This window comes from Paenibacillus polymyxa (genome assembly GCF_015710975.1).
Taxonomy (GTDB): Bacteria; Bacillota; Bacilli; order Paenibacillales; family Paenibacillaceae; genus Paenibacillus; species Paenibacillus polymyxa.
On the sequence record NZ_CP049783.1, the window covers coordinates 992,501 to 1,107,843 of the forward strand.

General features: G+C 46.3%; 103 protein-coding genes, 4 pseudogenes and 1 riboswitch (2 of these 108 running past the window's edge). Of the genes and pseudogenes, 32 read left to right on the plus strand and 75 right to left on the minus strand.

The annotated features are described in order from the left end of the window. From G7035_RS04515 to G7035_RS04535, 4 genes are all read right to left on the minus strand, one after another. Positions 1-993, minus strand: the 5' portion of a protein-coding gene (locus G7035_RS04515) for an NCS2 family permease (RefSeq protein ID WP_016819288.1). 378 nt of this gene lie to the left of the window's left edge; 993 of the gene's 1,371 nt are visible here — the first part of the coding sequence; its start codon is at positions 991-993; the stop codon falls past the left edge of the window. 220 nt (positions 994-1,213) lie between these two features. After that, the gene (locus tag G7035_RS04520; protein WP_016819289.1) at positions 1,214-1,603 is read right to left on the minus strand and encodes a hypothetical protein; all 390 of its coding nucleotides are present in this window, start codon (positions 1,601-1,603) and stop codon (positions 1,214-1,216) included. Between the two features lie 37 nt (positions 1,604-1,640). Beyond that, positions 1,641-2,114: a MarR family winged helix-turn-helix transcriptional regulator gene (locus G7035_RS04525; RefSeq protein ID WP_019686164.1), complete on the minus strand. Its 474-nt coding sequence runs from the start codon at positions 2,112-2,114 to the stop codon at positions 1,641-1,643. Between the two features lie 187 nt (positions 2,115-2,301). Then, entirely contained in the window at positions 2,302-3,147 is an 846-nt protein-coding gene (locus G7035_RS04535) for a LysR family transcriptional regulator (protein ID WP_019686163.1), read from the minus strand. Positions 3,148-3,276: 129 nt separating this feature from the next. On the opposite strand from G7035_RS04535, the gene G7035_RS04540 reads away from it, so the two are divergent. Further along, a complete protein-coding gene (locus G7035_RS04540) occupies positions 3,277-4,407 on the plus strand; it encodes a Gfo/Idh/MocA family protein (protein WP_019686162.1) in 1,131 nt (376 codons plus the stop codon). 99 nt (positions 4,408-4,506) lie between these two features. Here G7035_RS04540 and G7035_RS04545 read toward each other — a convergent pair whose 3' ends face one another. Next, entirely contained in the window at positions 4,507-5,124 is a 618-nt protein-coding gene (locus tag G7035_RS04545) for a Type 1 glutamine amidotransferase-like domain-containing protein (protein WP_019686161.1), read from the minus strand. Positions 5,125-5,593: 469 nt separating this feature from the next. Continuing rightward, positions 5,594-7,132 carry a glutamine-hydrolyzing GMP synthase gene (gene guaA, locus G7035_RS04550; protein ID WP_017428420.1) on the minus strand — a complete coding sequence of 513 codons (1,539 nt, stop codon included), beginning with the start codon at positions 7,130-7,132 and terminating at the stop codon, positions 5,594-5,596. A gap of 145 nt (positions 7,133-7,277) precedes the next feature. Between guaA and G7035_RS04555 the strand changes: the two genes are divergently transcribed. From G7035_RS04555 to G7035_RS04580, 6 genes are all read left to right on the plus strand, one after another. Then, positions 7,278-7,934 carry a DedA family protein gene (locus G7035_RS04555; protein ID WP_017428421.1) on the plus strand — a complete coding sequence of 219 codons (657 nt, stop codon included), beginning with the start codon at positions 7,278-7,280 and terminating at the stop codon, positions 7,932-7,934. Between the two features lie 519 nt (positions 7,935-8,453). Then, positions 8,454-9,995: a spore germination protein gene (locus G7035_RS04560; protein WP_019686160.1), complete on the plus strand. Its 1,542-nt coding sequence runs from the start codon at positions 8,454-8,456 to the stop codon at positions 9,993-9,995. Beyond that, positions 9,992-11,200: a Ger(x)C family spore germination protein gene (locus G7035_RS04565; protein WP_019686159.1), complete on the plus strand. Its 1,209-nt coding sequence runs from the start codon at positions 9,992-9,994 to the stop codon at positions 11,198-11,200. Before G7035_RS04560 ends, G7035_RS04565 begins: the two co-directional genes overlap by 4 nt. A gap of 5 nt (positions 11,201-11,205) precedes the next feature. Continuing rightward, positions 11,206-12,315, plus strand: coding sequence for a GerAB/ArcD/ProY family transporter (locus G7035_RS04570; protein WP_019686158.1), 1,110 nt, complete (start codon positions 11,206-11,208; stop codon positions 12,313-12,315). A 31-nt stretch (positions 12,316-12,346) separates the two neighbouring features. Further along, entirely contained in the window at positions 12,347-12,583 is a 237-nt protein-coding gene (locus G7035_RS04575) for a hypothetical protein (RefSeq protein WP_016819308.1), read from the plus strand. 15 nt (positions 12,584-12,598) lie between these two features. Beyond that, positions 12,599-13,714: a GerAB/ArcD/ProY family transporter gene (locus G7035_RS04580; protein WP_019686157.1), complete on the plus strand. Its 1,116-nt coding sequence runs from the start codon at positions 12,599-12,601 to the stop codon at positions 13,712-13,714. Positions 13,715-13,777: 63 nt separating this feature from the next. Here the strand turns inward: G7035_RS04580 and bcp are convergent, their stop codons facing one another. The 4 genes and pseudogenes from bcp to G7035_RS27640 form a co-directional block, all read right to left on the minus strand. Continuing rightward, entirely contained in the window at positions 13,778-14,254 is a 477-nt protein-coding gene (gene bcp / locus G7035_RS04585; RefSeq protein ID WP_013369445.1) for a thioredoxin-dependent thiol peroxidase, read from the minus strand. 42 nt (positions 14,255-14,296) lie between these two features. Next, positions 14,297-15,085 carry an ABC transporter permease gene (locus G7035_RS04590; RefSeq protein WP_019686156.1) on the minus strand — a complete coding sequence of 263 codons (789 nt, stop codon included), beginning with the start codon at positions 15,083-15,085 and terminating at the stop codon, positions 14,297-14,299. 4 nt (positions 15,086-15,089) lie between these two features. Beyond that, a complete protein-coding gene (locus tag G7035_RS04595) occupies positions 15,090-15,884 on the minus strand; it encodes an ABC transporter permease (RefSeq protein WP_016819311.1) in 795 nt (264 codons plus the stop codon). Beyond that, positions 15,877-16,916 (minus strand): annotated as a pseudogene (locus tag G7035_RS27640) (ABC transporter ATP-binding protein). The gene G7035_RS04595 and the pseudogene G7035_RS27640 overlap by 8 nt, the downstream one beginning before the upstream one ends. Positions 16,917-17,019: 103 nt before the next feature. Between G7035_RS27640 and G7035_RS04605 the strand changes: the two are divergent. The 3 genes from G7035_RS04605 to G7035_RS04615 all read left to right on the plus strand — a co-directional run bounded on the left by G7035_RS04605 (position 17,020) and on the right by G7035_RS04615 (position 20,698). Next, the gene (locus G7035_RS04605; RefSeq protein WP_019686154.1) at positions 17,020-18,141 is read left to right on the plus strand and encodes an LCP family protein; all 1,122 of its coding nucleotides are present in this window, start codon (positions 17,020-17,022) and stop codon (positions 18,139-18,141) included. A gap of 82 nt (positions 18,142-18,223) precedes the next feature. Further along, complete coding sequence (locus G7035_RS04610) at positions 18,224-19,540, plus strand: glutamate-1-semialdehyde 2,1-aminomutase (RefSeq protein ID WP_029514832.1); 1,317 nt, start codon at positions 18,224-18,226, stop codon at positions 19,538-19,540. Between the two features lie 207 nt (positions 19,541-19,747). After that, complete coding sequence (locus G7035_RS04615) at positions 19,748-20,698, plus strand: DMT family transporter (protein WP_019686152.1); 951 nt, start codon at positions 19,748-19,750, stop codon at positions 20,696-20,698. A gap of 102 nt (positions 20,699-20,800) precedes the next feature. Here the strand turns inward: G7035_RS04615 and G7035_RS04620 are convergent, their stop codons facing one another. The 14 genes and pseudogenes from G7035_RS04620 to G7035_RS04685 form a co-directional block, all read right to left on the minus strand. Next, positions 20,801-21,202 carry a sensory rhodopsin transducer gene (locus tag G7035_RS04620; RefSeq protein ID WP_019686151.1) on the minus strand — a complete coding sequence of 134 codons (402 nt, stop codon included), beginning with the start codon at positions 21,200-21,202 and terminating at the stop codon, positions 20,801-20,803. A 52-nt stretch (positions 21,203-21,254) separates the two neighbouring features. Then, positions 21,255-22,243 (minus strand): annotated as a pseudogene (locus tag G7035_RS04625) (glycoside hydrolase family 88/105 protein). A gap of 73 nt (positions 22,244-22,316) precedes the next feature. Further along, the gene (locus tag G7035_RS04630; protein ID WP_017428429.1) at positions 22,317-23,429 is read right to left on the minus strand and encodes a rhamnogalacturonan acetylesterase; all 1,113 of its coding nucleotides are present in this window, start codon (positions 23,427-23,429) and stop codon (positions 22,317-22,319) included. 18 nt (positions 23,430-23,447) lie between these two features. Further along, positions 23,448-24,287 (minus strand): carbohydrate ABC transporter permease, encoded by an 840-nt coding sequence (locus G7035_RS04635; RefSeq protein ID WP_013369435.1) that lies wholly within the window; start codon positions 24,285-24,287, stop codon positions 23,448-23,450. Between the two features lie 5 nt (positions 24,288-24,292). Then, positions 24,293-25,201, minus strand: a complete 909-nt coding sequence (locus tag G7035_RS04640) for a carbohydrate ABC transporter permease (protein ID WP_017428430.1) — start codon at positions 25,199-25,201, stop codon at positions 24,293-24,295. A gap of 190 nt (positions 25,202-25,391) precedes the next feature. Then, a complete protein-coding gene (locus G7035_RS04645) occupies positions 25,392-26,684 on the minus strand; it encodes an ABC transporter substrate-binding protein (RefSeq protein ID WP_019686149.1) in 1,293 nt (430 codons plus the stop codon). Positions 26,685-26,858: 174 nt separating this feature from the next. Next, positions 26,859-28,418, minus strand: a complete 1,560-nt coding sequence (locus G7035_RS04650; protein ID WP_016819321.1) for a response regulator transcription factor — start codon at positions 28,416-28,418, stop codon at positions 26,859-26,861. Further along, positions 28,396-30,125: pseudogene (locus G7035_RS04655) on the minus strand (sensor histidine kinase). The gene G7035_RS04650 and the pseudogene G7035_RS04655 overlap by 23 nt, the downstream one beginning before the upstream one ends. Positions 30,126-30,290: 165 nt before the next feature. Beyond that, positions 30,291-30,533: a hypothetical protein gene (locus tag G7035_RS04660; RefSeq protein ID WP_019686147.1), complete on the minus strand. Its 243-nt coding sequence runs from the start codon at positions 30,531-30,533 to the stop codon at positions 30,291-30,293. 37 nt (positions 30,534-30,570) lie between these two features. After that, positions 30,571-31,437 (minus strand): inositol monophosphatase family protein, encoded by an 867-nt coding sequence (locus G7035_RS04665; RefSeq protein ID WP_029514828.1) that lies wholly within the window; start codon positions 31,435-31,437, stop codon positions 30,571-30,573. A 173-nt stretch (positions 31,438-31,610) separates the two neighbouring features. Continuing rightward, positions 31,611-32,612, minus strand: coding sequence for a UV DNA damage repair endonuclease UvsE (gene uvsE / locus G7035_RS04670; protein WP_019686145.1), 1,002 nt, complete (start codon positions 32,610-32,612; stop codon positions 31,611-31,613). A 139-nt stretch (positions 32,613-32,751) separates the two neighbouring features. Further along, on the minus strand, positions 32,752-33,075 hold the full coding sequence (locus G7035_RS04675) for a hypothetical protein (RefSeq protein WP_016819326.1): 324 nt from the start codon (positions 33,073-33,075) through the stop codon (positions 32,752-32,754). A 102-nt stretch (positions 33,076-33,177) separates the two neighbouring features. Continuing rightward, positions 33,178-34,266, minus strand: a complete 1,089-nt coding sequence (locus tag G7035_RS04680) for a D-alanine--D-alanine ligase (protein ID WP_019686144.1) — start codon at positions 34,264-34,266, stop codon at positions 33,178-33,180. A gap of 73 nt (positions 34,267-34,339) precedes the next feature. After that, positions 34,340-35,335 (minus strand): amidase domain-containing protein, encoded by a 996-nt coding sequence (locus tag G7035_RS04685; protein WP_019686143.1) that lies wholly within the window; start codon positions 35,333-35,335, stop codon positions 34,340-34,342. A gap of 420 nt (positions 35,336-35,755) precedes the next feature. Here G7035_RS04685 and acnA point away from each other — a divergent pair, with 420 nt between their 5' ends. Then, positions 35,756-38,467, plus strand: coding sequence for an aconitate hydratase AcnA (gene acnA, locus G7035_RS04690; RefSeq protein WP_016819329.1), 2,712 nt, complete (start codon positions 35,756-35,758; stop codon positions 38,465-38,467). A gap of 171 nt (positions 38,468-38,638) precedes the next feature. On the opposite strand, the gene G7035_RS04695 is transcribed toward acnA, so the two are convergent. After that, positions 38,639-39,475 (minus strand): YitT family protein, encoded by an 837-nt coding sequence (locus G7035_RS04695; protein ID WP_013369422.1) that lies wholly within the window; start codon positions 39,473-39,475, stop codon positions 38,639-38,641. Between the two features lie 506 nt (positions 39,476-39,981). Here G7035_RS04695 and G7035_RS04700 point away from each other — a divergent pair. Continuing rightward, positions 39,982-40,134 carry a hypothetical protein gene (locus G7035_RS04700; protein WP_010348453.1) on the plus strand — a complete coding sequence of 51 codons (153 nt, stop codon included), beginning with the start codon at positions 39,982-39,984 and terminating at the stop codon, positions 40,132-40,134. Positions 40,135-40,341: 207 nt separating this feature from the next. Here G7035_RS04700 and thiC read toward each other — a convergent pair whose 3' ends face one another. Both thiC and G7035_RS04710 read right to left on the minus strand, forming a co-directional pair. Beyond that, positions 40,342-42,186: a phosphomethylpyrimidine synthase ThiC gene (gene thiC, locus G7035_RS04705; protein WP_019686142.1), complete on the minus strand. Its 1,845-nt coding sequence runs from the start codon at positions 42,184-42,186 to the stop codon at positions 40,342-40,344. Between the two features lie 187 nt (positions 42,187-42,373). Next, positions 42,374-42,485, minus strand: a riboswitch (TPP riboswitch). Between the two features lie 117 nt (positions 42,486-42,602). Beyond that, entirely contained in the window at positions 42,603-43,346 is a 744-nt protein-coding gene (locus tag G7035_RS04710) for an IclR family transcriptional regulator (protein WP_016819332.1), read from the minus strand. Positions 43,347-43,644: 298 nt separating this feature from the next. Between G7035_RS04710 and G7035_RS04715 the strand changes: the two genes are divergently transcribed. Both G7035_RS04715 and G7035_RS04720 read left to right on the plus strand, forming a co-directional pair. Continuing rightward, the gene (locus G7035_RS04715; RefSeq protein WP_017428436.1) at positions 43,645-44,682 is read left to right on the plus strand and encodes an alpha/beta hydrolase; all 1,038 of its coding nucleotides are present in this window, start codon (positions 43,645-43,647) and stop codon (positions 44,680-44,682) included. Between the two features lie 252 nt (positions 44,683-44,934). Then, entirely contained in the window at positions 44,935-46,314 is a 1,380-nt protein-coding gene (locus tag G7035_RS04720; protein ID WP_019686141.1) for a Fe-Mn family superoxide dismutase, read from the plus strand. A gap of 11 nt (positions 46,315-46,325) precedes the next feature. Here G7035_RS04720 and G7035_RS04725 read toward each other — a convergent pair whose 3' ends face one another. The 7 genes from G7035_RS04725 to G7035_RS04755 form a co-directional block, all read right to left on the minus strand. Then, complete coding sequence (locus G7035_RS04725) at positions 46,326-47,171, minus strand: lipoate--protein ligase family protein (RefSeq protein WP_019686140.1); 846 nt, start codon at positions 47,169-47,171, stop codon at positions 46,326-46,328. A 198-nt stretch (positions 47,172-47,369) separates the two neighbouring features. Next, the gene (gene folE, locus G7035_RS04730; protein WP_013369415.1) at positions 47,370-47,963 is read right to left on the minus strand and encodes a GTP cyclohydrolase I FolE; all 594 of its coding nucleotides are present in this window, start codon (positions 47,961-47,963) and stop codon (positions 47,370-47,372) included. Positions 47,964-48,017: 54 nt separating this feature from the next. Beyond that, positions 48,018-48,272 carry a YneF family protein gene (locus tag G7035_RS04735; protein WP_013369414.1) on the minus strand — a complete coding sequence of 85 codons (255 nt, stop codon included), beginning with the start codon at positions 48,270-48,272 and terminating at the stop codon, positions 48,018-48,020. Between the two features lie 105 nt (positions 48,273-48,377). After that, positions 48,378-50,111 (minus strand): tRNA epoxyqueuosine(34) reductase QueG, encoded by a 1,734-nt coding sequence (queG, locus tag G7035_RS04740; RefSeq protein ID WP_019686139.1) that lies wholly within the window; start codon positions 50,109-50,111, stop codon positions 48,378-48,380. Between the two features lie 96 nt (positions 50,112-50,207). Beyond that, positions 50,208-50,645 (minus strand): ribonuclease HI, encoded by a 438-nt coding sequence (gene rnhA / locus G7035_RS04745; protein ID WP_019686138.1) that lies wholly within the window; start codon positions 50,643-50,645, stop codon positions 50,208-50,210. 93 nt (positions 50,646-50,738) lie between these two features. Next, on the minus strand, positions 50,739-51,323 hold the full coding sequence (lepB, locus tag G7035_RS04750) for a signal peptidase I (protein ID WP_016819338.1): 585 nt from the start codon (positions 51,321-51,323) through the stop codon (positions 50,739-50,741). A 119-nt stretch (positions 51,324-51,442) separates the two neighbouring features. After that, entirely contained in the window at positions 51,443-51,868 is a 426-nt protein-coding gene (locus G7035_RS04755) for a GNAT family N-acetyltransferase (RefSeq protein ID WP_013369410.1), read from the minus strand. 521 nt (positions 51,869-52,389) lie between these two features. Here G7035_RS04755 and G7035_RS04760 point away from each other — a divergent pair. Together G7035_RS04760 and G7035_RS04765 are read left to right on the plus strand one after the other, a co-directional pair. Continuing rightward, the gene (locus G7035_RS04760; RefSeq protein WP_016819339.1) at positions 52,390-53,004 is read left to right on the plus strand and encodes a superoxide dismutase; all 615 of its coding nucleotides are present in this window, start codon (positions 52,390-52,392) and stop codon (positions 53,002-53,004) included. 137 nt (positions 53,005-53,141) lie between these two features. Next, complete coding sequence (locus tag G7035_RS04765) at positions 53,142-53,630, plus strand: DinB family protein (protein WP_019686137.1); 489 nt, start codon at positions 53,142-53,144, stop codon at positions 53,628-53,630. An 84-nt stretch (positions 53,631-53,714) separates the two neighbouring features. Here G7035_RS04765 and G7035_RS04770 read toward each other — a convergent pair whose 3' ends face one another. Together G7035_RS04770 and G7035_RS04775 are read right to left on the minus strand one after the other, a co-directional pair. Then, the gene (locus G7035_RS04770) at positions 53,715-55,154 is read right to left on the minus strand and encodes a PTS transporter subunit EIIC (protein ID WP_016819341.1); all 1,440 of its coding nucleotides are present in this window, start codon (positions 55,152-55,154) and stop codon (positions 53,715-53,717) included. A 24-nt stretch (positions 55,155-55,178) separates the two neighbouring features. Continuing rightward, a complete protein-coding gene (locus tag G7035_RS04775) occupies positions 55,179-57,371 on the minus strand; it encodes an alpha-galactosidase (RefSeq protein WP_019686136.1) in 2,193 nt (730 codons plus the stop codon). 173 nt (positions 57,372-57,544) lie between these two features. Between G7035_RS04775 and G7035_RS04780 the strand changes: the two genes are divergently transcribed. Continuing rightward, positions 57,545-58,366, plus strand: coding sequence for an AraC family transcriptional regulator (locus G7035_RS04780; RefSeq protein ID WP_016819343.1), 822 nt, complete (start codon positions 57,545-57,547; stop codon positions 58,364-58,366). Between the two features lie 103 nt (positions 58,367-58,469). Here the strand turns inward: G7035_RS04780 and mutY are convergent, their stop codons facing one another. Together mutY and acpS are read right to left on the minus strand one after the other, a co-directional pair. Beyond that, positions 58,470-59,702: an A/G-specific adenine glycosylase gene (gene mutY / locus G7035_RS04785; RefSeq protein WP_019686135.1), complete on the minus strand. Its 1,233-nt coding sequence runs from the start codon at positions 59,700-59,702 to the stop codon at positions 58,470-58,472. 4 nt (positions 59,703-59,706) lie between these two features. Further along, a complete protein-coding gene (acpS, locus tag G7035_RS04790; RefSeq protein WP_016819345.1) occupies positions 59,707-60,111 on the minus strand; it encodes a holo-ACP synthase in 405 nt (134 codons plus the stop codon). 182 nt (positions 60,112-60,293) lie between these two features. On the opposite strand from acpS, the gene G7035_RS04795 reads away from it, so the two are divergent. Beyond that, positions 60,294-61,121 carry an alpha/beta hydrolase family protein gene (locus G7035_RS04795; RefSeq protein ID WP_016819346.1) on the plus strand — a complete coding sequence of 276 codons (828 nt, stop codon included), beginning with the start codon at positions 60,294-60,296 and terminating at the stop codon, positions 61,119-61,121. 91 nt (positions 61,122-61,212) lie between these two features. Here the strand turns inward: G7035_RS04795 and nadE are convergent, their stop codons facing one another. From nadE to G7035_RS04810, 3 genes are all read right to left on the minus strand, one after another. Beyond that, positions 61,213-62,022, minus strand: a complete 810-nt coding sequence (gene nadE / locus G7035_RS04800; RefSeq protein WP_016819347.1) for an ammonia-dependent NAD(+) synthetase — start codon at positions 62,020-62,022, stop codon at positions 61,213-61,215. Between the two features lie 102 nt (positions 62,023-62,124). After that, complete coding sequence (locus tag G7035_RS04805) at positions 62,125-62,559, minus strand: BrxA/BrxB family bacilliredoxin (protein ID WP_016819348.1); 435 nt, start codon at positions 62,557-62,559, stop codon at positions 62,125-62,127. 142 nt (positions 62,560-62,701) lie between these two features. Then, positions 62,702-64,441, minus strand: coding sequence for a two-component system sensor histidine kinase NtrB (locus tag G7035_RS04810; RefSeq protein WP_019686134.1), 1,740 nt, complete (start codon positions 64,439-64,441; stop codon positions 62,702-62,704). 294 nt (positions 64,442-64,735) lie between these two features. On the opposite strand from G7035_RS04810, the gene G7035_RS04815 reads away from it, so the two are divergent. Continuing rightward, positions 64,736-65,995 carry a BaiN/RdsA family NAD(P)/FAD-dependent oxidoreductase gene (locus tag G7035_RS04815; protein ID WP_029514327.1) on the plus strand — a complete coding sequence of 420 codons (1,260 nt, stop codon included), beginning with the start codon at positions 64,736-64,738 and terminating at the stop codon, positions 65,993-65,995. Between the two features lie 169 nt (positions 65,996-66,164). Here G7035_RS04815 and G7035_RS04820 read toward each other — a convergent pair whose 3' ends face one another. The 6 genes from G7035_RS04820 to G7035_RS04845 all read right to left on the minus strand — a co-directional run bounded on the left by G7035_RS04820 (position 66,165) and on the right by G7035_RS04845 (position 73,776). Continuing rightward, entirely contained in the window at positions 66,165-67,835 is a 1,671-nt protein-coding gene (locus G7035_RS04820) for a ribonuclease J (protein ID WP_016819351.1), read from the minus strand. Positions 67,836-68,006: 171 nt separating this feature from the next. Beyond that, positions 68,007-69,437 carry a YfcC family protein gene (locus G7035_RS04825; RefSeq protein ID WP_019686132.1) on the minus strand — a complete coding sequence of 477 codons (1,431 nt, stop codon included), beginning with the start codon at positions 69,435-69,437 and terminating at the stop codon, positions 68,007-68,009. A 2-nt stretch (positions 69,438-69,439) separates the two neighbouring features. After that, positions 69,440-71,023, minus strand: coding sequence for an amidohydrolase (locus G7035_RS04830; protein ID WP_019686131.1), 1,584 nt, complete (start codon positions 71,021-71,023; stop codon positions 69,440-69,442). 134 nt (positions 71,024-71,157) lie between these two features. Next, on the minus strand, positions 71,158-71,874 hold the full coding sequence (locus G7035_RS04835) for a GntR family transcriptional regulator (RefSeq protein ID WP_230877403.1): 717 nt from the start codon (positions 71,872-71,874) through the stop codon (positions 71,158-71,160). Between the two features lie 92 nt (positions 71,875-71,966). Then, positions 71,967-72,779: a fructoselysine 6-kinase gene (locus tag G7035_RS04840; RefSeq protein WP_016819355.1), complete on the minus strand. Its 813-nt coding sequence runs from the start codon at positions 72,777-72,779 to the stop codon at positions 71,967-71,969. Between the two features lie 28 nt (positions 72,780-72,807). Then, positions 72,808-73,776: an SIS domain-containing protein gene (locus G7035_RS04845; RefSeq protein ID WP_019686129.1), complete on the minus strand. Its 969-nt coding sequence runs from the start codon at positions 73,774-73,776 to the stop codon at positions 72,808-72,810. 276 nt (positions 73,777-74,052) lie between these two features. Here G7035_RS04845 and G7035_RS04850 point away from each other — a divergent pair, with 276 nt between their 5' ends. Then, on the plus strand, positions 74,053-74,685 hold the full coding sequence (locus G7035_RS04850; RefSeq protein ID WP_029514328.1) for a LysE family transporter: 633 nt from the start codon (positions 74,053-74,055) through the stop codon (positions 74,683-74,685). Positions 74,686-74,705: 20 nt separating this feature from the next. Here the strand turns inward: G7035_RS04850 and G7035_RS04855 are convergent, their stop codons facing one another. The 4 genes from G7035_RS04855 to G7035_RS04870 all read right to left on the minus strand — a co-directional run bounded on the left by G7035_RS04855 (position 74,706) and on the right by G7035_RS04870 (position 77,324). Next, on the minus strand, positions 74,706-76,046 hold the full coding sequence (locus tag G7035_RS04855; protein WP_016819358.1) for an amino acid permease: 1,341 nt from the start codon (positions 76,044-76,046) through the stop codon (positions 74,706-74,708). A gap of 155 nt (positions 76,047-76,201) precedes the next feature. Further along, positions 76,202-76,501: a spore coat protein gene (locus G7035_RS04860; RefSeq protein WP_019686128.1), complete on the minus strand. Its 300-nt coding sequence runs from the start codon at positions 76,499-76,501 to the stop codon at positions 76,202-76,204. Positions 76,502-76,517: 16 nt separating this feature from the next. Continuing rightward, positions 76,518-76,703, minus strand: coding sequence for a spore coat protein (locus tag G7035_RS04865; protein WP_016819360.1), 186 nt, complete (start codon positions 76,701-76,703; stop codon positions 76,518-76,520). A 195-nt stretch (positions 76,704-76,898) separates the two neighbouring features. Next, complete coding sequence (locus tag G7035_RS04870) at positions 76,899-77,324, minus strand: hypothetical protein (RefSeq protein ID WP_016819361.1); 426 nt, start codon at positions 77,322-77,324, stop codon at positions 76,899-76,901. A 286-nt stretch (positions 77,325-77,610) separates the two neighbouring features. Here G7035_RS04870 and G7035_RS04875 point away from each other — a divergent pair, with 286 nt between their 5' ends. Beyond that, on the plus strand, positions 77,611-78,075 hold the full coding sequence (locus G7035_RS04875; protein WP_013369372.1) for a MarR family winged helix-turn-helix transcriptional regulator: 465 nt from the start codon (positions 77,611-77,613) through the stop codon (positions 78,073-78,075). Between the two features lie 168 nt (positions 78,076-78,243). Here G7035_RS04875 and G7035_RS04880 read toward each other — a convergent pair whose 3' ends face one another. The 8 genes from G7035_RS04880 to G7035_RS04915 form a co-directional block, all read right to left on the minus strand. Further along, positions 78,244-79,836, minus strand: coding sequence for a glycoside hydrolase family 32 protein (locus G7035_RS04880; RefSeq protein ID WP_019686127.1), 1,593 nt, complete (start codon positions 79,834-79,836; stop codon positions 78,244-78,246). A gap of 107 nt (positions 79,837-79,943) precedes the next feature. Beyond that, positions 79,944-81,443 (minus strand): glycoside hydrolase family 68 protein, encoded by a 1,500-nt coding sequence (locus G7035_RS04885; RefSeq protein ID WP_019686126.1) that lies wholly within the window; start codon positions 81,441-81,443, stop codon positions 79,944-79,946. A 610-nt stretch (positions 81,444-82,053) separates the two neighbouring features. Further along, positions 82,054-83,568, minus strand: a complete 1,515-nt coding sequence (locus G7035_RS04890; RefSeq protein ID WP_019686125.1) for an MDR family MFS transporter — start codon at positions 83,566-83,568, stop codon at positions 82,054-82,056. Between the two features lie 173 nt (positions 83,569-83,741). Then, complete coding sequence (locus G7035_RS04895; RefSeq protein WP_019686124.1) at positions 83,742-85,301, minus strand: ABC transporter ATP-binding protein; 1,560 nt, start codon at positions 85,299-85,301, stop codon at positions 83,742-83,744. A 53-nt stretch (positions 85,302-85,354) separates the two neighbouring features. Beyond that, positions 85,355-85,942: an ECF transporter S component gene (locus G7035_RS04900; RefSeq protein ID WP_016819367.1), complete on the minus strand. Its 588-nt coding sequence runs from the start codon at positions 85,940-85,942 to the stop codon at positions 85,355-85,357. A 161-nt stretch (positions 85,943-86,103) separates the two neighbouring features. Next, complete coding sequence (locus G7035_RS04905; protein ID WP_019686123.1) at positions 86,104-86,859, minus strand: energy-coupling factor transporter transmembrane component T family protein; 756 nt, start codon at positions 86,857-86,859, stop codon at positions 86,104-86,106. After that, positions 86,843-87,439, minus strand: a complete 597-nt coding sequence (locus tag G7035_RS04910) for a GNAT family N-acetyltransferase (RefSeq protein WP_019686122.1) — start codon at positions 87,437-87,439, stop codon at positions 86,843-86,845. The genes G7035_RS04905 and G7035_RS04910 overlap by 17 nt, the downstream gene beginning before the upstream one ends. Before the next feature lie 188 nt (positions 87,440-87,627). Continuing rightward, positions 87,628-87,933, minus strand: a complete 306-nt coding sequence (locus G7035_RS04915; RefSeq protein ID WP_019686121.1) for a toll/interleukin-1 receptor domain-containing protein — start codon at positions 87,931-87,933, stop codon at positions 87,628-87,630. Between the two features lie 349 nt (positions 87,934-88,282). Here G7035_RS04915 and G7035_RS04920 point away from each other — a divergent pair, with 349 nt between their 5' ends. Beyond that, on the plus strand, positions 88,283-88,762 hold the full coding sequence (locus tag G7035_RS04920) for a GAF domain-containing protein (RefSeq protein WP_016819371.1): 480 nt from the start codon (positions 88,283-88,285) through the stop codon (positions 88,760-88,762). 90 nt (positions 88,763-88,852) lie between these two features. Further along, entirely contained in the window at positions 88,853-89,329 is a 477-nt protein-coding gene (locus tag G7035_RS04925) for a hypothetical protein (protein ID WP_017425717.1), read from the plus strand. A gap of 97 nt (positions 89,330-89,426) precedes the next feature. On the opposite strand, the gene G7035_RS04930 is transcribed toward G7035_RS04925, so the two are convergent. From G7035_RS04930 to G7035_RS04940, 3 genes are all read right to left on the minus strand, one after another. After that, a complete protein-coding gene (locus G7035_RS04930) occupies positions 89,427-90,191 on the minus strand; it encodes a MerR family transcriptional regulator (RefSeq protein WP_019686120.1) in 765 nt (254 codons plus the stop codon). A 240-nt stretch (positions 90,192-90,431) separates the two neighbouring features. After that, the gene (locus tag G7035_RS04935) at positions 90,432-90,803 is read right to left on the minus strand and encodes a MerR family transcriptional regulator (RefSeq protein WP_019686119.1); all 372 of its coding nucleotides are present in this window, start codon (positions 90,801-90,803) and stop codon (positions 90,432-90,434) included. Positions 90,804-90,916: 113 nt separating this feature from the next. Then, the gene (locus G7035_RS04940; RefSeq protein WP_019686118.1) at positions 90,917-91,789 is read right to left on the minus strand and encodes a hypothetical protein; all 873 of its coding nucleotides are present in this window, start codon (positions 91,787-91,789) and stop codon (positions 90,917-90,919) included. Positions 91,790-92,037: 248 nt separating this feature from the next. Between G7035_RS04940 and G7035_RS04945 the strand changes: the two genes are divergently transcribed. Beyond that, positions 92,038-92,502 (plus strand): AbrB/MazE/SpoVT family DNA-binding domain-containing protein, encoded by a 465-nt coding sequence (locus G7035_RS04945; protein ID WP_019686117.1) that lies wholly within the window; start codon positions 92,038-92,040, stop codon positions 92,500-92,502. 502 nt (positions 92,503-93,004) lie between these two features. On the opposite strand, the gene G7035_RS04950 is transcribed toward G7035_RS04945, so the two are convergent. Further along, positions 93,005-93,565, minus strand: a complete 561-nt coding sequence (locus tag G7035_RS04950; protein ID WP_019686116.1) for an NAD(P)H-dependent oxidoreductase — start codon at positions 93,563-93,565, stop codon at positions 93,005-93,007. A 470-nt stretch (positions 93,566-94,035) separates the two neighbouring features. On the opposite strand from G7035_RS04950, the gene G7035_RS04955 reads away from it, so the two are divergent. The 3 genes from G7035_RS04955 (at position 94,036) to G7035_RS04965 (ending at position 96,436) form a co-directional block, all read left to right on the plus strand. Then, positions 94,036-94,893 carry a helix-turn-helix transcriptional regulator gene (locus tag G7035_RS04955; protein ID WP_230877828.1) on the plus strand — a complete coding sequence of 286 codons (858 nt, stop codon included), beginning with the start codon at positions 94,036-94,038 and terminating at the stop codon, positions 94,891-94,893. 376 nt (positions 94,894-95,269) lie between these two features. Beyond that, complete coding sequence (locus G7035_RS04960; RefSeq protein ID WP_019686113.1) at positions 95,270-95,557, plus strand: DUF1330 domain-containing protein; 288 nt, start codon at positions 95,270-95,272, stop codon at positions 95,555-95,557. 84 nt (positions 95,558-95,641) lie between these two features. Next, positions 95,642-96,436 carry an SDR family oxidoreductase gene (locus G7035_RS04965; protein WP_019686112.1) on the plus strand — a complete coding sequence of 265 codons (795 nt, stop codon included), beginning with the start codon at positions 95,642-95,644 and terminating at the stop codon, positions 96,434-96,436. Between the two features lie 160 nt (positions 96,437-96,596). Here the strand turns inward: G7035_RS04965 and G7035_RS04970 are convergent, their stop codons facing one another. The 7 genes from G7035_RS04970 to G7035_RS04995 all read right to left on the minus strand — a co-directional run bounded on the left by G7035_RS04970 (position 96,597) and on the right by G7035_RS04995 (position 102,232). Then, the gene (locus G7035_RS04970; protein ID WP_019686111.1) at positions 96,597-98,015 is read right to left on the minus strand and encodes an aldehyde dehydrogenase family protein; all 1,419 of its coding nucleotides are present in this window, start codon (positions 98,013-98,015) and stop codon (positions 96,597-96,599) included. 42 nt (positions 98,016-98,057) lie between these two features. Then, positions 98,058-98,486: a universal stress protein gene (locus tag G7035_RS04975; protein ID WP_019686110.1), complete on the minus strand. Its 429-nt coding sequence runs from the start codon at positions 98,484-98,486 to the stop codon at positions 98,058-98,060. 27 nt (positions 98,487-98,513) lie between these two features. Beyond that, the gene (locus tag G7035_RS04980; RefSeq protein WP_019686109.1) at positions 98,514-99,725 is read right to left on the minus strand and encodes an MFS transporter; all 1,212 of its coding nucleotides are present in this window, start codon (positions 99,723-99,725) and stop codon (positions 98,514-98,516) included. A gap of 40 nt (positions 99,726-99,765) precedes the next feature. Further along, a complete protein-coding gene (locus G7035_RS04985) occupies positions 99,766-100,221 on the minus strand; it encodes a MerR family transcriptional regulator (protein ID WP_017425726.1) in 456 nt (151 codons plus the stop codon). A 351-nt stretch (positions 100,222-100,572) separates the two neighbouring features. Further along, a complete protein-coding gene (locus G7035_RS27240; protein WP_014599460.1) occupies positions 100,573-100,674 on the minus strand; it encodes a hypothetical protein in 102 nt (33 codons plus the stop codon). 106 nt (positions 100,675-100,780) lie between these two features. Continuing rightward, entirely contained in the window at positions 100,781-101,365 is a 585-nt protein-coding gene (locus tag G7035_RS04990; protein WP_019686107.1) for a TetR/AcrR family transcriptional regulator, read from the minus strand. Positions 101,366-101,620: 255 nt separating this feature from the next. Then, entirely contained in the window at positions 101,621-102,232 is a 612-nt protein-coding gene (locus tag G7035_RS04995; protein WP_019686106.1) for a pyridoxamine 5'-phosphate oxidase family protein, read from the minus strand. Positions 102,233-102,345: 113 nt separating this feature from the next. On the opposite strand from G7035_RS04995, the gene pdxR reads away from it, so the two are divergent. Next, the gene (gene pdxR / locus G7035_RS05000; protein WP_019686105.1) at positions 102,346-103,884 is read left to right on the plus strand and encodes a MocR-like pyridoxine biosynthesis transcription factor PdxR; all 1,539 of its coding nucleotides are present in this window, start codon (positions 102,346-102,348) and stop codon (positions 103,882-103,884) included. A 122-nt stretch (positions 103,885-104,006) separates the two neighbouring features. Beyond that, positions 104,007-104,435 (plus strand): DUF1259 domain-containing protein, encoded by a 429-nt coding sequence (locus G7035_RS05005; protein ID WP_016819386.1) that lies wholly within the window; start codon positions 104,007-104,009, stop codon positions 104,433-104,435. A gap of 72 nt (positions 104,436-104,507) precedes the next feature. Here G7035_RS05005 and G7035_RS05010 read toward each other — a convergent pair whose 3' ends face one another. Next, the gene (locus G7035_RS05010; protein ID WP_019686104.1) at positions 104,508-105,146 is read right to left on the minus strand and encodes a pentapeptide repeat-containing protein; all 639 of its coding nucleotides are present in this window, start codon (positions 105,144-105,146) and stop codon (positions 104,508-104,510) included. Between the two features lie 150 nt (positions 105,147-105,296). Here G7035_RS05010 and G7035_RS05015 point away from each other — a divergent pair, with 150 nt between their 5' ends. Further along, positions 105,297-108,596, plus strand: coding sequence for a DUF5695 domain-containing protein (locus tag G7035_RS05015; RefSeq protein WP_019686103.1), 3,300 nt, complete (start codon positions 105,297-105,299; stop codon positions 108,594-108,596). A 299-nt stretch (positions 108,597-108,895) separates the two neighbouring features. On the opposite strand, the pseudogene G7035_RS05020 reads toward G7035_RS05015, so the two are convergent. Beyond that, positions 108,896-109,941 (minus strand): annotated as a pseudogene (locus G7035_RS05020) (hypothetical protein). A 217-nt stretch (positions 109,942-110,158) separates the two neighbouring features. Between G7035_RS05020 and G7035_RS05025 the strand changes: the two are divergent. Continuing rightward, complete coding sequence (locus G7035_RS05025; protein WP_019686101.1) at positions 110,159-110,557, plus strand: hypothetical protein; 399 nt, start codon at positions 110,159-110,161, stop codon at positions 110,555-110,557. A 592-nt stretch (positions 110,558-111,149) separates the two neighbouring features. Beyond that, complete coding sequence (locus G7035_RS05030; protein ID WP_019686100.1) at positions 111,150-112,100, plus strand: glycoside hydrolase family 26 protein; 951 nt, start codon at positions 111,150-111,152, stop codon at positions 112,098-112,100. 272 nt (positions 112,101-112,372) lie between these two features. On the opposite strand, the gene G7035_RS05035 is transcribed toward G7035_RS05030, so the two are convergent. The 3 genes in view from G7035_RS05035 to G7035_RS05045 are tightly spaced (at most 38 nt apart) and all read right to left on the minus strand, a layout consistent with a single transcriptional unit that may run on beyond the window. Next, positions 112,373-113,200, minus strand: coding sequence for a carbohydrate ABC transporter permease (locus G7035_RS05035; protein WP_017425736.1), 828 nt, complete (start codon positions 113,198-113,200; stop codon positions 112,373-112,375). After that, on the minus strand, positions 113,197-114,081 hold the full coding sequence (locus G7035_RS05040) for a carbohydrate ABC transporter permease (RefSeq protein ID WP_019686099.1): 885 nt from the start codon (positions 114,079-114,081) through the stop codon (positions 113,197-113,199). Before G7035_RS05040 ends, G7035_RS05035 begins: the two co-directional genes overlap by 4 nt. Positions 114,082-114,119: 38 nt before the next feature. Next, positions 114,120-115,343: the 3' portion of an ABC transporter substrate-binding protein gene (locus G7035_RS05045; RefSeq protein WP_019686098.1), read on the minus strand. The gene runs 57 nt beyond the window's last position; only the last 1,224 of its 1,281 coding nucleotides appear in the window; its start codon lies beyond the right edge, outside the window; the stop codon is at positions 114,120-114,122.

Here is a 115,343-nt window from a genome sequence, read left to right on the forward strand (position 1 = left end):
TTCTACCCCTGCGGAGCTTTCTACAAATGCTGTAATTGTACTTGTACCCAATACCGCACCAGTACTTACGCCAACAGCATCTACCAGCATCGCTTTACCGATAATTTTCTCGCCTTTTTTCTTATCTTTCATTATGCCTGCGCGTGTAGCTGTACCTACCAACGTACCGAACGTATCAAACAACTCTACAAATGTGAAGATGAAAATAATATCAAACAAACCAATATGCAAAGCTGCCTTCAGGTCTAGCTGACCTACTGCCAAATTGCTGAAATTTGGAATCCAGTGGCCTGTTGTCAAGCTACTCAGATTCGTTACACCCATCGGAATACCGATTAATGTAGTAGCTACGATTCCAATCAGCAATGCGCCTTTGACCCGAACGACCATCAACGCTGCGATAATGAGCAACCCGATTAGCGCCAGCAGCGCATCCTTTTGATGTACCAGGCTACCCAGAACCAAATTAAAAGCATGACCCGGAACCGGTTGACCAACATCTGTCCCTGGAACAATACTCACCATAACCAGATTACAAAGCTTGAAGCCAACAATTGTGATAAACAAGCCGATACCAACTGTAATAGCGGTTTTTAAATTTTCCGGAACTGCAACAAGCAGCATCTGTCTAACCCGGGTAACAGTTAAAATCAGAAAGACGATACCGGATATAAATACAGCGCCAAGTGCCGCTTGCCAAGTAATCATCCCATTAGAACTCAAGACTACAGTCATAAAATAAGCATTCAAGCCCATCCCTGGTGCCATACCGATCGGCACATTTACAAACAAGCCCATCAGAATGGTTACTAAACCTGCACCTACTGCTGTCGCAAAGAAAACAGCTTCACTAGGCATCCCCGCTCCAGTTGGTCCCAAAAAGGTATTGTTGACCACCAGGATATAAGCCATGGTCATAAAAGTAGTGATCCCCGCAATAATCTCGGTGCGGACGTTCGTGCCATGTTCCTTTAATTTAAAGAAACGCTCCATGAGTCGTAATTCCTCCTACGCAAAGCATACTCGTATTGTTGTCGTTCAATTGCTGTAATATTCGCCTTCATATACGCTATATTACATCCGTTATTTTAGGCTCTCGCCTACGGCTTGTCAACAGAAAAAACGAATGTTACAAATTGAACACATATGTATTGTTCGGAAAATAGATAACCCGCAAGCTATTATACAGCTGGCGGGTTATTATTTAGGATAATCAGATATTTTTATACTTATCAAAAGCATCCGCTGTATCTGGTATATTTTCCAGATAAACGATCTTCCCTTCTGTATCTAGTCGGGCTTTGTCCACTCCAGTAAGTGTATAAACTTCGCCTGTTACTTTTTTACCGCACACTGCCCATTTAGTTTGATAGGTATCAGCTTCTTCGGAAACAAGCTTCCACCCCTCATACATATGCTTGATTTCGAGCGTCCCCTCGAAGAACATGTTCAAAAAGCTTTTCCAACTGTTCATCCCTTGTTTTCGATTACCATTCAATACAAACTCAATCTTCTCGGAAAAAAGGCTAATTAATCGTTCTCTGCTCGTCTCATCATCTTTTGCTAAATCATAGTAGTGAAAATAGTCTTCTAAAATCTTCATCGAGTGGCCTCCAAAATCATTTTGTCCTCGCATATTTTTACATATTCTTCACATTGCTAGACATACGCTGTAGTGCATCTGTTAAAGCCACAATTTCCTCGTCTTGAAAATTGTAGAGAAGTTGTTCCTGAAAGGCTTGTCTCTGCTCTGTCAAAACTTGCAGCTCTTGAATCCCTAATTCGGTTAAACGTATATAAGTTACACGCTTATCCTGCTCTTTTTTACTGCGTAAAATCAGACCTTCCTCTTCCAGCCTTTTTAGATGCCGGGTCACTGCTGCACCATCCAGAACGAGCAGATGTTGAAGCTCCAGCTGACTTAATTCCTGACGATGGTCAATATGATACAAAATTTCGACCTTGGTAAAGCTGGTTTTTAACTGTGCTTCAAAAGCGTTATTCATTTCTTTACACAAAAGATGCATGCGATAAAATAACTGGCTTTTTTCAGAGCAATGTTCGATGACTATCTCTCCTCCTTCTGATACTTGACCCATCAATTGATATATCAAGTATTATACACCCTCACTATAAATAAACAAGCCATGAGACAAGTCTACATATCACAAAAAAGTTGGGGCTATGGCTTTTCTCCATCACGCAAGTCATATCCAAACGTAATGCTATCGCCCAGAAATACAGCATGGCTACCTTGGTATTTGCCTTGATTAATTGGCATTCGATGTCTCTCCTATTCTATTAGATCGTATTATTGATTTCGATAAATTTATGTTCAATTGCTGTCATTTTGTGATTGGGACGAGATATTAAATATGTATCCATATAGCCAAAAACCGGAGGAACGGGTAGATAGGATGCTACTTTAAATTGCCGGGCCAGCTTTTTGGACATAAGGGTAATTCCCATTCCCATTAGAGCGAATTCCACCATCGTATCAAATATTCCAACCTCGACAACCTCGCTATGGGTCAATTGCATGTCCTGATACATCTTCTCTAAATGCGTGAGGTACAGGCAGCTATCCGACAATATGATAATAGAAGCTCCTTGTAGTACTTGCTGGAGATCCGAACCTTCGTGTATACCTTTCCCCACCAGCACCAGCTCTTCACGGCATATTTTTTGATAATGAATATATGGGTTGGTAGGATATCCTGTAACAAAAGCAATATCAAGCTCTCCGTCGAGGATGAATTGTTCCATTTCCGTGGTGGTTCCCGTTTTTAATGTCACCGAAACCTGCGGATACATCTCATATACCTTCGTTAGCGCCCTTGTTGTTTCGCCTGCTACAATGGACTGCATCGTGCCGACGCGCAGTTTTTCCTCCTGAGGTCTCATTTTCATCTCCGTGTCTTGCCATAGCAGCAAAATTTGCTTGTACTGAGCGTATAAAATTTCGCCTGCGGGTGTCAGTTCCATACCACGAGGCTTTCTGTAAAATAACGCTGTGCCATAATAGGTCTCCAGCTTCTTTATTTTTGCCGTCATATTCGATTGCAGATGATTCAGCTTCTGGGCAGCTTCTGTTAGACTTCTAAGCTCTGCCACCGAAACGAATGCCTGCATATTTTGAATATCCACCGCTTTACCTCCCATCAAATAAAATGATATCTACATCATTAACAAGCATTATTCTTTATGAGTTAAGTGTATTATATTGGGCTTAAGCGTTATTTTCTACTCACATTTTAAAATTAGGAGGGATGGCACATGGTTAAACAGAAAATTCGTGCAGGTATCATAGGAGGTTCGATGAATAACAAATGGGCCAGCCAAACGCATATTCCTGCTTTGCTCAAGCACCCGAGCTTAGATATCACGGCCATCGGCACTTCCCGTATGGAGAGTGCACGAAAAAGTGCAGAGGACGTAGGGGCAACATTAGCTTTTGACGATGCCAAAAAGCTCGCAGCTTCCGAGGATGTGGACATGGTCGTGGTGAGCGTAAAAGTTCCCCATCATTATGAGGCGGTGATGGCGGCTATTCAAGAGGGAAAGCATATTTTTTGTGAGTGGCCTCTGGGGGCCAACACTGCGGAAGCTACTGAAATGGCTAAGGCGGCGGAACTGGCGGGCATCCATCATACCGTCGGCTTGCAGGCACGTCAGGATTTTGAGGTGCAAATGATGAAAAAGCTGGTGGAAGACGGGACAATTGGTGAAATAGTATCCTGTCATATGCAAGTAGCTACTCCCGGCAAAGGAGGACGAACAAATCAGGATACGTCTTATCTGCTGAATAGAGCCAGTGGTGCCAACCTACTGACCATTAACGGAGGGCATTCCTTGGATGCGCTACAATACATCGTTGGCGAATTCCGTGAGCTATCGGCCATCACATCCTCCCGTTATAATGAAGCCATTATTCATGAAACGGGTGAAGTCATTTCCAAGGATACTGCCGATCAAATTCTGATTCACGGACTAATGGAAAATGGAGCACCGACATCCGTTCACATTCAAGGTGGAGTGAATTCTAAGTTTGAGCTAGAGATTCAGGGGAAAAAGGGCATTTTGCGTTTGTCACAGAATCCTTCGCTTGGGCATATTCAATTTGGGAATCTGACGCTTGAAAAACTGATACATGAGCCAAGTAATGAGCAGAGTCATGCGCCTAACGGTGATTTTGAAACAATCAGTATAGCTCATGAACCTGATAGTACCCTGGATTTCCCAAAAGAAGGGGTAACCCTGAATGTAGCCAAAGCTCATCATGTATTTGCCAGGGATATTTTGACGGACACCCGTCTCGCCCCCGATTTCAACCATGCCTTAAAACTACATCAGTTACTGGACCGCATCGAGGAATCGGCTACAACTGGGAAAAAGATCGTATGGTAAGTTAGAATTTTAAAAAAAGAACCTTCAATACCATGATAGATGTGGATTGAAGGTTCTTTAAAATATTTAGCAGTTGAAATTCTCCTTTATTTAATGAAGTCATGCATTCTCGACTTTTATACTATCACCTTCAACCAAAATAACCTCTTCGTTGCTGATTGGATATAAATTTAATTGGCTGCCATATTCCTCAATGATGTTCTCCACCGCTTTTTTAAACGGGATGTTCGTATGGTGAGGGACTGGATAGAATTCAATTGCCCTGAGTGCAGCAAAGGAATCCAAAGCAGGCGCCTCCTGCACATTGTCCATAAGTCGGGCATATTCGATATTAGGTGATAAAATCATCGAACCTGCCGATTCGCCTATATACAACTTCCCTGCATTAACTTCCTCAGCAATGATTTTGTCAGCTCCGGTTCTTCTTAACTCTTGAAGTAAATAAAATGTGTTGCCTCCGGTCATATAAATATAGTCATTTCCTCTAATTTTACTCTCTATTTCATTCCATGTTGCTGTGCTGATTTCGATTTCATCCACGATTAATCCTAAATTCTCTAATGCTTTTTTCCCTGTATTCACATAAAACTTAACTTTCTCTGGAATACTTGCGGTTGGGATGAAAGTGACTTTTTTTCCTTCCAAGTTTTCATCGGCGAAATGGACTAAGCATGGTGCAACATCCTTAAATGAGGACGACAAAAATAATTTTTTCATCTCTTAATTCTCCTTAGTAGCGTTTAATGAACCGGGATATGTAACACTTTAATCTAGATAAATTATAAAATATATTGGTATCAAAACATGACACCATTAGAGGATGACATGAAAAACAAACGTTTAATTCCATACTTGATTTAAGCTATTTATAGCTTGAAGCTAATAAATTCATATAAAAAGAGGAGACATTACCATTGCATAATATCTCCTTTTTTCAACTTCATATTCTGTTTTGTAATAACAAATGACTTTATATATCCGTCGCATGAGGCCATGCTGTTCGCCTTTAGCTAAACCTCGTCGATTGAGGTTGCCGTGCAGTAAAACTTTCCCGAGCAAAGTTTCGACCTTGCCCCCGTAAAAAAAGACTCCCACCGCATAGCGATAATTCGCCGATGCGGAGGAGCCTGATGTTGTATTGGTGAATCTCAAAGGGTTCGTGGTTACGATGCGGGAGTCTCCACGCTTATTCCCACTCGATTGTTGCTGGTGGTTTGGAAGTTACGTCGTACACGATACGATTGACGTTGTCCACTTCGTTAACAATACGAACGGAGATTTTCTCCAACACGTCCCAAGGGATACGCGCCCAGTCGGCGGTCATACCGTCGATCGACGTTACTGCGCGAATACCTACAGTGTAGGAATACGTACGGGCATCGCCCATAACGCCAACACTCTTCATATTCGGCAGAGCGGTGAAGTATTGCCAAATCTCCCGATCCAGACCCGCTTTGGCAATCTCCTCGCGCAAAATAAAGTCAGAATCACGGACAATCTTGAGCTTGTCCTCTGTCACTTCGCCCAATACACGGATGGCAAGACCCGGACCTGGGAATGGCTGACGCCATACAATTTCGGCCGGAAGTCCACATTCTTCGCCGACTTTACGCACTTCATCCTTGAACAAAGCATTCAGAGGCTCGATCAGTTTGAACTTCATGTCTTCCGGTAAACCACCTACGTTATGGTGCGACTTGATAGTTTGTGCCGTTGCTGTTCCGCTCTCTACAATATCTGTGTACAACGTGCCTTGTGCCAGGAAGTCAAAATCATCGAATTTAGCGGATTCTTCTTCAAAGACGTAAATAAACTCGTTACCGATGATTTTACGTTTTTGTTCCGGATCATCCACTCCTGCCAGTTTGGACAGGAAACGCTCACGTGCATCAATTTTGACAACTTTCATATCAAATTTACCAACGAACGTCTCCATTACACTTTCGGCTTCACCCTTGCGCAGCAGTCCGTGATCAATGAACATACATGTCAGTTGGTCGCCGATCGCTCTGTGAATAAGCATGGCTACAACGGAAGAATCCACGCCGCCACTTAAAGCGCACAGTACTTTCTTGTCGCCTACTTGTTGGCGGATTTCACGGATTTGCTCTTCAATGAACGATTCCATGGTCCAGTTGCCTTCACAACCACACACTTCATACAGGAAGTTGCTAATCATCTCATTACCTTGAACAGAATGACGCACCTCTGGATGGAATTGTACCGCATACAGATTCCGCTCCAGGTTACTCATCGCAGCAATCGGAGCACTCTCTGTTCCCGCATCCAGTGTAAAGCCAGTTGGCAGATCTGTAACGTGATCGCCATGGCTCATCCATACCGTTTGACGAGAATCCAGCCCTTTAGTCAAACGGGCATCCTCATTGAATTGCACGTCTGCTTTGCCATATTCACGCTTGCCCGCACGTTCTACCTTACCGTCCAGTTGATGAGCCATCAACTGCATACCATAACAAATACCAAAGATAGGGATGCCAAGATCATAAATTGCCCGATCCACCTGAGGAGCATTGTCTGTATATACGCTGGAAGGTCCGCCTGAGAAAACAATCCCTTTCGGCGCCAGCTCTCTCAGCTTCTCCGCAGGCGTATTGTATGGAAGGAGCTCGCTATATACGCCGAGATCCCGAATTCTTCTTGCAATTAACTGGTTGTATTGTCCTCCAAAATCGAGAACTACAACGATTTCATTAGGCTTATTCATTACCGTGCCTCCCTCAATTGTTCGTTTCATTATACGCAACGATAAAACAACACGTCAAGAAATCAACCATAGTTGAGTGGTCATGAAAAGATTGATAAAATAAATTGATTCTAAATTACTTAATCTGCCCGTAGGAGTGTACACGATGGATGTGCTGAAATGGATTGCGCAATTGTTCGAAGAATATGGATACGGCGTCCTTTTTTTCGGCTTGCTGCTGGAGTTTATTGCCTTGCCTTTTCCCGGGGAAACCACGATGGCTTATGCGGGATATCTCTCCTATGCCGGTACTCTGGATTTCAGCAAGCTGGTGCTGTTAGCTTTTTTGGGCACAACCATCGGTATGACCATTACCTATTTTATTGGAAAATGGGCTGGGCTTCCCTTTATTCAGAAATACGGCAAATGGGTTTTGTTATCGCCGGACAAGCTACAGAAAACACAAAAATGGTTTCAACATTATGGATACTGGCTTATTTTCCTTGGATATTTCATCCCAGGTGTCAGGCATTTTACCGGCTATTTTGCTGGAATTATAGCTCTTTCTTTCCGTAAATTTGTCCTGTATGCTTACAGCGGTGCTTTATTCTGGGTCGTCCTCTTTCTAAGCATCGGCAAGCTGTTTGGCCCGCAATGGGATGCCATTTTCCATTTGGTAGAGCTGTACGCACTACGAATCGCAGCAGCGGTTGGATTCGTAATCCTGCTGTATTTTATATATCGGTGGAGAAGCTTCCTGTTTGGATCGCTATACAAATCCAAAAAATCAGTAAAAACCAGCAGCAAAGATGACACGGAATAGTTAAACTCCTTCAGCCGAGCCCACATTCGCGGCTCATGATTCGAGCTACCCCTGCTCCAAACATAGACATTCCGATCATACCTTGGTTCTACGTCGTCAGCATACCCAACAATGGACCCTGTAAATACAATGGGGTCTCCTGCATTAATAATGTCTCCACCAAATATGCGGGTAATAAGCAGACCCTCCGCAGATGACAGGACCAAAAAAGGAATCACCCACTAGACAGTAAGACACCTACGCTAAATCCCGAACCCATAAGCCGTTATATTAAAACCCAACAAAGCGATACGGAGAAACGCCCCCCCCAATTCATTAATGTTACCTGCAGCGAATAACTCCCTGTACTGCCAATCTACCATTCTAATCAGTTCTAATACGACAGACTCCATAAATTAAACAAAAATATAATTAACCATTTAGCACTAATCATCAGATTACTTTGCAGCCGTCAAGGCATAAATCCATATATTCAGAGCATACTAAGCCAACAAACTCCAATATCGGAGGATTTTACGTATGCCAAATCAGAATAAAAGTTGTCCACTTACTCATGTATCCTCTAACTTGAAGGATAATGTAAATCATATCGAGAGCTCCTTTGGAAACAGCGGAGATGTAATCATTAAAGAGCTACTATGGATGCAGAAATGGCCAGCGGCTCTGTTTTATATCGATGGTCTGGTCAACACTCAATTACTTCATGATTCCGTCCTGCGTTCATTAATGCGAGTAAATGAACATCATTTACCGGAGGGCGCAGAACCATTCGACTATTTGAAGAATCAAGTTTTGATTGCAGGTAACTCAGGTAGTGTGGATGAAATGGACGCCCTATTCAATCAAATGTTATCCGGCAGTATTATCATTTTGCTGGACGGATACGCAAAGGGCATATGGATTGATGCGGTCGGATGGGAGGATCGCAGTGTTAGCGAGCCCCAATCCCAAAGTGTCGTACGGGGTCCAATGGAGGCTTTTACCGAAAATTTACGAACCAATACCGCTCTAATTCGTAGGCGAATCCGCGATCCGCGCCTGTGGATGGAAACAAGACAGATCGGGCAAGTCACCCACACCAATGTGGCCGTAATGTATGTCAAAGGCATCGCTGACGAAGGAGTTATTCAGGAACTGAGAGAACGTTTGGACCGAATTGATATTGACGGAATTTTGGAAGGAGGTTACATCGAGGAGGAAATTCAGGATGAAACCTATACCCTGTTTCCCACCATTTATAACAGCGAGCGTCCGGATTCAGTCGCTGCCAGCCTGCTGGAAGGGCGAATTGCTATTTTGGTGGACGGAACACCATTTGTTCTACTGATACCTGCATTGTTCGTTCAATTTTTCCAGTCGGCAGAGGATTATTACCAGCGTGCTGACATCAGCACTTTGCTGCGTATGCTACGCTTCTTTTCTTTTTTTATCGCTATGCTTGCGCCAGCAGTATATATTGCGGTAACTACCTTTCATCAAGAGATGATTCCTACAAACTTATTGGTCAGTCTCGCTGCACAAAGAGAAGGCGTACCGTTTCCGGCTTTTGTCGAGGCGATGCTCATGGAAATAACTTATGAAATTTTGCGTGAAGCAGGAGTTCGAATTCCCAAGACCGTCGGGCAAGCCGTCTCGATTGTAGGTACACTGGTCATTGGACAAGCAGCCGTGGATGCAGGAGTGGTCTCGGCGGCTATGGTTATTGTTGTGTCCATTACAGCGATCTCCAGCTATGTTATTCCGGAAAACGGTCTTTCCATTGCGGTTCGTATTGCCCGCTTTGCTTTAATGATGCTAGCCGCAGCCTTCGGGCTGCTTGGAATATTGATGGGGTTAATTGTACTTTTGCTGCACTTAACCAGTCTGCGATCGTTCGGCGTCTCTTATATGAGTCCATTCGGCCCATATGTGGAAAGCGATTTGAAAGATACGCTGTTTCGCCTACCTTGGCCTCGCATGAAGACACGGCCTCAATCCATCTCTATCCAAAATACGATTCGCCAAAAAACGAAAAAAAGACGGATCGGTAATAAATCAAAAACCAGAAGGGATCAGCCATGAAGCAGACCATACATTTGTTCTTCGTCTGGGGCCTGATTGCATTACTGTTAGGTGGTTGCTGGGATCGCCAAGAATTAAATGAGTTGGGCATCGCTATTGGGATCGGTGTGGATATGGAAGGAGACCAGTATCAGGTAACCGCTCAGGTGGTCATTCCTTCTGCTGTAGCTTCCAAATCATCACCAAGTGCAGGCCCTCCAGTCGTTACTTATCAGGCCACTGCACCCACGATTCAAGAGGCCATTGAAAAAATGACGAATACAAGTCCGCGCTCCATTTATTTATCTCATATTCGTATGCTGATTTTAGGTGAGGAGTATGCGAGAAGGGGAATTGCTGATGCGATTGAAGCCATGATGCGAGAGCCTTTTACCAGAAGCGACTTTTATATTGCGATAGCCAAGAATAACAAGGCTTCTACGATGTTAAAGATCCCCACTCCAATGGAAAAATTGCCGGCAAATAAATTATTTGCTTCGTTAGATACCTTAACCAAAACCTGGGCTCCTGCTACCAAAGTAACCATGGATCAACTTCTTAGCGATCTGGTTAATCCCGACATCCAGTCCACTCTGCCCGCATTGGAAGCTGTGGGAGATATAGAATCGACCAATGAAAAAGGTATGGATGCCACCAAAAGCATATCGCCTGAAACCATATTGCGGTTTTCAGGTAATGGTGTATTCAAAAAAGACCGGTTGCTGGGATGGATCAATGACCTTGACAGTAAAGGGCTCAGTTACATCAGGGATAAAGTGGAGTCTACAACGGGGCACACCGATTGTCAGGGAGGAGGTAATATCGCCTTATTAACCTTAAGAAGCAACACCCAAAAAAAAGTGATCATTCGCGATGGAGAACCTGTTATCTCTATATCCGTTACCAACGACAGCACAGTACGAGAGGTCAACTGTGAGCATATGAAGTTAAGCAGTATGGCTGATATTAAAGAAATTGAGGCCGCAAGCAATGAAAAAATTGTTGAAATTATGAAGCATTCCGTAGAGACTGTTCGACGTGAGTTTAAGTCAGACATATTCGGCTTTGGTCAACTGATCCACCAGTCCAAACCAGAGCTTTGGAAAAGACTAAAAGAAGAAAAAGAAAATCCATTTATGGATTTACAGATTGAATACAAGGCAAAGACTACGATCAAAAAAATTGGTTCCTTGTTTGAATCGTTCCAAAAAGAAATAAAGGAGTGAGCTTGGTGGAGGAGAAAGGGCGTATCAGCATTACAAATATAGCCGTACTCGTTTTTTTGAGTATTATCGGAGACTGTGTATTGGTGTATCCCTCCCTCATTACTAGCATATCCAAGCAGGATGCCTGGATTAGCTCATTACTTAGCATCCCTGCAGGACTGGCTGTACTACTGCTACTCCTGCGGGTACATCAGCTGTATCCTGATCTCACCTTTGTGCAGCTCTGTCAGCAAATTTTGGGTCCGTGGCTAGGCGCCCTCATCTCCATATGGTATTTGTTCCATTTAATGATGAATTCAGCGATTTATTTAAGAGAAGTCGGAGATTTTATGAACAGTCAGACCTATGTGATGACGCCTCTTCCCGTGATCAATTTACTCTTCATCCTTGTGCTGATGTGGGGGATGTATATGGGATTGGAACCCATTGCGCGTACGGCTCAAATCTTATTTCCATTATGCTTGGCTTTCGCTTTGTTTTTAATCCTATGCTTGCTTCCCCAATGTGACAGTCAGCAGCTTAAGCCCATTATGGAGCAAGGTATTCCTAAAATTATGGAGGGCAGCCTATTTGCGCTCTCCTACCCATTCGGTGAACTAGCTTTTTTACTCATGATTTTTCCCTATGTGAGCAAAAAACCGGGTCTAAAAAAATCCGTTTTACTTTCCGGACTTGCTGCCAGTATTCTGTTAAGCGTACTACTCCTAGTTTCTCTCCTGGTGCTGGGCCCTTTTGTAACCGAACATAGCGTGTACACCTCTTATACGCTATCTAAAAAGATCAACATAGGAAATTTCTTGCAGAGAATTGAATCCATGATGAGTACTGCCTGGATTATCACTACCTTTGTTAAAACCATTTTACACTTCTATGCCTTTACATTAGGAATGACTCAGCTACTGCGATTAAATAATGTTCGGACCTTTCTTGGTCCTAGCTTCATGATCCTGTTTGGTCTGATTATCGTGTCGGCGCCTAATATTACTTACTATCTGGATACGATCGTCCATGCCTGGATTTATTGGGATTTGACGGATTCTGTTGTCCTTCCTTCGCTGCTGCTTATCGTATACAAGTTAAGATCGAAAGGCCGCCACAGCCTGGAACCCAGTTGATCCACACCCTTTAACGGAAGGAGCCTTCACCGTGCTAATCACCACTGTTATTATCTGTATCGGTCTAGCCATTGCTGCCAAAGATTTGCCAGGCTTGTATCGAAAACATCGCTTTAAAGATATGTTCGTGTACATCATTATGCTCGGAATAGGCACATGGCTTAGTGTCCTTGCCGCTAAATCAGAGGTTACGCCAAGCCCGCTGGTGCTGATTGAAATCATCTACAACCCTGTTAACGCTTTTGTATCACATGTATTTGGTTTTTAGAAAGGAGACAGCCACATGTCAAAAAAAGCACGTATTAGCGTTCGGCAAGTGACTGTCCTGATGTTTATGAGTTTAATCGGGGATATGCTCTTAATCTATCCGACTATGATTACACATATTGCTCATCAGGATGCCTGGATCAGCTCCATACTGTCCATCCCGCTGGGCTTAATCATTATTTACGTGCTTATTCGCGTTCATGAACTCCACCCGAATCTTACACTTATTGAAGCGATTCGCAAAATTTTGGGGCCCGTGTTCGGAACCATTATCTCCTGCTGGTATTTGTTTTATTTCTTCATGGGGGTCGTCCTTAATGCGAGAGAGGTAGGTGATTATCTGACTACACAGATATTTGAGGACACTCCTTTGCGCGTTCTACTGGCGATGGAAGTTTTGATGCTTGTGCTTGCTGCATTAGCGGGAATTGAAGCCTTTAGTCGGGTTAGCGAGATTTTGATACCTGTGTATATATTCATTTTTAGTGGCTTGATCCTAGCGCTGCTACCACAAATTCACCTTTCTAATGTACGTCCTGTTTTGGAAAACGGGCTCGCTCCAGTTGCTAAAGGGATGGTTCCAGGCGCGGCAATGCCTTTTGCCGGAATGTCTATCATGCTCATGGTTTTCCCTTTTGTCAACAAAAAAGGTCATTTTAAAAGGGATATGCTGCTCGCATCGCTTCTAGGCGGAGTACTGATTAGCCTCTTTCTGCTGCTCTCCCTGCTTGTGATTGGACCCTTCGTGACCAACTACAGTCCATACATTTCATCTGCCCTTTCAACCAAAATTAATGAGCTGAATTATATTACACGCATTGAATCACTGGTTGCTTTGCTCTGGGCACTAGTCGCTTATTTTAAGGGAGTCATTTTCTTCTTTGCCTTTACTTTCGGTATAACCCAGTTGTTTCGAATTTCTAATGTTCAACCTTTTATTATACCTGCGGGGGCGCTTGTGTATGGAATGACCATTTTGGTAACCCCCAATGTGTTTTATTATGTAAGAACTCTTGTTTATCCCATGGCAGCCTGGCATTATACGAACGGCTTGATCATTCCACTTCTTTTATGGATTGTTTACCTCTGTCGGCGAAAGTGGAAGCAGCGGCAAAACATATCTAAACATTAACAAAAAACCTTCTGAAACCGATGCTTAAAAAGCATAACGCGATTCCAAAAGGTTTTTCATAACTTATGCCATGTCCTGAATGTAAGCCAGCGCAGCATCAATATGCCCTTTGACTCTTAAACCACGCCATTCATGAACTAAAATGCCATTCTCATCAATAAGGAACGTAGAGCGAACAATGCCCATGTACTGCTTGCCGTACATTTGTTTTTGCTGCCATACACCATAGGTTTCAGCCACCTGATGCTCTTCATCAGATAACAACTGAAAAGGTAGACCGTACTTGGCAATAAACTTGTCATGCTGCTTAAGTGGATCGGGGCTTATGCCGAGAATCACGGTGTTCAAACCTTCAAACTCCGCATGTTTATCCCGAAAATCGCAAGCTTGGGTCGAACAACTAGAGGTCAGATCCTTGGGATAAAAGTACAACAATACTCTACTGCCTCGATAATCCGACAGCTTGACACTCTTTCCCTCACTCCCAGGCAATTCAAAGTCTGGTGCCGCTTGTCCAATAACGGTCAATGTCGTGGACATCTTATCATCTCCTATCTTGTAGGGGTTCTTATATCATCCGCCCTATGAGCCAGCACCCCGGTAACGCCGAATCCCCCAGTTCCAAGCCAGTAAGCCTAGTGTGAGAAAGACAATTCCCATCACAGGAGTTAAGAGCGCCATATGGCGCATGTCCTCTCGTTGAAGGAACAGGGAAGCGGGATATACGCCAACAAAAGCAAAAGGCAGTATCCAAGTCAGCACAACCTGAATGGCACGGTTATAGATCGTTACCGGATAACGTCCGTAGCCCTGAATATTGTACATGAGCGGAATAATTCCTGTGGGCGCATCCGAAAAGAATGAAAGAGAAGTCAATATGGTGTATATACCCGTATAGATCGCCACGGCACTTAAACTCAAAACGATCAACGCTGGTATAAACCACCACTCCATAGCCAAATCCATCTGTGCGCCGCTGATCCCCATAATAATCAGACCAATCACTGAGCCGACCAACGCGGGCGGGTCCACATTTTCAAGGAAAATTTGGAACAGATTATACGCAGGACGGGTCATCACTCGGTCGAGTTCACCTTTTACAATATAACGCTCGCTAAAGTTCCAAAGATTAACGAAACAACTAAACAGTCCGTAAGGAACCATAAAAAATCCATAAACGAACACGACCTCATTTTCACTCCAGCCACCCAAGCTGTCTGTATGCATAAATATAACTAAAATAAAAATAAGATTCGTGGCCTGAAAGAGCAGATCCGAAATGACTTCTACCCAAAAGTCGGCACGATAGGTGAGCCGTGACTTCATGTAATTTTTCAAATATTCGCTAATGAGACCCAAATAGTACATCATCGGCTTACCCTCCCTGCACGAACAGACGTCTGCGCGCCAGCCGCCAAATGATGATCATCGGCACGAGCAGAACGACCAGCCAAATGATTTGGATACCCAGCACATTCCATATGCCAACGCCTTTTACACGTCCCGTAAATACAGAGCCCGGCAAATAAGTAATTGCCTGAAACGGCATCCATTGGGAAATTGTCGCCAGCCAGCCCGGAAACAAGCTAATTGGCAAAATCAACCCAGAAAACAGGTCTACGACTACGCGCTTCATACGCATCATGCCCTCATTGTTTTCGATAAAAAAGGCCGTCAAGCCCGTAATAATATTAATCTGAGTGTTGATCAGAAAGCTGAAAAACAGCATGACCAGAAAACCAATCCAGGCTACCGGGTCACTGGGAAGCTTCACGGGGAACAGCAGCATCGCAATCGCCATGCCCGGAATCATAAACAAGAGGAAGCGAAACATCCCCTCACCGAGTCCCTGCATAAACTTAACAAGTACATAGTTATAAGGTCGGATCATCTGAATAGCAATGCTTCCATCACGAATATCTGTCGATATTTCGCGATCCAGATTGTTAAAATAAAAGGCTCTCGCCATCCACGATACGGCTACATAGGTCGTCATCTGAGCAGCAGTAAAGCCTCCAATACTACCCGCATCGCCATATATCGCTTTGTATGTGAAATAATACACGCCGATATTCATGGAATAAATAAGTATGCCCGAATAATAGTTCACACGATAAGCAAGCATCGTGAGAAATCGGATACGAATAAAATCGGTATATACGCTAAGCATGAACTTTGGCCTCCACTAGCGGATTGCCCTGGCGTTCTGCCGAGCCAGACTGATAGATACTGCGAACGATATCATCCGTGTTGGTTTCAATGATTTTGATATCCGTAATATCCGTGCGGCCAACTACGTTAGCCAGCACATCCGATACATTAATATGAAGAGGAATCCACACCTTGGCAGCCAAATCGTTATCCATAGTCCACGTCAATGGCATATCGGCTGTCCATGCCTGCAATTGCTCCAGCACAGTCGTCGTACCAAATTGGAACCGTACTTCCCGACCTGTCCCCCAACGAGCCTTGAGATCATCCAGTCCACCATCATAAATGATATTCCCATCATCCAACATAATGACGCGCGAGCACAGCGCCTCAATATCCTGCAAATCATGGGTCGTCAGCAAAATAGTGGTCCCGTGTTCCCGGTTCATGTCCTTCAAAAACTCACGAATTTCGGACTTCACCATGATATCAAGCCCAATGGTCGGCTCGTCCAGAAAAACAATCGACGGATTGTGCAGCAAAGCAGCTACCAGCTCACAACGCATCCGTTGTCCAAGACTAAGTTTACGCACCGGGCGGCTTAGCAAATCCTGCAATTGCAGCCTTTCTACCAGCTCATCCAGCCTGCGTTTGAAGTCCATAGCTGGAACCTGATATACTTTGCGCAGCAGTTGAAAAGACTCGATCACGCCGATGTCCCACCAAAGCTGGCTGCGCTGACCAAAAACAACGCCTATGTTACCTACAAACTTCTCGCGATCCTCATAAGGGACATAGCCCCCACCTTGAGATGTCCCGATGTTGGCACGAGAATACCTGTCAACATCTTAATCGTGGTGGACTTTCCGGCCCCGTTCTCACCAATATAACCGCATATTTCCCCTTGCGGAATACGGAAGGATATATCTTTGACCGCAGCCACCTCGTTGTATTCGCGGGCGAATAAATCAAGGAAGGCGCCTTTTAAGCCCTCGCGGTTTTTTTGAACCTTAAATGTTTTGCGCAGATCCTGCACATCAATTGCCAGCATGTTATACCTCTCAATCAGGATTTGTAAAATCCATAGTTAAATTGATTGTGCTCCAAAAAGAAATTATAATGTAATGAACTGAAAAGCGAAAGGGAGAGCATCCATGACAAGCAGAACCAAAAGGACGATATGGTCGGTTCTAGCCGTGGTAATCGTCGCGATTGTCGGCTTTGCCGTGTACTATTTTACATCCATTTATAATCAGCTGGATAATCTGCATAAAGAGGGTGCTAACTCCCCCTTCAAAAATGTAAAGCAGGTCGATCAGGTTCGTACACCGGAACCGCCCAAGTGGGAAGGTACTGATATGGTCAACATTTTGCTGATGGGTGTCGATGGTCGTGGCATCCAGAAAGGGGAAGTCCCCCGATCGGACAGCATGATGGTTGTATCGCTGGACCCTGTGAAGAAAAAAATGCACCTGTTCTCTATTTTGCGTGATACGTACGTGGATATTCCCGGCTACGGAAAAAATCGGATCAACACCGCCATTACTCACGGACCCAATACGGCCATGAAGACGGCTGGCGATCTATTGGGCATCCCAGTGCAATATTATGTGTATACGGATTTCCAAGGCTTTATTAAACTGGTGGACGCTGTAGGCGGCATTGATTTTGAAGTGGAAAAGGATATGCATTATACAAGTAATGCGGATAAGCATGAATATGATATTGATTTGAAAAAGGGTATGCAGCATCTGGACGGCAAGACGGCGCTTCAATATGTGCGGTTCCGCCACGATGCCATGTCCGACTTCTCCCGTTCCGGACGGCAACGGGCATTTTTGGAGGCTGTAGCCCAGAAAATGCAGACCACGACTTCCATTGCTAATCTGCCAAGCATTTTAGAGCAGGTTAACCCGTACATTGATACGAATCTCAGTGTTAACGATATGTGGAAGCTGGCGAATGTGGGGTACCAAAGCAGCTTTGCAGGCAGCGAACAGGTTCCACCGATGAAGCTGCTTGGCGAAGAAAATGTGGGCGGCGCGGCAGTTCTTACCGTCCGTGATCCGGAAGAACTGAAATCTTATGTACAGGATATATTTAATAATCCTCCTACACAAACACAGGAACAAAATAAGGATCAGAACGAAACGAAACAGCCGGATAGTGCATCGTCCTCCAAGACGGATAAAGCTTCCTTTACAGGAGGCAATAAAACCAGTACTGAGGATGCTTCCACACAATCAACAACAAAGACAGAACAAAAAGAGCTATAATGATGTATGCAGGGGCAGCCGTGAACGCTGCCCTTTGGCGTGTGTATACCCTATTTTAATGAACGGAAAGGAAGTTTTGATGATGAAACGGGAAAACTCCGAAGCACTATATAAAGAAGCCCTGGAGCATATTGTCGGGGGCGTTAACAGCCCTTCACGCTCCTTTAAAGCTGTGGGCGGTGGCGCTCCAGTATTCATGAAACGCGCCCAAGGCGCTCATTTCTGGGATGAGGATGATAATCGGTATATCGATTATTTGGCGGCCTACGGCCCTATTATTACCGGACATGCTCACCCCCATATTACCAAGGCTATCAGCGAAGCGGCTGCGAATGGCGTATTGTACGGAACCTCGACGGCATTAGAAATCAAACTGGCCAAGATGCTGAAGGAGGCTATTCCTTCTATGGATAAAGTCCGGTTTGTGAATTCCGGCACAGAGGCAGTCATGACGACGATTCGTGTGGCACGAGCCTATACGGGGCGGAACAAGATCATCAAATTTGCCGGCTGCTACCACGGTCACTCGGATCTGGTACTTGTAGCCGCAGGCTCCGGCCCTTCCACACTGGGCATACCTGACAGCGCAGGTATTACAACCAACATTGCGAGCGAGGTCATTACTGTGCCATTCAACGACCTTGACGCATTGCGCCAAGCCTTGGAGCGCTGGAGCGACGATGTGGCGGCAGTCATGGTGGAGCCGATTGTCGGTAATTTTGGCATGGTGATGCCGCAGCCAGGCTATCTGGAAGGGCTGTGCTCGATGGCGCGGGCGAACGGCTCCCTTGTCATTTATGACGAGGTCATTACTGCCTTCCGCTTCCACTACGGCTCAACCCAAACGTATGCAGGTCTGGACAATCATGATGCGATTCAGCCGGATTTGACCGCGCTGGGCAAAATCATGGGCGGTGGTCTGCCGATTGGTGCCTACGGCGGCAGCAAGCAGATCATGGAGCAGGTTGCCCCACTCGGCCCAGCCTATCAGGCAGGTACAATGGCGGGCAACCCGGCTTCGATCTCGTCAGGCATCGCCTGCCTTGAAGTTCTTCAAGGGGAAGGCGTGTATGAAGAGATGGAACGTCTGGCTGTGAGACTGACGGACGGTATTCAGTCTTCCGCTGATCGCTACGGCGTGCCGTTGACGATCAACCGCATTCGTGGAGCGTTCTCGACGCATTTCTGCGATCATCCGATCACGAATTACGCACAGGCGCAGGACACGGATAGCGAAGCGTTCGCATCCTTCTTCCGTCACATGCTGAATCGTGGTATCCATCTGGCTCCGTCCAAGTTCGAAGCTTGGTTCCTCACAACAGCGCATACGGACGAAGACGTGGATGCCACGCTGGAAGCAGCGGACGATTCGTTCCGTGCGATGTCACAAGGTAAATAAGCAGAGCAGTAAGCGATAAAATATGAATAGAATGAGAGCTGGAAGTAGTCTTAAAGATGGGTATCCGACATCTGGGACTGCGTTTCAGCTCTTTTTCATTTCACAACTGTACCCGTACAGTTGTGAAATTTATGAATTGTATCTGGTTATGCCATCCGGTTATATTGAGAGAACCACAAGTTGAGATCATGATTACGGAGGTTTATTATGCACAGTCGTTCCAGAAATGGGGTCGCCTATCTGGCAGCTCTCAGCTATGCAGCTATACTTGGCTTCTCATTTTTATTTGTAAAACTGACAGTGACGGAGGCAAGCCCACTGGATGTGATCGCCCACCGCTTTGGGTTGTCATTGATCGCTTTGACCATTCCAGTGCTGTTTGGTTGGATTAAAATCAATATCAAGTGGCGTGATGTGCTGCGTATCTTGCCATTGGCGCTGCTTTCACCTTTACTTTTTTTCCCCTTACAAGCGTTCGGGCTGATGAGCACTTCTTCATCGGAAGGTGGAATTATTCAAGCTACTGTTCCTATCTTTACACTTCTGTTAGCCTCCTATTTTCTTAAAGAGCGCACAACAGTGCTTCAAAAGATCTCCTTACTACTGTCTGTCTTTGGCGTGGTTTTTATATTTGTGATGAAGAGCGGAGCACCGTTAGCTTCCAATAGCTTTGGCGGTATTGTTCTGCTCGTGCTCTCTGCTATATGCCTATCTGGCTATAACGTGCTGGCTCGTCCATTAACGCAAAAGTACAGCCCGATGGAGTTGACCTACGTTACCTCCATTTTAGGATGTATCGTTTTTAACCTGGCGGCCTTGGGGTATCATGCCATAGACGGCTCTATGAGCGCCTATACCGCGCCGCTGGTAAAGCCAGATTATTGGCTAGCACTGGCTTATCTGGGCATACTGTCTACCCTCGTCACCTCGCTGTTATCGAGCTTTGCCTTGAAGTGGATCGAAGCCTCCAAAATGAGTGTGATTGGTAATTTATCCACCCTTATCTCCATGATTGCCGGTGCCTACATTTTGAAGGAACAGCTTGCCTACTATCACATTATTGGTGCTGTGGTGATTATTATCGGTGTGGTGGGCACCAATTTCGCAGGACGAAAAAGCTTCGCGCCGATCAAAACAACTTCGGCAAAATCGCAATAATGGACTAAGAGCAGGCACAAATCTTGTCTTAAAAAAGAAATCTCCAAGCGGGGCAATTCCAGCCTGGAGATTTCTTTTTTTATCTTCTTTGTCTTCGTCTGACTATACCGGGTACGCCATGACACTCATTAATGCCAGCTCTGGCTGTGTCGTGTCCAGTCTACTATATTGTACGATGATAGGCACATCGCTAGTGACCGTAATTGCGTAAGGAATACCTGTCGGAATCCGTTCGCCGGACTTTTCCAGCGAGGCTGTTCGGATATGGCGGGTTCGTCTTCCTTCCACCACCTCGATCATTCCCTCCAACGGCTCGCGGTCTTCAAAATAAATGTCTATGCTCAGCTTTGCCGCACAGTTTCCACAGTTCAGCACACATATACTTTCATGACTGAGCAGCTCTCCCCGGCTTTCCGGTGGAATATACCCGTCGGGAATGACCCAGAATAAGCTTCCTCGCGGCTGATTAGCCGCCTTTTCCTGTGACCGTTCAGTATCTCCCATGCCAATGGCCTCCTTTCAGCTATGAATACTTTTATATCTCTATGCCTCTTTTCTACCCGTACGGATTCTCCTGGGTACGCAGCAGTTCAGCCAGAAAAGCAAGCGCCAAGCCCTGACCCCACCCCTGAATGCGTTTGTAGGGTACGTTTCGGTAGCCATCTATATCGTTCATTACAGCAGTTCCAGCGGATACGCCAGTCACTGTGCCGTCCTCTTTAATGCGGGAAAGGATACCGTCAATCACCTTTTGCGTGTATTTGTTAAACAATCGGCCCTGCATAAGCAAAGCAGTCGCAATTCCTGCCGAACCAGAGGTTTCCAGATAAGAGGTATCATCGTTCAGCACCGTATGCCATAGCCCTTCGGGGGATTGCAGCCGCACCAGTGCATTGAGTTGGTCACGCAGTGAGCCGTCAATGATCATGTAGGATGGATGCTGCACCTCGACACATTTCAGCGCCTTGGCCATCGTGAGTGCTGCCCATGAATTGCCGCGCGCCCAGTATATGCCCGACATGCGGCTTTGGTTCGCATGATCCCAGCCATGGTAATACAAATTCGTATCCGGGTCCTGCAAAAATTCTTCATGCCCGTGATATTGCCGGATTCCATCCTCCCAATATGTCTTGTTGCCCAGCAAATGACCGATCCGCAGCAAATAATAACCGGCCATAAACATCGTATCCACCCATGCTTGCTGCGGAAATACATCATGTAGTGAATTCACGGTATGCTGGAAAATGCCGTCGGCAAACCGCTCAGCTTTTTTCGTCAAAAATTCTGCCATCTCGATAGCGATATCCAGGTATTTTTGCTCACCTGTAGCCTGATGTAGCGTCAACAAACAATGCCCGACAGAAACGCCGTTCACCGACAGTGGCGGAAGTCCATCCTCAATATTTTCGTCAACCCATTCTTTCAGCTTGGTCAAATACTGTTCATTGCCTGTTGCTTCATAGGCCTCGCATACTCCATAAAAGGCTACTCCACCCGGCCAATCACCTGTTTAATCTGTTCCTCATCAAAACTCAATGCGGGCATTGCTACGTCTCCTCCTTTGGTAAGCTTCACGTTAGTTGCCCTCCTTGCCACCTGTTCCAAAAAAGGTCATCCGTCAACGTAAGTACATGCGCAGCGGTTGCAAATCCAGTTCCTTCACAGCCGCCGTCACCATATTTGCAATCCGGATCGCACCATTCTCATGAAAATGCGTATTATCCTCCAGGCCGCCGGAAAAGTTCATGTATTCCCCAGGCAGCAGCCACATAAAAAGCTCCTTGCTTTCTTCAGGGCCCAGCTCTTCATATAACTCCTGCGTGCGGGCAGACAAATCAATGAGCGGCACGTTCGCTTCTTCCGCCAACTCGCGAACCGCCGTTATATAGTCGCCATGTGTATCGGACAGCGTACCATCCTCGTTAAAATAGCGACGATGTACAGGCGTAATCAGCAACGGGGTTCCGCCCTTGCTTCTAGCTCCGTCGGTATATAGGCGCAAATGCTCCTTGTAGGTCGTAAAAGGCTCCGTGGCCCGCTTCGGATCAGGCTTCTGATCATTATGACCGAACTGGATGAACAGGAAGTCTCCTGTCTTCATTTCTCCCAAAATAGCGTCCAGACGTCCCTCGTCCACGAAGCTTTTGGAGCTTCGTCCCGATACAGCGTGATTATCCACGCAGACATCATGCTTGAACAGGGCTGGCAAAGCCTGACCCCAGCCTGTATAAGGATAGCCGGTCAGCCCTTGATCCGTAACCGTAGAGTCTCCGGCTAGGAATAGCCGAAGACTCTGCAGTGCGGGTGCAATTTCCAGAGCATTGAGCCGTGGCGCAGTGCCAGATACGGTGAGGCGCAGTCTGCCGCCTCGGACAGGCACCGTAAACATCGCTTCCGTGAACTGGCCCGGCAGCGTGTGTACCGGGGGCAGCATATGCTTGCCCTCGCCAGCCTGGAATCGCGTGAGCGTTTCCGCCAGTGGATCGCCGACCAGTATAGTGACGAGATACAGCCCGTCTGGCACATCTGCAATAAACGAAGCGTTCAGTGGAATACAAAAGCTGTTTCGCAGCCGTGTGCGTGCATCCTTGGCTGGATTCTGCCTTTGTCGCCCGTACACATGCTCTGTAGTCTCGAAGCCATAGCCCTGTTCAGCTGTATATATGCAATCCGGGGACACTGCCTTGTAGCCATCCGCAGGCTCCCCCGGACCAAAGTCAAACTTCCACATTTTACTCACTCCTCGGTCTTAACCCTTCAGGCCACTCGTGCTCATTCCTTCTACAATTTGCTTTTGGAAAGCGAAGAATACAGCGATAACAGGCAGCAGGCTTAAGATGGACATCGCGAACATTCCTCCCCAATTGGAGGCTGACTCGCTATCGAGAAACATTTTGAGTGCAATCGATACGGTATATTTCTCTGGAGAGTTCAGATACAATACCGGACCTAATAGATCCTCCCACTTCCAGTAGAAAGAGAAGATGGCCGCCGTAGCCAGCGAGGATTTGAGCAAGGGTAAAATAATCCGAAAATACAACCGGAACTTGCCGCATCCATCAATCGTCGCCGCTTCATCCAACTCTGCTGGAATCGTGCGTATAAACTGCACCATCAGAAAGATGAAGAACGGCATCCCGAAAAAGGATGGTACTACCAACGGTAAGATTGTATTGATCCATCCAAGCTTGGTGAAAATGATATATTGCGGTACCAGCACTACATCCCCTGGCAGCATCAGCGTCACCATCATCAGAGCAAACCACAAGTTACGCCCTTTGAATTTTAAGCGTGCGAAGCCAAATGCGATCAATGAGGAGGAAAGCACAGCGCCAATCGTGGAAATCACTACGATCGTAAGCGAATTTAGAATATATGTGCCGAAGTTATAACCCGTCGTGCCTTTCCAGCCTGTTACATAGTTTTGCCAAATCCATTCTGTAGGGAAAAGTGAGGAGGCTGTGACGAATATCGTCCGACTTTCTTTAAATGAGCTGAACAGCATCCAAAACACGGGATACAGCATTAGGAGCGCTAGTGCAGCAACCAGAATGTGATAAATTGGCCATTTGAACGTTTTCCATGCCATTGGTATCAGCGCCCCTTTTCCGCTTCATAAAATACCCAAAATTTGGATGTTATAAATAAAATCGCAGTCAGTATCGCAATCATAATAAGCATGACCCAAGCCATAGCCGCCGCATATCCCATATTGCTGAACATAAACGCCTGCCGGAACAGATACAGTGAATGCAGCATCGTTCCATCCATTGGGCCGCCCTCACCCTTGGAGATAACATAGGCCGGGACGAAGGTCATAAAAGCACTGATTGTCTGCATTATCAAGTTAAATAAAATAATCGGACTCAGCAGTGGCAGCGTAATACTGAAAAATTTCCGTACTGGCGTAGCACCATCTACACTGGATGCCTCGTACATTTCATGCGGAATGTTTTTCAGTCCTGCCAGAAAAATAAGCATGGATGAACCAAATTGCCATACAGACAAGGTGATTAGCATCATTAGCGAAGCATTCGGATCACCAAACCATTTCACCGGGGTTGCCCCCAAGGCCGAAAGCAAGCTGTTAACAATGCCCTCATTACTGAAAATATTGCGCCACATGATGGATACTGCAACGCTCCCCCCGATAATAGAAGGCAGATAGTACATCGTCCGATAGGTGCCCACCATGCGTGACTTGGTATTCAAAATCATCGCCACAAACAACGCGAAAATCAGTCGCAACGGTACACCGACCAGTACATACGTAAACGTAACCCTGATCGAATTCCAGTATTTCGGATCGCCTGTAAACATTTTTTCGAAGTTACCCAGACCAATCCATTTGGGCGGGGTGAACAGATTGTAGCTGGTAAAGGATAGATACAGCGAAATAAACATTGGAATTAATGTAAATGCCAGAAAGCCCACAATAAACGGGCTGATAAACGCATATCCGGTCATATTGGCTTTCAAGCTCTGATGATTTCGCAAGCTCATCAAGCCTCCCTTCTGTTGCATTTTAAAAATTAGCAAATTTAAATATATATATTAATCGTTGTTATATGAATTTTGTTTTGATATCTACAAAGGTTGCCTCTACGATGGGTTCGTCGGATCAACCGTGCGCAATCATTGCTTTGCACTACGCACGGTTAACCTAACGAAACGTTCCTTCAACCCTGCATTGTTACTGCTTGTTATTCGCAAGGATGGTATTCGCATCAGCCCGGAATTTGACCGCTGCGTCTTCAGGCGTCATCTGTCCGAAATTGACTTGCTCAATATAATCGGTCAGAGTAGCAATCACTTCCGGCGATCCAACAGGCGGCGGCGGGCTCATTGGAGAAGCCTTTGGCTCCATGGAAGCCACAAATTCAAACACCTGCTTCGTTGCCTCGCTCAACTCCGGCGCTACAGCTTCTTTGATTTTGGCAGAAATCGGTACGCCGCGTTCGCCTTTAATCAATTTATTCGCTTCTACATCATTCATCCAGAAATCAATAAATTTTGCGGCCTCATCCTTCACCTGTGAACGGGAAGCCACAGCCCAGTACATTGTAGGCTGCATATACACGCCTTTTTCCATATTCGGTCCAAACATCGGAGCAAGCGCCATTGGCCGATTAACGACCTGTTGTAAGCCCACATATTGATTGGACCACTGCCAAATGCCGATGCCTGTTCCTTTAACGATATCCGATTCCTCAAGAATTCCCTTGGTTTGGTTCATGACTTCAGGAGTTGGTGTCGCTCCCTTTTTAATCAGCTCAGCTAAACCACCGAAGAAATCAACAAACAGCTTATCGTCATCATACCCCAATCCTGTTCCTTCCGTATTGTAGAGAGATTTTCCATGTGTCCGCAAATAGTAGTGGAAGAAAATATCCGCAGCCATGGAGCTGTCAAAGTAAACTTTATTGGAGGCTGCCTTCAAAGCCAGCTCTTTGTATTGGTCCCATGTCCAGTCATCAGGAATTTTGTCTATGCCCGCTTTTTTGAGCAGTGCCGGATCGTACTGGAAGCCCAGCACATTGACACCTGTTGGAATACCATATTGCTTTCCGGCAATGATTCCGGTTTTGAGTACATTTTCGTTTACATCAGCGACTTGGATTTTCTGATTCAAGTAAGGCGCCATATCTTCCAGCTGGCCGTTCTTCGCATATTGGCTAATATACGAAATGTCCATCTGCACGATATCCGGCAGTTGGTTTGCTGCCGCCTGCGGTGCGAGCTTCTTCCAGTAGTCATCAAAAGAGGCATATTCCACATCAATCGTTACATTCGGATTTTTTTGCTTATACAAATCGATAACCTTCTGCGTATATTCGTGGCGCGTATCCGATCCCCACCAAGCGATCCGCAACTTTACTTTCCCGTCTGCACTTGCGCCCGAATTGCCTCCACCGTCTGCTCCACTACATGCCGTCGTCAACACGAGCAGCATCGCTATGACCAGAAACCATCCCTTTTTGCCCACCTATCTCTCCCCTTTTCGCTGTTCTAGAAAGGAGCCTTATTACGAGTAACAATGTACTTACGCTTGTTTGATAGCGTTTACATTTGCTCCTGTTGTTATTTTCCCAAAAGCAGAGAAACATTGGAATACACAAATCAGATTTCAAAGGTTTAAAAAACAGAGGGACTCAGCTGCTCATCCCCGTTCGTGTGATTTAATGTACTCGGAGGGTGTCATACCTGCCCATTTTTTGAACACCTGGCTAAAATATTGCGCGTTCCCGCCGAAGCCGAACCATTCCGCCAGCTCAAACACCTTTACGTCTCCCGTCTCCCGAATATGCTCAGCCGCGCGCTCGATCCGGTAACGGTTAACATAGTGTGAAAAGTTTTCCCCCGTCACTTTTTTGAAGATTTTCCCTAAGTAGTCGGAATTCATATAGAGCATTTGACCCGCCACTCCGTTCAGCGAAAGATCGGATTTTCTATAGTTTTGCTCAATAATAGTGATCATTTTATCCACCGTGGAAGATTGGCGATATACATTGCTTTTATAATAAATTGCGGTCATTCGTTCGGCGGCTTCCTGTACAAAAGATTTGAGGCATGCCAATGTTTTTTGCTCTGCCAGCACGACCATTCGACTCGTGAACGCCGCACGCTCTTCTTCAGGACATATACGAATCATGGCAGCATATAGCTGTAGCACATAAGAACGGGTTACGGAAATTTCCAGCTTCATACGGGACAGGATGCCGAACAGCCGATCCACTTCCTGTGCAACTTCCTCCCTATTTCCAGCCTTGATCAGCAGACCGAACTTCTCTTCGTCCAGTTCCAAATCTGCCATCTCCCGGGTGTCATCAGCCGCCAAATCTTCCTTCGTAATGAGGCTGCCCTCCCCGGTGTAAAAGCGGTGATTCATACAATGCAATGTCTCCCGGTACATCCCCCGCGAATGCTGCATGCTATCCGACTCGCTAACTGCGACGGTCACCTCTAGCTTATAAAAACGGTGGAACGTCGTACGTACCGCTTCAATCTGTTTCATAAACCCAGACGTGTCATCCGCACTTTCCAGCACAATCAGCAGTTGCCCTTGCATCGTCGTACTGAGCAAGACATGATCCATTAAATCCCCTGCTATATTTTGCAAAGCAAACAAATGCTCCGGCTCGTGGGACTCCTCTACCCGCAGCAGCAGCATTCGAACCTGCTTATCTTGCAACTCCAGACCGAACAAACGCTCATAAAAAGCGATATCACGGCTACCGTAAGTTTTATAGGAAATAAACTCCTTCAAAAAATGCTCCTTCACATGCGGCAGCATACGCTGAAAATCAAGCTTCATCCGGTTCACAAACTGCTTGCGTTCTTCCTGTTCCTCTCGCTCCTGTCCCAGCTCAGTCAGAGCCTCATGAATTTGCCGCTCATTGCAGGGCTTCAACAAGTAGTGCTTTACCCCGTATTGCATGGCCCGACAGGCATAGTCAAAATCTTTGTAGCCAGACAGCAGAATAAAACGAACGTCTGGAAAATGCTCCGTCGTTTTGGCAACGAGTCCGATACCGTCCAGTCCTGGCATGGAAATATCGCTGATCACAAAATCAGGCGGGCTCGCCTGGATCTGATCATATGCCTCAATCCCATTACGCGCCGTACCTACCAGTTGTGTTCCGGCCTTGCCCCAATCGACCACCTGTGATATGCCTTCCAAAATCATACGCTCATCATCAACCAGTAGCACCTTGTACACGACCCTGATCCCCTTTCACATATGGAATACAGACATGAATTGACGTACCTGTTCCTGACTCGCTGTGCAGTTCTATCCCCAAGGTGTACCAAATGTCAGGTTAATCCGTTCCTGAATATTCGCAAGTCCAATGCCCCGCCCACGGGTTGTGATCTGACCGCTGCGTAGCTTTTCCAAGAAATCCGGGCTCATTCCAGGTCCGTCATCTTCAACCCGCAGGAACAGCGCTCCCTCGCTTTCTCTGGCCACAATCGTGATCCGACACGGTTCAATACGCGGCTCCAGCGCATAATGGATCGCATTCTCCACCAAGGGCTGAAGCGTTAGCTTCGGAATTTGTGCATCCATCAGCTCTTCCGGGACATCGAGATGGAAATCGAGGCGCTCATCAAAACGTGTTTTTTGGATCGTTACGTAGCTCCTCACGATATCCAGCTCTTTTTGAAGCGGAATCAGCTGCTCTTCAAAACTGACCGTGCTGCGTAGTAAAAAAGCAAGGGCTTCCACCATCTCTGAAATCCGGTCCTGCTTATTGGCCTTGGCGAGCCAGTTCACAGATTCTAACGTATTGTACAGAAAATGTGGATTAATCTGTGCCTGTAGCGCCTTTAGCTCTGTTTCCCGCAGCAATAGCTGCTTGGCAACATTCTCATTAATAAGCTCGCGGATACGGCGGATCATCTTCTTATACGTCCGATGCAAGAGACCAACCTCATCCTGTGTGGAAAGGGGTACCGCCCCAAGCGCTTCCTCTTCCAGACGGTCGAGGTCGCCTTTTTCTATTTTACGCATGTTCTGGATCAACTGAACAATCGGTTGAGTAATGCTGCCCGACAGCCTCGCGCCCAGCGCCAATGCAATAAGCAGCATAATGACAAAAATAGCGCTTACAATTTCTTTGATTATCGTAATACTTCGAAACATATCATCAAAGGGAGTCATATGTAAATACGTCCAGCCCGTATATGAGGATTTAATCTGAGCAGCAAAAAAGGTTCCGCCTGTATAGGTCGCGATCCCGTAAGGCTGCTTCCGCGCAAGCTCTGCCTGAATATCGCTCTCACTCAAAAGCGGTGTTTCGGGATAAATCATCCGTCTTCCGTCTGTAATCATCAACTGTCCGTCACGGCCGGAAGTCTGCACTCGATCCGCTACAATCCGGTCAATTCGTACACGAATCGCAAGCGTGCCGAGCCCGTTCAGCGTAAAATTGGAATCGGTAAAGGATTTGAATTGCCGCGCTGCCAGCAAGGAGGAGTGACCTGCCGCATACCATGCATGGGAGCCGTCATATTCGTCTGCCAACTCCGACAGGGTGGATCGAAGCTCTTGGGGGATACCTTCGCGGTTGCCCGCACTCATGACCTGTCCCTCTTTGTCGATCACCATCATAGAATAGACATAGGTTTCAGAGCCGGCGAAGGCAATAAGCCTATTCGTTATTTTTTTGCGCAGTACCGTTTTGACATAAGGTGATGTTTCCTTTTCCAATTGGAGCAAATAACGCTGAAGCTGCTCGTCCGTTATTACCTTAAACGTAACTTTTTCAACATCCTTCAGTTCATTTTCAATGCCAATCGAAGAAATATTGAGTACTTCAGATGTCTTTTTATACATTTGATTATCATAAATATGAAATACGTATTTAAGTATGACTGCAACAACCGCAAAGTTAACCAGCATGAGCACCGTAATCAGCAGTACCATCTTATGATGGATTCCAGCATTTTTGTAAGCGCTCTTAAAATAGGTGATCAGTACACGTCGCCTCCTTCGCACGTCCTGCCCGTCCAGCTCAAAATGGAGAAAACTCTATATATTATACAAAATACCCCATGCCTTGGTCATTCGGCAAGAGGTATTTGGGCTTGCTTAGCGTTGATCGGTTGCTTTCGATTTGTCCGCCTTGCTCATATATTCGTCATATCGGTCATCAAGCTCACGTGCCATATTCCGGTATTTACGCGTCTCCTCGACAATAGGGTCCATTTGAGTCTGAACCCGCACCTCATATTTGGGACTGAGTCGTTCCCGTTTTTTGGCCTCATTCTCACGAATTTCGCCTTCCGTCAGCAGTTCACTGAGCTGGCGTTCCAATTCTTCGGACTGGCTCATCGCGATTTCCTCCTTCAGAATGATGGTGTACGTAGTATTATAACCCGGTTGCGTCTGCTTCTTTCAGCACTTGAATAAGTTGAGAATGAATAGCTGTATTCGTAGCTACAATATGCCGTACACTCAGGTCATAAGGTTGGCCCAATGTGTCCGTAATGGTACCTCCTGATTCCTGTACCAGCAAAGCGCCCGCTGCCACATCCCAGGCATTCAAACCGATTTCGCAATAAGCAGACAAACGTCCCGACGCCACATAAGCCAGATGCAACGCTGCCGACCCGAGCGCCCGAATGCCGCGTACCTGAGGTGTAAGAACCTGCGTAATTCTCATATTCAACGGTTGTGCATACGTACGATCCGGCGGGAAACCGATGCACACCAGGCTATCTCCCAGCGTCTCTTCTCTCGATGCTTGCATGCGATTGCCGTGGACATATGCGCCTTTTCCTTTTTCCGCTACAAACATTTCATCACGGGACGGATCATAAATTACCCCGACAATCACTTCACCACGATGAGCCAAGGCAATAGACACACTGTAGTACGGCAGACTGTGCACGAAATTGGTAGTGCCGTCTACCGGATCAATAATCCATAAATATTCCTCTTCACGGGCAGCTTCTAATGCTCGGGCTGAAGCTTCGGCTCCCGGCTCTACCCCTTCTTCACCCAAGATGGCATGATCGGGAAAATGGGTGAGAATGAGTCTACGAATCATCTGTTCTGCACCTTTATCTACCTCGGTCACTAGATCGGTCGGCGACTGCTTGGTATTCAATTGTTCAACTGTGCCCAGCCTGCTTTTAATCCATTCCCCGGCTTTGGATGCCGCATTAATAGCCACGGCCGTATAGCTTTTTCCTGATACGATATAGGGAACCTTTTCGTTTTCATGTTCGTTCAACGTGTTCACTCTACTTTCTATATCATTGTTACGTGGTTTACGAGCCTGCCCAACAGACATTCTCTTAACCATCTCTGTTTCAGTACAAGTTTGCTAGTTTACACATTCTAGTATACACAATAAGCTTCATAAAGTTTCTCCATATGGAAGCTTTATCCGCGAAATACTGCTTTCTAAGGCGTAATTTCTATGGAGGCCCCATCCAACACTTTGACCCCGTTATCTTCCTGAAGACGCAGTTCATTCATTAATCCGAACAACGCTTCATCCTTAAGTTTGGCTTCAAGCATGACATCAATCCGATCCGTATATCCAGCAATATTACGCAGAAAGGTCAGCAATGGCTCCATCAGAACACCGTCTGCATGACCACGAGGGTCTTTTTCACTTTTGGGACTGGACGCATGAATTTTGGGCGGCAATGGATGATCCGCAGAAGATCCGGCTTGGGCCAATTCCCCTTTCCAGGTATCCAATATATCCGGCCAAAGCTCCCACGGCTTCTCTCCCTCGTTATTGACCCATTGATGATGAATATCAAGAACCATCGGCAAGCCTGTTATTTTGCAAGCTTCCAGTGTTTCCACCGCATTGAACGTTTTATCATCATTTTCCAATGTTAACCGTTCTCTTAATGAAAGATCCAGCGCACTAACCTGCTCTACAAAACGCTGACCTGAGGTCACCTTATCTCCGTATGCACCACCAATATGAATGTTGTTCTTGGCTTCGGCACCAAGTCCCATAGCCTCTAGCATCGCCACGTGGTACTTCAGATCATGAATAGAGCTTTGCAACACTTCAGGACGGGGAGTGCTCAGCACTGTAAAATGATCGGGGTGAAACGATACCCTCATCTTATTCGCCTTGACATAGTCCCCCACCTCTGCAAAATCAGCAGCAAGCGCCTGAAATGGGTCCCAATCCCTCAGATCTTGATGGGTCGCAAGCGGAATCAGCTTGGATGAGAAACGATAGACCTGAATATCACTCGCACGATTATGACGCAGCAGCCTCAATGTATTATGGAGATTTTCGGCTGCAATCCGTTCTAACTTACGGATCGCGGCTTCTCGGTCTCCGATCTTGTTAAAGCTGGCCATGGTCATGGTTTTAGAAGGGGATGCATTTTGCACGGTGACCGACATGGCAACATAACCGAACCTTACGATCATAGATGTCCTTCCTTTCAGCAGTTTGCAGTAGATGGCAAGGCCGATTTCATTCTGTGACCTAAACCCCTTTTCTACTGATCATACCCGGAAAAGCACCTGCTGATTCGGTGTATTGCACAAAAATGTAAGAAACAAACAGCTAGGATTGCTGCTGTGCTCCAAAAAACATTTCATCCGCCAATGCGGTCTGAATTCTTGATTCCTCTTCATTCAGCTTACGGATGAGAGTCATTTCTACCTCGGTCACTTCGTCACCTTGGAAATTGATTTCGGCGATACAGCCCACAATCTGAACGATGGCTACTGCCACGTTGTCCACGCTGTAAGCGATGACCTTCTGTCCTGTCGGAAAAACGCGCAGGCCGGATTTAACCATTTTGCCACGTCCATATTCCAGCAGTTCATAAAGTTCTTGTTCACTCTTGAATTTGCACACCGAGTTAAATTCAGTTTGAAAGCCCATGTGTAGCCGCCACCTTTCATACTTAAGGGTTTGGTAAAATGTTCAAGTCTATCAATGTATATGAACAAAAAGGAGAGTGATCAGCTCCCCTTCGTTTTTCGTTTATGAGTTCTCATAGTGCAGTGCCGACCTGCGCTCATAACGCTCCAGTGCAAGAGCAATCATGCGATCCAGCAGACTTACATAGGATACGCCGGTTTCTCTCCACAATAATGGATACATGCTGAACGGTGTAAAGCCAGGCATTGTATTCACTTCATTAATAAGGATATGTCCATCTGAGCGTCTGACGAAGAAATCGGCACGGGAAATCCCGCAACCTTCCAGAGCACGGAAAGCTTGCAATGCGGCTTCACGGATACGATCTGCCACTTCCTCGTCCAGTGGTGCCGGGATGAGCATTTCCGATTGACCATCGGTATATTTGGCAGCATAGTCGTAGTAATCACTCGACGACACAATTTCACCCGGTACCGAGGCAATCGGCTCGTCATTGCCAAGTACGCTGACTTCAATCTCACGGGCATCGACGTACTCCTCCACAATCACCTTCAGGTCAAATTGCAGAGCCAGATCAACAGCCTTTTCCAGTTCTTCTCGGTTACTCGCTTTGGAAATACCAACACTCGATCCCAGATTGGCTGGTTTGACAAAGCAAGGATAACCCAACTCAGTCTCTATGTTACGCACCAAGTCATGACCGGTTTGTGCCCACTGTGTACTATTAAAATAGCAGTATTTCACTTGCGGCAATCCTGCATGCTCAAACAGCTTCTTCATGACGCCTTTATCCATACCTGCTGCCGAAGCCAGCACGCCTGCCCCGACATAGGGCATATCAGCCATTTCGAACAGACCCTGAATCGTTCCGTCCTCGCCAAAGGTGCCGTGCAGCAGCGGAAACAGTACATCCAGCGTCTGCTCTCCATACAGCTTACCGAACAACGTATCTAATGCCGCCTTGGTGCCACCCTCAGCGTGCTCCAGCTTCAATTGGTCTACAGTAGTCAGAGGCGCACTTAACAGCGTCCCCCTACGCCAATCGCCAGCCTTCGTAATATAAAAAGGAATAATCTCGTATTTCTCATAGTTAAAAGCGTTCATTACCGCATACGCCGTTTGCAGCGATACCTCATGTTCGCCCGATTTACCACCGTACACCAGCCCTACGGTCAATTTTTGATTTGCCATGCCTATCCTCCGCTTTCCTGCTTTCGTCATTGTGCCTGATTTGCTTCACTGTACCTGTTATCCATCATCTCATTTAAAAATAGTCGGCGATGTGATAAAAGCGATATACCGTATTGTCCGTCCACGCATACGAATTTTTATAGTCCCAATAACGATGTCTGGAGCTTACCGTATGTGCATTGACTAGCGGCATGCCGCCAGCATCAAAGGCCGTTACCACCGTGCTGTGCTGGAAAGTTCCGTCACCATCCCAATCATAAAAAATGACGTCCCCCAGCATGAGCTGCTCCGGTCGACTCACCTGCTCTGCGGTCAACCCCCAGGAGCTGGAGCCCAAATACCGCTCCAAACTGTTGGAAACCGCCCAGCTATAGCTCCACAGCTCACGTCCGGCGACCCGTCCTTTATACCACCAGCCCGATTCTCTTTTACCAGTATAGTGGATCGGTGCACCACCTGCAAAGAGGCACTGCGAGATATAATTGGTGCAATCCACGTCAAACGCCTCAAACTCCGGGTTAAAGTTATCCCACCACTGATCTGCATAGGCCGCTGCTTCTTCACGGCGATATCGGCTGGGACGTGCTGATGAGCCGAAGCCCAGCACACCACGATTCAGCAGCGGCAGACTTCCTCCCTGATTAAAAGACGCTTGTTCAAAAGGAACCTCTCCTCCCGCCGGCTTTCTTTCTGCCGGATCGCGCTCGATCCTCGTCACCTGCCAGGCTTCGCCCTCGCGTGTAAACGTTAGACGCTCCCGTTCAATCCGATCCTCCCGGTGCGTCATCCCGCCCTTCTCATAAAAGAGCCGCACATGCAGTTGTACATCGACCACTGCCTCATCTGGTGTATCCTGCACTATTCGTAACGGCTTGGCGCGTGTCTCGCTGCGCAGGGGAACAGCGTCCCGTTCGTTGTACCACTGCTCCAATCTGGCCGCACGTGCCGCCCGCTCCATTCGCTGGCCCACCTCCAGGTACTCATCCGGCTGTGGTACACCATTTACCTCACTGCGATTGTACTGATTCACATAAGCAAAAAGGGCCTGTTTCCATTCCCGCTCCCCCATCCCTATCCCTCCATTTTTCGTCTCGCTATCCTTATTCGGGGATAACCACGCTGATATATAACTTCCTCTTCCTTCTCTGGTCGGATATGCTCTCTATCTATAAGTATGAATCTCTAAAGCTTGGTATGAACATCGAAACGCAGGGGAACCGAACGTTTTATTTTCCAGTCTGAACACGCATAATTTAGGTCAAAAAAACTTTACGGAACCGTCTGAAAACGGTATACTTAATCCAAAAGAAATCATTTTGAAATCATGTTTCATCTAATGAAACGAATTACATTCATCTCAACCTCTTAACTTACAATGTACCACTGAAGATGAAATTGAGAACGCAACCAATTAAAACCAAATGTGCATGACGTCGAAAAAAGACATCCCTATTTTCCCGCAAGCATCCACTTCAAGGAGGTAATACTTATGTCAGGAAAAGATCAATTCTCCATTGCCCGTAGTTTGGAAGTTAACGGGAAGCCTTATCGCTACTACAGTCTTAAGGCACTGGAGGAACAAGGAAAAAGCGGTGTTGCCAAGCTGCCTTTCTCCATTAAAGTGTTGCTGGAAGCAGCGGTTCGCCAGTTTGACGGACGCGCCATTACGGAAGAACACGTGCAGCAGCTGACAGGCTGGGCTGAGGATCGTGACACCAACAAGGAAATTCCGTTCATTCCTGCACGTATCGTGCTTCAGGATTTTACTGGCGTCCCGGTGGTTGTCGATTTGGCAGCTATGCGTGATACGGTGAAAAAAGCGGGCGGCGATCCGAAACAAATCAACCCGCTTGTTCCCGTCGATCTCGTAATCGACCACTCGGTCATGGTTGATGCCTTCGGTACCAGTGACGCGCTGGACTACAATATTAATGTAGAGTTTGAACGTAACGAAGAACGGTATCGTTTTTTGCGCTGGGCGCAAACGGCATTCAATAACTTCCGTGCGGTGCCGCCGTCCACCGGTATCGTTCATCAGGTTAATCTAGAGTATCTCGCTTCCGTGGCTGCCACCAAAACCATCGACGGCGAAACGGTTGTCTTCCCGGATTCCCTTGTGGGAACGGACTCCCATACGACGATGATTAACGGACTCGGTGTCGTAGGCTGGGGTGTCGGCGGGATCGAGGCAGAGGCGGGTATGCTGGGGCAGCCGCTGTATTTTGTCACTCCCGATGTGATCGGCTTCAAGCTGACAGGTAGCCTGTCGGAAGGAGCTACCGCTACCGACTTGGCGCTGACAGTCACGCAAATGCTGCGTAAAAAAGGCGTGGTCGGCAAATTCGTAGAATTTTACGGCCCAGGTCTGGCCAACATTAGCTTGGCTGACCGTGCGACCGTGGCCAACATGGCACCGGAATACGGCGCAACGATCGGCTTTTTCCCGGTTGATGCCGAAACGCTGGCTTACCTGCGCAGCACCGGACGTTCCGATGAGCAAGTCAGCCTCGTAGAGGAATATTACAAAGCTCAAGGCATGTTCCGCACATCCGATACTCCGGATCCTGTGTTCAGCGATACGCTTGAGCTAGACCTGGCTTCGGTTGTACCGAGTCTCGCCGGACCCAAACGTCCGCAGGACCGTGTTGAGCTAAGCCGCATGAAAGAAACTTTCGAAGGCATTATCCGTACCCCGGTAGACAAAGGCGGCTATGGACTGAGCGATGAAAAGATCGCACAGAAGGTTCCACTGACCCATCCGGACGGCTCCACCAGTGAGCTGGGTACTGGCTCAGTCGTGATTGCAGCGATTACAAGCTGCACGAACACCTCCAACCCAAGCGTTATGCTAGGTGCGGGCTTGCTCGCCAAAAAGGCAGTACAGCGCGGGCTCAAAAAGCCAGGCTATGTTAAAACAAGCTTGACACCAGGCTCGCTTGTCGTAACGGAGTACCTGCAAAAAGCCGGGCTGATCGAACCGCTCGAAGCCCTCGGCTTCCATGTGGCAGGCTATGGTTGCGCGACCTGTATCGGTAACTCTGGACCACTTCCTGACGAAGTGAGTCAGGCTATTACAGACAATGATCTGACCGTTGGCGCAGTTATTTCCGGTAACCGGAACTTTGAAGGACGTGTGCATGCGCAAGTCAAAGCCAACTATCTCGGCTCACCGCCACTGGTAGTCGCTTATGCTCTCGCCGGCACGGTAAATATTGATTTGGTGAACGAACCACTCGGTTACGATCAGGACAATCAGCCTGTCTACCTCAAAGATATCTGGCCTACTTCCGAAGAAATCAAGGAAGCGATCAGCCTGTCTCTGAGCCCGGATATGTTCCGTCGCAAATACGAAAATGTATTTACGGCCAACGAAAAATGGAATTCCATTCCGGTTCCTGAAGGCGAACTGTATGAATGGGATGAAAACTCAACTTATATTCAAAATCCGCCGTTCTTTGAAGGACTTCAGGATGGTGTGCAGGATATCAAGGAAATCCGTAATGCCCGTGTACTTGCCTTGCTGAATGATTCGGTCACGACTGACCACATCTCACCAGCAGGCAACATCGCCCCTTCCAGCCCGGCAGGACTGTACTTGAAGGAGCATGGTGTAGAGCGCAAGGACTTCAACTCCTATGGCTCCCGTCGCGGTAACCATGAAGTCATGATGCGCGGTACATTCGCCAACATCCGTATCCGCAACAATGTAGCTCCAGGCACCGAAGGCGGTGTGACCAAGTACTTGCCAACGGATGAGGAAATGTCCATCTATGATGCGTCCATGAAATATCAGGCAGCCGATCAGAACCTGATCGTCATCGCCGGCAAGGAATACGGCACAGGCAGCTCACGTGACTGGGCGGCCAAAGGTACGTTGTTGTTAGGTGTTAAAGCCGTCATTGCTGAAAGCTTCGAGCGGATTCACCGCAGTAACCTGGTCGGTATGGGTGTATTGCCGCTGCAATTCCAGGAAGGCTATGGCTGGTCCAGCTTGGGCCTGAACGGTCGCGAAACCTTCGACATTCTCGGCATTGACAATGACGTGAAACCAGGTCAAGAACTTACGGTTGTAGCCAAACGCGAGGATGGCACCAAGTTCGAATTCCCGGTCACTGCTCGTCTGGACAGCACTGTTGATATCGACTACTACCACAACGGTGGTATTTTGCAAACCGTACTGCGTCAAATGATTCAAGCGTAATGATATAGCATTATATATACAACACCCCTGATTGCAGATTCATCTGCGATTCAGGGGTGTTTTTTATCTGTATAAGGCCCTATGTAAGGCAACAAACAGGACAAAAAAAGTCGATCCTCTCAGGACCGACTTCTAGCCACGTTCTCTTATAACCTTAGCTTCACACGCCAATTACTTCGAAATATCCAAAAAGCCCTCTCCGAATACGTCCCGTACGTCATGAATGGTGATAAATGCTGCTGTATCGATAGCTTTTACAATCTTTTTAAGCGCCGACACCTCTTGTTTGCTAATGACGATATATAGGACCTCTTTTGGATTTTTGGTGTAATATCCGTGGCCTGACAGGACGGTAACTCCACGGTCCATCTGCGTAATGACCATCTCAGCAATTTTGTCTTGATGCTCCGAAATAATCATGACCGCTTTTTTCGGATTCAATCCTTCAATCATGAAATCCATAACTTTCGTACCGACGTACAAAATAACGATAGTTAGCATTAATTTTTCCGGGCCAATAATAAAGTAGGAAGAGAAGGCGACAATCAGATCAAAAAATAACAAGGCATAGCTGATATTCCAATCCAGATACTTGTTAGCAATCCGGGCTAAAATGACTGTTCCTGCCGTTGTACCACCGACTCGTACAATTAAGCCAATGCCAACCCCTACCAAAACTCCGGCAAATACGGCATTAATCGTTGGCTCATGCGAATCAATCCGCCAGTTGACTGTTAAATGTAAAAACAGCGAGTTAAAAGCGACCGCAATTATAGTATACAGAGTCGTTCTCTTGTCCAAAAATTTATATCCGACAATCAGCAGCAAGCCATTAATGACCAGATTGACGATCGAGGGAGACCACTGAAACAGGTAGTACAAGATGATCGTGACCCCTGTAACGCCCCCCTCGCCAAATTCATTCGGGATCACATACAGATTAACAGCCAGCGCGAAAAAAAACGCACCCAGAATAATAAATACGATATCTGCAATACTTTTTTTCATATATGCTCTAATCCTCTCTCTAACATTTCAACGGATGAATTGCCAGATGGATTGGCTGACTCTTCTTGCCAAAATACGCTGACAACCAGTTCATGGTATCCACTACCCAACATAAAGTCAATACAACTTTGACACTTTAATTCGCCACCAGACTGCCTTAGTCCAACCTTAGAATTCCGCAAAATTCCGCTAATACAAGGTTATTCGACAAAAAAACACAATCCCGACTACTAAACTGAGAAAACGGGCCTCTAGCCCTTGTTTAGGCCCTAGGCACATTTTCCCCTAAAATGACCATCCTCCTAATACACATTTTGGACACATACGACCATCTTCCTGTTTTATGTCAAAAGCGTTTTACTTTGGATAAATGCGGGTATAATGATTGAAACATTACCAAGCAACCTACACGGCATTACGACATCAAGTACATATACATAGTCCTATACAGACGTCCTAAGCAACTCAATCTGAATTTGACAAAATGGAATTGGAGGAATGACCACATGAATACAATGAACTTAACTGTCCACACCCTGATGCCTTTTCACCACCAATACCAACGTGCCAACGCGGTGAGTATGCAGAAGAAAGAAGACAGCTCGGAGAAGAAGCTCAGCTTTCAGGACATTTTGAATGAAAAAATGGGTAAAAAATAAAGCTCCGTTAATCCGGTAGCATGATCCCGCTTTACATAAGCTGAAAAGCCGTAGTTTTCTACATCGACTGTAGAGAACCACGGCTTTTTGTTACTCACGCGTTTCTAAACCTTGCTCATACGTTTATGGAAATAAACCTCTGACGAGCTTAACTGTACTTTTCGTTGAGGCTTCCCAGTTGATTGACTTTTGTATCGCTACCGATTTTTACTGCCCAGCTTCCCGATACTGCTCTGCCTTCTCTCGCATCCCGGCGGCAACGGCTTCCTCAGTATTCAGTCCCTTATCGGCCGCATAGGCACGAATGTCCTGCGTGATACGCATACTGCAAAACTTGGGACCGCACATCGAGCAAAAGTGGGCTTCCTTGGCCCCCTCTGCTGGTAGCGTTTCATCATGGTAGGACAATGCCCGCTCAGGGTCAAGCGAGAGATTGAACTGATCGCGCCAGCGGAATTCAAAACGCGCCTTGGACAAAGCATCGTCCCGCTGCTGTGCCCGCGGATGACCCTTCGCCAGATCGGCAGCATGTGCGGCAATTTTGTAGGTAATAACTCCTTCGCGGACATCATCCTTGTTCGGCAGACCCAAGTGCTCCTTCGGCGTAACGTAGCACAGCATGGACGTCCCGAACCAACCGATCATGGCTGCCCCGATAGCTGAGGTAATATGATCATATCCTGGTGCGATATCCGTCGTCAGCGGCCCTAAAGTATAAAAGGGGGCTTCCTTACAAATCTCCATTTGTAAATCCACATTCTCCTTGATTTTGTGCATAGGGACATGTCCTGGCCCTTCAATCATGACCTGGACATCATGCTTCCATGCAATTTGCGTGAGCTCGCCCAACGTCTCCAACTCTGCAAATTGTGCTTCATCATTCGCATCATAGATACTCCCTGGACGCAGACCATCCCCGAGAGAAAAGGCCACATCGTAGGCTTTCATAATTTCACAGATTTCTTCAAAATGCGTATACAAAAAATTCTCCTGATGGTGTGCAAGGCACCAGGCTGCCATGATCGACCCACCCCGGGATACAATTCCCGTCATTCTATTCGCCGTCATCGGTATATATCGCAGCAATACACCCGCATGGATCGTAAAATAGTCCACTCCCTGCTCCGCCTGCTCAATCAGCGTGTCTCGATACAGCTCCCACGTCAGCTTCTCAGCTTCGCCGTTCACCTTTTCCAGTGCCTGATATAGCGGCACCGTTCCAATCGGTACGGGAGAATTCCTGATGATCCATTCGCGCGTCGTATGGATATTACGGCCTGTGGACAGGTCCATGACGGTGTCTGAGCCCCAGCGTACAGCCCAGGCCATCTTCTCCACTTCCTCCTCGATGGAGGACGTAACCGCGGAATTTCCAATGTTTGCATTGATCTTTACGTGAAATTGGCGCCCAATGACCATGGGTTCGCTTTCCGGGTGATTGATATTTGAAGGTAAAATAGCTCGTCCAGCCGCCAGCTCCAGTCGTACAAACTCGGGCTCTACGCCTTCGCGGATCGCCGCAAATTCCATTTCAGGCGTAATGATCCCTTGCCGCGCATAGTGCATTTGCGTCACAGTACGCCCTTGCGAAGCCCGTAGCGGACGGTTGGTCACGCCGGGAAATTCCACTGTCTCCCGTTTGGAACCAGGCTTCAGCCCGTTGTCCTCCGGCTTGACGGCGCGGCCCTCATAAGCCTCCACATCTCCCCGTTCCAGTGCCCAAGCTCGCCGTAATGGTGGCAATCCCTGACGGATGTCGACCTGGTAGGCTTCGTCCGTCATCGGACCGCTGGTATCATACACACGCAGTGGCTCATGATGCTCGGTTCCCTGCGGCGTATGTGTGGGTTGCAGCGCGATTTCACGCTCTGGCACGGCAATGTCTGGCCGAGAACCTTGAATATACACCTTACGGCTCCCCGGAAAGGGCTTTAGCCCACTGGCTTGCTCGGCTTTGGCCTTCTCTCCCTCTACTTCTATTATTCCCGCTAATCCTGCATCTGCTGATTTCACTCCTGTTTCTTTTGTTCCTTTTGTTTCTGTCGGTTTCATGATCCATTCCTCCCGTATCGTTGAAATGACACACCGATCCGGAACCATTCCCAGGGTGGCGCTGATCTATGCAAAAAAGCCGGTTCCCTAGGGAACCGGCTAATCAAACGAGACAGCTATCCAAACCGATCGCACGTGGAATAATCATATTCCAATGCGCGGCCGTAGACAGCAGCTGCGTATACATTTCAATGGCCGATTACTTCCCTACGCTGGTATGATCCAGATCAGGTGCAAAGGGTCCGGAATCTTGCCTGATTCCATCTCAGCCCGCATTACAGGCTCCCCCAGTAACTGTGATACTTTCTATTCACATGAATTGGCGGCTATAACAGACATCCCGCCATCTCTATCAGACTACTTTAAATTTATAGCTTTGGCAACCCTTGTATGATTTCCTTTTGTATTGATTACTGTCACGGAAGCATAAGCCCCATTTCCTTGGCTGCTTCGATCAAAATCGGTGCAAACTCATGCAGCGTCTCGGGCGCAAGTCGACTGACCGGGCCGGATACAGATAAAGCCGCCGTGACCTGTCCCTTTCGGTTCACAATAGGCGCGGCCACAGCCGCAGCTCCTGGCTCACGTTCTTCATAGCTGGTCGCATAGCCCTTCTCACGAATGTCCTGCAGCTGGGCTTTATAAACCTCCGGGTCTACCGAAGGTGGCCATTCTTCACTGCTTAGCAATACCTCCAGCTCCTGCGGTGGCATAAAGGCCGCCAGCACCTTGCTGGAGGCTCCCACAGCCAGCGGCATACGCGCACCCACAGGCGCAACCCTGCGGATCGCCTGATTGCTCTGCACGGCTTGTATGCGAATACGCATGCTTCCATCCCGCAGGTACAAGCTGACTGTCTCCCCTAAGCGATCACGCAATCCTTCCATTGCAGGCTGTAACAACACCGCCGGCTCATCGCTTTGGGACAGATGCGTGGACAGCTCCCATATGCGAAAACCAAGCCTATATTTTTCCGTTTCGGCATTCCGAACGACAAATCCCCGATCCTCCAGCGTAGTCAAAAGACGATGAACAGTGCTTTTATGTAGACCAATTTGGGAGGCAATCTCCGTTAGACCAAGATCAGATTCTGCGGTAAAACACAGCAGTATATCAAGTGCACGCTCTACAGCGCGGACGGTTAATTTACGGTCTTCCATCGTGAACCGCTCCTCTTGTATCCATATTCGTTTCACACTATGAAACATGGTTACATAAATTATATAGAATAGTCGCGGCTACTGTAAACCGATGTTTTTGTGACAACCATATTACAGAACAAGAACAAACATCGACAATTCTTTGCATCATTTTTACTTTTCCGGTTCAGGCGTTGACTTTGGATAATAGCCATCATACGATAATAGGTATCTATACGGACATACCCTACTATTTTCAAGTGGAATTATACCTAAATTTTATGATTCGAAGATCAATTTTATATAAGGAGGCTCTTACATGATTTCGACATCCCAGCGCAACGCTCAGCTACAGACCGCTGTTCAGGAGCCGTCCACCCCACTCTTTAATCCCCGTATGCTGCGGTTCAAGCACGTTGTGATTGCTCTGCTGCTGTCGGTCGTATTTTTTCTGTTGTTTTGCTTTATTGCCTTGCATGCTTACATCGCCTGGGTGCTTACGAATCCCACCGTCGCACCCTTGTACTCTAATCCGATGCAGGCCAAAGGCATGCCTTATGAAGATGTCAGCTTCCCAGCGAAGGATGGCAGCCGCATCGTACAAGGCTGGTATATCCCGGCGGATCAATCGCGGAAAACCATTATTTTCAGTCATGGTTACGGGGCTAATCGCGAAGAAAGCTGGATTCCTATGTATGATCTGGCGCATTATGCCCACAGTCTGAACTTTAATGTGGTCATGTTTGATTATGGATTCGCGTCACAAAACAGCAAGGCCGTCGCAACCGGAGGTAAGGCGGAATCCCAGCAGCTTCTTGGAGCGATTCAGCTTGCGAAGCAACGCGGCTCGTCGGAAATTATCGTATGGGGCTTTTCTATGGGAGCAGGAACCGCTCTTCAGGCGGGCTTGCAAACCAAGGATGTGGACGCAATGATTTTGGACAGTACCTTCCTGCTGGAGCCAGATACACTGTACCATAACATTCACAATCAAATTAATCTGCCCAGACATCCATCTTTGGAAATTTTGGAGTTGCTGTTTCCAGTCTTAAACGGCACCAGCTTGCATCAGATTCCATATCAAGAGGTTAAAAAGGAGAACTATCCGTTTCCAATCATGTTTGTGCATGGTACACAGGATGAAAAGGCTCCTTACCCCATTGCGGAAAAGCTTGCTGCCAATCAAACCAACCCGCTTTCCAGTGTATGGATTGTCAAAAACGGGATACATGAGCTTATTTTCAGAGAGCATCCCCGTGAATATTTGCGACGGGTATCGACATTTCTAAGCAGTGTGCAGGAGCTGGAGGACAAGAAAACCACTGCTGCTGCCCATAAACAAACGACTACGAAGTAAGAAATTATTTTCAAAACAAGTAATCATCGTCTTAAAGAAGCCTGCCTATGGACACTTAACCCGTGCCGTAGACGGGCTTCTTTTTTTATTTTCCATGAGTAATTATTGTTCTGCGCAACAGGTATAACCTGATGAAGGAAGTTCATAGACATATTCACGGTGAGACGGCGAATATACTGGGTACATATGCATCCAGGACAGATCTGCTAGATCTGCCGGATAGCCATAGCGGGATACGGGAGGTAAAAACGAATGCTGAGTACTTATGGGTCTTTCCTGCCCTTACGTGTGCTGGAGGAAATTCGTCATTGGAAGCAGCAGGAAAGTTGGCACGTGGAAGTAATTAAATCTGCTACTGAAGGGCTAGAGCCTGCTTATGTGCGGCTGCTGGATGATTGGCGAACCGTATTTGAACAAACGGAACGCACCGCCATCGAGCTGCTCGAAGAGCAACGGAGTGCGCTTGATCCGGCAGAACAGGCATGGCAGCATCAATGGAAAAAAGAGTCGTCTGTTCCTCAAGCACATACACACCAGCTGGATGAATCATCAGCACATTCAAGGGGATCAGACGCATCAGCGACTGGAGAGAAATCGTTGTCTGAATCAGGCTTGAATTCACAGCCTGCCTCACAGGAATTAAATCGTCGATTGGACGATTTGCTGCAAACCGCGAACCGTCAATCACAAGAATATGTACGGCAGCTAGGTTTGCTGACTGAACACAGTCATGCATTGCGTCAACAGCCAAAATCCGCCGGAGTTGTAATACACGCAGCACATGAAAGTCAATATTTCCTGATCTCAACCACTCCCTTTCAAGAGCCCGGCTCCATCGCGCGAGCCGCTGGGCTGTATCATGTAGCGGCAGAGGGTAAGGATTACCCAGAACAAGCGTTTCGAGAGCGGCATGCCGGCATGAGAGGAGAAGGTTCTGGGGCCACTAAAGGCGTCCAGTCCGGCCAGGCGCAACCTTCGCCAGCAGAAAAGTCCTTAATTGGTCGCCCGGTCCCTATTGGCGGACATCGGCTCCCTCCGCTTCCTTACCCTTATAATGCGCTTGAACCGTACATTGATGAAAAAACGATGCGTATTCACCATGACAAGCATCATTTGAGCTATGTGAATGATCTGAATAAAGCGGAAAAGAAACTGGAAGAAGCCCGAAAAACAGGTGATTTTGACCTCGTAAAGCATTGGGAACGTGAACTGGCATTTAACGGTGCAGGTCATTATCTGCATACTCTTTTTTGGACGATCATGAGCCCTCAAGGCGGTGGAAATCCAAGCGGACCGCTGGCTGAACAGATTAAAAAGGATTTTGGCAGCTACGATGCCTTCAAAAAGCAATTTAGTTCAGCAGCCGAAAAGGTCGAAGGCGGCGGCTGGGCCATTCTGGTGTGGAGTCCGCGCGCCGGGCGGCTTGAAATTTTGCAGGCCGAAAAGCACCAGAACCTGACTCAATGGGAGTCTATTCCGCTGCTGGCGATCGATGTGTGGGAACACGCATATTACTTAAAGCATCAGGCTGAACGCAATAAATACATCGAAGATTGGTGGCATGTCGTCAACTGGCCTGAAGTGGAAGCGCGCTACGCTCAAGCCTCCAAGCTGAGATGGCAACCATTCTAAGCTAAAACAAATTATACCTGCAAATCGTATCGCTCTCTGAGCGCTTCTATTTGTCCAGTCAATTCTTCCGGTTGCACCAGCGAGCCATTGGCAGGCAAAATGGCCGCCCGACTCTCGACTACACGGCGTAACGATGCTGTGTACGCCTCGACAGACGGCACTCCGGCCAGCTCTGCCAGGCTGCCCATCGTTGCCGGATTAACCCGTGGATAATCCGGCTGCTGCACGCCTGCCGGTGTATCCCCGGCTGCCTCCCGATAAAACTGCTGCACCGCCTGTGCGCGCTCTGCTCCGTGGCCCTCAATCATCACAAAGGCCGTGATGATATACGCCTTGGCTTGACGCCGCTGCGCAATGCCGCAAAACTTGCGTCCTCGGACACTCACATCGTAATCCCCGGGACAGAAGGACCCGATGATTTCTCCAGTCTGCGCCTCGGCAGACCACGGGGCCAGCGCATCGGCAATCAGCCCTGCCATGAGCCGAAAATCCTCATGCAGGCTGATGGCCCGCTGCGGATTCGGTAGGATTAAGGACAGGTTCAGTACCCCTCTGTCCAGCATGACGGCTGCTCCGCCTGAAGGACGCACGCATACCGACGTTCCTGAACTACGCACTCGCTCCATCGCCTGTGGAGCGTTGGGAAGCCTGCGGTCCCGGTGACCAATCACAAGCGCTGCCGGATGCCGCCATACATGCAAAATGGGCGCAGCTCCTTTCCCTACTTGCCGACAAGCCAGCTCCTCCCAAGCCAGCGGAAACAATACGTCTTCCTGAGTAGTCATCAGTGGCGCTTCCAACCATTGCAACTCAGGCAATGCTGTTGTTATTTCTGTTGAGCTATGTATATGGTCCATACGTTATCCCCTATCTTAAAAATAACTGTTATCCATAGGCTAATCGTAATTTTCAAGGCAGCATGCTGCTATTTTTTTATTACATCTTCTTCACAGTAGCTATCCCATTGTCACTATTACCGATGTTAACAAAAAAAGGCGGCTACGCCTATGCGTAAACCACCCTTTTTTTATCACTAACCATTGCATTCTGTTCAATTATTCCTTGATCAGGGACAAGAACTCTGCGCGTTGTGCTGCATTATCACGGAACGTACCGCGTACGGCAGACGTTACCGTTTTGCTGCCAGGCTTTTTGACACCTCTGGCACACATGCACAAGTGTTCGCCTTCCACGACCACCATAACTCCGTGAGCGGAGACCGCTTCATTTAAAATATCAGCGATCTGCGATGTAATACGCTCCTGTACCTGCAATCGGCGGGTCACCGCCTCCACCAAACGGGCTAGCTTGCTTAGTCCTACAATTTTACCGCTGGGTACATAGCCGATATGCACTTTTCCGAAGAAAGGAGCCATATGGTGTTCACACTGACTGTAGTAGACAATATCCTTCACGATTACAAGCTCCTCGTGATTCTCGTCAAATGTCACACCCAGCGCATCTCGTGGATCAACCTCATAACCCGCAAATATTTCCTCATACATGCGCGCAACGCGTGCTGGTGTTTCCAACAAACCTTCACGCTTGGGGTCCTCACCGATCAGTTTTAAAATCTGCTCCACATGGTACTCGATTTTATCCCGGTTATCCGCAGCTTTGCGGTTAATATAATCTTTTACGCCAGCCACAGTAATCCTCCTCTATGCAGCAACCTCATGCGGCATCCGTGCTCACGTTGCTCATTATTTCCGACGGCCCTGATTTTTACGCGCACCAGGCTGATTTTTGGAGAACTGTTGGTTCTTCATCATCTGCTGGGCTTTTTGCATCTGTTTCCCATTCAGGTTGTAGCCCATCTGTTTGGCCATTTTTTGCAGCGTTTCAGGGTCGTTCTGCATCTTTTCAAGCTGTTTGCGAAGATAATAAGCACCGATGAAAAATCCCCCGACCAAGCCAACAATCAGGGTAATAATCGGAATGACAATATTCCACACCACGAAGTCGTCACCTCTGTATATTTATATGAGACATCTTGAATTACACGAACCTATCATAGCAAAACATGGGACAGCTAGCAAATTACTTTTTGCAAACATATGTCCTTATTCCTTCTCCAAATCCAGCAGCTTCATTTTGACTGGCAAGCCTCCGGCATAGCCAACCAAACTACCGTTTGCACCCGATACACGGTGGCATGGAAACAGGATAGGCAATGGATTTTTGTTATTGGCTTCGCCGACAGCACGTATCGCCTTGGCTCGTCCAATCGATTCTGCAATATCTTGATAGGACACACTTTGTCCGTACGGAATATTTTGCAGTGCGCGCCATACCTGCTCTTGAAAAGGAGTGCCTCTCAAATCATAGGCTATACTGAATTCCCGTCGTTCTCCCGCAAAATATTCACGCAGTTGTTCTGCAGCTTCGCGCAGCTTTTCCGGCTCCTGTACATAGACATATTCCCCGACCCATGTCCGGGCCCATTGCTGAAGCAATGCTTCCTTCGCATAAAAAGAGCCATAGTCAATTCGGCATAGCCCTCGATCCGTAGCACACAGCGTCAGAGTGCCCACAGGCGTCTCCATTTCGTCATAATAAATCTTAGTTGGACCCTGTGAATCCTCCGTCTTTAATTCAGCAGAAGTTTGCTGCTCTGCCTGCTCTTGTTCCACTAGCTTGGAATGCGCCTGCGCGATCATTTCGCGTACTTGCTCATGTTGTTCCTTCTCTGATGCTTGCTTGATCGCTGTCATAGCGTTTTCCCCTCCTATTCGACTCAAAGCCCACGCCGCCGTGCCTCGCAGCTCGGGACGCGGATCATCCAATAAAACCTCCGTCAATTTGGGCACCGCGCTAACATCCTTGAAATTGCCAAGACCAATAACTGCATTGCGTTGAATCGGCTTCTTCCCCCGCCAAGCCGCTGCACTTTGACCAAAGCGGTCTTTAAATTCACGATTGCTCAAATCCAGTAATGGCAGCAGCAATGGCTTTACAATCTCAGGATCGGGTGTAAGCTCAGGATGGTGATCCCAGTTAAGGCCTCGATTTTTGGGACATACGATTTGGCACGTATCACATCCATACAGCCGATTCCCTATTTTTAGCATAAACTCCTCGTCCAAAAAGCCCTTGGTTTGCGTCAAAAAGGACACACACCGCTGGGCATTCAGCTGTCCCGGACCTACAAGCGCACCGGTAGGACATGCATCCAAACATTTGGTGCACTCTCCGCAACCATCCGTAACCGGTTCATCGGGCTGGAAGGGAATGTTCGTCAACAGCTCCCCGAGATAAATCCATGACCCCAGTGTCGGTGAAATCATCATCGTATTTTTGCCGCTAAAGCCAATTCCTGCCCGCTCTGCAACAGCCCGATCCGACAATTCTCCGGTATCCACCATGCTTTTCAACAAGGCATCAGGGACTCGCTCACTTATAAAAGCCTCTAGCTTTTCCATCGCTTCGCGCAGTACCAGATGATAATCCTTGCCCCAGGCAGAACGTGCCAAAATACCACGGTACTTGCCCTTGTCCGACTTCGGTGGGTCCTTCATTTTGGAAGGATACGCCACCGCTATGGCAATCAGTGAGGCAGGCTGCGAGCCATACAGCTCCGGATAGATACGCTTATCGATATCAGGCTCCTCAAAGCCGGATTCATAGCCTTTAGCACGGTGCTCTTCCAATATAGCTTTTAGAGACAGAAAGGGGTCGGCGGATGCGAACCCGATGGAGTCAATCCCCAGCCCTGGAGCTGCCTCAATAATTTCCTGCTTGAGCGAAGCCCAAGTCGAAGCCGTTCCAGTCGCCGTCCGAGTTAGTTCGCGTTGCATCCGATACTCACCTCTCTTTCACATTCTTCATTACAAATATGAGGACGATGTATCATTCTCATATATTCAAATTTCAACAGAAAATAGCAGCAGATGCTACCGTAAATTTTTAACAGCACTTGTCGCCAGAAAATCACAGCGATTATTCAGTTCGTTGTCACTGTGGCCCTTCACCTTCACATATTCAACCTCATGCTTACCCATTAGTTCCCATAGTTCTTCCCAAAGTTCCTTGTTCTCCACCGGCTGATTTTTACTGTTGCGCCAGCCATTACGGAGCCAATTCTTAATCCAGCCTTGTTTGAAGCAATTGACGACATAGGCAGAATCACTGTGTACTTTTACACGGCACGGCTCCTTGAGCAGCTTCAGCGCTTCAATCACCGACTTGATCTCCATGCGGTTGTTTGTCGTCATCTTTTCGGCACCCGACAGCTCCTTACGATGCTCTCCATACAGCAAAACAATCCCCCAGCCCCCTGGGCCCGGGTTCCCCGAACAAGCACCGTCGGTATAAACCATCACTTCTTTCATCGTTCTCTTCCTTTCCTGATTGGGAATCGCTGATCCGTTATAACCCTGATCGGTTTGTGCGTGTTCCCCATTGATTTCAGAATCATAACTGCTCTATAGCCACTTCCACTCCGAGATCGGCCAAAATATAAACTCTGCACGTCCCAGTAAATCTTCAGACTTAACGCTGCCAAAATACCGGCTATCCTTGCTTGCAGCCGTATGGCGATTATCTCCCATGACAAAGAAGTGTTCTGGCTCCACCGTAAAAGGACCGTAATCACCATCCTCCACGTCCGAGTTGGTGTACGGTTCATTTAGCAGCTCACCGTTTACATATAAATGATTATGCTCAATCCGAATGACATCTCCGGGAATACCTATGACTCTTTTCACTAAAAATCTTGGGCTGGACAGTTTGGAATCGGGATCTTTTAAAATCACAATGTCCCCTCTTCCCGGATCATGAAAATTATAAACCAGCTTGTTAACGAACAAATGCTGGCTTTCCATTAGCGTCGGCTGCATCGAATGTCCTCTGACCGTAGACAAGTTAAATACAAACAGGTTCAGAAGCAGCAAGACAACCATCGCGATCAGCAGAGTGACTAACCAATCGCGTATGTAACCAGAGCGACCTGCCTGTTTGGACGTTTCCGGTGAAGGAAGCGGGTCTGACGAAGGAGCCAAAGCGTCCATAATTAACCTCCTCAACCCTGTTATAAATAGAAAAGCATATCCCGTACCCGATTGCAACGGTTACTCAGATATGCTCTAAATGTAAATATTATACTTCGTTTCTGTATATCGAATACCGATTAATGAGGTGCCAAAATACTCAGCTTCTGAAACGCCTGTAAAATCTGGCTTGCTCCGTAGCCCATAGCTTCGTACAACGGCATGGCCGCACTGTTATGCTTGTCCCCTGCTACCCAAATACGGCTAACCTTACGTTGCTGAAAACGCTGCTCCATGGACTCCACAAGCGATTTCCCGATTCCCATCCGACGATGATCCGGGTGAATAGCAATACGATAATAACAACCATGATTCTGATCAATCGTGCCAATCAGGGCACCAACGATCTCTCCCTCTTCTTCGGCAACGACGATCAAACCGGAATCCCACGAAAGCTGACGGGCAAAAGCACCCACCGTCTCTTTGTAGCACTCCTCTGACAAGGCAATTTGCATGAGTTCCGTTACTGAATTCACATCACTTAATTGAAAGGAACGAACGTGCATAAGTAATATCTCCCTTTTCGTAAGCATAATAAAAAAATTGAGACAGCACCGTCATTTTTACATAAATCCATAAAGCGCTTATCATGGTGTTAATCACAAGGCATTATGATAAAAATGCATACGATCTGCTATATATGAAATGAAGAACAGGAAAAGGGTGTGTTCCCTCAAGTTCGTCATGTCATAGACATGACAGCTTATAGCAGACGACAAAAAAGCCCAAAATTCTGCTTCCTTGACCATTAAACCATACTTTTTGACGGAATACATCCTTTTTTCTCATGTAAGCGCTGTATATAAAGCGTTTACATTTTTGAGGGGCAAATTTACCTCTTATTACCTATGTATTACGTATTCCAATCGGGTTTTTGGACATGCTAGCTACCAGGCCCTATTGCTCAGTTTGGTATTTTACAAACAAAAATGTTGAAAAAATAGGCCGAATGCGGTTTAATATAACTATCGAGGGTATTATTACATAGGAACACTTACCCAACCATATAACCAGGAGGGATTTTATTATGGCATTTCAATTACCAGAACTTCCTTATGCAAAAGACGCACTGGAACCACACTTTGATGCACTGACAATGGAAATTCACCATGATCGTCACCATAACACATATGTTACGAACTTAAATGCAGCTCTGGAGAGCGCTCCTGAACTGCAAAGCAAAAGCCTGGAGGATCTGATCTCCAATCTGGACAGCGTTCCTGAAAGCATCCGCACTGCGGTTCGCAATAACGGTGGTGGACACCACAACCACAGCCTGTTCTGGGAAGTTATCGCTCCTAACGGCGGTGGACAGCCAACAGGTGCAATTGCTGAAGCCATCAACAACGAACTGGGCGGCTATGACAAATTTAAAGAAGACTTCACTAAAGCAGCTACAACTCGTTTTGGTAGCGGCTGGGCTTGGCTGGTTGTCGGCAAAGACGGCAAATTGGCGATCACTAGCACTCCGAACCAAGATAGCCCGCTGTTCGAAGGTCTGACTCCAGTGCTTGGACTGGACGTTTGGGAGCATGCTTACTACCTGAAATATCAAAACAAACGCCCAGACTACATTGCAGCTTTCTACAATGTAATCAACTGGGATGAAGTTAACAAACGTTATGCGGCTGCAAAGAAATAAGCCAGTAACAACATTCTTATCCTAAATCATGAAGGGCTGTCTCTAAAGTAGATTTTCTACGAATGAGACAGCCCTTTTGGCATTCTGTGGTAAACTGGTGGAAATCATTCTTTATTACAGTCCCAGGAGGGTAATGGATGCAGACTTTTTTTCGTTATAACTGGATGGTTCGAGAACAATGGTACCGCTGGTGTGAAGAGGTGCCGCAGGAGGAACTGCTGAAAGAACGCATCGGCGGGGCTGGCGGCATTCTAAAAACGCTCTTTCATATCGTTGATGTAGAATGGAGCTGGGTTCAAATCATTCAAGGCAAACCTGATTTCCAGGAGGACTTCTCTCAGCATAATACGCTGGATAAAGTCCGCGAGCTGGACTCGAAGTTTCGACTCGATGTGGAGCCGTTCGTCCTCGCCTGGCATGAAGGTCTGGAACGAAAAAGGTTTGAAGATCACCGCCCGGACGGCAGAATTGTGATCGATGCCTGGGGCGAGGTGATGCGCCATGTCATTGCCCATCAGATTCATCATATCGGGCAGTTATCCGTATGGTCGCGCGAGCTCGGCAAGCCTCCGGTATCAGCCAATGTGATCGGCAAAGGGCTGATTGAGAGCGATCCCTCCATATAAGTACGATATCCGCAAATAAAAAGGAGTAGAAAGAGCCTGCAAGCTCTTTCTACTCCTTTTTATTCATAAACTTCGATTCATTCCTTAAGATATTACTTTTGACCTCTTGCTCTTGATCATACCGTAAGCCAATGTAAATAATGCTCCGCATAACAGGGCAATCAGATGAGCGACAAGATAATTGATATGACCGTGGTTATCTGATGCTGCAATTGCAAAGCCAGGAAGAGCCGTGGTTCCGAATCCTATGGCTGTCAGCTTGCTTAAATATACATATGCCCCTGCAACCATTCCTCCAAGGCAACCAGCAATTAAAGGGAATTTATACTTTAAAGTGACCCCGAAGATGGCTGGTTCTGAGATTCCAAAAAGTACAGACCCGAATGCAGAGTAACCCAGTTCTTTAACCTTGGTGTCTTTGCGATTCAAAAGAACATACCCCAAAACGGCGCCCCCTTGAGCCATCAAAGCTACCGATGCCAATGGATTGATAAAATTTCTGCCTGTATCGGTTAACAACTGTGCTTCTACCGCGCCCATAACATGGTGCAAACCCGTAATAACGATGATCTGCTGAATACCTGCAAAAAACATAAAGCCGAATATCCCTAGGTTTTGCGTCATCCAAAGCAACGAAACAGTCACCAGACTGGCCAACTCTCTCCCAAGAGGACCGATAATGGTAAACAGAAGCAGGGAAGAAACAAAGACCGTCAGCAAAGGGGCCAAAAATAGTTTAATCATGTCTGGAACCTTTTTGTTAAAAAACTGATCCAACTTGGCTACCACATATCCCATCATTAGAGCAATAATAATACCGCCCTGAAAGCCAACCAACTGTACGGGAAGCCCGAAAAGACTGATCGATTCCGGATTTTGGCTTCCTTTAGCTACCTCAAAAGCATCCGCCAAGGCCGGATGAAGCATAATCGCACCTAGCACAAGCCCGAGAATTGGACGACCACCGTATCTCTTGGTTGCAGAATACACAACAAGCAGCGGGAGGATGGTGAAAATCCCTGTGGAAACGATCTGAACAAAGCGATTGATCCCTTGGAAAATTGGATACATCTCCACAATCGATTTAGGGCCGAAAAGCCCCTTCTGACCTAGCAGACCGGTGATCCCCATTAACAATGCGGCGGCAAGAATTCCAGGCATGATCTCAATGAAGACATCTGACAGCGATTTAATCGCTTTCTGAAAAGGATTTTGCTTTTGTGCAGACTTCGATTTGACATCACTTAATGACATATCTTCCGTTCCAGTCAGTTTGGAGAACACAGCATAGATATTATTGACCAACCCTGCTCCAAAAATGATCTGCAGTTGATCCCCTGCTATGAAAACACCTTTAACCAGATCAATATCCTCAATCTTCTTTAATTCCGCTTTTTCATTGTCCTCAAGGACAATTCTTAGTCTTGTGGCACAATGGGCCACACCGATAATGTTCTCTTCACCACCGATATATTTTAAAATTTCTTGAGATATTTGCTTATAATGCTTTTCTTTTGCTTCCATCTAGTAAAACCTCCTCTAGCTGAATCAGATGTCCTCTTTAACAAATCTCCAGAACATGCCTAAAAAGTCCTGCTTCACCCTGGCAAGCGTTATGCCAACATGCATTAATTCATCACCACCGAACAGCTCACCCGTTTCTATATTTCTGTAAACGTAGTCTGGATTCAGACCTTTGAATTTTAACGTTTTAATCGCAGCAGCCGGTTGGGATAAAACCTTGAAATAGCTGGCCGCCATTTCCGTTTGATCCTCTGACACAAAGCTCCATGCGGCTTCATTTTCATCAAATGGATTAATAATTCTGTAAAACTTTCCAAACTGAATGAGCGATCTCATTTCTTTATACAGAGCTATCTGTTGTTTTACCACTTCTTTTTCTTCAACGGTTAATGCCGTCAGATCCAGCTCATATCCTAAATTCCCGGCCATGGCGACATAACCTCTGGTCTCCAATGGAGTTATTCTGCCCACTTGATGGTTAGGTACCGTGGAGACGTGTGCGCCCATCGTAATCGGAGGGTAGACAAGACTTGTTCCCCATTGAATTTTCAGTCGGCAAATGGCATCCGTATTATCACTTGTCCAGGTCTGAGGCATGTAATAGAGCATACCGGCATCAAAACGGCCTCCTCCACTAGAGCAGCTCTCGAATAAGACATGAGGAAACTTCGATGTAAGCTCTTCCATAACACTGTAGAGCCCCAGAATATAACGATGCGCCGTCTCCCTTTGTCTTTCAGGTGGTAAAGCGGCCGAACCCACATCTGTCATGTGACGATTCATGTCCCATTTCACATAAGTAATTGGAACATCCGATAAAATGTCGGAAACCGACTTAACGATGTACTCACACACTTCCTTCCTCGATAAATCCAACATAAGCTGATTTCTGCCCAACGTATACGGACGATCAGGGACATGGATACACCAATCGGGATGCTTTCTGTATAAATCGCTGTCTATGGATACCATTTCAGGTTCAAACCACAAGCCAAACTCCATACCCAGATTTCGAATGCGGTTGGCAAGATCCGGCAAGCCATCTGGAAGTTTGCGACGATCCACCACCCAATCGCCTAATGAAGTATTGTCATCATCACGCTTTCCAAACCATCCATCATCCAATACAAACAGCTCCACTCCTACACTTTGAGCTTCCTTGGCCAACTGCTCAATCTTGTCGGCATCAAAGTCAAAATAGGTGGCTTCCCAGTTATTAATCAGGATCGGCCGCTCCTTGTCACGAAATGGTCCACGACATAATCTGTTCCTGTATAAATCATGATAAATTCTCGACATACCACCCAAGCCATTTTCGGTGTATACCATGACGACTTCTGGCGTTTGGAAGGATTCCTCTGGTTCAAGCAACCATGTAAAATCAAAAGGATTAATCCCCATCGTAACTCTAGTGTTCCGATAGGAATCAACCTGAGTCTGGGCCGTAAAGTTCCCGCTGTACACCAGATTAAAGGCGTACACTTCGCCCTGTTCTTCATCTGTTCCTTCCCTTACAAGTGCCATAAAGGGTGCTTGTTGAGGGCTGCTGGCTCCGCGGCAGCTGTCTACCATTTGAATCCCAGGTAAAATTTTCCGTCTTGCTATATTTTTTTCATTATTATGCGCACCGTACAAGGTAATGAGTTCGTACTCATCATCACGAAAATCCACACTAGCACTTAATGCTCTAAGCAACTTTAGCTGCTGCTGACCTTCATTATCGAAACGGACTGAACGGGTAATGACATCCCACTTTTGATATAGGCTATAGGATAGTACAACCTTTACATCAATTAATGGGTCTTCAAGGATGATTTCCAGTGTTTCTACCTCGCCATCATCCTCCGCATACGTAGAAGGAAGCCCTTTCAATTTTGGTTTGCCTTGGTAAACCCGATGTTCTTTATACCGAAAATCTGTCACTGTAGAACCATTCTCCAATTGAAGCTGATACGCAGGAATCCTGAAGTCACTATTTCCAAATGACGGGTATTCCTGTGGGATGGTATCCAGTGAAAAGGCTCGATCCGCCCCATCGGGATTAGGTGAAAATCCTCTATCCATGAAGATGATTTTGTTGCTCCCCCGATAGGTCTGAATTCTCTTCCCCCAATACAGATGAGCTAAATAACCATCACGTATAACCTGCATGACATAACTCGTATTGCTGCCTTGTAAATGGAATAAAAGCTTCTCTTTATCAATGTATATAGCCATAGTAACCCCTTGTAGCGCCAATAGTAATATTTTCAAAAAATATAAATTATGTTGTTTCCTTGTTTCTTACACCCTAATAATAATTGAATAGTTTTAATAATTATATGGAATAATGTAGACTCTATATGAAACGGTGTGATAATATGCAGAGATGAATTAAGAGGTGAAACCAAATGAGTTCGCATTTTTCCAATCATTCCTATAACAACCTGGATCTTAATTTATACACATGTGGCAAAGAGAGCTGTACCAGTAAACACTCTTATGGTCCAGCCATTCGAAGCGGGTATATGGTGCATTTTATTTTAAAAGGAAAAGGGATCTTTAAAGTCAATGATAAAATCTATCATTTGGAGAAAAACGATGCTTTCTTTATTGAGCCGAAGGTTTTAATTTACTACGAAGCGGATGAAGTCGACCCGTGGGAATATGCCTGGATCGGTTTTAATGGGGTGCAAGCCAAAGAATATCTAAGCCGAACCTGTATCAATAGGGATAATCCCATTTTCCAGTTCGAAGCCGAGGGCAGCCTTGCCCGCTGTATGGAGAGCATCGTCGTTTCTTCTACGCTGAAATCCAACAAAGACCTGCTGCTTGCATCCAAGTTGTATGAATTTCTATATCTGATGTTTGAACTTTATCCTAATCAGGAAGTCAACAATGAGGTAAGACAGCAGCGGTATATTAAAGAAGCGCTTCTCTTTATTCAGCAAAACTATTCACATTTCATTACCGTAAGTGACATTGCCAAATACATTTCAATTGACCGTTCATATTTGCACCGTTTATTTAAACAGCAACTCAATAAGTCACCACAGGAATTTTTATTGCATTTGAGGATTGAAAAATCATGCTCCCTATTAAAAAATACTTCCCTGAAAATCGGAGATATTGCTCGGTCTGTAGGGTATAAAGATGTACTCCTATTCTCCAAGATGTTCAAAACGGTCAACAAATTAACTCCATCCGAATACCGAAAAAATCACCAAAAATAACACGCTTTGTTCGTAACTAAGTTAGGCATTTTCATTCCAGAAACAAAAAAATAGCGGCAGCATGGAGTAACCTTAAGTCCATACTGCCGCTATTTTATCAACATCAGTTCCCATTTTGCTTCGTATAATACTCGGTGATCAGATCAAGGAACACCTTGGGAAACGCCAAGGTGGACATATCCGCCTCGCTGATCCAGCGGTACCCCGCTGGCAAGGTGCTACTCGCCTGATCCGCCTGCTCAGCGAGCGCAATCAACGCACCTGGCTTCGCCGCGGTGCTGTAGCTGGCCCGCTGCTCGGCAGCCAGCGGCTGTTCGCCCGCCTTCCCGGCAGGGGAGGCGACCTCTTCACACTGGAACACACGCAGGTTCCAGTGAATGTGGCTGAACGTGTGCTCCGCCTCACGTACAAACCGCACCGGGCGCGCATGCACGCCCTCTGCCAACAAATGAGCCGCCAGATGGTCCATGGCTGGCTCATCCGGCACCGGGCCGTTGTAGCCCTCCGGCCCGGCAAGCTCATGCGGCAGCTCCCACATGCGGGCCAACAGGCCCTTGGCCGGGCGTTGCCGTACAAGCAGGCGACCTGCGTTCGCGCCGCTGCCCTCGATGAGGGCGACGGAACGCGGCTCCAGGCGCGGCGGCTTCGCTTTTGTTTTGACTGGCAGCGTCTCCTCGCGGCCTGCCAGCCTGCCCGAGCAATGCTCCATGACCGGACAGGTCAGGCAATGGGGCGACTTTGGCGTGCAGACTAGCGCTCCCAGCTCCATCAGCGCCTGATTAAAATCAGAGGCTCTCCCTTCGGGAATCAGCTCCCTGACCAGACTTTCCATATGCGACCGCGTGCTACCCTTCATAATATCCTCTTCAATGAGGAAATAACGTGACAGCACACGCATCACATTCCCGTCTACAGCAGGCTCTGGTCGATTAAAGGCAATGCTCATAATGGCCCCCGTCGTATATGGACCTACACCTTTCAGTGCCGCAACAGCCTGCGTATCATCCGGCACCTGCCCACCGTGAAGCTCAACTACCTGTTTCGCTGCCGTTTGCAAATTCCGGGCCCGTGAATAATACCCCAGCCCTTCCCATAGCTTGAGCACATCCTCCTCGGGCGCTTCCGCCAGCGCTTCAATCGTCGGAAAACGTGAAATAAAGCGATTAAAATACGGAATGACCGTATCGACACGTGTCTGTTGAAGCATAATTTCCGAAATCCAGATATAAAAAGGATTGCGATGGCGGCGCCACGGCAAGTCGCGTTTGTTACGTGTATACCAATTCAACAGTTCAAAGCTAAAATAACGCTTTTGTTCCAATGTATTTGTAGTCATCCCATCACGTCTCCTTATATTCGACAATCACAAAAGCAGAGGCAATGTTAGGCTGATGTGTAATACTCAAGTGAATGCTGTAATTCGAGTCACCCGTATTCGGCAATCTCAGTCGATCCCACGCAGACGAAGACAAATAAACTACGGGCTTCCCCCCAGGTTCAGGTAGAATATCCATATCACTGAACCCGATGATTTGTCCAATTCCACAGCCGAAGGCTTTCGTTACCGCTTCCTTGGCGGCAAAGCGCCCTGCTACGAACTCCGCTAGCCTCCCCTTGCGTTCCACTGCAAGCTCGCGTTCTGCCGGGGTTAACACCCGATTCAAAAATGCATCTGCATACTTACCTGCCAGAATATGAGCCATACGGCTTATTTCCAGCACATCATGTCCAATTCCGTAGATCATTTGGGTATTCCCCGCCCTTTTTTTACTTTACTGGATCTATTGTAACAGTGCGTCCACACCCTGGCGAGTCGCAAAGGCGTAAAAGCGCCACCAAAATATGTTAAAATGAGAGATGCAATCAGTGAATGCTTGAAATTCGCGGATATGCCAGTTTAAAAACTCCCTTAGAAAGGAAGGATAGGATGTCAGAAACGATTGTGGTTGAAGCAGGTACCGATGCAGGAACAGACGCGGTGATCCGTGCCTCCTGGTTTCCCGCTAAAAATACGGCCAAAAGCCTGCTCATCATCGCTCATGGCTACAAAGGATTTAAGGATTGGGGTATGTTCCCCTTTATAGCAGAAGCATTGAGTATGGATAACCATGTGGTAACCTTCAACTTTTCACATAATGGCATAGGTGAGGATCTGGAGAATTTTACCGAGCTGGAAAAGTTCGCACGCAACACCTATAGCCGCGAACAAGAGGATTTGGTACTATTGCTGTCCAATCTGAGAGCACGCCATGAATTCAGAGAATTGCCGTTGTTTCTGTTAGGACATAGCCGAGGTGCGGGAAGCTGCTTTGTATATGCTCTAGATCATCCCGGCGAGATTGCTGGCGTCATTTCATGGAATGGCGTAACAGATCTTGATCTGTTTACTTTACCGCAAAAAGAAGAAATGCGTGCCAAGGGACGCAGCTATGTGCAAAACGCCAGAACCGGGCAACAGCTTCCGCTGGATGCTGTCATTCTGGACGACCTGGAGCACAATCGCGAGCGTTTTGCCATTGTAGACAGACTTGCCAACAGCCAGCTCCCAGTTGTGCTTATCCAGGGAACCGAAGACTCCAAACGTCTACGGGAAGGCTCTGCCCAACTCACCTCCGTTCGTCCCGATATCGAGTGGGTACAAATTCAAGGCGGCAATCATACTTTTAACACGGTTCACCCATTCCAGGGAGGCAGTCTTCAACTGGATCAGGCGATTACCGAAACCCGCCGCTTCATTGACTGGATCACCAATTAGGCAATAGCCCCTTCAATACAAACGGCGATCCGCCGGGCGGATCGCCGTTTGTATTTAGTTCAGCATTTTACAATTCCAAAATGATTCATGCTTACACTCCTGGAATGCTTGTCCGCTTATGTGCTGTACGTGTAAAAAAGCTTTCCAGCTTTTCGCGGGCTGCGGGGTCAATTTCCTTGCCTTCCAGATAGTCGCTGTTTGCTTCGTAGGAGATCCCCAGTTCCTTTTCATCCGTCTGGCCTTCCCACAATCCTGCTGTAGGCGCTTTGTCCAAAATAGCCTGCGGAACTCCAAGATAGCTGGCTAACAAACGTACCTGACGTTTGTTGAGCGTACTGAGCGGTGTAATATCGACCGCACCATCACCCCATTTGGTATAAAAGCCTGTAATGGCTTCTGAAGCATGATCTGTACCCACGACGAGCAGGTTCAGTTCATTCGCGAGTGCGTACTGAACCACCATACGTGTTCTTGCCTTTACATTCCCTCTCACTTGCGGAGTGATGGAACGTTCCAGACCCATATCCTTTAATGCATGCTCCACTTCCACGGCAACCTCATCCACGGCTTCCTTGATGTTCGTTTCCCCAGCATATTTCAAATTGAACGCTTTAGCCACTGCGTAGCTATGATCGATATCTTCCTGTTGACCATATGGCTGGAATACACCTAGCGTTTTGTATTCTTGCCCTTGCTCCTGCGTCAACTCATCTGTAGCCTGCTTGCACAAGGCGGCAGCTACGGCACTGTCAATCCCGCCACTAATGGCGATCAACAGCCCTTTGCTTCCTGTTTTTGTTACGTACGACTTGAGGAAATCCACACGCTTACGGACCTCCGCCTCTACGTTGATCGTAGGCTGTACTCCCAATTCAGCAATAATCTGTTCCTGCAAACTCATCAGATAAGCACCTCTTTTTTAGGAATTTCCTTCACAAGCCAACACGCAAAAGCCCCGGCAAGTTTCGCAGGCGAAAAATGCGGGGGCATAGCTTGAGCAGTCTTACCGGCAAAAACGGTCAAATGCACCGGTCAAATCAGCAGCAATTTGATCTGCCGAACGATCTTCGATCTGATGACGCTCGATGAAGTGAACCAGTTCGCCGTCTTTCAGCAGCGCGATCGAAGGGGAAGATGGCGGATACGGTGCGAAAAATTCGCGAGCCTTCGCCGTTGCTTCCTTATCCTGTCCCGCAAAAACCGTATACAGATGATCCGGCGTAATATCATGCTTCAGCGCTTCAGCTATACCCGGGCGGCATTGGCCTGCGGCACAACCGCATACCGAGTTCACAACCACCAGCACTGTACCTTTAGCATCAGGCAGCTTGGCCTCCACATCTTCAGAAGTACGCAATTCCTGAATCCCAAGATTCGTCAGTTCATCGCGCATAGGCTGAACTGAATCTCTCATATATTGATCGAAAGACATAGACATATTCTTTCACTCCTTTTCATTAAATCATGTATACTACGTTTCTAATTTCATCCTGTGCCGTAGTAAAGGCATGGACATCTAAAGCCCATTATACAATCTTTTTCACGTAATTTGCAAAAAATCCGGTTACATCTTTGCACAATTATTTCTGTATCGAATTTATGACAGGAGGCTCAGAATGCTCTCGATAAGTCGGAATGGTTCTGCGCAGACGGACTTTAAACTGTGTGCCCATTCCCTCCACCGAATCTACGGCAATCGTACCGTGATGACGCTCCACTATACTTTGACATAAGGCCAGACCCAAACCTGTACCTTTTGTTTTGGTTGTATAAAAAGGCTGGAACAGCTTTTCAAGCTGTTTTGGCGGAATTCCCGGACCAGTATCCCTCACTTCCAGTTCGACAAAATCCCCTTCCTCATGAGTAGAAATGGTCAGCACGCCCTTTTCCCCCATAGCTTCCATCGCATTACGCGATAAATTAAGCAGCAATTGCTTGATCTCCTTAGGGTTCAGATGCAGCATCGTTACATGATCCTCCAGCTTTAACTCAATCGTCTGTCCCCTCAGGTTGGCATCTGCCCACAATAGAGGTGTTAGTTCACGAATGATATCATGCAGATGACACTGCTCCTTCTCGACAATCCGATTCTGGGCCAGGGAAAGAAAATCATTAATAATCCCATTCGCCCGATCCAGCTCCTCCATTACGATGCGGTAGTAATGGCCTAGAGAATCAGGGCTTTTCTCGCGCATAAGCTGTAAAAACCCGCGCACAACCGCCATCGGATTACGTATTTCATGAGTAATGCCCGCGGCCATCTGCCCGACCAGACTGAGCCTCTCAAAATTGCCCAGCTCACTGCGGAGCGTCTCCAGCTCTGTAATGTCCTGCAAGGCGATAATGACGCCTGTGGTTTGATTCATATGTTTATCCCGAAAAGGGAGGAAACTTGAAAAGAATACTTTGGGAGATACATTTATAAAATCAGCGCCTGCTTCTCCTTCCAATGCTTTCGCAACTCGTTCGTTAACTACAGGCGAAGCGCTAAAACCGTACAACGTGTTTAAGGGACGCCCTACGACCTCAGGCAGCGTAATATAGGGATCGAAGTCCCGGTAGAGCTCCAGCATCGTTTTGTTCATATGTATAACTCGTTCTTCGCTGTCCAAAGTAACAAGAGATAACGGCATCAAATCCATGACTTGACGCAGCTTATCCACTTCGATTAAATATTTGCTCGTAAACTCAGTTACATCTCGCCGCAGCGTCAGTTTCTCAAAGGAATTATGCATCAGACTTACGACCGCAAAACTTGCCAACACACCTACAGCAACATTCCAAAACGTTGTAAGCAGATCAGGAATGTATACTGAAATGTTCTGTTTGCCCCACAATAGCGGTAATAAAGCCTTAAGCAGCATATCAGCCACAACATATGTGAAAATTACGAGCTTTTTGTCCAACAATGTTCCTCTTTGAAAAAACTTTACATGCAGTACCATAAAAGGAAAAAGGATAAAAGCAGTGCCCACATACATTGGGGACATTTCTATCGACTGCGCTATAATTAGGACACCCGTCAATGCAGAAGCAGCGAGTACAAAGGAAGTGCGACGTGTACCGTACATGACGCCCACAGTAAGGGGAATAATACCGAGATTGGAAGGTAGGCCATATGGAGGCTGGTATTGAAAGAGCGAACATAGCAATATGGCTGGCAAGCAACACAAATAAAGTATTCCTTGATGAGGTCCGGGAAGCAGATGGCCTGCCCAAACCTTTTTCTTGTCTCCATAATCCGTTAATATAGAGAAAAAACCCGCCGATATAACGGCAAGGAGAACTTGGAGCACACTTTCCTTTAACGCAATTAACAAGGACTTCTCCCCCTCATCATCTTTCCTTGACGCCGTTAGTTGAATTAAAGCACAGGCTACAATATATTACAATATATGTGTTAAAATCCCGGTGTAGAACGACAAATTCTGCTAAATACCGGATATATATAAGAGGATCGTTTTTACGTTTTTTTACTTACTCCTATAAAATAGAAGATATACACAGCTACTGTGCTCAGAGTCTATCTAAAGAGACGGGATTACGATATGATGGAAAATTTGTTACGCGATTCTGAATTTTTTGAAAATTTGTCGACGAAAAGGAAGAGGCTTATGACTTACGACGTAATTGTGATCGGAGGCGGCTCAGCCGGCTTAATGGCCGCGGCGGCTGCTAGTGGCGAGGGCGCCAAGGTGCTTTTAGTGGAAAAGGGAAATAAACTCGGACGAAAGCTGGGGATCTCCGGCGGAGGTCGCTGCAATGTCACGAATGCAAAAGAGCTGGATGAACTCATTCGCCACATTCCCGGCAATGGCCGTTTTCTGCACAGTGCCCTGGCTGCTTTCGGCAATCGGGATATCATCGCCTTCTTTGAACAACTAGGTATAGCCTTAAAGGAAGAAGACAACGGGCGTATGTTCCCAGTGACGGACAAAGCCAAAACGGTCGTCGACGCTTTGATTAATAAGGTACGCTCTCAAGGAGTCGAAATTCGGACAAGCTGTCCTGTTCAAGAAGTGATTTACAAAGAAGGTCATACGGCTGGCGTGCGGCTGCGTTCCGGTGAAATGCTGCGTAGCCGTAACGTCATAGTCGCTGTCGGTGGCAAGTCCGTCCCTCATACAGGCTCGGAAGGTGACGGCTATGCATGGGCAGAGCAAGCAGGGCATACCATTACGGAACTATATCCAACAGAGGTCCCGCTAACGTCAGGCGAGACATTCATCCAGACAAAAGAGCTTCAGGGACTCTCCTTACGAAACATCAGCCTGACCGTATGGAATGCGAAGCAAAAGAAGGTTGTCGTTCATGAAGGAGATATGATTTTCACACATTTTGGTTTGTCTGGTCCAACTGCTTTGCGTTGCAGTCAGTTTGTCGTCAAGGGAATGAAAAAGGATAAGGTAAACACGGTGTTATTAACTCTCGATTTACAGCCTCATAAACATGCTGATGAAGTCTACCGTGAGACGCTGGAACTGGCATCGGTCGATGCAAAAAAGGCGATCAAAAACGTACTTAAGTCTTATTTACCGGAACGCATGATTCCGTTACTGCTTCAGCAAGCTGAACTGCGTGAAGATTTGACCTATGATCATATTCCCAAGCAGCAATGGCAAGAACTCGCCCAGCGAATCAAGGCGTTTCCCATTCGTGTGAATGGTACGCTCTCGCTGAAAGAAGCATTTGTTACCGGGGGCGGTGTGAACTTGAAGGAAATTAATCCGAAAACAATGGAATCCAAGCTGATGCCTGGATTGTTTTTTTGCGGTGAGATTCTGGATATTCACGGCTACACTGGAGGCTATAATATTACGGCTGCGTTTACGACAGGGCATACAGCAGGAACGCAAGCGGCTTTAAACCATTAAGACGCTGCGCGTAGGATTTGATCTTACGATCGCTACAACGCTATCACAGCCGCATTTTTGGAAATAAAGAAGAAAAAGACTTAAATCAGTTGTATTTCTGATTTAAGTCTTTTTTTGAGTCATCGCGTATTGAACAAACTCCATCTTGTTTTGACGTTTACCGCTATGCCTATACCTCAATAATGATAGGTAAAATCATAGGTCTTCTCTTGGTCTGGCTGTAAATAAACTGACCCACATTATCTTTTAACATCTGCTTAATCAGGCCCCACTGACTCATTTCGATTTCTGTTAACTCGTTCACTGTGGTCATAATCGTGTCGCGAATCTGATTCATCAACTCTTCGGAATCCTTAACATATACAAAGCCTCTGGATATAACCTCTGGCGCAGCGAGCATTTGCTTCTCGTTTTTGCTCAGAGTCATCACAATAATCAGCATACCGTCTGAGGAAAGTTTTTTACGGTCCCGCAGTACAATATTACCTACATCACCAGTTACCAGCCCGTCTACCAGGCTATTGCCGGATGGTACTTTGGGCCCCAGGGATGCCCTTCCCTCTGCGATTTGAATCGTCTCTCCGTTTTGGACGATAAATACATTCTCCATAGGAATCCCTACTGACTCTGCTAGCTGACGATGCTGATGCAGCATTCTGAATTCACCATGTATAGGAATCAAATACTGGGGTTTCATTAGGGTCATCATTAATTTTAATTCTTCTTGGCTGCCATGACCGGATACGTGCATCCCCGTGGCGCTGCCCGATCCATAAATTACGTTGGCGCCCAGTACGTACAGGTTATCGATGACTTGGGAAAGATTTCGTTCATTCCCGGGTATAGCTCCTGCAGCGATGATCACAGTATCACCAGGCAAAATTTCGATTTTGGGATGCAGAGAATTGGCAAGTCGGGACAGTGCAGCCATCGGTTCCCCCTGACTTCCTGTACATAATACTGCAATTTCTTCTGCAGGATACCGCTCCGTTTCTCCAGCCTCAATCAACAAGTCCTCCGGCATGTGCAAGAATCCCAGCTCCTTAGCCACGGACACCACATTGATCATACTGCGCCCCAGTAAAACAAGTTTTCTGCCTGTCTCCACAGCCGCATCAATGACCTGTTGGACACGGTTAACATTGGAAGCAAATGTAGAAATGAAAACTTGCTGTTTGGCTCTGGCAAAAGCGTCCAAAATATGCCCGCCAACCAAACGCTCCGAAGGAGTAAAGCCTGGTCTTTCGGCATTTGTACTTTCGGAAAGAAGCACTTTAACTCCTTGTTTTCCAATCTCAGCCATGCGATGAAGGTCAGGGAAAGGTCCGCTGACAGGAGACATGTCGAATTTAAAATCCCCGGTATGAACCACATTTCCTTCTGGTGTCTTGAAAAAGACGCCCAAGCAATCAGGGATGCTGTGTACAGTGGTGAAAAAGGATGCCTGAATCGAACCCGCCTGAATGGTTGAATCCGCATCTATAAGATGAAGCTCAGCATCACGTAAAAGGTTATGTTCCTTTAGCTTAATTTTAATCAATTCGATAGTGAGTTTTGTGCCATATACGGGGATATTAATCTGCTTCAGTAAATAAGGAATGCCCCCGATGTGATCCTCATGGCCATGCGTTACAATGAGCGCTCTGACTTTATCCTGATTCTCCTGTAGATAGGTGACATCTGGTACAATGAGGTCAATACCAGGCAAATTTTCATTAGGAAACTTGGAACCACAATCAATGACGACAATATCCTGATCATATTGGATAAGGTACATATTTTTACCAATCTCATTAACACCGCCTAAAGCAGCAATGAGTAATCTGTTATCAGCAAGCATCAAGTTTATTTCCTCCTTAGGAAAATGCTATCCATATTATTTATTTTCCACGTAAACTTATACACCCTATGGGGAAAGAAATGAGTAGCCTTCCTACATAAGAGAGGACTTGTTTCACCAACACAAAAAGAAACCCTTGTCTCTAACAGACAGGGGCCCTCACTTGATTGATTAGATACCCACCGCAGCCGATATAGCAGCAAAAATAGCAGCAATCAGCCATAGGATCGGGAATAGTTTGAAGATTACCTTCAGCCACTGTCCAAAGCTGATCCGGGCAATGGCCAATCCTGCCAGCAACACTCCGCCTGTTGGTGAAATGAGATTGGTTAACCCGTTACCAAATTGGTACGCTGTGACTACAGCTTCACGATTGATGCCTACAAGATCGCCAAGCGGTGCAAGTACAGGCATGGTTAGTGCAGCTTCCCCTGAAGAAGAGGGAACGAGGAAAGTAATGATATTATGCGCAAGCAGCATAATAGTCGTGAATAAATAACTTGGCAATCCTTCCAGGACGCTTGCAAGTGCATTCAATACGGTATCTATAATCATCCCCTGTTCTGCGATAATCAGAATTCCGCGGGCGAGGCCTATGATCACCGCGGCGTAGATAAATTCACCGCATCCTTTTACAAAATTCTCAGCTATTTCCTTCTGACTCATTTTGGTGACAACCCCAACAAAAATACCAAGGGCAAAGAAAAGGGCGCCGATCTCCGTCATATACCAGCCTTTGACCAAAATCCCCCAAACAATTGCTCCAAGCGTTACAATAAATCCACCTATAATTAATTTGTCCCGAAATGTGAAGACGACGTCCTCATCTGTGCTTTCCTTTATAAACTGCTCGCGGTTTATAATATCACTCTGAAACACGATGGATTTCTCTGGATTTCGCTTAACCCGGTGCGCATACCACATCGTAAAAGCAATAGAAATCGCCGTAAATACAAGCCATTCGATAAATCTCAGCCAGAGCTGAGGATTCCCCTCCACTCCTGCGATCCCCTGGGCAATCAACACCGAAAATGGATTGACCGTCGAACCAACATAGCCAATTTGCGTTCCCAGAAATAAAATAAGAATCGCGGTCATAGAGTCAAAACCCAAGGCAAACATTAACGGAATGAAAATCGCATAAAGTGGGATAATTTCTTCACTCATCCCAAAAGTAGAACCTCCGAGACTGAAGATCACCATAGCAATGGGAATAAGCAAAATCCCCTTATTCTTTAGCCGCCTGGCAAGAGCTGTCAGCGCACGATCAATGGCCCCTGTCTGCAGAATAATACCGAAGGAGCCGCCTACGATAAGAACAAAAGAGACGACATCGGCGGCATTCATAATCCCCTCAATCGGGGCGCTAAGGATTTGGGGGATACCCTGTCTTAAATCACCGTTCTCCCCCGTTTTGGGTACAGAGTGATAGGTTCCTGAAACGATTGCCGTTTTGGTCACACCGTTCACTGTCACTTCATGACGCTCAAATTGACCACTGGGTACAATCCATGTCAACGCGGCGACTGTAATAATAATCAAAAATATTAAGGTATAGCTATGGGGCAAGGATAATTTCCATTTCTTATTCGTGATGTTCATGTTTATCCCTCATTCCAAGAATGGTTATACGTAACCTTCCCTCCCATAATGGTCAATATCACTTGGGCATCCCTGATGTCACCAGCGGATGCATTAAGGAGGTCGCGATCAAAAACGGCGATGTCAGCATATTTTCCAGCCTCCAGCGTACCTGTCACCTCTTCCATATAACAATGTTTGGCTCCATTAATCGTCCATGCCTTTAAAACTTCGGATGGCGGCATTCCTTGGTCAGGATACCAGCCTCCAGCAGGCGAGCCATCCGGGAATAATCGGTGAGAGGCTGCATACAGCGAATCGGGGACACTGGTGATAAATAAAGGCAAATCAGTACCTATGGTGATCGGCACGTTAGCTTCCAGCATGGACTTATAATTATAAAAGCGGCTTTCATTCTGTTTGCCTGCCACTGCAGACATATAAGCCTCTTCGTAAGAGGGATTGAGCAGCAGAATCTGGGCATAGACCTCGGCAAAAATTTCGTTCTCTCCCATTCTGGTCAGATCATCTGGATGAGGATACTCCAGATCACTGATCGAATGTCTGATAAGGTGATTGCCCTGCTGTAAGCGGCATTTTTCAATCATGGATACGGCTTGGCGAATTGCTGCATCGCCTTCTGCCGTTAGGCAGCATTTGATCCCCTGGCTGTCTGCTTCCAGAACAGAGGCTTCAATCTTCTCATAATCAACTGTCCTCAAATTCGTGACCCCAGGCATATCTGCGTAAGGCTCCAACATGTCCCCTGTATGATCTGCTACAACGCCGTCAAGCATCAGCTTGTAACCTTGGAAACGAATAAGGTCTCCATTGTAAAGTGCTTTATATTTGATACCAATGTTTATATCAAACGGTTCAACAACTGGTTCCAGTGAGAAATGAAATCTCAGTGGCAATTCACCTGTTTCTTTCAATTCTTCTAGAATGGGAAGCAGCTCGCTATGCCGGTCAAAGCCAATATCTTTTATAGAAGTAACTCCTCGTGCAGCCAGCATACGGCAAAATTCCATAAACTCTTGTTGGACAAGGCTACGGTCCTGCATCATTACTTGGAGCAGTAAAGCTCGTGCTTCGGCACTGCATTGATCCGGGGAAAACTGATATCTCTCCTCAGCCAATCGATTCATCCAGCAGTAGCTTTTATTTTGGTTAATGGCGATGACCGACCGATCGGGAAACAATCCATCCAACAAGCTTGAATCAGGCAGCTTCCCCCATCTGTCCTCGCTCCAACCGAAAGCGGTTACATCTTTTCCTGGCGGAAGGTTGTTTGCCTCTTGTAGCAAGAGTTCCATTGCTTCTTCACTGGAGGCCGTATGCGCCAGATCGACGCCCCGATGCATCGACATGTATCCGGTAAAAAATACATGGTTGTCATGAATTCCCGGCATGATAAAGGCATCGCCCAGATCATAGACAACCGTTTCGGCTCCTATCCAGGCTTGTGCCTCTTCCGGACGCCCCACCGCTGCAATACGTTCTCCTCGGACTGCAACAAACCCGGGCGAAGCTTCATCTTCCAATCCATTAAAAATAGCATGGGAGAGTAAAACTTTGTCTGCTAATGTATCGTTCTTCCCTTGCACAGTTTCACCACCTCACGATTGATTCATCTAACAACATAACGTAATATAACGTTATGTTAATGCTTCTGCTTCTCCCTATTGGATGGAAGCAGAAGCCACACTTACCTGAACCCCCTTGCATTACAGGCAACGGATTATATGGAGAATTGATAACGGTCTCCGATGATGTACTGCTTTCCTACATGAACCGGGCTTCCGTGCTGGTCATAGATCATTGTATGCATGTAAAACAACGCCTGTCCGATCGCCGTCTCCAGCAGCTTGGCCTGATTTTCATCCGCCAAAGCAATTTGTAATATCGTCTCTCCCGGCTGGTTAGGATCAATGCTGTATTTTTGCCTCAGCAGCTCGTATACAGACCCTTCCAACTGCTCGTTCATTAGAAATGCAAAACGGTCATAAGGATAAAAATTGTTTTCCAGCATCAGGGGGCGATCATCCGCATATCTTTTACGCTGGATAAATAGCACCTTTTCTCCTGGCGATAACTGCAACTGATGTGCAATTTCCTCATCTGCATCTACGATTTCACGTTTTGTGACCACACTATGTGAAGAAATCCCATTGGATTTGCAAGCAGCCGTAAAGCTGATGACATGTTCAATCTTCCGTCCAATCTTGGGGATATTGACAAAGGTGCCTTTCCCCTGACGTTTGGTCAAATATCCTTCATGAACTAATTCGGCAATTGCTTTTCTTACGGTAATACGACTTACATTATACATTTCGCTTAACTCTGTTTCGGTCGGTATACGGCTTCCCTGCGTAAATGTTCCATTATGAATAGCGGTTTTGACCGCTTTTTGTAATTGAATATATAATGGCTCCGCTTGGTCTGAATTTAACATCATGTACCCTCACTTGTCATATAACGTTATATCACTCTCACTTAGAGTATCAAAGGTTACATATTCTTACAAGTGAAGATATTCGAAAAGGATCGTCAATAATGAACGCCGTATCCGAAGGAACCTTCTACCAGACAGCTCTGGGCGGCAAGCCTTGAGCCTTCTGCCATAGCATCCTGAATGTTGCCTTTTTCCAAAAAGCTTAGTAAAAAAGCAGTTATATAAGAGTCGCCTGCCCCCATAGTATCCACAGCGTCAACGGAATCAGGCATTTGAAAATAGAACTTCGTACCATCATAGGCGATGGATCGGTCACCGCCACGTGTGGCGACCAGAATTTGTCCCTCTTTTTTTCGATTGGAGCGGATATAATTCTGTGTCTCTTCATCCGTCATATGGCTGCAAGAGAAAAATGCAAAATCGGCATACGTAATATTTTGTTCTACTTGTGTATCTGTAAAATCATCTGAAAAATCAAAAGAAATAGGGATTCCTAGCGTCTCTAATTCAGGCAGCAAGTGACCTGTATGACTGTACAAGCCAGTATGAATTAGGTCGAACCCGCCAAGATAGTTCCTGTCATCTTCGCTCAATTCCAATGGATGAAGACGTGTCACTCCCCCCTCATTACTGCCGAGAAATACTCTGTCTCCATCTTCCAGGGTTACACGTGCGCAGCCGTTCTCACCGCTGTGATATCTGCACCGTGAAATATCAATGTCAAGCTCACGCAGGGTGTGTTCTACATGCCGTGCTTCGTTGTCGTCCCCGAACACACCTATAAAGGCTGCATCCACTCCCGCTTTTTTGGCAAACACACTAAAATTAAGCGCATTGCCGCCAGGGTACATCATACGCAGATGAACATATTTATCTACCACATTATCGCCAATGCCTAGAACCTTCATGATGGTTTCCTCCTGTTGGTAGGTGCGCTTAGTAAGCTACTTTGCCCATATAACGGCGAGTTTCCAATGGGTGATTGCGTACATTGGCTAGTGCCTCACGATACACACATACAATGCTGTAGAATAACACCGGGTTAAAAAACTCTACTACTTCGTCGGCAATCGTTCCGATGCCAAGCTCCTTTGCATCAATCACTTCCACTTTCTCGGCATACTGATTCAGGAAAGTCTGTGCCCGCTCATCCAGCGCCCGTGTACGTCCTTCGTTGATCATCAGAATAAATGGAGTTTCCTTATCCGTTACTTCAAACGGACCATGGAAGAATTCACCGGAATGGATAGAAGCTGCATGGAGCCATTGCATTTCCATCAGCGAGCAGATGGCAAATCCGTAAGCATGTCCATAAGACGCTCCGCTGGTCAGGATATAGAAGAGTTCCTCGTTGCGGTATCTGTCTGCGAATACTTGGGCACGTGGTTCAACTTGGACTTTGGCACGGTTAATAATCCCATTGATTGCCCCCAATCCGTTCTGGAAAGCCGGGTAATGCGCATATCCCTCAGCGATTTGAAGCAGTTCAACCGTAAGTTCTAAAATAATGGCCATCGGGTTGTTTTTAACATCGCTCTCATCACCCCACTCGTAGAGGAAGGAATAATCCGAATAGTTGAGCAGGTTCGCTTCACTGTTGTGGGTTAAGCCGATGGTATAAGCACCTTTCTCTTTGGCTGATTTAGCAGCCGCGACCGATTCTGGAGTATTTCCACCGTGGGAACAAACGATGACCACTGAGTGTGCTCCCAATCGTTTAGGCAACGCATGTACAAACTCATTTGCTGTATACATGCCTGCTACCAGTTTTCTTGCTTCACTATCCAGAAAATATTTTGAAGGATACATATCCACTAGTGAGCCCCCGCAGGCCACTAAATAAACCTCGGAAATCTTCCCATTCGCTTGTTCAAAAATCGTCTGAACCGTCTGTTGTACATTCATTTTTTACCTCTCCTTTTATATAACGTTATATAACGTATTGTTTACGAGATAAATATAAGCGCTTTCACTAAAAGTGTCAAGCCTCTCATTAAAAAAAGCTCTAACCCTTTTGTATAAGGATTAGAGCTCCTTTGGGATTGGATTCATTGGGTTAGCAAATAACGAGGCTGTGGCTACATATACGCACAAAAATATGGTCTTACACATGGGTTTGTCCGAATAAACTAAATGAGACAAATACATAACGTCCAATAAATAATCAAGGAGGAACCCCCCATTAATACATTTATCGGGTATGTTTTTCTGGGTCTGTCACTTTCAGCTCCCATTGGACCTATCAATGCCGCGCAATTAGATCGAGGGATTAAAAATGGATTTTGGCACGCCTGGTTTATTGGGCTAGGTGCAATCACAGCAGACATTATCTATATGATGCTTGTCTATTTGGGAATGATCCATCTTCTTAATTCCCCATTTGTCAAAGCTTTTTTATGGCTGTTTGGTTTTTTTGTGCTTGTGTATACAGGTCTTGAAAGCATCAAAAATGCTGGTGTGATTTCAGAATCCGAATTAAGGGGAAATAGTAATACCCTGACCAACTCCTTTGTAGCCGGCTTTCTGATGTCGTTGTTTAATCCTCTCTCCATCCTTTTCTGGCTTGGGATTTACGGATCCATACTGGCCAACGTCGCTAATACTTATCCAGTACAACAGCTATTGATTTACAGCGGAGCAATTGTACTAGGCGTATTGGCCTGGGATGTGACGATGGCAGCCGCTTCAAGTGTTTTCCGTCGATTTCTCAGACCCGGATTGCTTAAAACCATCTCTTGGATGTCAGGTCTGTCTCTTGTAGGCTTTGGCTTTTATTTTGGTGTACAGGCATTTCAATTACTTTTTTTACGCTAACGCTTGTCTTCTTAATAAAGTTAACGAGGTTCCTTGCCGTGCTTTCGACGCACCCATTGTACAATGAAGTCACATATGGCAATTAACAAGACTAACAGCAAACTGACGTAAACCCCAGGGCGGCTAAGCTTATGAAAAAAGGCCCCTACTACAGCCAAAGCGATCAGCAATAAGCCAATCCAGCGTTTGATATTGCTTGATGTGCTTGATTCCAGTAACTTACCTGAAGACAGCAAAATAAAGCACCAGTTATATAACAGCATTAAGCCCGCAGCTGTTGTAATATATTCATACACTTTTCCTGGTAGCAGCAACGATAATACGATTGCAGAGATTAATCCAACAGAGATCAAACTGAGTGCATACAGAGGATATTTGCCCTTCCACTTCTGTGAGAATAGTGTGGGCGCATCTCCTTCCTGGGCAAGGGTAATCATCATCGAAGTCTCTGCATATAGCGATGCTGTCATCGTTGAAAATCCTGCAATAATCAGGACTCCGTTAAATAAATGAGGTACAAAGGCCAGATGATCGCTACTAAGCGCAAGCACAAAAGGGCTCTCCTTCGGATTAAAAGCACTTAATGGTACCATAGATACAGCCAGCCCAATTGATAGCACATACACTACAACCAGCGTAATCAGCATGACCTTTCCTGCTTTGGGTGCTTCCTCCGGGTTTTGAAGTCGGTTAGACATAATTCCAAGCACTTCGATACCTCCGTATGCATAAAAGGCAAAAATAAAAGATGACCATAATCCTATGCCACCGGTTGGAAAAAAGTCTCTGTAGCTGAGGGGAAACTTCGGATTATATTTACTTCCTCCGATCCAGCCTGCCAAAAGCGCCACCGCTAGGACCAAAAACATCACAAGAGCCGCCATTTTAATAATGGCGAGTACATTTTCTACACGATCAAAGCCCTTATTGCCAAAAAAAACAATCACAAGCCCTAAGATCCCGAAGCATGCTGCAAAAATCCACATCGGTACCTGAGGAAACCAAAAACGTGAAAATATAGACAGCGCGGTTAGTTGACTCCCATTAATAAGCAATTCTGAGAACCAATACACCCAGCCACTGCCGAAGCCTGCCCAATTACCAAATGCTTTTTGGGCATAAGAACGGAAAGAGCCCTGTTCTGGATGATCTGCCGTCATGCGCGAAAGGGCGTCAAACACCACATACGTCCCAACTGCTGCCAAGAAGTATGCAATCAGCACAGCTGGACCACCAATGGAAATCGCTAAACTTGACCCGAGGAAGTACCCTGTACCGATAGTTCCTGCAACTCCTAACAAGCTCAGCTGCCACCATTTTAGTTTTTGATCTTTTTGTTTGCCCGCTGACGAATTGCCCATAAGAAAATCACCCTATTCTAAATTTGAGACCGATACCTTGTTTTTTCATGATTCCCTTCTTCTCCATATTTCATGTGAAGTTCATTCAATTTGTAATAAAGAAGCACCAGCAAACTCGAATAAAGCTTGCTGGTGCTTCTTTATAATTAAACGTTTCACATTTTGGGCAAAGAAAGTGCCTTGTCTGCATTTTGAATATCCATTTGAATTTGCTGATCTGGATCATAGGCGTTGTAGTAACCATTGTTCTTCATATAATTAAAAATTTGCTCATGAAGATTAACAGCTTTGTTCAATTGGTCACAAAGGACATTTCGAACTTCTGGGCTAGTGGACTCTGTTAACGCTGCGGCGTAGTTTTTGATCCCGCTTTTAGCTGAAATTAACAGATCTGAAGCAATCACCTGATCGGTCATAGGGGTCGTACCGGTTATATTCTCAATAAAAGAATTCACGTTATTCCTCCTTAAATTATACAAGCAAATTTCTAAGCTGTTGAATATCTTGTGTACCGCAACTAATGTCCTGCTGTAAAATATTTTTTAAATTTGAATCTGAGACTAAAGGAAGCATGGTTTGAGTTTTTGTGATACAAGTTGTTTTAAACGTAAGCAGCTCATGCAATTCCAATTTTTCGTGAACTCCGAGTTTTTGCAAGATCAAAACCTCCTTTCTGAACTTCTTTTGGTATTTCCTACGATTACTGCCCTTATGCACGATCCAAGAACCTTAGTTTTCACAATGTCCTTTTCAGCTTTTTCTCATTATGAAAAAAGGTTCCTTCAAACCATTAGTCATGGTTTGAAGGAACCTTTTTGTTCCAAAATGAGCAGCAAGCGTGAACACCATTATTTAGGTATGGACGCTACCTGAAAAACCGTCCACATCGTCTTCCGGTTGTTGATCAGAGCTGACGTTGTGTTCCTGTGTTGTGTTGTTCGTAAACGTTTGGGAAGAGCCGCTTTTATACGCCTCGCTCCAGTCCTCATTAATGATGTGTGCTGGAATAATCCAATCCTCCGGGCTATAACCTGGATTTTGCACACCGATATTACTTTGTTTACCTGGACGATAAGTGAGAACTCCTGTCTCAATTATACTTCCTTCATAAGCTTGGCAAATCTCTAATGCAGACAGCACATCCTGGTTCTCAACGTGAACACTGAGGCCTGTATCACCGTTCGTGCTGGCAGAGTATCCAATTTCCTTTAATGTTTCACAGGCTTGGGCGGCTTGCTGCGGATCACGAAATTGAAAACGGAAAGAACCCGTATCCATGTGCTTCATCTCCTCTGAATTTATCTTATTTTGTTATTTGGGTTCATTAGGTATGTTATTTGTTAATATAACCAATCGGAACGGTATTTTTACATTCGAAACCTTTATTTTTCAAAAATTTACCTTAAAGCTTTGAAATTAAATAATTAAAAAAGCAGCTACTGTGACAAATCGCATGTTTTCCCTACGTAAATCCCTTTATGCTAGTAGTAAGGGTATGGTTGCCCGGTCATCCGAACCGAGCGGTCAAAGGATGCCCAAATCCATACATAAAGGCGGAATGAAGATGATAGATTACCGAACATTGGTGACACAGCAATCTATGCATTTGTATAGCGTGTTTGCCAAGTCATTCAAAAGTGTAAACGAACATGCGGTTGCTGGCATCAAAACGGTGGGCTTCAACCCAACGGCCTTCGCCGTGATGGAAGTTTTATATCACAAGGGAGCACAACCAATTCAACAAATTGGAGCCAAACTGCTTCTGCAAAGCGGAAATGTCACTTATGTTATCGACAAGCTGGAGAGCCGTGGTTATTTGCACCGTCACCCGTGCGACCAAGATCGTCGTATTATATATGCAGAGTTGACGGACGAAGGACAACGCGTCATGGACGAAATTTATCCTGATTATACACGTCAGATTGAACGTGCCTTTAGCGGAATCAGCGAAACCGAAAGAGATCAACTCATCGGCTTGCTCAAAAAATTGGGCCGTAGCGCTGATAATCTGTCACCTTATCACAAATAGAATGAATAGTAATTTTAGCAACTGTTCAATTGTGAATAAAAGAACAATCCTATAGCTGTGCTAACGAAAATTTAGATTTACACAGAAAAGTCCACCCTTATATTTATGGGTGGACTTTATATATACCTGAGCGAAATATGCCTAAGCTTACGAGCAGCATAAGAGCTGTTATCGACTAAAATGTTTGATCACTACATTATTAAAAATAGCCTTACCGCCATCTGAAAAAAGAGTAATTCCCTGATCCTCTAAGCGTGGAAATATTAAGGAGGAATAAGCTACTTCTCCATCATCTACAAAGACTTCGATGCTGCTTTTATCGACAAGAATCTTCAAGTGGACATTTTTTTTATTGGTATCAAAAGGCGCCTTACTCTCTACATATTTACCACTCTGATCCGGCTGCCCTGTGTTCGCTCTGTTTACATAAGAGTATTGACCCTCCACCGAAACACCCACATCTACATGACGCTTGCCATCCGCAGACTCTCGAAGCCTCAAGCCTGTATTTTTGATCGTTGACCAAGATACATCTGCTTCTAACTGATAGGCATCACCTGCTACCGGAAGCTTGTGAGTCCCCACTACTTGGATCTTCCCCAATGACTCCGTTGCAGTTGGGAATTGCTCCAAAGCTGCTACAGGCTGTGAAACCAAGCGATAGCCGACATCAGTTGTACGCTTCAACCGAATTTGGCGAACAACCGAATCCATGCCATTAAAGCCTTCCTTCAGAGTAGGCGTGTTGTTGGCATAATCCCAATTGTTCATCCAGGCCAGCGCATAACGGTGACTGTATTGGTCTTTGGCTTTGCCGTCCTCGAACGTAACCGCACCATACCAGTCAAAGCCATAATCCAGCCAATCAGGATCATTGCGATCAGGGAGAAATGCTTCTCCATTAAAATCCCCCGTCCAGTAGGCATACGTATTGGGTCCGCCGGTTGGTTTACTATTGGCGCTTGCACCTAGAATCCATTGATAGGTCCCATCATCCGCGCGCATCTGGTAAAGGTCAGGACATTCTACAAGTCCAATATTTTCCGTTTGAAAGCCGCTCGTAAACTGCCAATCCTTTAAATTTTTCGACTTATAAAAGCCAATCTTCGTTCCCTCCGCCATGACCATCACCCATTGATTACGTTGAATATCCCGGATGATCTTGGGATCTCTGAAATCCTTCGTGCCAGGGTTGGACATCACGGGCTTGTTGCGATAAGAAGTAAACGTCTTGCCTTTGTCCTTACTGTACCACAGAAATTGTTCCTGCTTTCCTCCATCTGCGGAGGGCTGTGTGACAATGGCTACAAGTGCGCCTTTTCCAAAACCTGCGGTGCCATTATTGTCGATCACGACCGAACCGGACCAAGGGTCTCCATTCGGATTCGTATATTTAGGAATTGCCACCCCTTCATCTTTCCAATGAACCAGGTCGGTGGATGTGGCATGTCGCCATTCTGTACCGTTCTTATGAGGGTAATCACGATTATATAAATAGTAGTAATGATATTGCCCATCCATATAAATAGGCCGCTGTGGATCATTTTTCCACTTATCCGGGACGGTAAAATGATAGGCGGCCCGATAGGTCGGTGTTGTATGCTTGCTTTGATTGGCTTGGTTTTTTGGAGCTGCTGCAGGTTTTTGAGGTTTGCCTGCATCCTGTTGGTACATACTCCACCCCATAGCTATGAAAATAGTTAAGCCTGTGATAACTACTACGGATCGTATTCCAATGTTCTTGAAAGCTTTTTTTCTCATTATGACGATCCTCCTTACCCTTCATTGCATTGTTATGTATCGTCCGACGGACGACAGATCGGTAATCTACCAAAGCTGTCGCCTTCGGACATGCTGCTTATAACTACTTATTTCTTTCCATACTCATTTTGGTTATCTTTTTTGTCATTTCCTGGATCAATCGTAATTTGACCTTGCTCCAGAATACCGTTTTTCACAACAGAGGTTTTCGAGCCTTTAATATTCAGCAGGAAGCTTGGTGCGAAAGTAGATTTGTGATCTGGGAAGAGTCCACGATTGGTCATATAACTCGAAACGACTACGTTATTGCCTTTGCCTTGCGGGATAGCAAAATGAGCATATGTCCAGGTAATATCATCACGATCCAGATCCTGATGAAGAACGAGACCGGTTCCATTCAGGGGTTTATAAGGCCCTGTCAAGGAAGTAGAAACATAACCCAACATGTAAATATCATCGTCACCGATCGCATCTACAGTCACTTTGGAACCTCTTGTACTCGTAAATAAATACCACAAACCGTTCATTTTGAACACATTTGCCCGTTCAATTTCATCTGTTACCAGATTGGATGCAAGCAAAGGGGGCATTACATTTTTCAATGTATAGTCATCATTCAATTCAACGATGCCCAGTGCGCCGTTCGCCAGCTCAGCTCCTTTTTTCTTAGGACTTTGTTGCAAGTTTTGTTGCTCTTCCGTGAAGAATTTTTTATTGCCACCATAATAAGCTGAGTTTTGAAGCGATTCTTCGCCCTGGTAGCCTGTCTCTGTTCCTGTGTTGGCTTCAAATATAATATATTTGTGGCCTTGATCCTCGACATAGTGAGGGTCTCTAAGGGTATGATTATCCATATCCACTCCGACGCTTTGTTGTACATTTTGATAGGTTTTACCATCTCCACCGTCATAGATCGATTTCAAATCCTCGACTCCATCTACTTTCAGTGTCTTATCATCAGGCTGAGAGACATTAATTTGAGCTGTACTCAAGGTTTGCTTGCCGTATAATTTGTTATTCGGATCATAGGGCTGTCTGCTGGTATAAAATAAACGTACATGTCCATCAGAGGTTAAGGTAGCAGAACCTGACCATTCTTCTGACTGATTTTTGAGAATCGGATCGTTGGAGAGCAGTTTATCATTGTCTTTAAAGACTCTACCAGCATTTTTCCAGCCGCTCAGTGAAGTATCACCCGCTTTTTGATAGAACAGATATATAAATGTATCCTCGCCTCTTTTAGGATCGCCTGCCAGTCCAAATACGATATTATATCCCTTGTAATTAGCTACTGTACCATCGGCATTTTGCAACGGCCAGCTGTCCCAAACATCCAGATCAATCTGCTTGCCTGAGCTATCGTGACCAATAGCAGAAGGAATATTCTTAATTGTAGAGGCATCGAAGGATGGAACCTCATATTTCTCTTTGCCTTGCTGTTTGAAAATATTCAGCATGTCATTACGCGTAATTTGGGTAAATGCATTGTCTGCATTGAAATCAGCCTTATCATTTTCTTTTGCAAAAGCCTGAACGCCGCCTCCTAACAGCAAGGTAGTTGCTACTGTTGCAGTGGCTGCTTTACTGAACCATTTATTAAACTTCAAGTACTCCATCTCCCTTAATGTAATTATGCTTTCTAGTGTTGAAGCCCAACTTTTTCGTTGGCTAGGGCCATTTTATATGGTATGTCAAACGATTGATATAGACTGAAAAGCCCTATTATGTGAGGGAAGAAAACAGATTCCTCTATGAATTTCATCCTCATATTTTCCTAGTAATTTTCTGAAAATACCTATTTTTTTCATCCCTATTACATTCAGAAAAATTTGTTACTTGATTTTTTTCGTATCCCATTTTGCTTGGTTGGTTGCTTCATTCACATGCAAAATTGTTCAAAATATACTCATAAAATGCTCGATTTGTAAGCGGGTGCAAAAAAATGGTTCCTTAGTACCCTATAGCTCAATTTAGAAACAGCTTTTTTGTTACAATTTTTTAAGACTTTTTTACCACTTTGTAACCTATATCATATGAATATATCGCAATCTCTAGGGAATTTTTTTTTACTTTTTGTATATTGGGGAATTTATCGGTCCTATACGAGGTGGCTTTTTGCTGAATCCGTAGGAGGAGAGACCTTAGCATAAAGAAACAGCCCGGCCCCTTATTGGTGTACCGGACTGTCTCTTCAATATGAAAGAAGTATATTATTTTTTATGCGTGTTCTCTTTGTGGTGTCTTCACACGCTGATCTGCCTCTTCTTCCGTGCCTGGTGGGCGGTTCCGCAAACCTAAGACAACAAACCAGCTAATCACCGCAATAACGACCATGATCACGAATAGAGAATGCAGACTGTTTTCCAGTACAGACCGGAGTAATCCGGCAACCTTGTCACTTAGACTTTGCGAAGCATGCGGGGCAAGCAGACCATTAATATCCTCCTGTGTAACCCCTTGCTGAGTGAGCTGTCCGTCGGCTGTCTGAGCAGCAATGCGATAATTCAGCCATGAACCGAAGGCTGCAACCCCAATCGTTTGCCCCAACGTGCGCAGGAACGTATTCAAGGCTGTAGACGCGCCACGCAGCTGGAATCCGACCGAGGACTGAGCAATAATCGTGAACACGGTCATCGAGAAGCCGAATCCCAGTCCATACAATAATGTAGACAGGAACAGTAGCCAGATCGGAGCCGTTTGGTCCATCAAGGTCATAACGAAGGCTCCCAATACAATCAGGGTCAGCCCGATCAAAGAGGTTCGACGCGAGCCCAGCGTCAGCAAAATGCGTCCTCCGATCATGGAGCCAAACAGCCAGCCTACCGACATTGGAGCCAGCGCCAGACCAGATGAAGCGGCATCTCCACCGTGTACGCCTTGAATCCATAGGGGAAGATAGCTAGTCAGCCCGATTAGCAGGGTACTGACGAGTAGTGCAGCGGCACAGGAAAAAGCGATATCCCGTATCCGAAACAGCTTCAGTGGCACCATCGGTTCCTGAGCGCGCTTTTCGATAACCAAAAACAAAACCAGGAACAAAATGGCCACGGCAGCCAAGGCCAGCAATTCAGGAGAAGTCCAATCGATATACTGTCCCCCTAGGGCTAATACGAGCAAGAGTGCCGTCATCCCGATAGTAAAGGTAACTGCCCCCGCCACGTCGATACGCGCGGTACGCGTGCTTACCTGCTCCCGCAGGTAACGGGCGATGAAGAACATAGCCAGTAATCCAAAGGGAACGTTAAAACCAAAAATCCATTCCCAGCCAAAATAGGTGACCACGTAACCGCCCAAGAGAGGCCCGACGAGGGAAGAAATCCCCCACACCGAGCTGATCATGCCTTGGACTTTACCACGTTCCTCCATTTTGTATATATCACCGATAATGGTAAAGGTAACAGGAATGACACCGCCTGCTCCAATCCCTTGAATAGCCCGGTATAAAATAAGCTGCTCCATACTACCAGCCAGCATACAAAGCAAAGAGCCAAGTACAAATAACGAGCACCCAATTAGAAAAATGGGTTTACGGCCAAACAAATCGCTAAGTTTGCCGAAAATAGGCGTGGTTACAGCCATCGTCAGCAAATATGCCGTAAAAATCCAACTGAGCAAACTCACACTGCCCAGTTCACTCACAATTGTCGGTCCTGCTGGACCGATAACCGTTCCTTCAATCGCGGCCAGAAAGGTGGCCAATAGAACACCTGTCAGCACGAGCCCGCGCTTCATAGGTTTATCGTTTCCCAAGCAAATCACAAATCCTTTCCTTGTAAATACTGTGTTGTATCTGTACGGTTTTCCTTCCCAGCTTGGATGATTACCCGCACTGCATAATCGTAAACAGGCGGCCTATATAGGCCGCCTGTTGTGTACGATGTATATATATTATTGTCTACATATCCTTAATTTTTGTCAACTGTAATCGTATGATTAATCCAGCTATCTTCCGTTTTATAGAGATACCCCTCTTCCATGCGCAGAACATGGCTGGCAAAGCGTTCAGCTATCTGCAAATCGTGGGTAATGATCAGAAAAGCCGCGCCTTCAGCAGACTGCTCTGAGCACATATGGAGCAGGATGTTTGCCCCTTCGTAATCCGTTCCCGCAGTCGGCTCATCCAAAATGTAAAGCTTTTTGGGGAGGATAAACTGTGCTGCAACGCTCAAAAGCCTTTTTTCGCCTCCACTTAGCAGATACGGCGAGACCTCCAGTCGGTGATCCAGCCTGGCGGCTGTCAGTAAGCGATGCGCCCGTTCCTCATAGGCGGCGGGAACCGGATCACCGATCCGTAAACCAAGCTTGGCCCGCACACTGTACAAGCACTCTTCCCACACCGTTGCAGCTGCAAACTGATGCTCTGGCTGCTGGAACACATAGCCGATCCCGGCGGCCAGTCGGTGAATGGGCAGCTTCGACATATCCTGCCCTTCCCACCACATGCATCCCTTCGGCGCGGGGAGCAAGCCCATAAGCAGCTTGCCCAGCGTGGTTTTGCCAGAGCCGTTCTCGCCCAGCATTACGGCTCGTTCGCCAGGCGCAAGGGCAAGACTCACGCCCTTGAGCGCCGCGCGCTGGCTGCCGGGGTAGGTGAAGGGCAATCCCTTCACCTCCAGCAACGGCTGTCCAGCGCAGTTAGCCGCCGAGCCGGAGTTCACCCCCGGCTCACGCGGCATGTCTTCCCTCCCCGCGGAAGAGGGAAGCAGCCCCCAGGCTGCCAGCTGCGCACCATGCTCGCGCAGCAGCTTTTCGGGCGGGCCTTGCAGCAGCATAGTCCCGCCCTTCAGCACGATCAGGCGCTGCGCTGCACGCGCACCATCATCTATGCGGCTGGACGCAGTGATCACCGTCCGGCCTGCGGCATGGAGCCGCCGACATAGCAGGACGAAGTCCCGTACCGCCGGTGGGTCCAACTGCGCAGCTGCGTCGTCGAACACGACCAGCGGCGTTTCCAGCGCCAGCACCGCAGCAATGGCGGTGCGTTGGCGCTGACCTCCCGAGAGGCGCCGCACGAAGGAGCCGCGCTCGGATGTCAGGCCGACGGCCTCCAGTGCAGCGGCCAGGCGCTGCTCTATTTCTGCCGGAGGCACGCGCAGATTCTCCGGTCCAAAAGCAATTTCGTCTTCGACGATTCCCTGCACTAGCTGGGCATCCGGGTCCTGAAGCACGACGCCGACAGTGGTGGCGACCGTAGCCAATTCAGCGTTGTCGGGGTCCATCCCGTACACGGTCAGCTCGCCAGTCCGTTCGCCCTCGCCGGAACGGGACAACCCGCCATGAAGCAGCTGGCACAGCGTAGACTTTCCACTCCCACTAGCTCCAACAATGGCTATGTGCTCACCCACCGCAATGTCCAGCGTCAGACCATGTAACGCTGGCTCCACCTGGTCATCATACCGATAGCCAAAATTCCTCAAGGACACGGCCATTCTATTCCCAGAATCATGATTACTACGTTCATTCATAACCGAAATACCCTCAATCCCATTGTTCAAGATATAACCACGTATAGCCTTGGTTATGCCCGTGAAGCACGTCCCAGTTCAAAGCGTTTTAACAGACCCGTACCATTTAAGGCATCGCCCAGTACTTTCGTCAGCAGACCACACAGGACAATGCCGCTTAGGATACGAACGACCAGTGCGATCGTCAGTACCTTCCAGCCCCAATGCATATAGCCAAACATATTGGCTGCCACGATAAACCACAGCGGAACCATGGCTCCGCCCACCAGCATTAGTGAAACTGCATTCCAGCGGCGATACCGCAAAAGAGCAAATACCAGCTCCGCCGCAACCATATAGCAGACAGCTGCCGCAATGATAGATGCAATTCCATAGGCAGAGCCCATAAAAGACTGCACTACCGCGCCAAAGGCATAAGCAATTACCGCCGTACCTGGCTTACGAATAATATAATAGGCCAGCAAACCATATATCATGTACAGCCCGACAATAGCGGAAGTTGCGATCGGCCCTCCCAGACTGTTTAACGTTTTGTTAATCATCGACAAATACACAGTCATGACGCCGTTCAACGTAGCCAGCATGGCCATTAACACGATATCCAGCGTTGTAAACTTGGCAAAAATACGAGATCCCTTCATATGTATTTCTTGACTCCTCTCCATAATCTAGTATACAAGGTCATAGCTCTGGCCCTTGTACAAACTGTTACTGTATAAATGTATTCATCCGCCGTCTTATTGTCAACCTAATTTTATTTTTTCAGTTGACAATAAGAGCAAAAAAAGGGGCTGCTTCTTTATCATACCCACCATAAAACAGCCGTAGCGAATACAGCAATCACAGCATATACGTAGCCTAAACGCCCATTCTTCAGTGTTCGAAGATACGTCCGTTCTGCATATGCGCCAAAACCTTTGCCCTCCATAGCCAGTGCTGTCTGCTGAACCCGTCTCACGGCATTCACCAATACAGCAGCCGCATACCCGCTCCACCATGATATCCGATTGCCCCATCCTCGTGGTGGCTCCTGCCCCCGAACACGCCGTGCAGCCATAATGGTTCGCCCCTCTTCTTCCAATAAGGGCAGGAACGTCAGCGCCACTGAAATTCCGAACGCAAATCGATAAGGTACACGCAAGCGCAGATTCAAAGCCTGCACAAAATCTCGGGGATCGGTCGTCGAGAGGTAGATATAGGATGCCAAAAACAATACAAAAATCCGCAGCGTTAATGCCCCGGCGATATCCAGTCCCTCAGCTGTAATCACAATGGGTCCCCATGAAGCGACAGCATTCCCTTCTCGAATCGCTAGGATAGACAGTATAAAATACGGAATACCTAAACCAATCAGGAACGACATAGCGCGAAGTTGGCGTGCTAGGGTCAATCGTGCGCCGAAGCCAGCCACAGCGATCAGTGCCACCAGAAGTGCCGCTTCCCGTATTGTCGAATCCCATGCCATCGACAGGAGGCTAAAGCATCCCACCCATATAAGCTTACTTAACGGTCCAAGCCTGTGCAGCGGCGACGAACCGCCGTTATACTGAAACAGCATTTCGTTGTGCCTCCAATCTGAGCCATTCTTCATGCAGTAATGAATACATCAGCATATCCTTAAAGCCTGTAGATGTATGCTGTACCTGCCGTAACAGCCCTTCCTGGGTCCAGCCCATCGAGAACAGCAGGGCTTGCGAGCCTGTATTGCGCGGGTCCACCAGCGCTTCGATCCGATTTAATCGAATCGTGTCATATCCGAATGAAAGCACTAAGCGAAGCGCCTCAGTCATATAGCCATTGCGCCAATAAGGCTGGGCCAACTCATAACCAATCTCGGCTTTATAAGCTCCCTCCGTCTGCCAATAATTAAAGCCGCAGCTTCCAATCAGCCTCCCGTTCTCCTTCAGCTCGATCCCCCAGCGCAGCGCATCTTCCGTCTTCGCCAGCTCATTCAACAGCTCAATCATATCCTCTGCATCCTCTCGTCCTGACATACCGGTAAGGTTCATATAACGGTGAACCTCCGGGTCAGACCAGCAAGCGAACATCGTAGCCGCATCCCGGCTTTCCATCCTTCGCAGCCGAAGACGCGGGCTTTCCAGCAGTGGGATATGCCCCTTACATGCATATGCACACATGTTCCATCATCCTTCCAGCATTTCAATGACAACAAATATACGCTACATTTAAGCACACACCTCCAACAAACACAACCTTATTAAAGTGGACAGGCCCTTATAAATCAAATTAGCCCTCCGCTTCCTGATATCAGGAATGAAGAGGGCTACCTTTTATTGTTATAAGATTTTTGGTGTCTCTTATCCTTTTAAGAAGAAGCACGGGCAGTGACATGCGCTGGATTTTTCACAACATCTTCGTACAATACGCCTAGCATCAACTGAATTTCCTGCAATTCTTCGATCCCTGCGCCGGTAAGGCTGAACATATCATCATGTGGTGTCAGAAAGTTTTCCTGTGTCAGGTTTTCCAGCTCCTGCTTGACTTCACGTTCTCCTACACGGTATCCGCGTTCTTCGAGAACTGGTTGTATATCTCTCACGGTCAAATCGTCCTGATGTGCATAAGAAAGCATCTGTATACGGATAAACAAGTTCTGAACATCTGCATGCATAATTGTAACTCCTCCCTGGCCTAAGCCAACATGTTACATTGTTTTTACCCATAGGGGAGAAGCTGGAAACAGATGAGGGCAACCCTTCATTGAATTACTTTCTATATTATATGTCCCGCTAAAACATAATGCTTTGCCGCCAGCGTTGCTTGTAGAGAAGGGAATTGTGGTGCTAGAGAAAGGAGATTATTCCAAGGAAGTAGTGCTATTTTCTACTTGACTGAATATGTACAATCGTTATATCTTAAATTAATTAACCAATGGTAAAAGTGATTTGCACAATTACCTATTTTTGGTGATATATACAACAGTTAATATGAAAATTTAATGTTAGGAGCGTGGACTCTACATGTTTCAAACTATCCCTTACGAAGGAACACGTCAGGAACAATTCGAATCCGTTCTCGGACAACTCCGGGCACTTGTTCACGATGAATCCAATAGGATTGCCAATTTAGCGAACGCTTCAGCTTTACTGGGTCACTTTCTTCCAGATGTGAACTGGAGTGGCTTCTATCTTTATGATGGGACTGAGCTTGTACTAGGACCTTTCCAGGGTTTACCCGCATGTATACGGATTCCACTGGGACGTGGTGTTTGCGGTACCGCAGCAGCTGAACGGCGAACACTTGTCATAGACGATGTACATGCATTTCCAGGACATATCGCCTGTGACGCTGCTTCCAATAGCGAAATCGTTATCCCTCTAATCAAAAACGATGAGCTGATTGGAGTGCTGGACATTGACAGCCCGCTAAAAAGCCGATTTGATCAGGAAGATCGTGTATTCCTAGAGGAATTTACGGCTATTCTGGTATCCAGCCTGTAACCAAAAATTGTGCATATATATAGTCTTCCTTCGCCACAATATATGAGGGTCCTAAAACCTAAACTATCCGGCGAAGGAGATTGATGATCAATGTTCAACAACATGGCTCCACAACAACAACTTCATCAATGTGAACAAATTATGCAGCAATTGGTACAACAAACACAGCAAGGAACTGCTATGTATCAGCAATTGCTGCAACAAGAGCAACAAAACGCATCCAGCCTTGAAAGCCTGGTGCAACGCGAACGTAGCGCAGCTCAAATGATTCAAACCGCAATTCAGCATCACCAGCAAGCGATGCAGCAATACCAGCAAGTCATTCAACTGTGTAGCCAATTGGAAAACTCCATCCGCTCAAGCAGCCAAATGACTCAACCTGGATTTGGCGATAACTATGCTTCTCGCAGTATGCAACCATCCACCTTTAGTGCAGGAAGCCACATGAACCACAGCTTTCCGCAACACATGGGGACGACCGGGCAGCATTTTGCAAGCAGTGGTAGCATGCAGCAGTACGGCAACAGCAGTCAGCAAAGCATGAGAACAGCACCAAGCAGCATGTAAGCTGCTTTACACAAAAAAGGGTGAACAGCAGGCCGTCGATGGGTTTGTTGTTCACCCTTTTTCATATTACTTATAGCCCTTTTCATCAGCTGTTGCTCTAGGTTAATTCCCGTTTGGCCAGCTCCTTCATTCCGTCTCGCAAATATTCAGCTAGCCCAGGGCGATAGCCTTCATACATTTTACTGAAATCCTCATGCTCTACATACAAGTCTCCCAGCCCGCTATAAATTTCTGCTGTAGGGGTATAGAATCGACTTACCCATTGAAGATGACGGCGGATCAGCGCCTGTACTTCTGCACTGTTATGCTTCAATCCCTTATGCATGGCTTCAGCCAGCTCCCGATGAATCTGATCTGCCTCTGCCTGTGAATCCAAATAATCCTCTTTGCTCCAGTTCGTCGTCGCGGTCTTACTCTCCTGGATCTTTTCTTCGACCTGTGAACCATAACGTTCCGTCAGATCACGTTCATACATTTCCTGCTTTTCCGGGTTAAACCCTTGGTACATTTGCTCTGGTTTCATCGTTTGTTCTCCTTTCAAATGAGCCACCGTTTCGTCGATGGTCTGAAGGAGAGTATGCAAGCGGAAGACCTTGGCCTCAATCTTGGCTCGATGCACCTGCAAAACCTCGGCTTTCTGCTCCTTGGTTTGCTTTAGCACATTGCCAATTTCGGATAAAGGCAAATCCAGTTCCCTGTACACCATGATTTGTTGAAGCCTCAACAGTTGTTCCTGCTCGTAATAGCGATATCCATTATTTCCGATATGATGTGGTTTCAGCAATCCAATTTCATCATAATAATGCAAAGTTCGAACGCTGATTCCCGACAGATTAGATACTTCCTTTACTGTATAAGCCATTCCGCTTCACCTCTCTTGCTTTCACAGTCTACAGTCTCACGTGGCGTGAGAGTCAACACCCCCACTTCCCCACCTTGGTAATACACTTTTACCCTGTAAGCACATCGTGAACCGCTAATTGCCAACGATTTTTCATACTTGCGACCTACAGTAGGTATCTTTAGATATCTATGCAAAAAAAAGCCCTACAGCGTATTTCAAATAGGCTGCGGGCTTCTTATATTCAATTGAATTTGGCGACTAAGAGAAGCTTCTTCCCATGACCACATGATCGTAAAAAGCTATCTTTTGAATAATTTTCTCCAAATTGCGCTGCGTTTGGGCCATCTGTTCTTCCACTTTCTTTTTGTGGGCAACCAGGAAGTCTCTTCTCTCTTGGATTGTGGCTTCTCCTTTTACATTTAGCTCAAGATATGCCTTAATTTCTTCAATGGTCATTCCCGTATCTTTCATAGCCATAAGAAACCTGATCCAATCCATTTGTTTCTCGGTATATACCCTTCTCCCACCCTCATCCCGACCGACATCAGGTAGAATGCCCTCTTTTTCATAATAACGAAGGGTAGATGCTGGCAATCCGCTCCTGATTTCAACTTCTTTAATGGAGTACATAGTTGATCCCCTCCTCATTCTTTTTTTTCGCTTCGAGCCAGCTGTAACGATAAGTATAAGTTTTCATAGAAAAGAGTGCAAAATTAGGATTTCCCTATTCACCAACTGAACAGCTAGCTCTCTCCCTGTCCTTCCCCTCGCAATTTCCCAATATAACTCCTTACATTCTCCTCTGGATGGCTCACTTCCCATTGATCTAACAGCCGATTGACCTCCTCATCCTGAGAATTCAACTGGTAATAGAATATGGCCGCTCGTAATTGGTGATGCTCTTCGACAGGTTCATCACCAGGCCAGTGGTACTCTTGCTTGCCGTTCTCATCGGTAGTCCCTATCGCTCCGTCCAGTAACGGGGAGCGGCCTTCTAGGCCTTCACCACGGGCAATGGCTTTGAGAAAATCGGCATGTCTCCTAGCAACATCAGGCGAACAACGGTACAAATTCTCAAAAATATCAAAGGCATCAATCGGATCGTATTCCAAATTCTCAAGGAAGTGCCTTTGCAGCAGTGTGGCAACCTTCTTATTGCCCGTCAGTCCCGACAGAAAATAAAATGTAGGCATTTGTGCCTCATAACGAAAATCATCGACATGGCTGATAATATCGTCCACAATCTGCTCGGTCTGAACACCTTCACGGGCTAACCGAGTTAGTATCCTCACTGCCTTATACTGCGTCCAATCGTACACCCCGAACGCCACCTCATACAGCATGGGAATCGCTTTTTTCCTGTAATTGTAGATAATCTCAAAAATCGCGTCCTGTTGAATATGCAGCCAGTCGCCCAACCCTTCGTACTTTCCTGCCAAACTCTCAGGCTTCTGCAACTCAGTTCCAAAAAAATAACGCGGGAATAGAGGCAATGCCTCTTCTCCCAGCATAGCAGCAGCCTTCTTCGCCTCGACGGTGAATTGCTCGGGCTGATCTACTAATCCGCCGACCTTTATAATGACTGCAGGAATAGCAGTGTCCAAATCGATTGCCATATGTAATTCACAGCTCCTTATCGTATATTACTAAAAATTCCTTCACCAACTAGAATATTCATTCTGAATATATATCGGTAATCCCCTATAATTTCTCAACACGTTTTCCACGATTAAAAAACATATTTTGGGAATTACTTGTATACTTTTCAACAGTTTACTTAATATATGCGATTGCTTCTCTAAGCCTATTCTTTTTTACTATAATTATTTAGTATTATAAGGATATAAAAAAAGGAGGTTATCATTTGAAAAGTACAGGTATGACACGTCCCCTAGATGCGTTAGGCCGTATCGTCATTCCCAAAGAAATGCGAATTTCTATGGATTTTAATGTGGGTGACCCCGTTGAGATTTTTGCAGATGAGGAAACCGGTATTCTCGCCTTTCGAAAATATACCGGGGTGACGTGTAAAATGTGTGGTTCAGCCGAACAATTGACTTATTTTAGAGATAGTTTTATTTGTAAAGAATGTATTGAAAGTTTAAAGAAGGGGTTAAATTTTAGCCCTGTCCTAACACCAGCCAAATCGGCTTTAGCCAACGGACAACGGTCGATTAAAGAGTCCAAACGTCTACGGAGATCGACACAGCAGATGATTGAAAGCCTCAAAGAATTAATGCAAAAGCAACCCAATGCAGCACAGCACGAATATGCCAAAATGCTTGAGGTTTCCCAAGCCCGTATATCCCAGCTCAAAAAAATGCTATAACTACAGCTTGCTATCCTACATAGGTATACACCAGAGATTTCATCATGTACAGCTAATTTTGAACCGTGATACGCAGCATCATAGCTAACCGACAAAAAGCAGGAAACACATTTGCGAAATCCTCGAACTAGGTACAAAGAACTACTAGATGACTTGCAAGCGACAACGCCTTATTAATAAGACTATGCCAATTAATAGTAACGCCTAAATTAAACGAAATGATCTTCTCTACGTAAAGAAGGTCATTTCGTTTATTTATTCACATTTTAATGTTGTTTTAACTCATCCAAAATACTTTTACCTGTAAAGATATGATTTTAGTGACAGTGAGTTTCAAAAAAATATCTTATAGGAACTTGCCCATTCCAACAAGTACGTTTTCTAATCGTTCGATAGGATCGCCACAACCACATTTCGCAACCACTAATGAAGTAAGTAATTTGGTTAATTCCGGTACACAGTCTTATATTGATGTTACTCAAATCAGTTAGGCTCAAGGCTCTTATCCAAGTATGCCTGCAATCTGGCGAAGCCATTCTTTACGTGTATCTTCATCGGATTGGGGTACCGACTCGAAAAATATATGATACATAACGTCAAGTCCGCAATATTCAAATATGCCTTTGTCGGTCGTCAAGCGAAGCGCTTGATCCATGCCATTGCTGTCATATTCCGAATGGGATTTCCCTTGTGTATTGAGGATGATGACCTTCTTCCCCTTGAGCAGTCCCATCTGCACTCCATTTACATATTTATAAGCAAATCCGTAAGAGAATACGCGGTCAATATATCCCTTCATAATGGCTGGCATCCCCGTCCACCATATCGGATAAATAAAGGTGACCACCTCTGCCCATTGCAAAAACTTCTGTTCCCGCACAATATCTTCTCCGATTCCTCCAATAATCTCGCTACTGCTGACTACAGGTTGAAAGCCGATATCATATAGATCACGAACCACCACATCATGCCCTTTTTGCTTTAGCCCCTTCAATGCTGTGGTCAAAATTGCATGGTTAAAGCTTTCATGTGATGGATGCGCGTAAATAATAAGATGTTTCATTTTCTTCTCCTCCATTTACTAATAAAATGAGTGATTGATCAATTACTTAGCTTCATACATCTTCATCTAACTGAATCTGCATCAATTCATAGTTCCAATAAAGATACGTTCAGTCAACTTGAAGCGTATGCTGCTCATAAATGTCACCTACGTTGATTGTTAATCAGTTAGTAATTGATCAATCACTAATTGATTGGTCTCAGTATAGTTTATTCCTTTTTATTTCGCAAGTGCTTTTGGTTCAACTTTATATAAAGAATTGTAAAAAGATCTGATCCAAGGCAGTGTTATTATCGCTGTCCAAAGAAAATAAAGTTCCCCAGTTGATGCCCATTAGAGTGTGATGTAGAGCAATCACTTAATATGACTTTATAATGTCATGTTATAAGGTGTATGCTACCGAGTGAGGTGAAGCTTATGCCGTTAAGCAGACATTTTGAAATCGTTTATATGTTACTCCATAAGAAAAAGTGACTGCTGATGAATTGGCAGCGCATTTTGAGGTTTCCACACGAACGATTTATCGGGACATAGATGCCTTAAGCGCAGCTGGGATTCCCATCTACAGCAGTAGAGGCAAGGGTGGCGGAATATCATTGATGGAGGGTTATGTCTTTAACACCTCTTTACTGTCCGAGCAGGAACAAGATGATATCTTAATGGCCCTTCAGAGTGTGGCTACAGCTACCATTCCACAGGTAGAAGAAGTGCTAAGCAAGTTGAGTAGGCTTTTTAAAAAAGAAATGGAAAACTGGATCGAAGTAGATTTTTCGCCATGGGGAAGCCAAAACAGCCAGAGACAGCTATTCACTCTTATACGCAACGCGATAATCACAAACCGTGTTATAAAGTTCCGCTATTATAACGTCGCCGGGGAACAGAGTTATCGTAGCATCGAACCTGCCAAGCTCTTGTTTAAAGATAAATCCTGGTATGTGGAAGGTTACTGTTTAAATACCGAAAGTTATCGTGTATTTAAGATTAGCCGAATGAAAGAGATTGTAGTTACGGAAATTAGTTATGAGCCAAGAACAGTCGTAGCAGCTACAGATACAAAGGTGAACGACTTGCTTCATACCATTGAAGTAACTCTTCACATTTCTGCTCAAGGAGCTTACCGCGTATACGATGAATTTGCCGAGAAAACAATTACTCAGAGGGAAGACGGCTCTTATACCGTCACGGCACAATTTCCTGTAGGCAATTGGTTGGACAGTTATCTGCTGTCCTTTGGTCCCCTCCTTATAGAGGTTAGCCCCGAACAAGTACGTACAAGAATATTGTCTCATTTAGAAACGATGAAAAGAAATTTAAATGTTCCTCTATAATATGACATTATGTAGTCATATTATTACTGCTATGATGAGTTTGAAGTTATCGCTCACAACATACTCACCATAGGAGGTTGAAGAATCAATGAATCCACATAGATCCCTGCCACCAGCAGTAGAAACTTACTTTACATCAGCGAACAAATCCCAGCTTGAAGCATTTACTTCCGCTTTCGATAAAGATGCGTTGATCTTGGATATGACATTAATAATACCATCGTCGTAATTGCGAAGTAGACGGAGACTTTGATAAATCGAATCTTCCCGACCCACTCCTACTTAAACATCAATTTCTAGTAAACAACAATAAAATTAAAGAACTGATTATTACACTTCCATAAAGAAATTAAAAAATAAGAAAGGGAAAACGTATATGCCCGCTTATGTTGTTTTTATACGTGAACAGAGTACCGATCAAACTGAACTCCAACTCTATTCTCAGTTGGCACCGGCAGGTTTGGCGGGACATTCCGTCACCCCCCTAGCAATGTATGGCGCATACCAGGTCCTGGAAGGACCCAATATTGAAGGGCTGGCCATCTTGGAATTCCCCACTTTTGAGGAAGCACAAGCTTGGTACTTTAGTCCAGCCTATCAAAAAGCCCTAAAGCATCGACTGCGCGGAGGGCGGTACCGGGGTATCATTGTCGATAGTGTGTAAGGTTCGCAAAACAAGTGAACTCGGAGTGAAGATACCTAGAGATAGTTCTCAACCCTATTGTCAAAATTAGGAGGAATTATTCACATGAGTTTTCAATTAGAAAGCATTTTAAGTGAGTTTAAAGGCAAAAGGGCCTTGGTCACAGGCGGTACCAAAGGAATGGGAGAGGCTATTGCTAAGAGACTTACAGCTGCAGGTGCTACTGTAATTACTACGGCTCGAACTACTCCAGTTAATTTAGAAAATGCGGACCTATTTATTCCAGCCGATATTAGTACGCCTGAAGGTGTAGATAAAGTGGTAACCAGCGTTCTTGAGCGCCTAGGCGGTGTAGATATTCTTGTCAACAATGTTGGAGGCTCGTCAGCTCCATCCGGGGGAGCTCTTGTCTTGACGGACGAGCATTGGCAGCAAACTTTTAACGCCAATCTGTTTGCTGCCGTCCGTTTAGACCGTGGACTGCTGCCGGCTATGGTGGAAAAGGGTTCAGGTGTTATTATTCATATTTCATCTATTCAACGTCGCTTGCCTCTATATGATGCAACATTGGCTTATGCTGCGGCCAAAGCAGCTTTAACTACTTACAGCAAAGGATTATCCAAGCAGTTTTCGCCTCAAGGCATTCGTATTAATACAGTTGCGCCAGGCTTTATCGAAACGAAGGCAGCACAAAGTTTGATTGATCGGATTGCTGAGACTACAGGCGATCGAGAAAGTGCATTAAAGCAACTAATGGACTCGTTGGGAGGAATTCCAATTGGTCGTCCAGGACTACCAGAAGAAGTCGCTGAGCTTGTTGCTTTTCTGGTATCCGACCGGGCCGCTTCTATTACAGGAAGTGAATATAATATTGACGGTGGAACAGTTCCAACGGTCTAAAACTCAAGCTAAATACGCTTTATCCAAATATTTTTCAGTCTAACACTTTATTTTCATCTGACATTCGCGCAAATAATGAGAAAAAAAAGCCCATCTAATGAGCAGATATACGTAAAACGTATATTATCCATGTCCATCAGATAGGCTTTTATACAGCTATTTACCGTTTAATAACGATCAGCTTGGTTTCCAACATTTCTTCCATAGCGTACTTTACACCTTCGCGTCCAGTGCCACTTTGCTTCACACCGCCATACGGCATATGGTCAACACGGAAGCTTGGTATGTCATTGATCATCACGCCCCCTACCTCAAGCTTGTCCGCTGCATCCAGCGCGGTCGTGATATTACGTGTGTAAATTCCCGCCTGTAAGCCATAAATTGAATCATTCACATGGCTCACAGCCTCATCTACAGAGCTAACGGAATGAATCAGCACAAGTGGGGCAAACACTTCGCGACAAGACACCTTGGAAGTCGGGTCCACATTGAGCAATACGGTCGGCTCCAGAATCCCACCTTCGGCATGACCACCCAGAGCGATTCTCGCGCCTGCTTGGACTGCTTCCTCCAGCCACACACGAACACGCTCGACATCCTTGGCTGAGATGAGCGCCGATACGTCCGTGTCCGGGTCTAGCGGATCTCCGATTTTTAAACGTTGAGTCGCTTCTATAAATCGGGACACGAACGTATCATACAGCTCACCGACAACGTAAATACGTTGAACCGAGATACATACCTGCCCCTGATTGGCAAAGGCTCCACTCACACAACGGTCGATGATCGCGTCCACATCTGTATCACGGTCAATAATAACAGCCGCGTTGGAACCCAGCTCCAGCGTAACCCGCTTCAAGCCAGCCTTGGAGCGAATTTCTGTACCGACTGCCGGGCTACCGGTGAAGGTGATATAGCTGACACGTGGATCAGTGACAAGTACGTCGCCAATGGTTTTGCCATCGCCGCTGATCACGTTAAGAGCGCCCGCAGGCAACCCGGCCTGCTCCAACAGCTCCGCGATCAAGTAAGCTGACAGTGGTGTCTGCTCCGCAGGCTTCAATACAACCGTATTGCCTGCTGCCAGCGCAGGGCCCACTTTATGAGCGACCAAGTTCATCGGGAAGTTAAATGGTGTAATAGCTCCTACTACCCCGACGGGTTCTTTGAGCGTGTAGGCCATACGGCCCTCGCCGCCTGGTGCAGCATCCAGCGGAATGGTCTCTCCGTGAATGCGCTTGGCTTCTTCGGCTGCAAACTTGTAGGTTTGTACCGTCCGATCAACTTCCGCAAGCGCAGCCTTCCATGGCTTGGACGCTTCACGTGCAATGATACGTGCTGCATCCTCACGCTGCTCTTCCAGCAGGTCAGCCAGCTTCTCCAAAATAGCTGACCGCTGGTGGGCTGGCATGACCCGCATCTCTGCACGTGCATCAGAAGCCGCCTGAATAGCGGTCTTGGCATCCTCAGCAGTGGCCTCTGCTACCTCGGCAATGACTTCCCCGGAATACGGTGATTTCAGCGTCGTATATGATGAAGCTGCTTTCCATTCACCGCCAATAAATAAGTGCTGCTGCATGCTTTTTTCCTCCTTTGCTCTATATCAATGTCTCATTTAATACTATTTCACTGTCAGCACTGGACAAGGTGCATGCTGAATCACATGATGACTCACGCTACCCAGGATCAGCTCCGAAACAAGTCCCTGTCCCCGTGTTCCCATAATGATTAGATCTGCCTTTTCCTGATCTGCAATTTTACAAATGAAACTCGCCGGATCACCATGACCTGCCAGCATACGGTACGAAATGCCCTCGTCCTTCAAATAGTCGGCTGCAGGCTCCAGAATATGGCGACCTTCCTCTTCGATCCGCTCATCCACATCAATCCCAACCGGGGGCTCATTCATGGATAAAGTCGGATTTACATGCAATACGGTCAGATGCAGGTTTCCCTGAAGCTGCTTGGATAACGTTTTGGCTGTCTCCAATGCCTTCATAGCGTGTTCCGAACCATCAATCGCAACCAGAATCTGTTTGAATTCGCTCATACTCTTTTCCTCCCCAGAAGTTCAATGTTAGTGTGCATCTACCTGAATATCCTGCATATGTCGGCGACGTACGATCAGCACAGCTACGCCAATCAGTACCATCAATGCTCCAAAATAAAACGGAGTTTCTGCTGCATACCACTCTGACAGCTTCCCTGCAAGCCATGGTGAGATGGCCCCGCCCAAAAAACGCATAAAGCTATAAGCCGCAGATGCTGTGGAGCGCTCCACTGGAGCAGCCTGCATAACAGCGGTTGTAATCAAAGTATTGTTAATCCCCAGAAAAATACCAGCCACAATGACCGCGACAATGACAGTCGTTGGCGAACCAGCTAAAGTCCCAATCGCCATAACACCTAAATCAATGGCAAACAACGTCAGCATGATACTAATGGAAGATACCACGCTCAAGCGTGCTTGAATCTTTGGAGCTACAAACACCGAGGTAAAGGCCAGCATAATTCCCCAACCAAAAAACACGTAACCCAAACCATGCTCGTCTAAATGCATGACATATGGAGAATACGCCATCAACGTAAAGAATCCAAAGTTATATAACAATGCTACAATGCCGAGCGTGAACAAGGCAGGATAACTTAACGCTTTGAATGGGTCCGCAATGGAACCACGTTTTTTCGGCTTTGGAATCGAAGGCAGCATAAACGTAATGAACAAAAAGCCAATAACCATCAATCCAGCTACACTGAAAAATGGACCGCGCCAGGAAATGGAACCTAACTCACCGCCTAGCAGCGGGCCGACTGAAATCCCAAGCCCCAAGGCCGCTTCATACAAAATAATCGCTTTAGCTGTTCCAGAAGTGGACAGACCTACAATCGCAGACAACGCTGTTGCGATAAACAAAGCGTTTCCTAGGCCCCAGCCTGCCCGGTAGCCCACAATTCCGCCAACTGTACTAGCCGTGCCGCCCAGTCCGGCAAACACAATAATAAATAATATGCCGGTTAATAACGTCCATTTGACACCCAATCGACTAGATACAACGCCCGTAATCAGCATCGCAACGCCCGTCACCAGATTATAGCTGGTGAACAGCAGTGACACTTGGCTTTTCGTAGCATGAAGCTGATCGGCAATGGCCGGCAGGATCGGATCGACCAATCCCAGGCCCATAAATGAAATAACACAGGCAAAGGCGACCGCCCATACCGCTTTAGGTTGAGACAGCAAGCCTGAGCGTTCTTTTAACTCTTCAGGTAATGCATGTTGTGAACTCATAATAGGATGTTACCTCCACATCTGAATGTAAATGTTCTTGTTATGATGGGTCGCGCTCAAGTTCCTCATCCAGAAGAACCTTACGTTCACGCACCCTAACCCGCAGCTCCTCCAGCTCTGTCTGGAGCATACGGATACTGTTGATCTTTCCCTCCATTAAGTCCAACTGTTCGTTCAGCGTACGTTCCATATCCTCCAACATGGTCCGTCGCTCGATTGGCTGCAAATGCTCTGTGCGCTCGCGATATTCCTCCCGCTGCCCCTTGAGCATTTCTGCTGCGGACATGTAACGCTGGAGCTCTTGCAAAGAAAAGCCAAGCACTTCCTTGGCACTCACTATTTTTTTTAGTAGATCCACATCCTCCTGAGTGTATAGCCGCATATTTCCTTCACTGCGCTGCGGGGAGGGCAATAAGCCGATTTCCTCATAATAACGAATGGTTCTCTTGGTTAAACCGCTTTGTTTGGCGACCTCATCAATTTTATACGTAACCATGACACCCACCTTATGAAAAAGATTATATATAAATACTACGCCCATATAACGTTAACGTCAACGTAAACTTTTAAACACAAAGAAACCGCCTCTGTTAGAGACGGTTCCTATTTGGGATTGCATGGTCATAGACCCGAAACATCGGCGCTCAAGCCCATGAATATCGCTTTAGATGAAAATAGTACGTGTGATGATAACCAGCAAAATGAAGAGTACCAGAATAACACCAGTGGAAGTAAACATACCGTAACCGCCACAACCACAACCTCTTTCTACTTCACCCATCTTAGAATTCCTCCTCCTTCTGTCGATTAGAACAAATCGCCCGAAATCAAATTCTTGAGCTGAGAATTAGATAACGAATGCTTTGGAAATAATAACGAGCAGAATGAAAAGTACCAGAATCGCTCCTGTGGATGTAAAAGCTCCATAACCAGCGCCTACTCCAGACATGCTGATTCCTCCCTTCATGGTTTACAAAAGCATCTTATGCTTATGCCACCATCCATGATAGGGACAAATGCCGCGCCTGCTGCCCAAATATGGGTTTGGGGTCCAGTTATTCTTCGGATGCGAGCATTCCGTGATACAGGAGATTTCTTGCCTGCTTGGCAAGTACAGACGGGCTTTCACGTCCAGGCAGCAATTTCGTTAACGTCAGCCGTTCTATCAAACCGATCACACATTCTGCTGTCAGTTCAGGGTCAAGTTCCTCACGGCAGGAACCCCATCGTTGTGCCGCCAGCAGATGCTTCTTGATATGCTCCGCCATTTCCGCCTTGATGTGTACCGAGTCTGCCGCCTGGTAAAAACCGACACGAGTGATCGCCGGATTATTAGACAACATGCGAAAAATAGCTTCCAGAAAAGCTTGTCCCCGTCTCAAAACTTCAGCTTCGCTTAGGTCCGGGCCAATCTTCATACTTTGTACCGTCTCATTCACCAAAGTACGGAAGCTCTCCACAAGCTCCTCATACATTTGTTCTTTGCTTTCAAAATGAATATAAAAATCCGGCTGCGTCAATCCTGCACGTGCCGCAATCGAACTTACCTTAGTTTGGTAAACCCCCGTCTGAGCGAACTCTTCAGCCCCCGCTTCCAGTAACAACCGCCGACTTTCCCGACTTCTGACTCCTGCTCTCATCACGGTTTTGCCCCCTTACACCACAAATCTATCGTATTATAAAGTTCCTTTGCAGTAAGAACAACGGGCTTGAGGATGATATATACCTTTCCTTCAAAAGTCCTAATATAGAAGGACTGAATGTTATGGAAAATCAAGGGTATCCCCCTTCAAGGTATAATTAACCAATTAGATGGATGAGCGAGCAGGAATTATTACGCCGAATTTAAATTTTTATACTTGAGAATTTTGTGAAATCCTGACTTTCGATATATATCAGTGATGAGGACCATATTTGCGCATCATTTCAATCGTTATCAGATCATCATCCAGCCCCCGTTGTTGCAAGCCGTTGATAATTTGCTGACGCTCCTGATCTTTAACATTTTGTCCGAATTTAAACTTGGCGGTCCATTCCTCGGGTACAATTTTGATCAGAGCGACCCCTTTCAAACGTGAGGCATACCGAGAATCGCTGGCATCAATCGTGTCATATCCGCCTTCCGGTTGCAGCTTACTCATAAAAATGGAAAATGCTGATGCTTTTTCTTCCAAATCCACTACAGGCTCCGCATGACCACGCACGGTAATACTTTTAAAAAATGAGGTCGCAGGACATGCCATATGTTCATCCGTGAAATAAGATGGAATGAGCGCATATTCTTTGGCAGCTGAAAAAGTAACCCGATTATCCTCTTTCATCCGTTCCATCTTTTCTCCAGCACGGCTACCATGAATATAAAAAACGCCCTTTCCATAAGCGAAATTCAAGGGAACCACACGCGGAAAACCATCCTCGCTGTTCATGCCTAAAAATCCGAAACTTACCTCGCTTAGAAACTGCTCTATTTCCTCTAGTTCTTCTACCGTAAATTCCTTTCTTCTCATAGGGGACTCTCCTTCCATCTATTGACCAATGATACATTTCAGATTATGTTGAAAATGGATTATTAAAAAGATCCAATATGAACGGAAATGACTGGTCCAATATAAGGAGAAGTATGGACATTACGATTGCTTATCAGCGTGCAATTCAAAAATATCATTTGAAATACTTGGCATTGTATCACGCTCTTCGAGAGGGGATTCTCACTGGCTCCCTTGCCAGCGGTACGCGCCTGCCTTCCAGTCGTGATCTGGCTGTGATGTATGGCATTTCGCGCGGAAGTGTTAAAGAAGCATACGATATGCTGTTGGCAGAAGGATATGTGAATTCGGTAGTAGGCAGAGGAACCTTTGTTATGGAACAGACTGCAATGCTGCCAGACGAATCTCTAATCAATCAGCAGAACCAAACCCCGCCTATTGCAAAACAAAAAGCCCCTGCTCTGTCAGCATGGGGACAACGAATAATGCAGCTCGAAAGAGAACGGGCCTTATACTCGGCTCCTGTGTCTGCTACGGATAGAGACGGTGCACAGCAGCCTTTGATTTCTTTTCAAGCAGAAGAAGATGTATTGGAGGGCAGCTCACAGATCGCATGGAAAAGTGCATTGGCTGCCGCTGGCAAGGACCTGCAAAAGCCTTCGGATGACTCGACGCCTGCACCAGTGAACGGTGATAAAGGACTGCGTGAAGCGATTTGCCATCATGTTGGCAGAACACGCGGAATTACGGCTACCCCGGATCAAGTCGTATTATGCAGTGGTTCCATGGAAGTGATCACGTTATTAAGTCAGCTGCTTATTCATGAACAAGATAACATTGTACTGGAGAATCCCTGTTATTCCGGCATCTACCGTGCAGTTACTGCCTCAGGCGGACAGATACACGCTGCTGATCTGGATCAGCATGGAATTATTCCACAGGATTGGGATGCCAAGCTCCTGTTTGTTACGCCTGGACGACAGTTTCCAACCGGTGCTGTATTGCCATTAACGCGCCGTCAACATATTCTGCAATGGGCAGCGTCCAAGGGGGCGTGGATCATTGAGGATGATTATGACAGTGAATTCCGCTGGGCAGGACGCCCCATTGAACCATTAAAAGCACTGGATCGCGCGGAATGTGTCATCTATGTCGGTTCCTTTTCCAAAAGCATGTTCAGCAGCCTTCGACTCGGGTTTGCCATCCTGCCTGTGGCATTAGCTCAAGCGCTGACTGCTGCCAAACGACTATACGATCCCCTGCCGCCTGCCCGCTTGGAACAGCGTGCACTGGCACGTTTTATGATGCGCGGAGACTACATTCGTCATTTGCGGCGGATGACTCGAATATACAGATCACGCTACGACGTATTCCAGCATGAAATACAGCCGTTGAGTGAGCTGTTTCACTGGCAGCAGAACGATTGCGGTCTACACGCCTATGCCATCTGGAAGCATGGACCTGCCCCGTATCATCATTTGATGCAGACAGCACGATTTTATGGAGTCACATGGCGTGATGCTGCTGATTACCAACTGACACCGGGACCTCCTTCAGCCTGCTTTAACTTTGCTCACTTAACGGAGCAGCAGATTATCGAAGGTGTTAAGCGTCTGCGCCAGGCCTGGGACCGTATCAAACATGAGTATCACGGAGCAAAGCTGAGGCTTTAAAAGGGTGCTCCATTCGCACTTTGTATATAGCAAATTAGACTAACGATAAAGAAGACTTGCCCTTTCCATTCCCTCACTCTTTCATATGATGCTAGTAACTTAAAAGAATTGGAGTGAGAGAAATGGCAGTTAGTCCACTTTGTAAACGGTTTGCCGATATATTAAAAGCAACACCTCAAATCATTAACGGAGTTTGTACTGCATCTACAGTCAGAAATAACATCAAGCCGATCATTTTGGGGAAAAGGGCCAGATCCTTTCTTGCCATCCCCCAAGCTTTTTCTTTCGAAAGCATTGGCCGTAACGGAAAAGGTTTATGTCTTGGCGAAACTGTGATTCTGACCGCAGAAATTAATCCGTTTATTTCTCGACTTCGTAACCATGATATCAAAGTGACGGCACTCCACAATCACTGGCTATTCGATAACCCTAACCTTTGGTACATCCACTTTGAAAAAGTAGAAAAGCCGCTTGTTTTCGCCACAGAAGTACGTGACGCGCTTAATGTCTTGACAACGAAGCCTGTACGTCCGGTGATTAAAAAGAAATAAGCTATCAATAAATGCAAGAGATCCGCTTAGGCGGATCTTTTCTTTGTTATGGCTACCTTTGCCCTGAACCCCTTATTTAATCACTAACCCCAAAAGGCCAACAAAGGATGAAGCCTGATGCGGTGAGATGATGCAACCATTCAAGTCTTCTATCTCCACTTGTAATCCGTCAAATTCGCAATCACTGAGATCAATTCCCTTGAGCTTGGCCCCCGACAGGATGGCTTGATCCAGATTGCAACGGGCAAAAGAGGTTTTTTGTAGTGTTACATGATAAAGATCTGCACTTATCAAAGAACAATCCTCAAAACCAACTTGCTTGAAATTAGCAAAACGGAACATCGAATAATCCCCTAGGCAATCCAGAAAACGAACGTTTTGGAGCCTACTTCTCGAAAAATCCGTTCCGAGCAATTTACAATTTCTGAACTCTACCCGATGGATAAAGGAGCCGGAAAAATTAATATTAGACAGATCGCATTTATCAAAAATGATGTCTGTCCATTCACTTTCCGGCAATGATGATTCCATGATGGTGACATTTTTGAAGACCATCTTCTCTAATGAAACCTTAACTGCTTCCATATTGTCCAAAATAATATCCTCTACAGACCCTGTACTAAGTTCGTCTTTGGATCGTATGGAGCGTATTTCTTCATTTAATACGGGTAAGTCCGCAGGAATCTTCGGTGACTCCATTTTATTTTTCATTATAGCTCTACCTCCACTATGAATAGATTTCTAGGATATCTATATGAATCTATTTTCTATCAATTCTCACGCATAGGGTAGCAAAAGTATATTTGACACATATATTAACATGTGAGCACACTCACGAACCTTTGTTAGGAGGTTGATAGCATGGCAGTACAGCTATCTAATCAAATATTCTCCATCTCAATCGGGGATTATGGGGATATCTCTTCCTTGCGTCTGACAGGAGACACCTTCAATACGAATTATGTCATGAACGGCTCTAACGCACCTAAACAAAATACGTCAGATCATCAGTGGCTGGGTGAACTCATGTTCACCTATCGTCTCGGTAACGGGGCGTGGACTCGGGCATGGACAAGCAATTCTGCTGATGTGCGCCAGATCATCTCTTCTGGTAACAGCGTCCAGGTATCCTATCAAAATTCCTCCAACCCTCAGGGAATACGCAACTTCACTTTACAAGAAACCTATTCGTTGGTTAACGACTATTTACATTGGCAAATGAAAGTAACGAATACTTCTAATCAAGCACTGGAAATCGGAGATTGGGGGCTGCCGCTTCCTTTTAACGAATACTGGTCCGGTGGCAATAATGAACAAATCTATGAAACCAGGGTACTCTCTCACTCCTTTGTAGGTCATCACAGTTCCTTTATTACAGCTGGACGACCTAGCGGCATCGGACCGTATATCCTGCTGCTACCTGATGCCGCAACGGGTGCTGGTCTCGAATATCAGGACCACTGGAGAGTCGAGGAGCATCCTGGCAGTACATGGGCTATGGAGCAAGGCGGCTGGTCTGAGGGACTGAATGTGTTCTATATCCACTCCAATGTCATCAAAAGCACCAACCGTGGTTATATCGGAAGCACCAGTCTGTCGCTGGCCCCTGGTGAAAGCAAAACGTATGCCTTTAAATTCTACAAGGTAACGGACGAGCAGGCTGTAAAGGACAGGCTATACAGCGAGGGGCATGTAGATGTGACCGTGGTTCCGGGTATGATTGTCCCGACCAATCTCAAAGCTAAATTCGATCTGCATACCCGTAAATCCATTACCTCTGTCACAGCGCAGTATCCCTCCGAAACGACCATCAGCTATTTGGAAAATGCCCCTACAAATCACAAAATATATGAGCTTACACTGGGACGATTGGGTCACAACAATATTACAGTAAATTACGGTAACGGCGAAAAAACCGTTCTCCAGTTCTATGCCATTGAGCCGGTTGACACTGCACTTCAGCGTCACTCCACCTTCATGGTTAACAGCACCCAATGGAACATACCGGGAGACCTGCGGGACAAGGTGTTTGACGACTGGATGATGCAATATAAGGCCAAACGCAACAGCTTTAATGGCTACTGGGGCTGGGGTGATGATTGGGGATTAACTCACGGCCAGTTTCTAGCGGAGAAAAATGTCCAGAAGCCCGTGGCGTCTGAGATCAAGGCTGTCGATGATTATCTGGAGGTGGCTATCTGGACGAATCTGATGGAAGGCCATCATACCGATTATTTGGTCCCTGATTTCCTGATGCCACAACCTAATACGACACCAACATACCGGGGCTATGCCTATCCGCATATTTACAATACGTTTTTCAGCATGTATAAACTTGCCAAGTTGTATCCCAGCCTGGTCAGCTATCGCAATAGCAAAAACACATATTTGCTACGTGCTTATCGTATTTTTAAAGCGTTGTATGAAGGTCCTGTTGCTTATAACTGGAACACAGGGCTTATGGGTGAGCTGACCACACCTGATATGATTAAGGCGCTTCAGGAAGAAGGATTGACTACTGAGGCTAACGACATGATTGCCAAAATGGCTACCAAGTACAACAATTTCAAAAACACCACCTATCCCTATGGCTCTGAGTACAACTATGACAATACAGGCGAAGAGGCGGTATATACACTTGCCAAAATGAACGGCAATACGACAATGATGAGCAAAATCAATGCCAAAACACGCGCTGCACGCGGTCATATGCCTGTCTGGTACTATTACACCGATCCGGTCACAATTACCGGAGAGAATTGGTGGAACTTCCAGTACACCACTTCTCTGGCGGGCTATGCGATGGATGACTGGACACGTCGTTATTCGTCCAAGCCTGAAGTGGACCAGCGCCTATCCTATGCCGCCAAACTGGCGAACATCGGGGCGATTAATTCGGGACAGATCAGCCCGGACCCTGCCAATATCGGGGCAGTATCGTGGACATATCAGGCAGGTAAGGGCAATTACGGCGCCCTTGGTCTGGACGGCGGCCCTCTCTTTAACGGATGGCGCGGCATGTCCGGGGAAGCCGATCTGGGGCTGTTTGGAGCCATTAAAATCCTAAGTTCGGATGTTGCTGTGGATCCCATATTCGGATTGTTCGGTTATGGCTGTGACGTTACAGAAAGCAATAACAGCTATACGGTTACTCCAAAAGACGGCGTATTCCAACGTCTGCATCTGATTACCCAGAAGCTGAGTCTGGAGTTGAATCGGGACCAATATACCTTGGCCGTCGTGTCCAAATCCAAGAACAACATCCGTCTGATGTTGAAAAATACGACACCAGGCACAGCTCATACTACTACTGTGACAATAACCGGACTCGCGACAGGTACGTATGACGTACTGGTAGACGGCACAAAAACCGGCTCAGTCACTGCTGTTAACAGTGCTGCGACTACAACCAGCCTGAATATCGGTACGGCAGCCAACTACGATATCCACATTCAGTCCAGTACAGGCAATCCAGCTCCCGCTGGGGACATTATAGCCCATTATGAATTTAACGAAACGGCCGGATCAACCGCAGCCGATTCGTCAGGTTATGGGCAGCAGGCCAGTGTAATTGGCGGCTCGTGGAGCGCGGGGCGGAATGGCAATGCCCTGCGCCTTAACGGTATTGGCGCCTATGCCAGCCTGCCCGGCGGAATAGTTAGCAGTTTAAATGACTTTACGATTGCAGCATGGGTACGAGTGAACACGCATAATGGCTGGGCTCGTCTGTTTGATTTTGGAGCAGGAACAGATCGGTATATGTTTTTGACCCCGAAGGCCGAAGGGACAGGTATGCGTTTTGCCATCACTGTCTTGGGGAACGGAGAGGAACAGCAGCTGAACGCCCCGGAACTGGCGACAGGGGTGTGGAAGCATGTCGCAGTGACTCTGTCAGGCACTACGGGAATTATGTATGTGGACGGTATAGAGGCGACACGTAACACGGGTATGACGCTGAGACCTTCCAACCTTGGACTGACAGATTGGAACTACATTGGGAAATCCCAGTTTGATGATCCTTATCTTAACGGTGCAGTAGATGAGCTGATCATTTACAACAGAGCTCTGACTGCTCAGGAAATCAGGGGCTTGGCCTCGGCAAGCAGCACCATTACAGCCCATGAATTGAGAGTCCAAGCATATGCTGAAGGGGCCGATTAGAATGTAATTATAAATTTAATTTAATGCATTCCTTTCATGCCATTAACGTTTTAGATTGTGAATGATTTGTATTATGAATGATTCGTACCGTGAATCATTGGCGTCGTAAATGATTGGTATCGTGAATTATTTTTGCGGGTGCTTCCCATCGCCTCCGCCCCGGATTTCTTATCTTAATTCTGCAATCAGGGGAGAAATCCGGGGAGATGATGCTTCCGAAGCGAGCCTTCCTATGGAAAGCTGGTAAATCGACCACTTTACCGAGGGGTCTAGCCGTAGCTCTTCCATCTGCAGAGCAATTAGCTTCGTCTAATACGTGTCGTTCTTGGTCTTAAGCGAACGAGCTCCTCACTGGTGAGTTGTCTAGTATAGGAACGAGGGGAAGATCCTGTATCTACCCTGAGCACCCTGCCTGCCCCGCTGGGGCGGGCTACTCGTGTGTTGAATACCTGCATGACCCACTGCACTGGAAAGGCTATGGATAAGCGACCATCTGCCGTGCCTGCATAGTTGACCGCGGCTGCATAATTATCGGACTGTCTGAGCCATACAGAGCCGGAATCCCCGGGTAGTGATACAGGAGTCGTACCTCTAATAACCGTCTGATCTTCGAAGGTCAGCAGGCCCAACTCACCACCATAATTGATTTGCAAGTCCGTATAGACGGACTCTACCGTGCCATTAACCCGCCCGCTCGTACGCCCTACCTTCTTCAATCTTTCTCCTATGCGATAGGCGGTAACATGACCCGGAATCGCTCCCACTGTAGCATAACGGGGATTGAGCAGGTTGTTGCGGGTCGGAAGCGAAAGCGCTGCATCAATCAGGTTCGTTCCAGTGGGATTTAAGCGTACGTAACGATACAGTCGTCCTATACGATCCTGGGCAACCGTCCCCCATCGGCTCCGCCTGGCTGAATTGTAGCCTCCCGATTGTCTGTATTGGAGGGATTGAGCACATGGTTATTGCTTAAAAGATAGCGTGTAGCCGGCGCTCCAGTTGGGGCAACGATAAGTCCGGTTGTACCAGAGCCTTCAATCGTCCCGACACTGTAGCCGGCGATGACCGGGCGGATGCGCACTTTGTAGTCCGTAGCATTAGCCCTGATTTTTCCAGTCTTTACAATTCGGACAGGAACGTTCGATTTCTTCCCTAAGGCAGTGGCCGACAAGAGTCCAGTAGAGGCCGACGCTAGACGGTCCGTGTACACAATGACAGCGGCTCCCCTTTTGGGATGGGCAGGGTCCCTGTAGCCTACGCCAATGCCGTGAACACCGGACATTTTTAAGACTCGCTTGGCCATCCGCTTTTTCACCTGAAGCGCGGCCGAGAAGGTAGCCAACATAATCATCTCCTTTTACATTCAGATGAAATATTGTATGGCTAAGGCCGCTCTGCGTTCCATTTGATCTTACGATCGCTGTTGCTTCTCTAGAGCCAAATGAACCGCTGCGCTACCGAACTCCGTATCGAACTATATATGAAGAGATTACAAAATATGGTATAATCACTCGCGAAATTGGCATTCGATCATTTGATTCTAATGTTCGAGGAGGTATTTCATGTTTTCAATGATATTGACATACAGCATACAGACAATTGTAATTTTACTGATTATTTTCACAGTGTTGAGAAACAACAGAAAGAAAATAGGCCAGGGATCACTTTCACTGCTGCTATCTCTTCTTGGCATGGCTGTTTCTTTTGAATTTGGCGATTACATATTCGGAGACCAGTTGCTTTCCTTTTTAGGAATGTCAGCATGGTCCAATCCTGTTAATAATACTGGGTTCCATTACACTATTTTTGTATCGAGTATTTTTTTTATTCCTAGCTTAATCATTGGATATAAAAATTCTGAAGATTTTGGAGCTCTTATTGGAAGACGAGTTTCTAGTATTTATCTATTTATAATCATCATTTCGCTTTTATTTTTCATAATAAGCTGTTTGTCGAAGTGAAAGTTAGATGTGTGGTCATTCCAAAATAAGAGGCCTTTCTATAATTGAACTGATCTCTGTTAAGTAGACCGTAATAAAAAAGCAACCTTAAGCAGCCTAAGTCCGATATTCATACGGTCTTAGGCTGTTTAATTTCTGTTAGAAACAATGGTGTGTAGAAATAGATGGAACGTCAAGTGTGCGAGTATGAATTCTCTATATAGTACAAGAATAACAATAATTGCAATCAAAATTCATAAGAGTGAATTAAAAATTCATAAAAATGAACCGGAAATATTTTCTTTTTCACATACTTAGCCTCTACCACTGTTTGCAGAAATTGATAGTTTATTGTTATATGAAATAATTTTTACTTCAATAGAACTATTTTAGTTTTTTTCCTTGCAGTCGATATAATTGAGGATTCGCTAAAAAGCCCTTTCTTATAGGAAGATGGGATCAACTCGCTAAAAATAATGTACGTTGTGATTGATAGTAAAAGTCAACCAGCCGATCCGAGGAGGTAGTGTACTAGAACATTTTTCACTTAACACACCTTATCTTGCGTTAACCGATAGCAAGATATAAAACATTAGGAGGATAACCAACCAATATGAATTCATTCAAGAAAACGAAGAGCTTGATTACCGCCCTGACCGGGGCTGCGTTATTATTCGCGCTACCGATGACGGCAGACGCGGAGAGTAATATCAATTATACTGGCATGTTCCTGGGCTATGACGGAAGTGTAGACACCAGTCCTGTCCAGACCTACAACCCTGACATCGTCTCTTATGATCTGCTGAACTGGAACTACGGGGGAAGCGATGCAGCCTCCATTACCTCCCATAGCGCCTCAGCCATCCAAGGCTTAGGTAAAATCGTTACCATTTCTACCCACATGCCCAATCCCCAGGGTGGAAATGTAAACGCCCCGATGTCTGATTCCGATTTTAAGATCTTGGCCAATACAGACATTTCATCCATCAATTCATCCAGCCCCGTATGGCTGCAAAATTATAAGGCTCAGATTGACAATGTTGTGACTAGCCTGCAAAAGTTTGACTCATCCCCCGTCTACTACAGACCCTTCCATGAAATGAACGGAGGCTGGTTCTGGTGGGGAAACAAGAACACGACAGACTATAAGAACCTGTACATCAATCTGTACGATTACATCGTGACGACCCATGGCATGTCCAACGTCAATTTTGTCTATGCTCCAAATAAAGGAGCCAACGCGGCCGCTTATTATCCCGGCTCCAGCTATGTCACTTGGATTGGCATCGACGCCTACAGCGACGATCCATCCAATGACAATGAAATCAAGATGGCTTACAATGACATCAAAGGACTTGGCAAAACTTATGGCTTCTGCGAGATTGGACCAGCCGTGGGCGGCGACCATGTGGATCGCAACAATAATCAGCTCAAGGAATTCGATTATTCGCTTTGGAGCAATGCCCTGAATGAGATCTATACTGGAGCAAGCTTCTTTATCACCTGGGACGGTGCCTATGCTCCGCAGAACAATACGAATAGCAGCACGCTGTTTGCGAAGTAGAGCTCATAGTAAGCGTCCGGCTCCCGGTTCGGCAGCAAGGCATCATACGTGTTATTCCAAGAAGACAGCAAGGTCCTGGAAGATTAGGACGTCATCAAGCACGACAAAAAAGCATGCCCTTATGAACTGAAGTTTCCCTATCAAGCAGCCAATTATTAATAAGCCCTATTTAAACAGCCTGAGTCCCATATTCGTAGGGACTCAGGCTGTTTAGTCTCTTTTGAAAACGTTCGTGGTTAAGAAAGGATTTTTTTGGCAATGAGAAGCACAGCTTATCCCTTAACTGCTCCCTCCGCAATGCCTTCCATAATGAATTTTTGAAAAAAGGCATAGATCAGAATAACCGGGATGGAGGTCAGCACGAGCGCGGCCAGAATGAGCGACCAATCCTTGTTGTATTCTCCAAACAACATATTGGTCGAGAGAATCAGGGTGTAATGGTTCACATCCGTCAACATCAAAAGTGGAAGTAAAAAGTCATTCCAAATCCACAGGAAATCCAAAATGGCAATTGTGACGGTGATCGGTAGCAGCAAGGGAAATATAATGCGAAAGAACGTTTGGAATTCATTGCAGCCGTCCATTTGCGCGGATTCTTCCAGCTCACGCGGGATGGATTTGACGAATCCATGATACAAAAAGATGGCCATGTTCACGCCCAAACCGATATAGATCAAAGCCAAGCCGTACGTACTGCCTTGAACAGACAAATCTTTTGCCATTCGTGTAAGCGGTATCATTATAGAGTGAAAAGGCACCAGCATGGACGCAACAAACAGAAAGAAAATCGCACTGCTCAGTTTTCCACTTGTACGAGACAGCTTGTAGCCTGCCAGTGCCGAACAGACCACGATCCCGCCAATGCCGATAAAAGAAATAATCGTAGAATTCAGAGCGCTGTTCAGCAAATGGGTCTGATGAAAGGCCTGGCTGTAATTTTCAAAGTGAAGCTTCGTCGGCAGCGCCGTAAAGGATGCAAACATCTCACCCTGTGTTTTAAACGAATTAATGACCGCCATGTAGATTGGGAAGAAGGACACGACTGCGCCCACGCACAGCATCAGCGTGATCAGCAAGGAATTAGCCTTTTTCAGCCTCATGCCTCCACCTCCCTCTTCTTCATGACACGCAGCTGGATCAGAGTGAAGATGAGCACAATGGCGAACAAAATAACGGATTTAGCACTCGCATAGCCATAACGGAAATTATTCGAGAAGGCCTCCTCATAAATGTTCATCGTAATTACCTGTGTGCTGCGTCCCGGTCCTCCGCCAGTCAGTCCATACACAACCTCATACACCTTGAAAGCACCGTTAAGTGTCAGGAAGAAACAGATCGTAATCGCGTGGGTAATCATCGGCAGCGTCACACTTCGCAATGTCTGAAATGCGTTCGCTCCATCAATAATAGCAGCCTCCTTCAAGCTTTGTGGTACACCCTGAAGTGCAGCCAGATAGATGATCATCATATATCCCACACCATTCCAGAGCGAGACAATAATGATGGAGAAAAAGGATACTTTCGGATCGCCCAGCCATGATTGACCTAAAAAGGCGATGGCCGTCTTTTCAGCAATCTGCGGCAGCACGGAGGAAAAAACGAATGTCCACATAAATGCGCTAATAATGGTACTGATCATATTGGGCATAAAAAATATCGTCCGAAAAAATCCTTTGCTGCGTGTGCGTGATTCAATCAACACTGCCAGTACTAGCGCAAGTACATTTTGTAGCACGATCATGACCAGCACGTATTTAAGTGTAAGCCAAAGGGAATTGAGAAAATCGGGGTCTTCCTTCAAGGATTCCACAAAGTTCCCCAAGCCGATAAAGTTGTAATTGGGATTCAATCCGTTCCAGTCTGTAAAGCTGTAGTACATGCCGCTGATCGTTGGAATAAGCAGGAAGATGGCGTAAAAGATCAGTGCCGGGGCAGTAAACGTCAGCAGCATGACGTATTTTTTGTAGATTTTAAAAGGCATGGAGTCTCTCCCTCCCGATGTCATTCTGTAGGTTCCCGCTACTTGTTTACTTTGTTATACGATTTCCATGCCTTATCCAGCGCCTTAATGACGTCATCCTGCGAGAGCTGACCAGCATAATAGGATTGTAGCGACTTGCCTGCCTCGTCCTTGACCGCCTGCGGGATGGATGGATCTTGGTACGACTTGCCTGCTTTCACATATTCGGTAGCGTCATTAACCCAAGGATAGCTTTTAAACGTATGGACTTTGGAGATAGGGTTAAATTTCAATGCTTCATAGAACGCGCTGGAATCCTTGTCGTCCAACACATAGTTAACAAAATCGAGTGCAACCTCCTTATTCTTGCTTGTAGAGGATACAGCCAGCGAAGTCGAAGTCGACAAATTGATCAAGGTCGCATTTGGATCGTCATTAATCGGTAGCGGGGCTACTCCAAAGTCCATCTTCGGATCCGATTTTAAAATCGTTTCCGCAAACCACGGCCCCTGAATCCACATCGCCGCTTTACCTGAGGCAAAGGCCGCCGACCCATCATCCCCGCCAATTTCCAGCGCCTTATCTGTACCATTACTGTTCACCAGATCAATAATATCGAACATGCTCTTCATTTCCGAGAATGAGCCTTTGTCCTGATTCATCCGTTCGATAAAATCCTTATTCTGTGTGTTCATCATTGCACCTGCAGTGAGCGGCACGAACAACTGTGGAATCCAGGATTCCTTGTAGGACAACAGGAACGGTTTCACATGATTCGCTTTCAGCTTCTCGACGACAGCCTTCATTTCGGTCAACGTTCCCGGCGGCTTCAAATCCAAATCCTTAAATATCTTTTTATTGTACAAATAGCCCCAGGAGATCGTTTCCAAAGGAACCGCTACAACCTTGCCGTCTTGAGTTGTCACCGAGGGCTTCACACTGTCCATCAATTTGCTGACAAATGGCTGACCGGACAAATCCTCCAAGTATCCCGCTTTGTAAAACGGTGGAATTTCATTCACCGCATGCAGTGCGAATACGTCCGGTGCATCGTTGGATGCGAGCCTTGTCTTCAAAATTTGTGCGGCATTGTCAGCAGGCGGCATCTCCAGTTGAACGGTAACGTCGATATTTTTATCTTTCTTCTCTTTGGCTACAAACGCATTAATGTATTTATCGTAGTGTTCTTTCAAACGGGGCTGAGCAATAAACATTTTGAGATTTACGGTTTTGCCGTCTCCACTGGCACCGCTGCTGTCACTGCCTGAAGAATTCGCTCCACA

What these genes read in the sequence shown, in the direction of transcription:
- G7035_RS05025 (WP_019686101.1), top strand. Translation starts at nt 110,159, where the DNA reads ATGTTTTCAATGATATTGACATACAGCATACAGACAATTGTAATTTTA.
- G7035_RS04975 (WP_019686110.1), bottom strand. Translation starts at nt 98,486, where the DNA reads ATGAGCGAATTCAAACAGATTCTGGTTGCGATTGATGGTTCGGAACAC.
- G7035_RS04805 (WP_016819348.1), bottom strand. Translation starts at nt 62,559, where the DNA reads ATGTCTATGTCTTTCGATCAATATATGAGAGATTCAGTTCAGCCTATG.
- G7035_RS04685 (WP_019686143.1), bottom strand. Translation starts at nt 35,335, where the DNA reads ATGGGGGAGCGGGAATGGAAACAGGCCCTTTTTGCTTATGTGAATCAG.
- guaA (WP_017428420.1), bottom strand. Translation starts at nt 7,132, where the DNA reads ATGAATAAGCCTAATGAAATCGTTGTAGTTCTCGATTTTGGAGGACAA.
- G7035_RS05030 (WP_019686100.1), top strand. Translation starts at nt 111,150, where the DNA reads ATGAATTCATTCAAGAAAACGAAGAGCTTGATTACCGCCCTGACCGGG.
- G7035_RS04755 (WP_013369410.1), bottom strand. Translation starts at nt 51,868, where the DNA reads ATGCACGTTCGTTCCTTTCAATTAAGTGATGTGAATTCAGTAACGGAA.
- bcp (WP_013369445.1), bottom strand. Translation starts at nt 14,254, where the DNA reads ATGTCCACGACATTGACCGTTATTGGACAAGCGGCACCAGACTTTGAA.
- G7035_RS04605 (WP_019686154.1), top strand. Translation starts at nt 17,020, where the DNA reads ATGACAAGCAGAACCAAAAGGACGATATGGTCGGTTCTAGCCGTGGTA.
- G7035_RS04775 (WP_019686136.1), bottom strand. Translation starts at nt 57,371, where the DNA reads ATGGCTATATACATTGATAAAGAGAAGCTTTTATTCCATTTACAAGGC.
- G7035_RS04925 (WP_017425717.1), top strand. Translation starts at nt 88,853, where the DNA reads ATGTTCAACAACATGGCTCCACAACAACAACTTCATCAATGTGAACAA.
- G7035_RS04695 (WP_013369422.1), bottom strand. Translation starts at nt 39,475, where the DNA reads ATGAAAAAAAGTATTGCAGATATCGTATTTATTATTCTGGGTGCGTTT.
- G7035_RS05010 (WP_019686104.1), bottom strand. Translation starts at nt 105,146, where the DNA reads ATGAAAAATAAAATGGAGTCACCGAAGATTCCTGCGGACTTACCCGTA.
- G7035_RS04675 (WP_016819326.1), bottom strand. Translation starts at nt 33,075, where the DNA reads ATGGGCTTTCAAACTGAATTTAACTCGGTGTGCAAATTCAAGAGTGAA.
- G7035_RS04540 (WP_019686162.1), top strand. Translation starts at nt 3,277, where the DNA reads ATGGTTAAACAGAAAATTCGTGCAGGTATCATAGGAGGTTCGATGAAT.
- G7035_RS04950 (WP_019686116.1), bottom strand. Translation starts at nt 93,565, where the DNA reads ATGAAACATCTTATTATTTACGCGCATCCATCACATGAAAGCTTTAAC.
- G7035_RS04835 (WP_230877403.1), bottom strand. Translation starts at nt 71,874, where the DNA reads ATGATGTTAAATTCAGACCAAGCGGAGCCATTATATATTCAATTACAA.
- G7035_RS04855 (WP_016819358.1), bottom strand. Translation starts at nt 76,046, where the DNA reads ATGGGCAATTCGTCAGCGGGCAAACAAAAAGATCAAAAACTAAAATGG.
- G7035_RS04840 (WP_016819355.1), bottom strand. Translation starts at nt 72,779, where the DNA reads ATGAAGGTTCTAGGCATTGGCGATAATGTGGTAGATAAATATGTTCAT.
- G7035_RS04615 (WP_019686152.1), top strand. Translation starts at nt 19,748, where the DNA reads ATGCACAGTCGTTCCAGAAATGGGGTCGCCTATCTGGCAGCTCTCAGC.
- G7035_RS04910 (WP_019686122.1), bottom strand. Translation starts at nt 87,439, where the DNA reads ATGTGTGCATATGCATGTAAGGGGCATATCCCACTGCTGGAAAGCCCG.
- G7035_RS04935 (WP_019686119.1), bottom strand. Translation starts at nt 90,803, where the DNA reads ATGTACTCCATTAAAGAAGTTGAAATCAGGAGCGGATTGCCAGCATCT.
- G7035_RS04560 (WP_019686160.1), top strand. Translation starts at nt 8,454, where the DNA reads ATGCCAAATCAGAATAAAAGTTGTCCACTTACTCATGTATCCTCTAAC.
- G7035_RS04770 (WP_016819341.1), bottom strand. Translation starts at nt 55,154, where the DNA reads ATGGAAGCAAAAGAAAAGCATTATAAGCAAATATCTCAAGAAATTTTA.
- G7035_RS04590 (WP_019686156.1), bottom strand. Translation starts at nt 15,085, where the DNA reads ATGATGTACTATTTGGGTCTCATTAGCGAATATTTGAAAAATTACATG.
- mutY (WP_019686135.1), bottom strand. Translation starts at nt 59,702, where the DNA reads ATGACTACAAATACATTGGAACAAAAGCGTTATTTTAGCTTTGAACTG.
- nadE (WP_016819347.1), bottom strand. Translation starts at nt 62,022, where the DNA reads ATGAGTTTGCAGGAACAGATTATTGCTGAATTGGGAGTACAGCCTACG.
- G7035_RS04890 (WP_019686125.1), bottom strand. Translation starts at nt 83,568, where the DNA reads ATGAAGCGCGGGCTCGTGCTGACAGGTGTTCTATTGGCCACCTTTCTG.
- G7035_RS04580 (WP_019686157.1), top strand. Translation starts at nt 12,599, where the DNA reads ATGTCAAAAAAAGCACGTATTAGCGTTCGGCAAGTGACTGTCCTGATG.
- G7035_RS04990 (WP_019686107.1), bottom strand. Translation starts at nt 101,365, where the DNA reads ATGAGAGCAGGAGTCAGAAGTCGGGAAAGTCGGCGGTTGTTACTGGAA.
- G7035_RS04725 (WP_019686140.1), bottom strand. Translation starts at nt 47,171, where the DNA reads ATGGACCATATACATAGCTCAACAGAAATAACAACAGCATTGCCTGAG.
- G7035_RS04995 (WP_019686106.1), bottom strand. Translation starts at nt 102,232, where the DNA reads ATGAGAAGAAAGGAATTTACGGTAGAAGAACTAGAGGAAATAGAGCAG.
- G7035_RS04895 (WP_019686124.1), bottom strand. Translation starts at nt 85,301, where the DNA reads ATGAATGAACGTAGTAATCATGATTCTGGGAATAGAATGGCCGTGTCC.
- G7035_RS04780 (WP_016819343.1), top strand. Translation starts at nt 57,545, where the DNA reads ATGAGTTCGCATTTTTCCAATCATTCCTATAACAACCTGGATCTTAAT.
- G7035_RS04595 (WP_016819311.1), bottom strand. Translation starts at nt 15,884, where the DNA reads ATGCTTAGCGTATATACCGATTTTATTCGTATCCGATTTCTCACGATG.
- G7035_RS04795 (WP_016819346.1), top strand. Translation starts at nt 60,294, where the DNA reads ATGTCAGAAACGATTGTGGTTGAAGCAGGTACCGATGCAGGAACAGAC.
- G7035_RS04930 (WP_019686120.1), bottom strand. Translation starts at nt 90,191, where the DNA reads ATGGCTTATACAGTAAAGGAAGTATCTAATCTGTCGGGAATCAGCGTT.
- thiC (WP_019686142.1), bottom strand. Translation starts at nt 42,186, where the DNA reads ATGAAACCGACAGAAACAAAAGGAACAAAAGAAACAGGAGTGAAATCA.
- lepB (WP_016819338.1), bottom strand. Translation starts at nt 51,323, where the DNA reads ATGGACGCTTTGGCTCCTTCGTCAGACCCGCTTCCTTCACCGGAAACG.
- G7035_RS04905 (WP_019686123.1), bottom strand. Translation starts at nt 86,859, where the DNA reads ATGCTGTTTCAGTATAACGGCGGTTCGTCGCCGCTGCACAGGCTTGGA.
- G7035_RS04815 (WP_029514327.1), top strand. Translation starts at nt 64,736, where the DNA reads ATGACTTACGACGTAATTGTGATCGGAGGCGGCTCAGCCGGCTTAATG.
- G7035_RS04970 (WP_019686111.1), bottom strand. Translation starts at nt 98,015, where the DNA reads ATGCAGCAGCACTTATTTATTGGCGGTGAATGGAAAGCAGCTTCATCA.
- G7035_RS04900 (WP_016819367.1), bottom strand. Translation starts at nt 85,942, where the DNA reads ATGAAGGGATCTCGTATTTTTGCCAAGTTTACAACGCTGGATATCGTG.
- G7035_RS04565 (WP_019686159.1), top strand. Translation starts at nt 9,992, where the DNA reads ATGAAGCAGACCATACATTTGTTCTTCGTCTGGGGCCTGATTGCATTA.
- G7035_RS04630 (WP_017428429.1), bottom strand. Translation starts at nt 23,429, where the DNA reads ATGTGGAAGTTTGACTTTGGTCCGGGGGAGCCTGCGGATGGCTACAAG.
- G7035_RS04820 (WP_016819351.1), bottom strand. Translation starts at nt 67,835, where the DNA reads ATGCTTGCTGATAACAGATTACTCATTGCTGCTTTAGGCGGTGTTAAT.
- G7035_RS04940 (WP_019686118.1), bottom strand. Translation starts at nt 91,789, where the DNA reads ATGGCAATCGATTTGGACACTGCTATTCCTGCAGTCATTATAAAGGTC.
- G7035_RS04915 (WP_019686121.1), bottom strand. Translation starts at nt 87,933, where the DNA reads ATGCATGCAGATGTTCAGAACTTGTTTATCCGTATACAGATGCTTTCT.
- G7035_RS04920 (WP_016819371.1), top strand. Translation starts at nt 88,283, where the DNA reads ATGTTTCAAACTATCCCTTACGAAGGAACACGTCAGGAACAATTCGAA.
- G7035_RS04870 (WP_016819361.1), bottom strand. Translation starts at nt 77,324, where the DNA reads ATGGATACGGGTTCTTTCCGTTTTCAATTTCGTGATCCGCAGCAAGCC.
- G7035_RS05005 (WP_016819386.1), top strand. Translation starts at nt 104,007, where the DNA reads ATGGCAGTTAGTCCACTTTGTAAACGGTTTGCCGATATATTAAAAGCA.
- G7035_RS04620 (WP_019686151.1), bottom strand. Translation starts at nt 21,202, where the DNA reads ATGGGAGATACTGAACGGTCACAGGAAAAGGCGGCTAATCAGCCGCGA.
- G7035_RS04720 (WP_019686141.1), top strand. Translation starts at nt 44,935, where the DNA reads ATGCTGAGTACTTATGGGTCTTTCCTGCCCTTACGTGTGCTGGAGGAA.
- uvsE (WP_019686145.1), bottom strand. Translation starts at nt 32,612, where the DNA reads ATGATCGTAAGGTTCGGTTATGTTGCCATGTCGGTCACCGTGCAAAAT.
- G7035_RS04845 (WP_019686129.1), bottom strand. Translation starts at nt 73,776, where the DNA reads ATGAATGTACAACAGACGGTTCAGACGATTTTTGAACAAGCGAATGGG.
- G7035_RS04640 (WP_017428430.1), bottom strand. Translation starts at nt 25,201, where the DNA reads ATGAGCTTGCGAAATCATCAGAGCTTGAAAGCCAATATGACCGGATAT.
- G7035_RS04520 (WP_016819289.1), bottom strand. Translation starts at nt 1,603, where the DNA reads ATGAAGATTTTAGAAGACTATTTTCACTACTATGATTTAGCAAAAGAT.
- G7035_RS04825 (WP_019686132.1), bottom strand. Translation starts at nt 69,437, where the DNA reads ATGAACATCACGAATAAGAAATGGAAATTATCCTTGCCCCATAGCTAT.
- G7035_RS04985 (WP_017425726.1), bottom strand. Translation starts at nt 100,221, where the DNA reads ATGGTTACGTATAAAATTGATGAGGTCGCCAAACAAAGCGGTTTAACC.
- acnA (WP_016819329.1), top strand. Translation starts at nt 35,756, where the DNA reads ATGTCAGGAAAAGATCAATTCTCCATTGCCCGTAGTTTGGAAGTTAAC.
- G7035_RS04760 (WP_016819339.1), top strand. Translation starts at nt 52,390, where the DNA reads ATGGCATTTCAATTACCAGAACTTCCTTATGCAAAAGACGCACTGGAA.
- rnhA (WP_019686138.1), bottom strand. Translation starts at nt 50,645, where the DNA reads ATGAAAGAAGTGATGGTTTATACCGACGGTGCTTGTTCGGGGAACCCG.
- G7035_RS04700 (WP_010348453.1), top strand. Translation starts at nt 39,982, where the DNA reads ATGAATACAATGAACTTAACTGTCCACACCCTGATGCCTTTTCACCAC.
- G7035_RS05040 (WP_019686099.1), bottom strand. Translation starts at nt 114,081, where the DNA reads ATGCCTTTTAAAATCTACAAAAAATACGTCATGCTGCTGACGTTTACT.
- G7035_RS04635 (WP_013369435.1), bottom strand. Translation starts at nt 24,287, where the DNA reads ATGGCATGGAAAACGTTCAAATGGCCAATTTATCACATTCTGGTTGCT.
- G7035_RS04680 (WP_019686144.1), bottom strand. Translation starts at nt 34,266, where the DNA reads ATGGCAAATCAAAAATTGACCGTAGGGCTGGTGTACGGTGGTAAATCG.
- G7035_RS04960 (WP_019686113.1), top strand. Translation starts at nt 95,270, where the DNA reads ATGCCCGCTTATGTTGTTTTTATACGTGAACAGAGTACCGATCAAACT.
- G7035_RS04880 (WP_019686127.1), bottom strand. Translation starts at nt 79,836, where the DNA reads ATGAGAAAAAAAGCTTTCAAGAACATTGGAATACGATCCGTAGTAGTT.
- G7035_RS05035 (WP_017425736.1), bottom strand. Translation starts at nt 113,200, where the DNA reads ATGAGGCTGAAAAAGGCTAATTCCTTGCTGATCACGCTGATGCTGTGC.
- queG (WP_019686139.1), bottom strand. Translation starts at nt 50,111, where the DNA reads ATGCAACGCGAACTAACTCGGACGGCGACTGGAACGGCTTCGACTTGG.
- G7035_RS05015 (WP_019686103.1), top strand. Translation starts at nt 105,297, where the DNA reads ATGGCAGTACAGCTATCTAATCAAATATTCTCCATCTCAATCGGGGAT.
- G7035_RS04610 (WP_029514832.1), top strand. Translation starts at nt 18,224, where the DNA reads ATGAAACGGGAAAACTCCGAAGCACTATATAAAGAAGCCCTGGAGCAT.
- G7035_RS04765 (WP_019686137.1), top strand. Translation starts at nt 53,142, where the DNA reads ATGCAGACTTTTTTTCGTTATAACTGGATGGTTCGAGAACAATGGTAC.
- G7035_RS04875 (WP_013369372.1), top strand. Translation starts at nt 77,611, where the DNA reads ATGATAGATTACCGAACATTGGTGACACAGCAATCTATGCATTTGTAT.
- G7035_RS04980 (WP_019686109.1), bottom strand. Translation starts at nt 99,725, where the DNA reads ATGAGTTCACAACATGCATTACCTGAAGAGTTAAAAGAACGCTCAGGC.
- G7035_RS04710 (WP_016819332.1), bottom strand. Translation starts at nt 43,346, where the DNA reads ATGGAAGACCGTAAATTAACCGTCCGCGCTGTAGAGCGTGCACTTGAT.
- G7035_RS04545 (WP_019686161.1), bottom strand. Translation starts at nt 5,124, where the DNA reads ATGAAAAAATTATTTTTGTCGTCCTCATTTAAGGATGTTGCACCATGC.
- G7035_RS04555 (WP_017428421.1), top strand. Translation starts at nt 7,278, where the DNA reads ATGGATGTGCTGAAATGGATTGCGCAATTGTTCGAAGAATATGGATAC.
- G7035_RS04715 (WP_017428436.1), top strand. Translation starts at nt 43,645, where the DNA reads ATGATTTCGACATCCCAGCGCAACGCTCAGCTACAGACCGCTGTTCAG.
- G7035_RS04660 (WP_019686147.1), bottom strand. Translation starts at nt 30,533, where the DNA reads ATGAGCCAGTCCGAAGAATTGGAACGCCAGCTCAGTGAACTGCTGACG.
- acpS (WP_016819345.1), bottom strand. Translation starts at nt 60,111, where the DNA reads ATGATCTACGGAATTGGACATGATGTGCTGGAAATAAGCCGTATGGCT.
- pdxR (WP_019686105.1), top strand. Translation starts at nt 102,346, where the DNA reads ATGGACATTACGATTGCTTATCAGCGTGCAATTCAAAAATATCATTTG.
- G7035_RS04965 (WP_019686112.1), top strand. Translation starts at nt 95,642, where the DNA reads ATGAGTTTTCAATTAGAAAGCATTTTAAGTGAGTTTAAAGGCAAAAGG.
- G7035_RS27240 (WP_014599460.1), bottom strand. Translation starts at nt 100,674, where the DNA reads ATGTCTGGAGTAGGCGCTGGTTATGGAGCTTTTACATCCACAGGAGCG.